Annotated in this window: 80 protein-coding genes, 1 tRNA gene and 3 pseudogenes; 54 read left to right on the plus strand and 30 right to left on the minus strand. The window is 67.0% G+C overall.

The genetic code is table 11. From position 1 onward, the window contains the following. Positions 1 to 308 precede the first annotated feature (308 nt). The 7 genes from AB4Z46_RS25265 (at position 309) to greB (ending at position 5,926) form a co-directional block, all read left to right on the plus strand. A complete protein-coding gene (locus tag AB4Z46_RS25265) occupies positions 309 to 509 on the plus strand; it encodes a hypothetical protein (RefSeq protein WP_442286299.1) in 201 nt (66 codons plus the stop codon). 265 nt (positions 510 to 774) lie between these two features. Then, positions 775 to 1,509 (plus strand): ABC transporter ATP-binding protein, encoded by a 735-nt coding sequence (locus AB4Z46_RS25270; protein ID WP_442286300.1) that lies wholly within the window; start codon positions 775 to 777, stop codon positions 1,507 to 1,509. After that, positions 1,509 to 2,222 (plus strand): ABC transporter ATP-binding protein, encoded by a 714-nt coding sequence (locus AB4Z46_RS25275; protein WP_442286301.1) that lies wholly within the window; start codon positions 1,509 to 1,511, stop codon positions 2,220 to 2,222. Before AB4Z46_RS25270 ends, AB4Z46_RS25275 begins: the two co-directional genes overlap by 1 nt. Position 2,223: 1 nt before the next feature. Next, the gene (locus AB4Z46_RS25280; RefSeq protein ID WP_442286302.1) at positions 2,224 to 3,093 is read left to right on the plus strand and encodes a branched-chain amino acid ABC transporter permease; all 870 of its coding nucleotides are present in this window, start codon (positions 2,224 to 2,226) and stop codon (positions 3,091 to 3,093) included. 3 nt (positions 3,094 to 3,096) lie between these two features. Continuing rightward, entirely contained in the window at positions 3,097 to 4,122 is a 1,026-nt protein-coding gene (locus AB4Z46_RS25285; RefSeq protein WP_442286303.1) for a branched-chain amino acid ABC transporter permease, read from the plus strand. Next, on the plus strand, positions 4,119 to 5,336 hold the full coding sequence (locus AB4Z46_RS25290) for an ABC transporter substrate-binding protein (protein ID WP_442286304.1): 1,218 nt from the start codon (positions 4,119 to 4,121) through the stop codon (positions 5,334 to 5,336). Before AB4Z46_RS25285 ends, AB4Z46_RS25290 begins: the two co-directional genes overlap by 4 nt. A gap of 29 nt (positions 5,337 to 5,365) precedes the next feature. Further along, complete coding sequence (gene greB, locus AB4Z46_RS25295) at positions 5,366 to 5,926, plus strand: transcription elongation factor GreB (protein WP_442286305.1); 561 nt, start codon at positions 5,366 to 5,368, stop codon at positions 5,924 to 5,926. Between the two features lie 6 nt (positions 5,927 to 5,932). Here the strand turns inward: greB and AB4Z46_RS25300 are convergent, their stop codons facing one another. From AB4Z46_RS25300 to AB4Z46_RS25315, 4 genes are all read right to left on the minus strand, one after another. Then, positions 5,933 to 8,185, minus strand: a complete 2,253-nt coding sequence (locus AB4Z46_RS25300) for a RelA/SpoT family protein (RefSeq protein ID WP_442286306.1) — start codon at positions 8,183 to 8,185, stop codon at positions 5,933 to 5,935. A 95-nt stretch (positions 8,186 to 8,280) separates the two neighbouring features. After that, positions 8,281 to 8,484, minus strand: coding sequence for a DNA-directed RNA polymerase subunit omega (rpoZ, locus tag AB4Z46_RS25305; protein WP_019656435.1), 204 nt, complete (start codon positions 8,482 to 8,484; stop codon positions 8,281 to 8,283). 25 nt (positions 8,485 to 8,509) lie between these two features. Further along, entirely contained in the window at positions 8,510 to 9,130 is a 621-nt protein-coding gene (gene gmk, locus AB4Z46_RS25310) for a guanylate kinase (protein ID WP_442286307.1), read from the minus strand. A gap of 96 nt (positions 9,131 to 9,226) precedes the next feature. After that, entirely contained in the window at positions 9,227 to 10,114 is an 888-nt protein-coding gene (locus AB4Z46_RS25315) for a helix-turn-helix transcriptional regulator (protein ID WP_442286308.1), read from the minus strand. A 96-nt stretch (positions 10,115 to 10,210) separates the two neighbouring features. On the opposite strand from AB4Z46_RS25315, the gene AB4Z46_RS25320 reads away from it, so the two are divergent. The 5 genes from AB4Z46_RS25320 to recD are packed head-to-tail and all read left to right on the plus strand — an operon-like array spanning position 10,211 to position 23,402. Next, positions 10,211 to 11,362, plus strand: a complete 1,152-nt coding sequence (locus tag AB4Z46_RS25320; RefSeq protein WP_442286309.1) for a metallophosphoesterase family protein — start codon at positions 10,211 to 10,213, stop codon at positions 11,360 to 11,362. Continuing rightward, entirely contained in the window at positions 11,359 to 14,022 is a 2,664-nt protein-coding gene (locus tag AB4Z46_RS25325) for an AAA family ATPase (RefSeq protein ID WP_442286310.1), read from the plus strand. The genes AB4Z46_RS25320 and AB4Z46_RS25325 overlap by 4 nt, the downstream gene beginning before the upstream one ends. A gap of 10 nt (positions 14,023 to 14,032) precedes the next feature. Next, positions 14,033 to 17,551 (plus strand): exodeoxyribonuclease V subunit gamma, encoded by a 3,519-nt coding sequence (gene recC, locus AB4Z46_RS25330; RefSeq protein WP_442286311.1) that lies wholly within the window; start codon positions 14,033 to 14,035, stop codon positions 17,549 to 17,551. Further along, the gene (gene recB / locus AB4Z46_RS25335; protein ID WP_442286312.1) at positions 17,548 to 21,282 is read left to right on the plus strand and encodes an exodeoxyribonuclease V subunit beta; all 3,735 of its coding nucleotides are present in this window, start codon (positions 17,548 to 17,550) and stop codon (positions 21,280 to 21,282) included. The genes recC and recB overlap by 4 nt, the downstream gene beginning before the upstream one ends. Further along, the gene (gene recD / locus AB4Z46_RS25340; RefSeq protein ID WP_442286313.1) at positions 21,279 to 23,402 is read left to right on the plus strand and encodes an exodeoxyribonuclease V subunit alpha; all 2,124 of its coding nucleotides are present in this window, start codon (positions 21,279 to 21,281) and stop codon (positions 23,400 to 23,402) included. Before recB ends, recD begins: the two co-directional genes overlap by 4 nt. 85 nt (positions 23,403 to 23,487) lie before the next feature. On the opposite strand, the gene AB4Z46_RS25345 is transcribed toward recD, so the two are convergent. From AB4Z46_RS25345 to AB4Z46_RS25365, 5 genes are all read right to left on the minus strand, one after another. Then, positions 23,488 to 23,967: a carboxymuconolactone decarboxylase family protein gene (locus AB4Z46_RS25345; RefSeq protein ID WP_442286314.1), complete on the minus strand. Its 480-nt coding sequence runs from the start codon at positions 23,965 to 23,967 to the stop codon at positions 23,488 to 23,490. Between the two features lie 126 nt (positions 23,968 to 24,093). After that, positions 24,094 to 24,975: an RNA polymerase sigma-70 factor gene (locus AB4Z46_RS25350; protein WP_442286315.1), complete on the minus strand. Its 882-nt coding sequence runs from the start codon at positions 24,973 to 24,975 to the stop codon at positions 24,094 to 24,096. Positions 24,976 to 25,057: 82 nt separating this feature from the next. Continuing rightward, positions 25,058 to 25,447, minus strand: a complete 390-nt coding sequence (locus AB4Z46_RS25355) for a type II toxin-antitoxin system VapC family toxin (protein ID WP_442286316.1) — start codon at positions 25,445 to 25,447, stop codon at positions 25,058 to 25,060. Further along, positions 25,447 to 25,659 (minus strand): AbrB/MazE/SpoVT family DNA-binding domain-containing protein, encoded by a 213-nt coding sequence (locus AB4Z46_RS25360; protein WP_442286317.1) that lies wholly within the window; start codon positions 25,657 to 25,659, stop codon positions 25,447 to 25,449. Before AB4Z46_RS25360 ends, AB4Z46_RS25355 begins: the two co-directional genes overlap by 1 nt. Positions 25,660 to 25,778: 119 nt before the next feature. Next, positions 25,779 to 26,696 carry a YicC/YloC family endoribonuclease gene (locus AB4Z46_RS25365; protein WP_442286318.1) on the minus strand — a complete coding sequence of 306 codons (918 nt, stop codon included), beginning with the start codon at positions 26,694 to 26,696 and terminating at the stop codon, positions 25,779 to 25,781. Between the two features lie 91 nt (positions 26,697 to 26,787). On the opposite strand from AB4Z46_RS25365, the gene AB4Z46_RS25370 reads away from it, so the two are divergent. From AB4Z46_RS25370 to AB4Z46_RS25400, 7 genes are all read left to right on the plus strand, one after another. Further along, positions 26,788 to 27,795: a serine/threonine protein kinase gene (locus AB4Z46_RS25370; RefSeq protein ID WP_442286319.1), complete on the plus strand. Its 1,008-nt coding sequence runs from the start codon at positions 26,788 to 26,790 to the stop codon at positions 27,793 to 27,795. Further along, positions 27,792 to 28,697: a PP2C family protein-serine/threonine phosphatase gene (locus AB4Z46_RS25375; protein ID WP_442286320.1), complete on the plus strand. Its 906-nt coding sequence runs from the start codon at positions 27,792 to 27,794 to the stop codon at positions 28,695 to 28,697. Before AB4Z46_RS25370 ends, AB4Z46_RS25375 begins: the two co-directional genes overlap by 4 nt. 116 nt (positions 28,698 to 28,813) lie before the next feature. Continuing rightward, positions 28,814 to 29,542: a ribonuclease PH gene (gene rph / locus AB4Z46_RS25380; protein WP_442286321.1), complete on the plus strand. Its 729-nt coding sequence runs from the start codon at positions 28,814 to 28,816 to the stop codon at positions 29,540 to 29,542. A 34-nt stretch (positions 29,543 to 29,576) separates the two neighbouring features. Then, positions 29,577 to 30,182 (plus strand): RdgB/HAM1 family non-canonical purine NTP pyrophosphatase, encoded by a 606-nt coding sequence (rdgB, locus tag AB4Z46_RS25385; RefSeq protein ID WP_442286322.1) that lies wholly within the window; start codon positions 29,577 to 29,579, stop codon positions 30,180 to 30,182. After that, a complete protein-coding gene (gene hemW, locus AB4Z46_RS25390; RefSeq protein ID WP_442286323.1) occupies positions 30,179 to 31,432 on the plus strand; it encodes a radical SAM family heme chaperone HemW in 1,254 nt (417 codons plus the stop codon). Before rdgB ends, hemW begins: the two co-directional genes overlap by 4 nt. 16 nt (positions 31,433 to 31,448) lie before the next feature. Next, positions 31,449 to 32,144: a TetR/AcrR family transcriptional regulator gene (locus AB4Z46_RS25395; protein WP_442286324.1), complete on the plus strand. Its 696-nt coding sequence runs from the start codon at positions 31,449 to 31,451 to the stop codon at positions 32,142 to 32,144. 39 nt (positions 32,145 to 32,183) lie between these two features. Continuing rightward, a tRNA-Ser gene (locus tag AB4Z46_RS25400) sits at positions 32,184 to 32,268 on the plus strand. Between the two features lie 559 nt (positions 32,269 to 32,827). On the opposite strand, the gene AB4Z46_RS25405 is transcribed toward AB4Z46_RS25400, so the two are convergent. Continuing rightward, entirely contained in the window at positions 32,828 to 33,745 is a 918-nt protein-coding gene (locus tag AB4Z46_RS25405; protein ID WP_442286325.1) for a LysR substrate-binding domain-containing protein, read from the minus strand. A 175-nt stretch (positions 33,746 to 33,920) separates the two neighbouring features. On the opposite strand from AB4Z46_RS25405, the gene AB4Z46_RS25410 reads away from it, so the two are divergent. The 3 genes from AB4Z46_RS25410 to AB4Z46_RS25420 all read left to right on the plus strand — a co-directional run bounded on the left by AB4Z46_RS25410 (position 33,921) and on the right by AB4Z46_RS25420 (position 36,756). Further along, entirely contained in the window at positions 33,921 to 34,913 is a 993-nt protein-coding gene (locus AB4Z46_RS25410; RefSeq protein WP_442286326.1) for a tripartite tricarboxylate transporter substrate binding protein, read from the plus strand. 4 nt (positions 34,914 to 34,917) lie between these two features. Then, entirely contained in the window at positions 34,918 to 36,204 is a 1,287-nt protein-coding gene (locus AB4Z46_RS25415) for a hypothetical protein (RefSeq protein ID WP_442286327.1), read from the plus strand. 147 nt (positions 36,205 to 36,351) lie between these two features. Beyond that, positions 36,352 to 36,756 (plus strand): DUF3224 domain-containing protein, encoded by a 405-nt coding sequence (locus AB4Z46_RS25420; protein ID WP_442286328.1) that lies wholly within the window; start codon positions 36,352 to 36,354, stop codon positions 36,754 to 36,756. Positions 36,757 to 36,810: 54 nt separating this feature from the next. Here the strand turns inward: AB4Z46_RS25420 and AB4Z46_RS25425 are convergent, their stop codons facing one another. Next, positions 36,811 to 37,551 carry a hypothetical protein gene (locus tag AB4Z46_RS25425; RefSeq protein ID WP_442286329.1) on the minus strand — a complete coding sequence of 247 codons (741 nt, stop codon included), beginning with the start codon at positions 37,549 to 37,551 and terminating at the stop codon, positions 36,811 to 36,813. A 181-nt stretch (positions 37,552 to 37,732) separates the two neighbouring features. Further along, the gene (locus AB4Z46_RS25430) at positions 37,733 to 39,175 is read right to left on the minus strand and encodes a DUF1254 domain-containing protein (RefSeq protein WP_442286330.1); all 1,443 of its coding nucleotides are present in this window, start codon (positions 39,173 to 39,175) and stop codon (positions 37,733 to 37,735) included. 444 nt (positions 39,176 to 39,619) lie between these two features. On the opposite strand from AB4Z46_RS25430, the gene AB4Z46_RS25435 reads away from it, so the two are divergent. The 12 genes from AB4Z46_RS25435 to AB4Z46_RS25490 all read left to right on the plus strand — a co-directional run bounded on the left by AB4Z46_RS25435 (position 39,620) and on the right by AB4Z46_RS25490 (position 52,743). Then, positions 39,620 to 40,528: a LysR family transcriptional regulator gene (locus AB4Z46_RS25435; RefSeq protein ID WP_442286331.1), complete on the plus strand. Its 909-nt coding sequence runs from the start codon at positions 39,620 to 39,622 to the stop codon at positions 40,526 to 40,528. 13 nt (positions 40,529 to 40,541) lie between these two features. Continuing rightward, positions 40,542 to 41,513: a Bug family tripartite tricarboxylate transporter substrate binding protein gene (locus AB4Z46_RS25440; RefSeq protein WP_442286332.1), complete on the plus strand. Its 972-nt coding sequence runs from the start codon at positions 40,542 to 40,544 to the stop codon at positions 41,511 to 41,513. Next, positions 41,510 to 42,403, plus strand: coding sequence for a metallophosphoesterase family protein (locus AB4Z46_RS25445; protein ID WP_442286333.1), 894 nt, complete (start codon positions 41,510 to 41,512; stop codon positions 42,401 to 42,403). Before AB4Z46_RS25440 ends, AB4Z46_RS25445 begins: the two co-directional genes overlap by 4 nt. Before the next feature lie 14 nt (positions 42,404 to 42,417). Continuing rightward, complete coding sequence (locus tag AB4Z46_RS25450) at positions 42,418 to 43,179, plus strand: tyrosine-protein phosphatase (RefSeq protein ID WP_442286334.1); 762 nt, start codon at positions 42,418 to 42,420, stop codon at positions 43,177 to 43,179. A 143-nt stretch (positions 43,180 to 43,322) separates the two neighbouring features. Beyond that, positions 43,323 to 44,360 (plus strand): cyclase family protein, encoded by a 1,038-nt coding sequence (locus AB4Z46_RS25455; protein ID WP_442286335.1) that lies wholly within the window; start codon positions 43,323 to 43,325, stop codon positions 44,358 to 44,360. Between the two features lie 24 nt (positions 44,361 to 44,384). Then, a complete protein-coding gene (locus AB4Z46_RS25460; RefSeq protein WP_442286336.1) occupies positions 44,385 to 45,368 on the plus strand; it encodes a Bug family tripartite tricarboxylate transporter substrate binding protein in 984 nt (327 codons plus the stop codon). Continuing rightward, positions 45,365 to 46,537 (plus strand): acyl-CoA dehydrogenase family protein, encoded by a 1,173-nt coding sequence (locus tag AB4Z46_RS25465; protein WP_442286337.1) that lies wholly within the window; start codon positions 45,365 to 45,367, stop codon positions 46,535 to 46,537. The genes AB4Z46_RS25460 and AB4Z46_RS25465 overlap by 4 nt, the downstream gene beginning before the upstream one ends. A 4-nt stretch (positions 46,538 to 46,541) precedes the next feature. Continuing rightward, complete coding sequence (locus AB4Z46_RS25470) at positions 46,542 to 47,867, plus strand: phenylacetate--CoA ligase family protein (RefSeq protein WP_442286338.1); 1,326 nt, start codon at positions 46,542 to 46,544, stop codon at positions 47,865 to 47,867. Positions 47,868 to 47,880: 13 nt separating this feature from the next. Next, complete coding sequence (locus AB4Z46_RS25475; RefSeq protein ID WP_442286339.1) at positions 47,881 to 48,600, plus strand: SDR family NAD(P)-dependent oxidoreductase; 720 nt, start codon at positions 47,881 to 47,883, stop codon at positions 48,598 to 48,600. A gap of 38 nt (positions 48,601 to 48,638) precedes the next feature. Continuing rightward, positions 48,639 to 49,394 carry an enoyl-CoA hydratase gene (locus tag AB4Z46_RS25480; RefSeq protein ID WP_442286340.1) on the plus strand — a complete coding sequence of 252 codons (756 nt, stop codon included), beginning with the start codon at positions 48,639 to 48,641 and terminating at the stop codon, positions 49,392 to 49,394. A 43-nt stretch (positions 49,395 to 49,437) separates the two neighbouring features. After that, positions 49,438 to 51,552, plus strand: a complete 2,115-nt coding sequence (locus AB4Z46_RS25485) for a 3-hydroxyacyl-CoA dehydrogenase NAD-binding domain-containing protein (protein WP_442286341.1) — start codon at positions 49,438 to 49,440, stop codon at positions 51,550 to 51,552. A 9-nt stretch (positions 51,553 to 51,561) separates the two neighbouring features. Further along, entirely contained in the window at positions 51,562 to 52,743 is a 1,182-nt protein-coding gene (locus AB4Z46_RS25490) for an acetyl-CoA C-acyltransferase (protein ID WP_442286342.1), read from the plus strand. 30 nt (positions 52,744 to 52,773) lie between these two features. On the opposite strand, the gene AB4Z46_RS25495 is transcribed toward AB4Z46_RS25490, so the two are convergent. The 5 genes from AB4Z46_RS25495 to AB4Z46_RS25515 all read right to left on the minus strand — a co-directional run bounded on the left by AB4Z46_RS25495 (position 52,774) and on the right by AB4Z46_RS25515 (position 58,686). Next, complete coding sequence (locus tag AB4Z46_RS25495) at positions 52,774 to 53,589, minus strand: hypothetical protein (protein ID WP_442286343.1); 816 nt, start codon at positions 53,587 to 53,589, stop codon at positions 52,774 to 52,776. Between the two features lie 43 nt (positions 53,590 to 53,632). After that, positions 53,633 to 54,463, minus strand: coding sequence for an acid phosphatase (locus tag AB4Z46_RS25500; RefSeq protein ID WP_442286344.1), 831 nt, complete (start codon positions 54,461 to 54,463; stop codon positions 53,633 to 53,635). A gap of 82 nt (positions 54,464 to 54,545) precedes the next feature. Continuing rightward, positions 54,546 to 55,307, minus strand: coding sequence for an SDR family NAD(P)-dependent oxidoreductase (locus AB4Z46_RS25505; RefSeq protein WP_442286345.1), 762 nt, complete (start codon positions 55,305 to 55,307; stop codon positions 54,546 to 54,548). Then, positions 55,304 to 56,866, minus strand: a complete 1,563-nt coding sequence (locus AB4Z46_RS25510) for a class I adenylate-forming enzyme family protein (RefSeq protein WP_442286346.1) — start codon at positions 56,864 to 56,866, stop codon at positions 55,304 to 55,306. Before AB4Z46_RS25510 ends, AB4Z46_RS25505 begins: the two co-directional genes overlap by 4 nt. 32 nt (positions 56,867 to 56,898) lie before the next feature. Continuing rightward, positions 56,899 to 58,686, minus strand: a complete 1,788-nt coding sequence (locus AB4Z46_RS25515; protein WP_442286347.1) for an acyl-CoA dehydrogenase — start codon at positions 58,684 to 58,686, stop codon at positions 56,899 to 56,901. 201 nt (positions 58,687 to 58,887) lie between these two features. Here AB4Z46_RS25515 and AB4Z46_RS25520 point away from each other — a divergent pair, with 201 nt between their 5' ends. Further along, positions 58,888 to 59,538 carry a TetR/AcrR family transcriptional regulator gene (locus tag AB4Z46_RS25520; protein WP_442286348.1) on the plus strand — a complete coding sequence of 217 codons (651 nt, stop codon included), beginning with the start codon at positions 58,888 to 58,890 and terminating at the stop codon, positions 59,536 to 59,538. A 55-nt stretch (positions 59,539 to 59,593) separates the two neighbouring features. Beyond that, entirely contained in the window at positions 59,594 to 60,619 is a 1,026-nt protein-coding gene (locus AB4Z46_RS25525) for a hypothetical protein (protein WP_442286349.1), read from the plus strand. A 22-nt stretch (positions 60,620 to 60,641) separates the two neighbouring features. Here AB4Z46_RS25525 and AB4Z46_RS25530 read toward each other — a convergent pair whose 3' ends face one another. From AB4Z46_RS25530 to AB4Z46_RS25545, 4 genes are all read right to left on the minus strand, one after another. Continuing rightward, complete coding sequence (locus AB4Z46_RS25530; RefSeq protein ID WP_442286350.1) at positions 60,642 to 64,043, minus strand: trypsin-like peptidase domain-containing protein; 3,402 nt, start codon at positions 64,041 to 64,043, stop codon at positions 60,642 to 60,644. Next, complete coding sequence (locus tag AB4Z46_RS25535) at positions 64,040 to 64,342, minus strand: CU044_2847 family protein (protein ID WP_442286351.1); 303 nt, start codon at positions 64,340 to 64,342, stop codon at positions 64,040 to 64,042. The genes AB4Z46_RS25530 and AB4Z46_RS25535 overlap by 4 nt, the downstream gene beginning before the upstream one ends. Then, positions 64,332 to 64,499, minus strand: coding sequence for a hypothetical protein (locus AB4Z46_RS25540; RefSeq protein WP_442286352.1), 168 nt, complete (start codon positions 64,497 to 64,499; stop codon positions 64,332 to 64,334). The genes AB4Z46_RS25535 and AB4Z46_RS25540 overlap by 11 nt, the downstream gene beginning before the upstream one ends. A 147-nt stretch (positions 64,500 to 64,646) precedes the next feature. Next, positions 64,647 to 65,654 (minus strand): AraC family transcriptional regulator, encoded by a 1,008-nt coding sequence (locus AB4Z46_RS25545; protein ID WP_442286353.1) that lies wholly within the window; start codon positions 65,652 to 65,654, stop codon positions 64,647 to 64,649. 178 nt (positions 65,655 to 65,832) lie between these two features. Here AB4Z46_RS25545 and AB4Z46_RS25550 point away from each other — a divergent pair, with 178 nt between their 5' ends. From AB4Z46_RS25550 to AB4Z46_RS25585, 8 genes and pseudogenes are all read left to right on the plus strand, one after another. Continuing rightward, the gene (locus tag AB4Z46_RS25550) at positions 65,833 to 66,624 is read left to right on the plus strand and encodes an SDR family oxidoreductase (RefSeq protein WP_442286354.1); all 792 of its coding nucleotides are present in this window, start codon (positions 65,833 to 65,835) and stop codon (positions 66,622 to 66,624) included. Between the two features lie 19 nt (positions 66,625 to 66,643). Beyond that, the gene (locus tag AB4Z46_RS25555) at positions 66,644 to 67,882 is read left to right on the plus strand and encodes a styrene monooxygenase/indole monooxygenase family protein (RefSeq protein WP_442286355.1); all 1,239 of its coding nucleotides are present in this window, start codon (positions 66,644 to 66,646) and stop codon (positions 67,880 to 67,882) included. Between the two features lie 15 nt (positions 67,883 to 67,897). Further along, positions 67,898 to 69,133 (plus strand): annotated as a pseudogene (locus AB4Z46_RS25560) (styrene monooxygenase/indole monooxygenase family protein); the annotation flags it as partial. Continuing rightward, positions 69,107 to 69,631, plus strand: coding sequence for a flavin reductase family protein (locus AB4Z46_RS25565; protein ID WP_442286376.1), 525 nt, complete (start codon positions 69,107 to 69,109; stop codon positions 69,629 to 69,631). The pseudogene AB4Z46_RS25560 and the gene AB4Z46_RS25565, both read left to right, overlap by 27 nt. Positions 69,632 to 69,677: 46 nt before the next feature. After that, positions 69,678 to 70,925, plus strand: coding sequence for a dienelactone hydrolase family protein (locus AB4Z46_RS25570; protein ID WP_442286356.1), 1,248 nt, complete (start codon positions 69,678 to 69,680; stop codon positions 70,923 to 70,925). A 401-nt stretch (positions 70,926 to 71,326) separates the two neighbouring features. Further along, a complete protein-coding gene (locus AB4Z46_RS25575; protein ID WP_442286357.1) occupies positions 71,327 to 71,608 on the plus strand; it encodes a helix-turn-helix domain-containing protein in 282 nt (93 codons plus the stop codon). Further along, positions 71,605 to 72,927: a type II toxin-antitoxin system HipA family toxin gene (locus AB4Z46_RS25580; protein WP_442286358.1), complete on the plus strand. Its 1,323-nt coding sequence runs from the start codon at positions 71,605 to 71,607 to the stop codon at positions 72,925 to 72,927. Before AB4Z46_RS25575 ends, AB4Z46_RS25580 begins: the two co-directional genes overlap by 4 nt. Positions 72,928 to 73,098: 171 nt before the next feature. Continuing rightward, positions 73,099 to 76,785 carry an AsmA family protein gene (locus AB4Z46_RS25585; RefSeq protein WP_442286359.1) on the plus strand — a complete coding sequence of 1,229 codons (3,687 nt, stop codon included), beginning with the start codon at positions 73,099 to 73,101 and terminating at the stop codon, positions 76,783 to 76,785. A 36-nt stretch (positions 76,786 to 76,821) separates the two neighbouring features. On the opposite strand, the gene AB4Z46_RS25590 is transcribed toward AB4Z46_RS25585, so the two are convergent. Continuing rightward, entirely contained in the window at positions 76,822 to 80,640 is a 3,819-nt protein-coding gene (locus AB4Z46_RS25590) for a BTAD domain-containing putative transcriptional regulator (RefSeq protein ID WP_442286360.1), read from the minus strand. Positions 80,641 to 80,739: 99 nt separating this feature from the next. Between AB4Z46_RS25590 and AB4Z46_RS25595 the strand changes: the two genes are divergently transcribed. Together AB4Z46_RS25595 and AB4Z46_RS25600 are read left to right on the plus strand one after the other, a co-directional pair. Next, on the plus strand, positions 80,740 to 81,516 hold the full coding sequence (locus AB4Z46_RS25595; protein WP_442286361.1) for a hypothetical protein: 777 nt from the start codon (positions 80,740 to 80,742) through the stop codon (positions 81,514 to 81,516). 108 nt (positions 81,517 to 81,624) lie between these two features. Beyond that, a complete protein-coding gene (locus AB4Z46_RS25600; RefSeq protein ID WP_442286362.1) occupies positions 81,625 to 81,972 on the plus strand; it encodes a hypothetical protein in 348 nt (115 codons plus the stop codon). 8 nt (positions 81,973 to 81,980) lie between these two features. Here AB4Z46_RS25600 and AB4Z46_RS25605 read toward each other — a convergent pair whose 3' ends face one another. From AB4Z46_RS25605 to AB4Z46_RS25615, 3 genes are all read right to left on the minus strand, one after another. Continuing rightward, positions 81,981 to 82,952, minus strand: a complete 972-nt coding sequence (locus AB4Z46_RS25605; RefSeq protein WP_442286363.1) for a succinylglutamate desuccinylase — start codon at positions 82,950 to 82,952, stop codon at positions 81,981 to 81,983. Then, positions 82,949 to 83,935: a Bug family tripartite tricarboxylate transporter substrate binding protein gene (locus tag AB4Z46_RS25610; protein WP_442286364.1), complete on the minus strand. Its 987-nt coding sequence runs from the start codon at positions 83,933 to 83,935 to the stop codon at positions 82,949 to 82,951. Before AB4Z46_RS25610 ends, AB4Z46_RS25605 begins: the two co-directional genes overlap by 4 nt. Positions 83,936 to 84,033: 98 nt before the next feature. Continuing rightward, positions 84,034 to 84,927, minus strand: a complete 894-nt coding sequence (locus AB4Z46_RS25615; protein ID WP_442286365.1) for a LysR family transcriptional regulator — start codon at positions 84,925 to 84,927, stop codon at positions 84,034 to 84,036. Between the two features lie 273 nt (positions 84,928 to 85,200). On the opposite strand from AB4Z46_RS25615, the gene AB4Z46_RS25620 reads away from it, so the two are divergent. The 4 genes from AB4Z46_RS25620 (at position 85,201) to ggt (ending at position 88,167) form a co-directional block, all read left to right on the plus strand. Then, positions 85,201 to 85,653: a pyridoxamine 5'-phosphate oxidase family protein gene (locus AB4Z46_RS25620; protein WP_442286366.1), complete on the plus strand. Its 453-nt coding sequence runs from the start codon at positions 85,201 to 85,203 to the stop codon at positions 85,651 to 85,653. A 78-nt stretch (positions 85,654 to 85,731) separates the two neighbouring features. Beyond that, positions 85,732 to 85,854 (plus strand): BrnA antitoxin family protein, encoded by a 123-nt coding sequence (locus AB4Z46_RS25625; RefSeq protein ID WP_442286367.1) that lies wholly within the window; start codon positions 85,732 to 85,734, stop codon positions 85,852 to 85,854. Between the two features lie 255 nt (positions 85,855 to 86,109). After that, positions 86,110 to 86,244 carry a hypothetical protein gene (locus AB4Z46_RS25630; protein ID WP_442286368.1) on the plus strand — a complete coding sequence of 45 codons (135 nt, stop codon included), beginning with the start codon at positions 86,110 to 86,112 and terminating at the stop codon, positions 86,242 to 86,244. Positions 86,245 to 86,547: 303 nt separating this feature from the next. Then, positions 86,548 to 88,167: a gamma-glutamyltransferase gene (gene ggt / locus AB4Z46_RS25635; RefSeq protein WP_442286377.1), complete on the plus strand. Its 1,620-nt coding sequence runs from the start codon at positions 86,548 to 86,550 to the stop codon at positions 88,165 to 88,167. Positions 88,168 to 88,195: 28 nt separating this feature from the next. On the opposite strand, the gene AB4Z46_RS25640 is transcribed toward ggt, so the two are convergent. Together AB4Z46_RS25640 and AB4Z46_RS25645 are read right to left on the minus strand one after the other, a co-directional pair. After that, a complete protein-coding gene (locus AB4Z46_RS25640; RefSeq protein WP_442286369.1) occupies positions 88,196 to 89,626 on the minus strand; it encodes a GIY-YIG nuclease family protein in 1,431 nt (476 codons plus the stop codon). Next, entirely contained in the window at positions 89,596 to 91,086 is a 1,491-nt protein-coding gene (locus AB4Z46_RS25645; RefSeq protein WP_442286370.1) for a DUF1254 domain-containing protein, read from the minus strand. The genes AB4Z46_RS25640 and AB4Z46_RS25645 overlap by 31 nt, the downstream gene beginning before the upstream one ends. 367 nt (positions 91,087 to 91,453) lie before the next feature. Here AB4Z46_RS25645 and AB4Z46_RS25650 point away from each other — a divergent pair, with 367 nt between their 5' ends. From AB4Z46_RS25650 to AB4Z46_RS25665, 4 genes and pseudogenes are all read left to right on the plus strand, one after another. Next, entirely contained in the window at positions 91,454 to 93,625 is a 2,172-nt protein-coding gene (locus AB4Z46_RS25650; RefSeq protein WP_442286371.1) for a DUF6351 family protein, read from the plus strand. Between the two features lie 64 nt (positions 93,626 to 93,689). Then, on the plus strand, positions 93,690 to 94,772 hold the full coding sequence (locus tag AB4Z46_RS25655) for a PAS domain-containing sensor histidine kinase (protein ID WP_442286372.1): 1,083 nt from the start codon (positions 93,690 to 93,692) through the stop codon (positions 94,770 to 94,772). Beyond that, positions 94,769 to 95,407: a response regulator gene (locus AB4Z46_RS25660; protein ID WP_442286373.1), complete on the plus strand. Its 639-nt coding sequence runs from the start codon at positions 94,769 to 94,771 to the stop codon at positions 95,405 to 95,407. The genes AB4Z46_RS25655 and AB4Z46_RS25660 overlap by 4 nt, the downstream gene beginning before the upstream one ends. Then, a pseudogene (locus AB4Z46_RS25665) lies at positions 95,401 to 95,505 on the plus strand (DUF4113 domain-containing protein); the annotation flags it as partial. The gene AB4Z46_RS25660 and the pseudogene AB4Z46_RS25665, both read left to right, overlap by 7 nt. A 204-nt stretch (positions 95,506 to 95,709) precedes the next feature. Here AB4Z46_RS25665 and AB4Z46_RS25670 read toward each other — a convergent pair. From AB4Z46_RS25670 to AB4Z46_RS25680, 3 genes and pseudogenes are all read right to left on the minus strand, one after another. Further along, the gene (locus AB4Z46_RS25670; protein WP_442286374.1) at positions 95,710 to 97,392 is read right to left on the minus strand and encodes an ABC1 kinase family protein; all 1,683 of its coding nucleotides are present in this window, start codon (positions 97,390 to 97,392) and stop codon (positions 95,710 to 95,712) included. Between the two features lie 3 nt (positions 97,393 to 97,395). After that, positions 97,396 to 98,049 (minus strand): DUF6781 family protein, encoded by a 654-nt coding sequence (locus AB4Z46_RS25675; RefSeq protein ID WP_442286375.1) that lies wholly within the window; start codon positions 98,047 to 98,049, stop codon positions 97,396 to 97,398. Positions 98,050 to 98,242: 193 nt separating this feature from the next. Beyond that, positions 98,243 to 98,445: pseudogene (locus tag AB4Z46_RS25680) on the minus strand (DUF938 domain-containing protein); the annotation flags it as partial.

Here is a 98,445-nt window from a genome sequence, read left to right on the forward strand (position 1 = left end):
TGTCGCGCGGGAACAGGGATCGATACATGGCGAAAACCTCCATTCGGGGTTGAAGGGTGCGCCGGAGGCGTTTCCAGCGCTTCCGGAATGGAAACTGGGAGCCGCTTGAGAAAGTTCAAGAGATGGCCTGGCCCAACCCGCGCGGGGGCRSGCAGCATGTAACCGGGCACGYCGCCAGCAACACTACCGCCGGCGTGGACGCCCTGTGACTGCGGGCTGTCGGACGCCCATAATTCGCCCGCGGCCAAGCCAGGGGCCGCGTCCGTTTCCTGGCTTTCATTGGGGCGACCACGATGAGCTCATTGCAAATGTTCCTGCCCGCCTCCGAGCCCGCACGCAGCGAGGCCCTGGCGCAGCTGAAGAAGACGCACCATGTGCCGCGCCATCTGGTCCGGGGCGTCGCGCGCGGCGCCTTCGGAAAACAGGCGTCGCCACTTCAGCAAGACCAGCAAGAGGCGTTCGTTCCGCAGGTCGAATCGCCGTCGGAACCGCAAGTGCAGGTCGGCTGAGCGCCGCACCTGATCCGACCTCCGAGCCAGTCCGCAGCCATCGCGGCTCCTGCGACGGCTCGGCCGTGGGCGTCGCTTGCGCGCGGGCAAGGGTAAAGCCGGCTTTCCGATCCTCCAAACACCGGTATCTTTTGTATCCAGTGGCATCCGGGCGCAAGCCCGGGCGCAGGCTGGGCCGAAGTCGGCCGCGGCCTCACTGTGCAAGGAGCCGGCCATCGCCTCGCCTGCCCATCGTGCCGATCTGCTGCGCGTCGAAGGCGTCACCGTGCGTTTCGGTGGCATCACGGCGCTCGACAAGGTGTCGTTCTCGGTGCCGGAGGGCCACATCGTCGGCCTGATCGGCCCGAACGGCGCCGGCAAGACCACGCTCTTCAACTGCCTGTCGCGGCTCTACGCCTTCAGCGAGGGCCGCATCTCGTTCGAGGGCCGCTCGCTGGTCGCGACGCCGGCGCACGGCATCGCGGCGATGGGCATCGGCCGCACCTTCCAGAACCTCGCGCTGTTCCGAACCATGACCGTGCGGCAGAACATCCTGCTGGGCGGCCACTGCCGCACCCGCAGCGGCTTCTTCGCCAACGCCTTGCGACTGCCGGGGGTGCGGCGCGAGGAGCAGGTGCTCGAAGCCCATGCCGACCAGTTGGTCGGCCTGCTCGGTCTGGGCGCCGTGGCCGGCACGCGCGTGATGGACCTGCCCTTCGGCACCCAGAAGCGCGTCGAGCTGGCGCGGGCGCTGGCGAGCCGGCCCAAGCTGCTGCTGCTCGACGAGCCGGCGGGCGGCCTGAACCACGAGGAAGTCGGCAGGCTGATGGAGCTGCTGCGCGAAGTGCGCGAGCGGCTCAAGCTCACGATGCTGCTGGTGGAGCACCACATGAACCTCGTGATGCGGGTGTCCGACAAGGTGGTGGCGCTCGATTTCGGCCGCATCATCGCCGATGGCTCGCCGGCCGAGGTGCAGGCCAACGCCGAGGTGATCCGCGCCTACCTGGGAGACGCAGGCTGATGGCCCGCCTGCTCGAAGTCCATGGACTGCGCGCGCAGTATGGCGCGAGCCAGGTGCTGCACGGCATCGACTTCGGGGTCGAGGAGGGCGGCATCACGACCATCCTCGGCGCCAACGGCGCGGGCAAGACGACCACCCTGCGCGCGGTCTGCGGCATGGTCAGGACCGAGGGCGAGATCCACTTCGCCGGCAGCCGCATCGAAGGCCGCGCGACCGAGTCCATCGTGCGCCTGGGCGTGGCCCACGTGCCGGACGGTCGCGGCACCTTCGTCGCGCTGAGCGTCGAGGAGAACCTGCGCCTGGGCGCCTACACGCGGCGCGACAAGGCCGAGGTGGCGGCCGATTTCGAGCGCATCTACAACCACTTCCCGCGGCTGCGGGAGCGCCGCCTCCAGCAGGCCGGCACCCTCTCGGGCGGCGAGCAGCAGATGCTCGCGGTGTCGCGCGCCCTGATGCTGCGGCCCCGGCTGCTGCTGCTGGACGAGCCCTCCTTCGGCCTGGCGCCGCGCATCGTGCAGGAGCTGTTCGAGATCCTGCGCGAGATCAACGCCAGGGAGCGCGTGAGCATGCTGCTGGTGGAGCAGAACGCGGCGCTGGCGCTGCGGCTGGCCGACCAGGTCTACCTGCTCGAAACCGGCCGCGTCGTGATCTCGGGCAGCGCCGAGACCGTGCGCAACGACGAAGCGGTGCGGCGCTCCTACCTCGGATACTGACATGAACGTGCTGCTGCACCAGGTGCTCTCCGGACTCGCCACCGGCGGCATCTATGCCAGCGTGGCGCTGGCGCTGGTGATGATCTACCAGGCCACGCACCTGGTGAATTTCGCCCAGGGCGAGCTCGCGATGTTCTCCACCTACATCGCCTGGAGCCTGATGCAGGCCGGCATGCCCTACTGGGCGGCGTTCTTCGTCACGGTGGCGATCGCCTTCGTGCTCGGCGTGCTGATCGAGCGCATCGTCGTGCGGCCGGTCGAGAACGCGCCGATTCTCTCGGTCGTGATCGTCTTCATCGGCCTGCTGGTGATTTTCAACAGCCTCGCGGGCTGGATCTTCAGCTACACGATCAAGCCCTTCCCGAGCCCGTTCCCGACCGAGCCGCTGTTCGGCAACCGCTTCATGTCCTCGCACGAGCTCGGCTCCATCGGCATCACGCTGGCGGTGCTGGCGCTGGTGTTCGTGTTCTTCCGCTACACGCCGCTCGGCCTCGCGATGCGCGCGGCGGCGCAGAACCCGGTCTCGAGCCGGCTGGTGGGCATCCGCGTCGGCTGGATGCTGGCGCTGGGCTGGGGCCTGGCGGCGGCGATCGGCGCCATCGCCGGCATCATGGTCGCGCCCGCCGTGTTCCTCGAGCCGAACATGATGGCCGGCATCCTGCTGTACGCCTTCGCCGCCGCCCTGCTCGGCGGCATCGACAGTCCGGGCGGCGCGGTGCTCGGCGGCTTCATCGTCGGCGTGCTCGAGAACCTGGTCGGCGCCGTGCTGGGCACCGAGCTCAAGCTGACGGTGGCGCTGGTGCTGATCGTCGGGGTGCTGGTGATCCGGCCGTCGGGGCTGTTCGGCAAAGTCAACGTCACGCGGGTCTGAACCATGGCCGAGCCGCACGCGCCCACCCGCAAGCCATCGACCAGGGTTCGCCTGGTCGGCCTGCTGCTGCTGGCCGTGGTGGCCTGCGCGCTGCCCTTCCTGGTCAGCAACTACCGGGTGTTCCAGTTCACGCTGGCGCTGGTCTACGCCATTGCGCTGCTCGGGCTCAACATGCTCACCGGCTACAACGGCCAGATCTCGCTCGGCCACGGCGCCTTCTACGCGATCGGCGCCTACGTGGCGGCGATCCTCATGGACCGGTTCGGCGTGCCCTACTGGCTCACGGTGCCGGTCGCCGGCGCGGTCTGCCTGCTGGCCGGTTTCCTGTTCGGCCTGCCGGCGCTGCGGCTCGAAGGGCTCTACCTGGCGCTGGCCACCTTCGCGCTCGGCGTGGCGATGCCGCAGATCCTCAAGTACAAGCATTTCGAGCACTGGACCGGCGGCGCGCAAGGCATCGTGATCGTCAAGCCCGAGGCGCCCGAGTGGACCGGGCTCACGCAGGACCAGTGGCTCTATTTCGTGGTGCTCGGGGTGCTGGTCGTGATGTTCGTCCTCGCCTGGAACCTGCTGCGCGGGCGCATCGGACGCGCGATGGTGGCGATCCGCGACCAGCCGATCGCGGCCCAGGCGATGGGGGTCGACACCGCCATGGTCAAGTCGTTGACTTTCGGCGTCTCGGCGATGTACACCGGTGTTGCGGGGGCCCTGGGGGCGATCGTGGTCCAGTTCGTCGCGCCGGATTCGTTCACCATCTTCCTGTCGATCACGCTGGTGGTGGGCGTGGTGATCGGCGGGCTGGCGTCCATCCAGGGCGCGATCTACGGGGCGCTGTTCATCCAGTTCATACCGAACGTCGCCGACCAGATCTCCAAGGCCGCACCGTGGGCGATCTACGGCGTTTTCCTGATCGTCTTCATGTACGTGATGCCCACCGGGGTGGCCGGGCTGATCCGCATCCTCGCCGGCCGCCTCAGGCAGCGGCGCGAGCGCGCAGAGAGTTCATCGTTGACACAGAAGGAGACATCATGAAATTCAGTCCCTACCGTCGCGCAACCCTGCTCGCCGCGGCCTTGGCCGTCCTTGCCGCACCCGCGCTGGCGCAGAAGAAATACGGACCCGGCGTCACCGACACCGAGATCAAGCTCGGCCAGACCATGCCCTACAGCGGACCGGCCTCGGCCTACGGCACCATCGGCAAGCTCGAGCAGGCCTATTTCAAGATGATCAACGACAACGGCGGCATCAACGGCCGCAAGATCAACCTGATCAGCCTCGACGACGGCTACAGCCCGCCGAAGGCGGTCGAGCAGGTACGCCGACTGGTCGAGCAGGACGAGGTGCTGGCGCTGTTCCAGACGCTGGGCACGCCGAGCAACTCGGCGATCCACAAGTACGTGAACGCGAAGAAGGTGCCGCACCTGCTGCTGGCCACCGGCGCCACCAAATGGGCCGACCCCAAGAACTTTCCGTGGACGCTCGGCTTCAACCTGAGCTACCAGGCCGAAGGCCTGATCTACGCCAAGTACCTGCTGAAGGAGAAGCCCAATGCGAAGATCGCGATCCTTTATCAGAACGACGACTACGGCAAGGACCTGCTCAAGGGCGTGAAGGACGGCCTGGGCGCGAAGGGTGCCAGGATGGTGGTCTCCGAAGCCAGCTATGAAGTGACCGACCCGACGGTCGACTCGCAGATCCTCACGCTGCAGGGCTCCGGCGCCGACACCTTCATCGACATCACGACGCCGAAGTTCGCGGCCCAGGCGATCCGCAAGGCCTTCGACTCGGGCTGGAAGCCGCTGCACATCGTCAACAACGTCTCCGCTTCGGTGGGTTCGGTGCTGGCGCCGGCCGGGCTCGACAAGTCGACCGGCCTGCTCACGCTGCAGTACTACAAGGACCCGAACGATCCGCAGTGGAAGGACGACCCGGCGATGCTCGAATGGCGCGCCTTCATGGGGCGCTACTACAAGGAGGGCGACCCGAAGGACGCCGCCAACCTCTACGCCTATCTCGCGGCGCAGACCATGGTCCAGATCCTCAAGCAGTGCGGCAACGATCTCACGCGCGAGAACGTGATGAAGCAGGCGGCCAACATCAAGAACCTGAAGCTGCCGCTGCTCCTGACGGGCATGTCGCTGAACACCACGCCGACCGACTTCTTCCTGGTCAAGCAGGGGCAACTGGCGCGCTTCACGGGCACGCAATGGCAGGGCTTCGGCGAGGTGCTGAGCACCACCGACTGAGTTTTTCCCTGTGATACAACCTTTGGAGCATGAGCAAGGCATTCACGAAAGATAGCGACGCGGACGACGACGACGACGGCGAGGGCGCAGCGCTGCCGCCGTTGCCCGCGGGCGGCAAGAACTACATGACGCCGGCCGGCTATGCGCGGCTGCGCGCGGAGTTGCTCGACCTCATGGACAACGAGCGGCCGAAGGTGGTCGAGGCGGTGCATTGGGCGGCCAAGAACGGCGACCGCTCCGAGAACGGCGACTACCTCTACGGCAAGAAGCGGCTGCGCGAGATCGACCGCCGCATCCGCTTCCTGACCAAGCGGCTCGAGGTGGCGGAGGTGACCGACCCGTCGGTGCACCATGGCAGCGACCAGGTGTTCTTCGGCTCGACCGTGCGCTATGCGGACGAGAACGGCGAGGAGCGCGAGGTCACCATCCTCGGCATCGACGAGGCGAACAGCGCCCAGGCGCAGGTCAGCTGGATCTCGCCGATCGCGCGGGCGCTGCTCAAGGCCAGGGAAGGTGATGTGGTGAAACTGGCGACGCCCGGCGGCGTGCACGAGATCGAGGTGCTGTCGGTCAGCTACCCCAAGAACTAAGGCAAATCAGGGCGCGGGAACTGTCCGCGCCGCCGCCAGCACCGACGACGTGCGTCGCGCCGCGCGCAGCACCGCGTCGAGGTGCGTGCGGTCGCGCACCGCGATCACGAAGCGCAGGTCGGTCGAATCCTGCGGCGTCTCGTCGGCCATCTCGACGTGCGTGATGTCGGCCTCGGCGTCCGCCAGCGTGGCCGCGACCCGCGCCAGCACGCCCTTGTCGTTGCGCACCGTGATCACCACGCCGGTCTCGAAGGTGCGCACCGGGTCGTCGGCCCATTCGACCGCGAAGAAGCGCTCGCTGTCCTTGTAGCGCAGCCGCTGGCCGACGCCGCATTCGTCGGTGTGGACCACCAGGCCCTCGCCGTGGCCGAGGTAGCCGACGATGGCATCGCCCGGGATCGGCCGGCAACACAGCGCGAAGCGCACGGAGGAATTCTCGCTGCCGTCGAGCGTGACCGCGCCCTGCGATACCCCCTCGTGCGCGGTAAAGCGTTCGCGGCTCAGCATCAGCGCGTCGGGCTTCTCGCCGCGCTCGGCCAGGAGCGCCATCAACCGCTTGGCCACGATGCTCGCGATGCGCTTGCCCAGTCCGATGTCGGTCAGCAGCTCGGAGCGGGTGCGGTTGCCGGTGAAGCGCAGCAGCTTCTCCCACAGCGCCTGGTGCTCGGCATCGTCGTCGGGCAGCTTGCCCAGGCCTTCGGCGCGCAGCGCCTGCGCCAGCAGCTTCTCGCCCAGGCCTTCGGATTCGGCATGCGCCAGGGTCTTGAGGTAGTGGCGGATCTTGGAGCGCGCGCGCCCCGTGCGCACGAAGCCGAGCCAGGCCGGGTTGGGCGTCGACACCGGCGCCGTGATGATCTCCACCACGTCGCCGTTCTTGAGTTCGGTACGCAGCGGCACCTGGTCGCCGTTGATGCGCGCGGCCGAGGTGTGGTCGCCGATGTTGCTGTGGATCGCGTAGGCGAAGTCGACTACGGTGGCGCCGCGCGGCAGCGCCATGATCTGGCTCTTGGGCGTGAAGACGTAGACCGCGTCGGGGAACAGGTCGACCTTGACGTGGTCCCAGAACTCGGCGGCGTCGCGGGTCTCGTCCTGGATGTCGAGCAGCGACTGCAGCCACTTGGCGCCCAGCCGCTCGCTGGTCGCCGCGGCCGGCTCGGCCGCCTTGTACAGCCAGTGGGCCGCAACCCCCGATTCGGCCACCACGTGCATCGCCTCGGTGCGCAGCTGGAACTCGACGTTGACGCCCGACGGGCCCACCAGCGTGGTGTGCAGCGACTGGTAGCCGTTGAGCTTGGCGATCGCGATGTGGTCCTTGAACTTGCCCGGCAGCGGCTTGTACATCTGGTGCAGGATGCCCAGGCCGGTGTAGCAGGCAATCACGCTCGGCACGATCAGCCGGAAACCGTAGATGTCGGTGACCTGGGCGAAGCTCAGGTGCTTCTCGTCCATCTTGCGGTAGATGGAATAGAGCGTCTTCTCGCGCCCGGCAATGCGCACGCTCATGCCGGCGGCGGAGAAGCCGGTCTCGACTTCCTGCTGCACCTTCTGGATCAGATCGCGGCGCCGGCCGCGCGCCTTCGCCACCGCCTTGGACAGCACCGCGTAGCGCCAGGGCCGCAGGTGCCGGAACGACAGGTCCTGCAGTTCGCGGTAGGTCTGGTTCAGGCCCAGGCGGTGCGCGATCGGGGCGTAGATCTCGAGCGTCTCGCGCGAGATGCGGGCCCATTTCTCGCGCGGCGCATCGTCCAGCGTGCGCATGTTGTGGGTGCGGTCGGCCAGCTTGACCAGGATCACCCGCACGTCGCGCGCCATCGCCAGCAGCATCTTGCGGAAGGACTCGGCCTGGTTCTCCTCGCGGGTGTTGAAGCGCAGCTTGTCCAGCTTGGTGAGGCCGTCGACCAGTTCGGCCACCGGGGCGCCGAAGCGCTCGATCAGCTCGGACTTGGTGACGCCGCAGTCCTCGATCGCGTCGTGCAGCAGGGCCGCCATCAGCGCCTGGGCGTCGAGCTTCCATTCGGCGCATTGCGCCGCCACGGCGATCGGATGGGTGATGTAGGGCTCGCCGCTGTTGCGCAGCTGCCCCAGGTGGGCCTCGTCGGCGAAGCGGTAGGCGCGTCGGACCTGCTCGATGTCCTCGGGGCCCAGGTAGTCGAGCCGGTCGGTCAGGGCGGCGAAGCTGGCGGCGGCCGCATTCAGCGCCGCGGGGCTCGGCCGCAGGGCAGGGGGTGTCCCGGACTGGGGCTTGACGACCGCGCTCATGGCTTGCACTTTAGCGTGCGAGCCGAGTTGTCGCATTCGGCCACAAAAAAAGCACCGCGTACGGTGCTTCCTTGTTGCATGTGAGCATCAACTTCTCAGCCGGGGACCTTCTTCAGCATCTCGAGGCCGATCTTGCCTTCGGCGATTTCGCGCAGCGCGGTCACGGCCGGCTTGTTCTTGCTTTCGATCTTCGGGGCATGGCCCTGGCTCAGCATGCGCGCACGGTAGGTGGCGGCCAGCACGAGCTGGAAGCGGTTCGGGATGTGAACGAGGCAATCTTCGACGGTGATGCGGGCCATGAGGATCTTTCGGTGGGCGGACGTTTCAGGGGATGTTCAGCGCGGCGAAGGTGTCGGCGCGTGCGCGGCGCTGCGCGGAATAGCGCAGCCGCTGAGCGTGGACGATCGCTTTCAGGTCGAAAAGTGCGCGCTCAAATACCTCGTTGATTATAACGAAGTCGAATTCCCCCGCGCGCGCCATCTCTTCGGCGGCATTCTGGAGCCGCAGTTCGATGATCGCGGCGCTGTCCTCGCCGCGGCGCTCGAGCCGCGAGCGCAGTTCTTCCCAGCTCGGCGGCAGGATGAAGATCATCACGGCGTTGGAGAAGGTCTTGCGGATCTGGAGCGCGCCCTGGAAGTCGATCTCGAGGATGACGTCCGCCCCCTGGGCGATGCGTTCCTCGATCGCCTTCTTGGAGGTGCCGTAGCGCTGGCCGTGCACATGCGCCCATTCGACGAAGGCATCGCCCTCGACCATGGCGTCGAATTCGGAGTGGGAGGCGAAGAAGTACTCGCGGCCGTGTTTTTCCTGGCCGCGGGGCGGGCGGGTGGTGTGCGACACCGAGGGCTGCACGGCCGAGTCGAGCTCCATCAGGGCCTTGACCAGGCTCGATTTGCCGGCGCCGCTGGGCGCCGCGACCACGAAGATGTTGCCGGGGTAGTCCATGGATTCTGTGTTCGATGCCCGGCAGCCCAGGCGCGATGCGGGCTTGAGCGGCTGGATTCTGGGGTGTGGTCGCGTTGGCGGGAACCCTGAAGTTTATCAGCCGGGGCCGGCGCGCCCGGGCGCTTGGTAGCCCGGCGCCAGCAGCGCATTCGCGGCGCCGTAGAGCACCAGCGGGTCCGTCAGGCACAGGGCGTACTCGGGGCCGCGCAGGCTGTGGTCCGGCGAGCAATCCACGTTCCAGCGCCGCAGCATGTAGCCGACATTGGCGGCCCGCACCTTGAGGCGCAGCACGCCGCCGGGCATGTCGTAGTCGCGCCGGATAACTTCGGGGCGCGGATGCGAGGGATGCGGCGCCAGTTCGAGCTCGACGATGYGGCTCCACTGGACATCGTGCTCGGCGGTTTCCTCGCGGCCGACCTCGCTGTCCTCGATCACGACCGGCGACTCGATCCGCGTCAGCACGAAATCCCGGAACTCGGCGGTCTTGCGGTCGAAGGCCCTGACGTGCCAGCGGACGCCGGAGTCGACCAAGGCGAAAGGCACCAGCTCGCGCTCGCCGGGTTCGCCGGACATGGAGTGGTAGACCAGCCGCAGCGCCTTGCCGCAGTGGATGGCCCGGGTCACGGGCGCCAGCACCTCCATGCGGGGCACGCTGAGCGCGGCCGGGGTCTCGCAGCGCAGGAGCGGCGAAAGGTCTTCCGCGGCGCCCTGGCCGAAGCCTTGCGCCAGCGCGCTCAGCACGCGCCGGGGCGCGTGGTCGAACAGCGGGGTGAACGAGGCGCTCGGCAGGTAGAGCTTGCGGGTGCCGTCGAAATCGAGGTTGCCGGGCGCCGCTTCGCGGTACTGCGCGATGTCCCGAGTCGCGCCGGCCGGGCCCATGCCGAACTTCGCGACCAGGTCGGAGCGCCGCAGCTGACCCAGGAAGTACAGCCGGAAGTCGATGTACGACAGGCGTTCGAGCTGGGCGCGGGGGATCGGCGGCATTGCGCAGATGGTAACCTGATCGTCACCATAAAAGATCAAAAAGATAATTTTATGTCATCAAAATGATGATGTAATGGTGCAAAGGCACCACGGACCATGACACGCTTCCTTCATACGGCCGACTGGCAGATCGGGCGCCAGTTCGCCACCTTCGATCCCGAGCACGCCCCCATCCTGGCCGAGGCGCGCATCGCCGCGGTCGAGCGCCTGGCCGCGCTCGCCACCGCGCAGCAGGTCGACGCGGTGCTGGTCGCCGGCGACGTGTTCGATGCGCAGACCGTGTCGGAGCGCACCGTGCGCCGCCTGTTCAATGCGCTGGCGGGCTATGCCGGCCCCTGGCTGATGATCCCCGGCAACCACGATGCCGCCCTGGCCGAAAGCGTCTGGACCCGCGCCCAGCGCCTCGGCGCCGTGCCGCCCAACGCCCACCTGCTGCTGACGCCCGAGCTTCGGCTGTTCGAAGCGCAGGGCTTCGCGGTGCTGCCGGCCCCGCTGACGCAGCGCCACACCTACAACGACCTGACTGCCTGGTTCGACGCCGCCGAAACGCCGGCCGGCCTGCTGCGCATCGGCATCGCGCACGGGAGCGTGCAGGGCATCCTGGCCGAAGGCATCGATTCGGCGAATCCGCTGGCGCCCGAGCGCGCCGCCAGCGCCCGGCTCGACTACCTGGCCCTGGGCGACTGGCACGGCTGCAAGCGTATCGATGCGCGCACCTGGTATGCCGGCACGCCCGAGCCCGATCGCTTCAAGGCCAACGAGGCCGGCCAGGCGCTGCTGGTGGAGATCGCGGCACCGGACGCGCAGCCGCAGGTCACGCCGCTGGCCGTCGGCCAGTTTCGCTGGCACCTGCTGAGCGCCCACCTGCATGTCGCGAGCGACCTCGATGTGCTGCTGGCGCAGCTGGGCGGGCTCGGTGCGCAGGATGTGGTCGACCTGCGGGTCCAGGGCCGCATCGACCTGGCCGGCCGGCAGCGGCTGCAGGCCGCGGTCGGCAGCGCCGAGGCGCGGGCCCGTCATCTGCAGTTCGACTTGTCGGCCCTGCAACTGGTGCCGACCGACGAGGACATCGCCAGCCTGCAGGCCGACGGCTATCTGGGCGAGGTGATCGCGGAACTGCGCGAGGCGCAAGGCGGGGACGACCCGCAGGCGCGGGTCGCGCAGGAGGCGCTCACCTTGCTGACCACCGCATTGGTGCAGCGCGCGCCAGCCATGGCGATCGTTCCGATGGAGGCGGCGCCGGCATGAACCTGCAGATCACCCGCCTGCGCGTCGAGCAACTGCGGCGCTTCCGCAAGCCGCTGGAACTGCGCGGCTTCGAAGCCGGCCTCAACATCCTCACGGCCCCCAACGAGGCCGGCAAGAGCACGCTGGTGCGCGCCATCCGCGCCGCCTTCTTCGAGCGCCACCGTTCCACCGTGGTCGACGACCTGCGCCCGTGGGGCGAGGGCAGCGGCGCGGCGCCGCAGATCGAGCTGGACTTCGTGCTCGACGGCCAGCCCCACCAACTGGTCAAGAGCTTCCTAGGCAAGAAGCGCTGCACGCTGCGCATCGGCGTTCGCACGCTCGACGGCACCGAGGCGGAAGACCACCTCGCCCAGTGCTTCGGTTTCGCCTTCGCCAGCAAGGGCGCCAGCAAACCCGAGCACTGGGGGATTCCTGGCCTGCTGTGGGTCGAGCAGGGCACGGGCCAGGTGCTGGACGTGGACCCCGCGCGCGACCATCTGCATGACGCGCTGCAGGGGCAGGTCGGTGCAGCGGCGGGGGCGCTGGCCGCCACCGGCGGCGATGAGCTGCTGGAACAGTTCCGCGTCCAGCGCAACGAGTTGCTGACGCCGGCCACGGGCAAGCCCGCGGGCGCCTATGCCGACAGCGCCAAGGCCACCGTCGCCTTGCAGGCCGAAGCCGACGCGCTCGACGCGCAGATCGGCACCTACCGCCAGCAGGTCGATCAGCTGGCCACGCTGCGCCAGCAGCATCGGGCCGACGACGCGGCCCAGCCCTGGGAAACACTGCGCCAGGAACTCGCGGCGGTCCGCCAGCGCGAGCAGGCCCTGCAGGCGAGCCAGGCGCAGCTGCAGAGCGACCGGACGCGGCTGCTCCAGCTCGAAGGCACCCGCGGCCTGCTGGCGAAAGAACTCGACGGGCTGGCGCGGCAGCAGTCCGACGCCGCCGCCCGCGGGCAGGCGCTGGCCCAGGCGGCCCTGCAGTTGCAGGCCGCCGATGCGGCGGTGGCCGCGGCGCGCCAGCACGCCGAAGCCGCCCGCTCGCGCGCCCACGCGGCCCGGGAGGCCTCGCGCATCGCCCGGCAGGAGGGCCAGCGCGACAGCCTGCGGCAGCAGCTGCAGCAGGCCCAGGCCGAACTCGCCCGCAGCGTCGAGGCGCTGCAGCGCGCCGAGGAGGCCCGGCAGCGCCTGGCCGCGCTGCGCGCCAGCGCCGCCGCGGCGCCCGGCATCGGCAAGGCCCAGGTGCAGCGGCTGCTGGATCTCGACCGCGCCGAACGCGACGCCGCGCTGCGGCGCCAGGCGGTGGCCACGCGCCTGCAGTTCCACCTGCCCGAGGGCCAAACCCTGGGCCTGCGAACACACGGTGACAGCCTGGACCTGCAAGCCCGCGGCGAACGGCTGCTCGATGCGCCGACCACGCTCCGGCTGCCCGGCGGCGGCGAACTGATCATCACGCCGGGCGGCGAAGACCTGGCCCTCCTGGCCCGCGGCCATGCCGAGGCGCAGCAGGACATGAAGGCCGCGCTGCTGGCGCTCGGCGTGGCCGATCTCGCGCAAGCGCAGGCGCGGCTGAGCGCGGTCGTCGAACGCGAAGCGCAGATGCGGCTGGCCGAGCAGGCCTTCGCCATCGTCGCGCCCAAGGGGCTGGAGCCGCTGCGCAGCGCGCAGGCCGAGGCGCAGTCGCGCATCCGCACGGCGCAGGATGCCCTGGTGCGCCTGCCCGAGGCCCCGGCGGAGCCCGTGCTGCCGCCGGACCAGGCCGAGGCCGAGCAGGATGCGGCGGCGGCCACCGAACAGGCCACCGCCACCGCGCTGGCCAGGGCGCAGCGCCAGCAGGCCGCCGCGCAGAGCCTCCACGGCACCGCGCAGCACGAGCATGCCGCGGCCCAGGCGGCGCTGGCCGATCCGGTCCGCCTGCAGCGCCAGGCCGAGGCCCAGCACCAACTGCTCGCCACCGGCGCCGAACACGCCGCCCTGGCCGCGCGGATCGAGCAGGCCAGCGCCCAGGTGCGCGAAGCCCGGCCCGACATCGTGGCCCAGGACATCGACCGCCTGCAGCGCAGCATCGAGCAGATGACGCGCAGCCACCAGCAGCGCCGCGAGGACATCCTGCTGCTCGAGAACACCCTGCAGCAAGCCGGCGCGCAAGGCCTCGAGGAGCAGCGCGATGCCTTGGCCGGCCGCCTCGCGCAGGCCCGGCGCCGCCACGCCGAGCTGCAGCGCCGCGCCGAGGCGCTCGACCTGCTCTGCGGCAAGCTCGACGCCAAGCGCCAGGCCACGCTGGCCCGCCTGCAGGCGCCCTTGCAGGAGCGCCTGCAGCACTACCTGCCGCTGCTGTTGCCGGGCGCCAGCGTGCAGATCGACGCCGGCCTCGCCCCCGGGATGCTGACCCGCACGAACGCCGGCGGCGCGACCGAGTCGGGCCAGGTGCAGGACCTGAGCTTCGGCGCCCGCGAGCAGCTCGGCCTGATCAGCCGCTTCGCCTACGCCGACCTGCTGCAGCAGGCCGGCCGTCCGACGCTGCTGATCCTCGACGACGCGCTGGTGCACAGCGACGCCGCGCGCCTGGCGCAGATGAAGCGCGTGCTCTTCGATGCCGCCCGGCGCCACCAGGTGCTGCTGTTCACCTGCCATCCGCAGAATTGGCAGGACATGGGCGTGGCCCTCCGCTCTCTGGCTTGAGTTCTCCGCGATGACCGACACCGCTCTTTCTCCCGGCTTCATGGCCGTGCACAGCAATCACCCGGAGGCGCTGCGCGATCTGATGGTCGCCTGGATGGCCCGTCATCCGCTGGCGCCGCTCGAGGACGAGTGGGTGCTGGTGCAGAGCAACGGCGTGGCGCAGTGGCTCAGGCTTTCGCTGGCGCGCGATGCCGGGCAGGGCGGCGTCGGCATCGCCGCCGCGCTGCAGACCGCGCTGCCGGCCAGCTTCATCTGGCAGGCCTACCGCGCGGTGCTGGGCGCGCAGGCGGTGCCCGCGGCCTCGCCCTTCGACAAGTCCTTGCTGGTCTGGCGGCTGATGCGGCTGCTGCCCGCGCTGCTGGCCGAGGAGGTGTTCGCGCCGCTGCGCCGATTCCTCGCCGACGATGCCGACCTGCGCAAGCGCCACCAGCTGGCCGAGCGCCTGGCCGACCTGTTCGACCAGTACCAGGTCTACCGGGCCGACTGGCTGGCCGGCTGGGCCGAAGGCCATGACCTGATCGCCACTGGCCGCTCCGGCGCCCAGCCGGTGGCCGAGGAATTGCGCTGGCAGCCGCGCCTCTGGCGCGCGCTGCTCGACGACGTCGGCCCGGCCGGCGCGGCCCACAGCCGCGCCGCCGTGCACCAGCGCTTCATGGCCGCGGCCTCGGCCTGGCAGGGCGAGCGTCCGGCCGGATTGCCGCGGCGGCTGGTGGTGTTCGGCGTCTCCTCGCTGCCGCAGCAGTCGCTCGAGGTGCTGGCCGCGCTGGCGCGCTGGATGCAGGTGCTGATGTGCGTGCACAACCCCTGCGAGCACGACTGGTCCCACATCGTGGCCGACAAGGACCTGCTGCGCGCCGAGCGCCTGCGCCAGCGCCGGCGCCCCGGCGGCGAGGGCGCCATCGCCGAGGAGAGCCTGCACCTGCACGCCCAGCCGCTGCTGGCCGCCTGGGGCAAGCAGGGCCGCGACTTCATCCGCCTGCTCGACGCCCACGACGCGCACGAGGCCTATGCCGAGCGCTTCGCGGCCATCGGCCAGCGCATCGACTGCTTCGATCCCAACCCGCGCGACACGCTGCTGCGCCAGCTGCAAGACGACATCCGCGACCTGCGCCCGCTGGCCGAAACGCGCGAGAAATGGTCGGCGCTCGATGCGGGCGCCGACCGCTCGATCCGCTTCCACGCCACGCACGGTCCGCAGCGCGAGGTCGAGGTGCTGCACGACCAGCTGCTGTCCGCCTTCGCGGCCGATGCCACCCTGCGCCCGCGCGACGTGATCGTGATGGTGCCCGACGTCGCGGCCTACGCGCCGCACATCCAGGCGGTGTTCGGCTTGCTCGCCACGGACGATCCTCGCCATGTGCCCTACACCCTGGCCGACCAGGGCCAGCGCCATCACGATCCGCTGCTGGGCGCGCTCGAGAAGCTGCTGGCCCTGCCTCAGTCGCGCATCGCCGTGAGCGACCTGCTCGACTGGCTCGAAGTGCCGGCGCTGCGCGCGCGCTTCGGCATCGACGAGAACCAGCAGCCGCTGCTGCACCGCTGGATCTCGGCCGCCAACATCCGCTGGGGCCTGCATGCCGAGCAGCGCCGCATGCTCGACCTGCCCGAAGCGCTGGCGCAGAACAGCTGGGACTTCGGCCTGCAGCGCATGCTGCTGGGCTACGCCGTCGGCGCGGGCGAGGCCTGGGCCGGGGTCGAGCCGCTCGACGAAGTGGGCGGCCTGGACGCCGCGCTGCTGGGCCCGCTGGTGCAGCTGATGTCCACGCTCGAAAGCCACTGGCGCACGCTCGCCACGCCCGCCGCGCCCGCGGTCTGGGGCGAGCGGCTGCGCGCGTTGCTGGCCGACTTCTTCGCCGCCGACGAGGACAGCGACGGCTTCACGCTGCAGCGGCTCGAGACGGCGCTGCAGCAGTGGCTGGACGCCTGCGCCGGCGCAGGCCTGGCCGAGGAGGTGCCGCTCTCGGTGGTGCGCGAACACTGGCTGGCGCAGATCGACCAGCCGACCTTGAACCAGCCCTTCTTCGCCGGCGCCGTGACCTTCGCGACCTTGATGCCGATGCGCGCGATTCCGTTCCGCGTGGTGGCGCTGCTCGGCATGAACGACGGCGACTATCCGCGCAGCCGGGTGCCGATGGACTTCGACCTGATGGGCCAGGACTACCGGCCCGGCGACCGCTCGCGGCGCGAGGACGACCGCTACCTGTTCCTCGAGGCGCTGCTGTCGGCGCGCGAGCTGCTGCACATCAGCTGGGTCGGGCGCAGCATCCACGACCATTCGGAGCGCCCGCCCTCGGTGCTGGTCGCCCAGCTGCGCGACCACCTGGCGGCCGGCTGGCTTCTCGCCGGCGACGAGGCGCTGCCGCAGCAGGAGGCGGGCGAGCGCCTGCTGCACGCGCTGACGGTGGAGCACCGCCTCCAGCCCTTCCACCCGGCCTACTTCACGCGGGGCGGCGACGAGCGTCTCTTCAGCCATGCGCGCGAGTGGCGTGCCGGCCTGCTGGCGCAGCCATCGGTCGGCTCGGAGGCCGCCGAACTGGCCCCCTGGACCTTCGACGGCCCGCTCACGCTGCGTCTGCTGGCCGACTTCCTCAAGGATCCCGTGCGCAGCTTCTTCCGCCAGCGCCTGGGCATCCATTTCGAGGCCGACGATCCGGTCGGCGAGGACGAGGAGCCCTTCGCCCTCGACGCGCTCGAGAACTGGCAGTTGCAGAACGAGCTGATCCAGGCGCAGAAGGCGGCGCTCGAGGCCGGCGGCTCGCGCGAGGAGGCGCTGGGCGCGCAGCTCGCACGCATGGCGCGCCGCGGCGAACTGCCGGCCGGCCACTTCGCCGACCTGGCGCAGGAACGGCTGGCCGAGCCGATGGAGAAGATGTTCGACGCGTACGCCAAGGCGCTGGCCGAGTGGCCCGAGGCGCTGCCCGATGCGGCGCTGGACTTCCTGCCCGAGGGCATGGACGAGGCGCTGCGCCTGGCCGACTGGCTCGGCGGCCTGCGGTCAAATGCCGACGGCGAGCGATGCCGGCTGCTGCTCGACAGCGGCAGCCTGGTCAAGGAAGGGCGCTACCGCCTCGACAAGCTGGTGCCGTTCTGGATCGCGCACGTGGCCGGCCACCTGGATGGCGGGCCGATCACCAGCCGCATCGTCAGCAAGGCCGGCAGCGTGACGCTGCAGCCGCTGGATCCGGCGCACGCCCTGGCCTGCTGGTCGGTGCTGCTGGACGCCTGGCAGCAAGGCCTCGGCCGGCCGCTGCCGCTGGCGCTGCGCAGCGCGCTGGCCTGGCTGGGCCGGGGCGGCACGCCCGCCGACCTCGCCGCCGGCGCGCCGCGGGAAGCCGCGCGCGCCTGCTACGAGGACAGCGACCCGCAGTACGGCAAGTTCGGCGAGCGCGACGGCAACGCCTATCTCGCGCGCGCCTACCCCGATTTCGACGCCCTGTGGGCCGATGGCGAATTCGCCCGCTGGAGCCTCGCGCTGCTGAAGCCGCTGGGCGATGCCGTGGGCCGGGCCGCCGCCAAGGAAGCCGCATGACGCTGCCGTCCCTGCTTCAACCCCTGTACTTCCCGCTGCGCGGCAGCCGGCTGATCGAAGCCAGCGCCGGCACCGGCAAGACCTTCACCATCGCCGCGCTGTACCTGCGCCTGGTGCTGGGCCATGGCGGCGAGGCCGCGTTCAGCCGCCCGCTGGCGCCGCCCGAGATCCTGGTCGTCACCTTCACCGACGCCGCGACGAAAGAGCTGCGCGACCGCATCCGCGCCCGGCTGGCCGAAGCGGCCGAGGCCTTCCTCGCCGATCCCGCGACGGTGCCGCCGAAGCCGCAGGGCCTGGACCTGCTGCACGACCTGCGCGCCGACTACCCGCCGGCCCAATGGCACGCCTGCGCCCGCACGCTGCGCCTCGCGGCCGAGTGGATGGACGAGGCCGCGGTCTCCACCATCCACGGCTGGTGCAACCGCATGCTGCGCGAACACGCCTTCGACAGCGGCAGCCTGTTCACCCAGACGCTCGAGACCGACCAGCGCGAGCTGCAGGCCGAAGTCATGCGCGACTACTGGCGCAGTTTCTTCACGCCGCTGTCGCCCGCCGACACGAAGCGGGTGCACGGCTGGTGGGCGACGCCCGGGGCGTTGCTGGGTGCGGTCGAGAAACTGGTGGGCCTGAGCGAGGCGCTGGGCGAGGGCCTGCCGCCCGCCGCCGCGCTGCAGCGCGCACGCGAGCACACCGAGCGCGAGCTGGCGGTCCTCAAGGCCCCGTGGGCCGGCGACGAGGGCTGGGCCGTCGAGCTGCTGGCCGGCCTCGAAGCCGCCACCGCCGCCAAGCAGTGCAAGCTGCCCAAGCGCAAGGAGTGGATGCAGAAGCTGCGCGACTGGGCCGAGGGCGAGGGGCGGCTGCCCGGGCTGACCAAGACCGCCTGGGACCGCCTCACGCCCACCGGTTTGGCCGACGGCTGGAGCGGCGACACCGCGCTGCTGCGGCACCCTGCGCTGCAGGCGCTCGCGACCTTGCAGGAAGCCGCGCGGGCCTTGCCGGATGGCCGCCAGGACCTGCTGCGCCACGCCGCCCGCTGGTCCGCCGAACGCCTGGCCAGCGAGCAGGCCCGGCGCGCGCAGATGGGTTTCGACGAACTGCTGACCCGGCTCGACGCCGCGCTGCAAGGCCCCAACGGCGAGCGTCTCGCGGCCCTGATCCGGCGCCAGTTCCCGGTGGCGCTGATCGACGAGTTCCAGGACACCGATCCGCTGCAGTACCGCATCTTCGACGCCGTCTACGGCATCGCGGCCAACGCGCAGGACACCGCGGTGGTGCTGATCGGCGACCCCAAGCAGGCGATCTACGCCTTCCGCGGCGCCGACATCCACACCTACCTGGCGGCGCGGCGCGACACCGAAGCGCGCCACGCCACGCTCGGCACCAACTTCCGTTCGACGCCGGCGATGGTCGAGGCGGTCAACCGCGTCTTCATGCAGGCCGAGGAACGCGCGGCAGGGCAGGGCGCCTTCCTGTTTCGCGAGCGCGGCGAGAACCCGCTGCCCTTCCTCGCGGTGCAGGCCCGAGGCCGCAGCGAGCGCTGGTGCGTGGCGGGCGAGGAGGCCCCGGCGCTCACCTGCTGGACGCTCGACGGCGATCCGCCGCCCGGCAACGGCGAGGCCCAGCGCCTGCTCGCCGCCGCCTGCGCGACCGAGATCGTGCGCCTGCTCATCGAGGGCCAGGCCGGCCGCACCGGCTTCGCGAAAGAGGGCGAGGCGCTGCGCCCGGTCCGGCCCGGCGACATCGCGGTGCTGGTCAACAGCGGGCGCGAGGCGGTCGCCGTGCGCCAGGCGCTGTCGCGGCGCGAGGTCCGCAGCGTCTATCTCTCGGACAAGGATTCCGTCTTTCAGAGCCCGGTGGCCGCCGAACTGCAGCGCTGGCTGGCCGCCTGCGCCGAGCCCGACGACGACCGCCCGCTGCGCGCCGCGCTGGGCAGCGCCACGCTGGCCCTGGGCTGGGCCGAGCTCGACCGGCTCAACCACGACGAGCTGCAATGGGAAGCGCGGGTGCTGCAGTTCCGCCGCTACCAGCAGGCCTGGCGCCGCCAGGGCGTGCTGCCGATGCTGCGCCACCTGCTGAACGACTTCGGCGTGCCGCAGCGCCTGCTGGCCGCGGAGGACGAACGCACGCTGACCGACCTGCTGCACCTGGCCGAACTGCTGCAGCAGGCCAGCGCGCAGCTCGACGGCGAACACGCGCTGATCCGCTGGCTGGCCGAGCAGCGGCAGGACGGCGGCAGCGACAGCGACGCGCGCAAGCTGCGCCTCGAAAGCGATGCCGACCTGGTCAAGGTCGTCACGGTGCACAAGTCCAAGGGGCTCGAGTACCCGCTGGTCTTCCTGCCCTTCGCCACCGCCTTCCGGGCCGCCAAGGCCGAGGACCTGCCGCTCAAGTGGCACGACGACGCCGGCCGGCTCGTGGTGGCGCTGCAGGCCGACCCCGAGTCGCTGGCGCGCGTCGACCGCGAGCGGCTGGGCGAAGACCTGCGCAAGCTCTACGTGGCCCTGACCCGCGCCCGCTACGCCACCTGGGTCGGCGTGGCGCCGCTGGCCGGCGTGGAGCGCAGCGCGCTGGGCTACCTGCTGGGCGGCGGCGCGTCCCTGCCGCCCGCGGCACTGGCGGATGCACTGGGCGAACTGGCACGGGGGTCTTCGGCGATCTCGGTGCAGGCCGCGCCCGCGGCCGGCGATGAGCGCTATCGCCCGGTCGCCGCCGCGCCGCAACTCGCCCCCGAGCCCGCGCTGCCCTCCGGCCCGCGCGAGCGCTGGTGGATCGCCAGCTACTCGGCGCTGAGCCGGGCCGGCGACACGCTGGACGACGAGGCCGCGCTGGCCCAGGGCGAGCCCGCGACGCGGCTGGCCCTGCCGCCCACGCCCGCCAGCGCCGCCGAGGACATCTATGCCGACAGCCGCGCCGATGCGGCGGTGCCGGAAGACGACGAACTGCCCGCGCCCGAACTGCGCACCGGCAGCCTGCACGACTTCCCGCGCGGCGCCGGCCCGGGCAGCTTCCTGCATGGCCTGCTCGAGTGGGTGGGCCGCCAGGGCTTCGCGCGCGTGCAGTCCGATCCGGCGGCGCAGGCCGACCTGGCCGACCTGATCGCCCGGCGCTGCAACCTGAGCGGCTGGAGCGCCTGGACCGAGCCGCTGCGCGCCTGGCTGCTGGACTGGCTCGCCACGCCGCTGGCGCTGGGCGCCCTGGGCGGCGGCGCCGTGGCGCCCTCGGCGCTGGGCCGGGTCCAGATCGAAATGGAGTTCTGGTTCGGCGTGACGCAGGTCGACCTGCGCGCGCTCGACGCCCTGGTCTGCCGCCACACGCTGGGCGGCGCGCCGCGGGCGGCGCTGCTGCCGCAGCAGCTCAACGGCATGCTCAAGGGCTTCATCGACCTGGTGTTCGAGCACGAGGGCCGCTACTACGTGGCCGACTACAAGTCCAACTGGCTCGGCCCGCGCGATGCCGACTACACGCCCGCGGCGCTGCGCGACGCGGTGCTTGCGCATCGCTACGAGCTGCAGTACGTGCTCTATGTCTTCGCGCTGCACCGCCTGCTGCGCGCGCGGCTGCCCGACTACGACTACGAGCGCCACGTCGGCGGCGCGGTCTACCTGTTCCTGCGCGGCCATGCGGCGCCGGGCCAGGGGCTGCACTGCGAGCGTCCGCCCCGGGCGCTGATCGAGGCGCTGGATGCGCTCTTCAGCGGCGCGGCGCTCCCTGCGGCGGAACTGCAGTCATGAAAGCATCGACCGTGACCACCGACGTCTTCCTCGGCGCGCTCCCGGCGCGCCACGCGCCCCTGCTTGCCGACCTCGAACGCTGGGTCGCCGAGGGCTGGCTGCGCGCGCTGGACAGGAGCTTTGCGGCCTTCCTGGCGCAGAAGGCGCCCGAGGCCGATCCGCTGCTGATCCTCGGCGCCGCGCTCGCCAGCCACCAACTGGGCCGCGGCCATGCCTGCCTGGACCTCCAGGCCGCGCTGGCCGATGCGGGGCAGGCCTTGTCGATGCCGCCCGAAGGCGCGGCGCGGGCGGCGGTGGAGGGCGCGGTGCCGATCACCGCCCCCTCCGCCCTGCTGGCCGGCGTGAGCCTGGCGCGCTGGACCAAGGCGCTCGCGCATCCCGCGCTGGTGGGCCATGGCCCGGGCGCCACGCCGCTGGTGCTGGTCGGCAGCCGCCTGTACCTGCGCCGCTACTGGCAGTACGAGCAATCGGTGCGCGCGGCCATCGCCGAGCGGGTGGCGACGCCCACCGCGGCGGCCTTGCCCGAGGCCCAGGCCACCCTGGCCGCGGCGCTCGATGTGCTGTTCCCGCACCGCGACGGCGCCGCCGTCGACTGGCAGAAGATCGCCTGCGCGCTCGCCGCGCGACAGGGCTTCGGCATCATCACCGGCGGCCCGGGCACCGGCAAGACCACCACCGTGGTGCGCCTGCTCGCGGTGCTGCAGCACCTGGCGCTGTCGGGCGGCAAGGGCCGGCGCCTGCGCATCCGCCTGGCCGCGCCCACCGGCAAGGCGGCGGCGCGGCTCAACGAATCCATCGCCGGCGCGGTCGCGCGCCTGCCGCTCGAGGGCCTCCCGGACCCCGAGGCCGTGCGCGCGGCCATTCCGACCGACGTGACGACGGTGCACCGCCTGCTGGGCAGCCGGCCCGACACGCGCCACTTCCGCCACGACGCGCGCAACCCGCTGGCGCTGGACCTGCTGGTGATCGACGAGGCCTCGATGCTCGACCTCGAGATGATGGCCTCCGTCTTCGCCGCGCTGCCCCCGCATGCGCCGCTGATCCTGCTGGGCGACAAGGACCAGCTCGCCTCGGTCGAGGCCGGTGCGGTGCTGGGCGACCTCTGCCAGCGCGCCGATGCGGGCCACTACAGCATCGACACCGACGCATGGCTGCGGGCCGTCACCGGTGAACTGCTCGAGCCCGAGCTGTGCGACGCCGACGGCCGCGCGCTCGACCAGGCGGTGGTCAAGCTGCGTGTCAGCCATCGTTTCAGTGCCGCGAGCGGCATAGGCAAGCTGGCCGAGGCGGTCAACGCGGGCGATGGCGGCGCGGTGCGGCGCGTGTTCGAGCGCGGCTACGCCGACCTGTCGCAGCAGCGCAGCCTCGACGACGGCGCGCTGCGCCGGCTGGCGATCGACGGCGCGCCCGAGGGCTTTGCGGGGCAGGGCCAGGGGCGGGTCGATGGCGGCAAGGCGGTGCCGCCGCCGGCGGGCTACCGCCACTACCTGGCGCTGATGCGCGCGCGCAAGCCCGGCATCGATGCACCGCAGGCCGACTTCGATGCCTGGGCGCGCGAGGTGCTCGCGGCCTATGGCCAGTTCCAGCTGCTGTGCGCGCTGCGCAGCGGCCCGCAGGGCGTCGAGGGCCTGAACCTGCGCATCGCGGGCCTGCTGCGCGCCGAGGGCCTGCTCGAGGCCGACCACGGTGGCTGGTACCCGGGCCGGCCGGTGCTGGTCACGCGCAACGACTACGGCCTGGGCCTGATGAACGGCGACGTCGGCGTGACGCTGGCGCTGCCGACATCCGTGCCCGGCGAACAGCGCCCGCGCTGGACCTTGCGCGTGGCCTTCACCGCCGGCGACGGCGAGGGCGGCATCCGCTGGGTGTTGCCGAGCCGGCTGCGCGCGGTCGAGACCGTGTTCGCGATGACGGTGCACAAGTCGCAGGGCTCCGAGTTCGCGCACGCCGCGCTGCTGCTGCCCGAGCGCCCGAGCCCGGTGCTGACGCGCGAGCTGGTCTACACCGGCATCACCCGGGCGCGGCACTGGTTCACGCTGGCGGCTGCACCGGAAGTGATGCAGGGGGCGGTGCGCAAGTGTGTCGACCGGGTCGGCGGACTGGGCCTGCGCAGCGCGTGAGCGCAGCGCCGGGCCGCTCCCAAGCAAGCTCGCACCGCAGTGCGAAGCACGAAGGTACTCCCGTGAGCCCGCGACGTCGTGGCGTTCACTCCAGCCCGGCCTTGTCGAGGCCGTAGGCCTTGTCGGCCGAGCCCGGCACATTCTTGAAGGCGATGCTGAGGCGGTTCCAGGCATTGATCGTCATCACGACGAAGCTCAGGTCGGACAGTTCCTTCTCCGACAGCTGGGTGCGCACGCGGTCGTAGACCTCGTCAGGTACGCCGTGCTCGGGCAGCCGGGTCAGGATCTCGGTCCAGGCCAGCGCGGCGCGCTCGCGCGGGCTGAACAGGGTCGATTCGCGCCAGATTGCCAGATGGTGGACGCGCAGTTCGCGCTCGCCGTGCAGCTTGGCTTCCTTCACGTGCATGTCGAGGCAGAAGCCGCAGCCGTTGATCTGCGAGGCGCGGATGTGCACGAGGTCCTGGATCGTCTGCTCAATGGCGCTGTCTTTCTGCAGCATGCTGAACTCGACGAATTTCTTGTACAGCGCGGGGGATTGCTGCATGGCGTTGATGCGTTGGGTCATGGTCACTTCCTTGAGAGCCTCAGAACGGCTGAGGCATCCGCTTGCGAAACTTCGCGTCATGGACGGATCTTTCTTGCATCCATGTCCACAAGACGGGCCAGCTCGCCGGTTTGTGACAGACCCCGCTCAATGGCCCTGAAACGCCGCCGCCAGCCGCGCCAGCTTCTCGGGGTTGCGCTGCACGTGGATGCGCGTGATGCGTTCGCCATCGGTCTCGTAGGACCCTGCGGATTCGAGCACCCCGTCGATGAAGCGCAGCAGCGCCCACTCGCCATTGATCATCGCGAGCTCCACACGCACGCCGCTGCCGAAGCGCAGGTGGGTGGCATAGAAGAGCTGCGCGATGCGCTGGCCGCCGAGCAGCGGCTTGCCGAAGCTCGGCACGATGCCGCCGCCGTCGCCGATCAGTTCGGCGTTCTCGGCCAGCATCCCGTTCATGGCCGCGAAATCGCCGCGCGACAGCGCTTCGGCGAAGCCGCGCATCAGCTGCCGGTGCCTGTCGCGCGAGACCGCGAAGCGCGGCCGCTCCTCGCGCAGCTGCGTCTTCGCGCGGTGCACGATCTGGCGGCAGGCGGCCTCGCTCTTGCCGATCGCCTGCGCGACCTCGCCGTAGTCGGCATCGAACACCTCGCGCAGAAGAAAGGCCGCGCGGGCCTCGGGCGCCAGCCGTTCGAGCAGCATCAGGAAGGCCACCGACACATCGTCGGAGAGTTCCTTGGTCTGCTCGGGCGTGCTGGGCGCGTCGGTCAGCACCGGCTCGGGCAGCCAGTAGCCGACGTAGTGCTCGCGCTGCACCTTGGCGGCGCGCAGCCGGTCGATCGAGATCCGCGTGGTGATGGTCACCAGCCAGGCCTCGGCGTTGTCGATGCTCGCCTGCTCGGCCTCGTGCCAGCGCAGCCAGGCGTCCTGCACCACGTCCTCGGCCTCGGCCACGGCGCCGAGCATGCGGTAGGCGATGCCCTGCAGGCGCGGGCGGAGGCGGTTGAAGGTGGCAGTGGGGTCGGTCATGTCGGGTAGACGTTCGACGCCTTCAGCTTGTGACAGCCCGCGGCGGGACTGCATTGCACGCGCGGATCGCGGTCGCCCGCAATCACGCCGTCTTCGGAAAGAACACCACGTCCGGCAGCCCCTCGAAATGGGCGTCGCAGGTCATCAACTCCGCCCGTTGGTGCTGCGCCGTGGCGTAGACGATGGCATCGGCTGTGGCCAGCTTGTGTTCGCGGTGCAGATCCGCCGCGAGCAACGCGATGGTCGTGTCCATGGCCACGACGACGCACTTCTGCGTATAGGCGATCACCTGATCGGCCCGCTCTTCGCCGACCTCGCGCACCAGCCACTTCGAGAGTTCGAGCTGCACGATGGTGGGCACGATGCACTGCGGCTTGGCCGGGAACTGCTGGCCCAGTGTCTTTCCGAGCGTGCTGCCCGCAAGCCATTCGATCCAGGCCGAGGTATCGACCACGCGCAACGGCGCAGCCATCAGTAGCGGTCTTTGCGGTCGCGGTAGCCGTCCGTGCGCGCGCCCTTGGCGATGCCGGCCAGTTGGTCAAGCTCAGGCACCGGCATCATGAGGACGCCCTTGCCCTTTGGAATGAAAACGAACTCCTGCCCGGCTTGCCAGTGCTGTTCTTCACGCACGGCCTTGGGAATGGATATCTGATATTTGCTGGACAGGGTGGCGGTCGCGGTCATCTTCGTACCTCATTGGTATCGATGCGGGTTTGGTAAGAATACACAATTCCCGGCGATGTCGAGTCGACCAACCGATGTTCAAGGGGTTTCTCGGATCGCGCGCGCCGCCATGAAACCCCTCACTCGATGTTCTGCACCTGCTCCCGCATCTGCTCCACCAGCACCTTCATGTCGACCCCGATGCGCGTCAGCTCCAGCGTCGCCGACTTCGAGCCCAGGGTGTTGGCCTCCCGGTGCAGCTCCTGGATCAGGAAATCGAGCCGCTTGCCGATCTCGCCGCCCTTCTTGACCAGCCGCTCGATCTCGTCGAGGTGCGAGTCGAGCCGGGTCAATTCCTCGGCGACGTCGATGCGGATCGCGAAGGCCGTGGCTTCCGACAGGGCGCGGTCCTGGGCCGCCTCGGGCGGGGTGGTGCCGCCGCCCAGGCCCATGGCGTCCTGCCAGCGTTCGAGGAAGCGGTTGCGCTGCTGCTCCACCAGCTGGGGCACCAGCGGCAGGGCCTGGGCCGCCAGCTTGCGCAGCTGCGCGAGGTGGTCCAGCAGCATCTTGGCCAGCCGCGCGCCTTCGCGCTCGCGGGCGGCCAGCAATGACTTCAGGGTCTTTTCGGTGAGTTCGGCCAGCTCGGGGCCCCAGTCGCCGCGCGGCGCCGAATCCCCGGCCGCCAGCCGCAGCACGTCGGCCACGCTGAGGTCGCGCGCGCCGGGCAGCCACGACTTGATGCTGTCCTGCACGCCGTTGAGCCGCTGCAGCAGTTTGGGCGACGGGTCGCCGATGCCCGCGGTGCCGGTGGTCTCGATCGCGGCCCGGACCTCGACCTTGCCGCGCTTGAGCTGCCCCGTGAGGAGCTCCCGAAGCGCCGGTTCGTGCTGGCGCAGTTCCTCGGGCAGCTTGAAGCTCAGGTCGAGGAATCGGCTGTTGACCGAGCGGATCTCGACCCCGAGACGACCCGCCGTCGAGGGGCGCGCTTCGGCGTCGGAGTGGCTGCCCGTGGGGCCGTTCTGGCCGCTGGCATAGCCGGTCATGCTGTAAACTGGCATCGCGCCTCGCTGTGGTTTGTTTGCTTTTCACCGAGGGCTCGGCACAGCGTTCGCTTGCCGCACCATCGCCTTCGGGCGAAACTCCCTGATTATGTCAAAGGTCAAACCTTCGCCCTTGCTTCCCGACACGGTGATCGGGGGATACCGCGTCGTGCGCCGGCTGTCCGCCGGCGGCTTCGGTGTCGTCTACCTGGCCGTCGATTCGAGCGGCCAGCAGGTCGCCATCAAGGAGTACCTGCCTTCGTCGCTGGCCACCCGCGGCACCGGCGAGCTGGCGCCCCAGGTGCCGCCCGAAAAGCTCTCCCTCTACCGGCTGGGCCTCAAGAGCTTCTTCGAGGAAGGGCGCTCGCTGGCCCAGATCTCGCATGCATCAGTTGTCAGCGTGCTCAATTTCTTCCGCGAGAACGAGACCGTCTACATGGTCATGAACTACCTGGAGGGGGCGACCCTGCAGGATTTCATCGTCACCGCGCGCGACCTCAAGAAGCAGAAAGTATTCAGGGAGTCGACGATCCGGTCGCTCTTCGACGAGATCCTGCGGGGCTTGCGCATCGTCCACCAGCACAAGATGCTGCACCTGGACATCAAGCCCGCCAACATCTTCGTCACCGACGACGACCGCGCCGTGATGATCGACTTCGGCGCCGCGCGCGAGGTGCTGTCCAAGGAGGGCAACTTCATCCGCCCGATGTACACCCCCGGCTTCGCGGCCCCCGAGATGTACCGGCGCGATTCGTCGATGGGCCCCTGGACCGACATCTACGCCATAGGCGCCTGCATCTACGCCTGCATGCAGGGTTATCCCCCGAACGACGCGCCGCAGCGCATCGAGAAAGACCGCCTGGGCCTGTCGCTCTCGCGGCTGCGCGGCATCTACTCCGACAACCTGATCGAGGTGGTCGAGTGGTGCATGTCGCTCGATCCGCTGTCGCGCCCGCAGTCGGTGTTCGCGCTGCAGAAGGAGCTCAGCCGCGAAGGCGAGCGCCGCTACACCAAGCTCACGGTCGGCGAGAAGGTCAGGCTTTCCATCGACAACATGCGTTCGTTCGAAAAGAAGGGCCTGCCCAAGGCCGCTGCTCCTACGACCCGCCCAGCATGAAGTTCTCCGTATTCCAGGTCAGCCGCAAAGGCGGCCGTCTCAAGAACGAAGACCGCATGGGCTATTGCTACACGCGGGAATCGGGTCTGTTCGTGCTGGCCGACGGCATGGGCGGGCACCCCGAAGGCGAGGTGGCGGCCCAGCTGGCGCTGCAGACCATCGCGGCGCTCTACCAGCGCGAGGCCCGGCCGGTCGTCAAGGACGTCAAGGCCTTCCTCACCGCCTCGGTGATGGCCGCGCACCAGCAGATCATGCGCTACGCCGGCAACAAGGGCATGCTCGACACGCCGCGCACCACCGTCGTGGCGGCCGTCATCCAGGGCAACACCGCGAGCTGGATCCACTGCGGCGACTCGCGCCTGTACGTGATCCGCGACGGCGAGCTGCTGACCCGCACCCGCGACCATTCGCACGCCGAGCGCCCGCGCGCCAACGCCGGCCCCGAGCCGGTCAACCGCAACCTGCTGCTGACCTGCCTGGGCTCGCCCACCACGCCGCTGTTCGATATCTCGGCGCCGCTGCAGCTGCAGCGCGGCGACCGCGTCATGCTGTGCTCCGACGGCGTCTGGGGCGTGCTCGACGACAGCGTCATCGTGCACATCCTCTCGTCCGGCAAGCCGGTGTCCGATGCCGCGCCCGACCTGGCCGAAATGGCGCTGCGCAACGGCGGCACCCACAGCGACAACGTGACCCTGATCGCGCTCGAATGGGAAACCCCCGACGAGCTGGGCCAGAAGCGCGGCGTTTCCACCGACAGCATCAGCGACGGCGTGTTCGCCTCCACCATCCAGGCCGGCATGCCGTCCGACAGCGAGCTCGACGACCTCGACGACGACGCCATCGAGCGCTCCATCGCCGAGATCAACGAGGCGATCAAGCGCTCGGCCGCCCGCAAAGCCTGAATATGGCCCCCACGCTCCGTCACTTCGTGTACTCGCTGCCCCCCGGGGGGGCCGCAGGCCGCCTTGGGAGCGGCCCGGCGGCGGCCTGAGTTTTTCCCATACTTTCCCGAATCACCATGACAGTTTTCGTTCGAAGCGGCGGCCGTGCGGCCGACCAGCTGCGCCCCGTGCGCATCACCCGCGGCTACACCATCCACGCCGAGGGCTCGGTGCTGATCGAGTTCGGCCAGACCCGCGTGCTGTGCACCGCCTCGGTCGAAGAGAAGGTGCCGCCGCACAAGCGCGGCAGCGGCGAGGGCTGGGTCACGGCCGAATACGGCATGCTCCCGCGCGCCACCCACACCCGCAGCGACCGTGAAGCCGCGCGCGGCAAGCAGAGCGGTCGCACGCAGGAAATCCAGCGCCTCATCGGCCGCTCGATGCGCGCGGTGTTCAACCTGGCCGCGCTCGGCGAGCGCACCATCCACCTCGACTGCGACGTGCTGCAGGCCGACGGCGGCACCCGCACCGCGGCCATCACGGGCGCCTTCGTGGCCGCGCAGGACGCGGTCAACAAGCTGCTGGCCGCCGGCAAGATCCAGGCGACGCCGATCCTCGGCCACGTCGCGGCCATCTCGGTCGGCATCGTGCAGGGCACGCCGCTGCTCGACCTCGAATACACCGAAGACTCGGCCTGCGACACCGACATGAACGTCGTCATGACCGGCGCCGGCCATTTCGTCGAAGTGCAGGGCACGGCCGAAGGCGCCGCCTTCTCGCGCGACGAGATGAACGCGCTGCTGGCTCTGGCCGAGAAGGGTATCGTCGAGCTGACCGCGCTGCAGACGCAGGCGCTCGCAAGTTGAAGAAAACGACCCTGCGCACCCGCGCCCCCTGGCGATGAAACTGGTCCTGGCTTCCAACAATGCCGGCAAGCTCGCCGAGCTGCAGGCGCTGTTCGCGCCGCTCGGCGTGGCGCTGGTGCGGCAGTCCGAACTCGGCGTCGGCGAGGCCGACGAGCCCTTCCGCACCTTCGTCGAGAACGCGCTCGCCAAGGCCCGCCATGCCGCGGCCGCCACCGGCCTGCCGGCCATCGCCGACGATGCCGGCCTCTGCGTCGATGCCTTCGGCGGCCTGCCGGGCGTCGACACGGCCTACTACGCCACCCGGTTCGGCTACGAGAAGGGCGACGCCAACAACGTGCGCGCGCTGCTCGAGCAGCTCAACGGCGTGCAGAACCGCCGCGCCGCGCTGGTCAGCACCCTGGTGGCGCTGCGCAACGCCGACGACCCCGAGCCGCTGATCGCGGTCGGCCGCGCGCCCGGCGAGATCACCCGCGAGCCCGTGGGCGACAACGGCTTCGGCTTCGACCCCGTGATGTTCCTGCCGCAGTTCGGCAAGACCTTTGCCCAGCTGCCGACCGAAGTGAAGAACGCCAACAGCCATCGGGGCCAGGCGGCCCGCACCATGCTGGCCCTGATGCGCGAACGCTGGTTGCTGTCGTGAGCATCGTCATCCCGATCGCCCCCGGCGCCGAGCAGGCGGCCGACGGCGCGGCCGGCGCCAACGACGTGCTGCACCTGATGCGGCCGGGCCCGCTGCAGCTGGCGGCACTGCCGCCGCTGTCGCTCTACGTGCACCTGCCCTGGTGCCTGCGCAAGTGCCCCTACTGCGATTTCAACTCGCACGAATGGCGCGGCAGCGACGAGGCCTTGCCCGAGCAGCGCTACCTCGACGCCCTGGTGGCCGACCTCGACGCCGCGCTGCCGCTGGTGTGGGGCCGCACGGTGCACACCATCTTCATCGGCGGCGGCACGCCCAGCCTGTTCTCGCCGGCGGCCATCGACCGCCTGATCGGCGACCTGCGCGCGCGGCTCAAGCTCACGCCCGACTGCGAGATCAGCCTGGAGGCCAACCCCGGCACCTTCGAGCGCGACCGCTTCCGCGCCTATCGGGCGGCGGGCGTGACGCGGCTGTCGGTCGGCGTGCAGAGCTTCGACGACGAGCACCTGAAGGCGCTCGGCCGCGTGCACGACCGCGCCCAGGCCATCGCCGCGGTGGAGGAGGCCGCGGCGGCCTTCGACACCTTCAACCTCGACCTGATGTATGCGCTGCCGGGCCAGACCCTGGGAGGCCTCGACGCCGACCTCGACCAGGCGCTGGCGCTGCAGCCGCCGCACCTGTCGGTGTATCACCTGACCATCGAGCCCAACACCTACTTCGCCAAGTTTCCGCCCGTCATTCCCGAGGACGACACGGCCTACGACATGCTCGACCGCATCACGGAGCGCACGGCCGCCAGCGGGCTGCAGCGCTACGAGATCTCGGCCTATGCGCGCGCCGGCCATGCCTGCGCGCACAACCTGAACTACTGGCAGTTCGGCGACTATCTGGGCATCGGCGCCGGCGCCCACAGCAAGCTGAGCTTTGCGCACCGGGTGGTGCGGCAGGTGCGCTTCCGCGAGCCGCGGCTGTACATGGACAACGCGCTCGCCGGCCGTGCCGTCGCCCAGAGCGACGACGTCGGCATCGGCGCGCTGCCCTTCGAATTCATGCTCAATGCCTTGCGGTTGAAGGACGGCTTCACGCTGGCGCAGTTCGGCGAGCGCACCGGCCTGGCCATCACCTCCATCCAGCGGGGCCTTGAAGAGGCCGAGCGAAAAGGTTTGATACAAAGAGATCTTGCGCGCGTCTGGCCGACCACGCGCGGCTTCGACTTCTTGAGCGATCTGCAGTCCATCTTCCTTCCGGACTGACGACGAGCAACAGCCCATGGACAAGAACGACACCGACCTCTCAGAGACGACAGAGACCATCAAGCGGCGCTCGCGTGGCCGGCCCAGCCCCGAGCAGGCGGCTGCGCTGCGCGAGTCCTTCCTGGCGGCGGCGCTGGAATCCTTCCTCGAGAAGGGCTACTCGGCCACCAGCATCGAGGCCATCGCGCGCGAGGCCGGCGTGGCCAAGATCACGATCTACCGCCAGTTCGACAACAAGGAGGCGCTGTTCCGCGAAGTGGCGCACCGTGCGGTCAGCAATGCCCGCGAGACCATGCAGAACGCCCTGGTGGACCCGAGCAGCGACGACCGCCAGACGCTGATCGAACTGGTCGAGCGGCTGTACCTGACCGCGACCGAGCCCAAGACCCTGGCGCTGATGCGGCTGGTGATCGCCGAGGCGATGCGCTTCCCCGAACTCGCGAAGTCGCTCTATGTGGAGAACAGCTACGTGATCGCGCCGGTGGTCGAGTACCTGGCCGAGGCGCACCGCGCGGGCCGGCTGCGCGTGCCTTCGCCCGAGCTGGCCGCCGTGCAGCTGTCGAACCTGGCCTTGGGCGGGGTGCGCTTCTTCATCTCGAAGCCGCTGGCCGGGCCGGAGGAGCGCCGGGTGTGGGCCGAAGGCATCGCGGACCTGGTGCTGCGGGGGTGGGCGCCAGCTTCCGCGCCTGAAGCCGCCCAGCGCTCAGACTAGAATCCCGACCCTGCCTTCCCGCGCGACGAAGGCAGTCCAGGAGAGTTGGGTGAGTGGTTTAAACCAGCAGTCTTGAAAACTGCCGACGGGCAACCGTCCGTGAGTTCGAATCTCACACTCTCCGCCGGAATCGCTTCTTTCGTTGTCCGGCGCCGCCCTGTACCACCTCTGGATCCTCAGGAGGCGTGGCGCAGGCCAGCGTGCCAACGGCCACGCTGTGTGGCGCACAACGAAAAAGCCCTGGCCGTTTCCAGTCAGGGCAAGAGGTCGGTGGTCGACCTTGGAGAAAGGTGCAGACCTCTTAGGTTCACGATCCAGGCCGGAGTTCCGCAAACGAAGAAGCCGCCTCGGCGGGCGGCTCGACGGTGCCGGAACTGAGCCCGGTCGAAAGTGGCGACGGCCGCCGGCATCGAGGAACCGCCCCCTATGGGCGGGTGCCGAAGCGTCCTCTACCAGCGCCAGCGGACCATCTGCACCCAGACTACACGCTGTTTGTGATGGCTGAATGACGATCGCGTGCACCAGCCCCGCTGATTGCGGTTTTTTTCACGCCCGCTTGATCTTGCGCAACGTTCCGCCGAGCCGTCACGGCGTTTCCGGCACGGCCGAGTGCCGGACCTTCTTGTTTTTGCGTGCGTCCCTGCAGACGCAGGCTACAGAAATCCCGCCCCGCTGGCAGGGCTCTAGGCTTTGCGTGACGTGGGCCGCACGAATTCGTGGAAGTACAGCTTGAGCAGCCTCGCGAACTCTTCGGCAATGGCGGAGGGTGCCGACTGCGGCGAAAAGGCCATCGACACCTCCACCGGGCAACGCGGCAGCAAAGGAAGAACCATCAGATCGCGCGCGAACACCGAGGCGACGTAGGGGTTCACGATGCCGATGCCCGTCCCTTGCGCGGCCATCATGCAGATCGTGACCGAGTAGGTCGTCTCGACCGTCGCCGCCGCCTCGATGCGATGCAGCTGCAAGGTGCCCAGGAACCGCTGATGAATCTCGTCGTCGGCATTGAGGGTGAGCAGCACCTGGTCCTTCAGGTCGCGCACATGCAGGCCGGTGCGGCGCGCCAGCGGGTGCTCCGGATGCATCACACATACCGCATGGGCACGGTGCAGCGAAACGGCTTCGATCTGCGGATCGTTGATCTCGGACGTGGTCAGCGCGACGTCGTACAGACCGTAGAGCAAGCCTTCGCGCAGCGGATGCGCGCTGACGGTCTGCAGGTTGACGTGCACCTCGGGATGCAAGCGCGAGAATGCATGAACGACCTTGGGCATGACGCTGAGCCCGAGTGCCGGCGTGCAACCGACGCGCAGCGAGCCCGTGCCCGACTTCCGCATGACCGCCACGCTCTGCTCGATGCGGTCCAGCCCGAGGAAATGGCGCTGCACCGTGTCGAACAGCTGCCGTGCCTCGTGCGTGGGCCGAAGCCGCCCCTTGTGAATGTCGAACAGCTTGAGCTGGGTGGCATTCTGGATCTGCGCCAGCAGGCGGCTCACCGAAGGCTGCGTGGTGTGGAGCATGGCTGCCGCCGCCGTGGTGGTGCCGGTCTGCATGACCGCGCGAAAGGCTTCGATCTGGCGGAAGTTCAATGGTCGCGACATTCGGGAGCTCCTGGAACTGCGGTGCGAGCGCATGGGCGAGGGCATATCTTTTCTGCATACCCTGGCGATGAAATTGAATTTTCCAGAATGATGCCGGATTTCTAAACTGCGCCGGAACACATCACCTCCACCCCCTCCATCACGCCGCGAAGGCGTGCAGCAAGGAAGACGACGCATGACACAGCAATGGCCGCGCAGGGCCGCCAGCCTTGGCCTTCTTCTCGGACTGGCCTTCGGGCTCGCCTCCATCTCGCAGGCATCGGAACCACAGGCCTATCCGAACCGGATGATCCGCCTCGTGGTGCCCTTCACCGCCGGCGGCAGTTCCGACGTGCAGGCCCGCATGCTCGCCGACCGCCTGGGCAAGCTGTACAAGCAGGCCGTGGTGGTCGACAACCGCCCCGGCGCCGGTGGACACATCGGCGGCAAGTTCGTGGCCGATGCACCGGCCGATGGCTACACGCTGCTGCTCGGCTCGATCGGGCTGCACGCGACCTACGGCGTCTTCAAGAAGCTGACCTACGACCCCGCGACGGACCTGAAGGTCGTCACGGTGCTTGCCGAGATGCCGCACGTCGTGGTCGCCAATCCTTCCCTTCCCGCCAACGACCTGAAGCAGCTGGTCGCGCTGGCGCGCAAGCAGCCGAACGCGATCAACTTCGGCTCCGCCGGCGTGGGATCGTCCGTGCACATGATCGGGGAGCTGTTCAAGCTCACTGCCGATGCACCGATCACGCACGTGCCGTACAAGGGCAGCACGACCGCGTTGAACGATCTGCTGGCCGGCCAGATCCAGTTGATGTTCGAGAACCCGCCAACCACGCTGGCCCACATCCGCGGCGGCAAGCTCAAGGCGCTGGCCGTGACGGGCAAGACCCGCCTGCCGGCGCTGCCCGACGTGCCGACCGCGATCGAGTCCGGCCTCCCTGCCTTCGAGGCCACCTCGTGGACCACCGTGGCCGTCAGCGCCAAGGTGCCCGATGCGATCGCGGACAAGCTCAATGCCGACATCCGCAAGATCGTCTCGGCGCCGGAATTCCGCCAGGGGCTGTCGGACCAGGGGATGACCCCGGTGGCCAACACGCGAGACGTCGCGACCAGGTTCATTGCGGCCGAGAAGCTGCGCTGGGACAAGGTCATCGAGCAAGGCCGGATCGCCGCGGAATAAGCCGATGACCAACGAACTTCTCGACAAACCCCGGTTTGCGGCGCCATGCCGCCGCGTGGGAGCGGGCGCGCCGCACCAACATTTCTTCGGCTACTACAACAAGAGCGCCTGGGACCGCAGCGGGCGCTACCTGCTGGCGCAGCAAGTGCCCTGGATGGACGCCGAACTCACGCCGGCAACCACCGCGCGCATCGGCTACTTCGACCTGCAGGACAACGATCGCTTCCATGAGGTGGACGACACCACGGCCTGGAACTGGCAGATGGGCAGCCAACTGCAGTGGCTGGACGGGGCGCCAGGGCGCCAACTGATCTACAACAGCCGCACGGGCGATGCCGGCGCGTTCTACGCCGGCTTCGGGGCCACGATCCTCGACGTCGACACCGGTGCCAGGCGCGTTCTGCCCATGCCGGTCTACGTGGTGGCGCCCGACAGCCGCTACGCGTTGAGCGTGGACTATCGGCGTCTCTACGTCACGCACAGAACCATCGGCTACAGCGAGGCGAACGGCCCCTTCGAGCTGCCGCTTGCGCCAGCCGACGACGGCATCCACGCGACCGACCTGAACACCGGGACGGCGCGTTTGATCGTCAGCTACCAGGACCTTCGCCAGTTCCACTCCCGCAAGTCGATGGACAAGGCGATCCATTGGGTGAGCCATATCGAGATCAACCCGTCGTCTTCTCGCGTGCTGTTCCTGCACCGGTGGACCGAGCGGGTCGAGGACGAAACCTGCTTCCTGCACCGGCTCATCACGATGAATCCTGACGGCTCCGACCTGCGCCTGCTGGAGTGCTCGGACCACCCGCTGCCGCAGCTCGCGGAAGACTTCGACCCCAGGGCCGTCGGCACCTTCGACTACGAAAAATCCGAGTACCAGATATCGCATCCGCTGTGGCAGGACGACGACCACATCATCGTCTGGAGCCCGCACGGCGGAAAGATTCGCTACCACCTGTACCACGACCGCGCCGGCGGGGCGGTCAGGGTGATAGGCGAAGGCGTTCTCGTGGAGAACGGCCACATGACCTTCTCGCCGGTGAACAAGCGCTGGCTGCTGAGCGACACCTACCCCGATGCGCAAACGCACGAGCGCGTGCTGTTCCTGTTCGACATGGAAACCGGCCGGCGCCACGACCTGGGCAGCTTCTACGCCACGCCCGACCTGGGCAAGGAGAACCGGTGCGATCTGCATCCGCGATGGCGCCGCGACGGCCGGCAGGTCTGCATCGACTCCGTGCACGAGTCGCAGCGCCAGATCTACATCGTCGACGTGTCCGGAATCGTGTGAGGCGGAGAAACTGAAGAAGAGGGCGGCCGCGAACGAGATCACACTACCATCTTGCGTACGAGGCTGCGGCCCGAAGCCGCCCTCGCCACTCTCGTCCACCTTCTCTCGCTTTCGCCGCGGTTGGGCCCGCGCGCTCAAGGAATGTCCATGACCCATATTGCCAAAGGCACGTTCGTCGTCTCACTCCAACCCCTGCCGTTCGAAGGCGAGGACGCCGAGCCGAAGCTGCTGGGTCGGCTGTCCATCAACAAGCGGATCTCCGGTGATCTCGAAGCAACCACCCAGGGGCAAATGCTGAGCGCCGGGACGAGCATCAAGGGTTCGGCCGGCTACGTGGCCATGGAGAGGGTCACCGGAGTTCTGGCGGCAAGACGCGGCTCATTCGTGCTGCAGCACACCGGCACCATGCGTCGCGGCGTCCCTTCTCTCTCGGTGACCGTCGTTCCAGACTCCGGCACGGAAGATCTGACCGGTATCGAGGGCGAGTTCAGGATCAACATCGCCGAGGGCACGCACTTCTACGAGTTTGCCTATCGCCTGCCCGGCAACTGAAAGCGTCATCGGGAGGGCGAGCGATCCGTCGATGGCCTGGTGGAAGACTCCCTGCTAGAAGGAGTGCAGCAGCTTCATCGCCGTGCCATAGTTTCCGAGTTGATAGACAGATGCTCCTGCAGGGGAGAACGTGAAGGTTTCATACGGCTCTGCGAGCATGGCGTCCCAAAAGGCGATGGTGCCGATGCCGACCGTCACGTGCGGCGTGTAGCGGTCGCCTGCCCGCTCACGAGCAAAGTTTGCGACGTATGGAATGAGCGGAGCGACGATGTCGGGGTCCTCGGGCGTCGTGACGAACGCGGCAGCGCTGCCTGTTGGCGCGGTGAACGGCGTGATCGCATCAATCAATTTCCGCTGCAGCCTCAGCAAATCCTTCGTCGGTGTCACATTGATGGTGCCGAGGCCAATGGGCCCGAGAGGGAGGTAGCTGTACTTGACCGCGTCCAGCTTCCAACGGGTGGGGCTCTCAGTGGCAAACACCTTCCCGGCGGCTGCGTAGACTTTGTCGAGCTCTGTGGTGTTGACGTACGCCTGCACCACGGTGATGTGCGGGGCGTGCGTGCCACCCAAGGTGTAGCCCTTGGGGTAGTTCGTCCGAAGCCGGGCATTGGCGGCCTGAGCGCGCTGGAGCATCGTCGCATCCGGTTCAAGCAGGATGTCGATCGCCGTGACGCTGCTTTGCCCTGTGGCCGCAGTCGCCTGCTGCGCCGTAGCCATTCCCGTCTGTGTGGCCACAGCACACACCAGCATTGCCCAACGGAACAGACTCTTCAGGGTCTGCGCGCGAAATTTCATGGATTTATCCTCTTTGCCAATTGATCGTGTTGGTGATCGGCGCAGTGCGCCCGCACCACGCCTACCTCCTTGCCAACCGCATGAAGGGATGCGCGACACAGGGCGTTGAATCGGAAGATTCGCATCGGGCCGCTGGCCAGGTGGGCGCCAACCGACGCCCCCTGGAACACAGCCTAGGAACTTACGCCGGCTTTGCAGTGGCCACGATCATGGGTGGCTTCCAGGTCCCGCTCCCCGCCGGCAGCACGGAAGGCGGCGTCTCCTTCGGCCAGTACAGCCGCATGGCGGCATAGATGGGGCCATTGGGCGCCGGCAGCCAGTTCGCTTCCTTGGCCTTGCCGGGCGATTCGTGCTGCAGGTACATCGTGACCGAACCGTCCGCGTTCTTCTTCATCTGCCGCAGCATCGGCGAATTGATCAGATAGCGGTTGATCGGGTTCTCGATCAGCAACTGGGTCTTGCCGTCGTACATCGTGACGGACCAGAACGAATTGACGGGCGGCAACTGATCCGCGGCGAAGGTGATCGTGTAGTTGGACTTGCTGCCGTCCAGCGCCTGGCCGCGGTTGTCGTTCAGTGCCACCGGATAGGTCGCCTCGACCGCGTCGTTGCCATAGATGCCGACCTTGGCGGCAGCGGCGCGCAGCACGTAGTTGCCGTTGTAGAAGGCGCGATTGCCCTGGGCCGAGCCGACCATCCAGCCGTTGACGTTCTGGCCGACGCTCTTGGACATCTTGTCGATCTGCTCGAAGCCGTCCTTGATGCCCTGGCCGACCGCAGCCTTGTGTTCTTCGTCGAGCTGGCTGAAGTCGAACTTCTTGCCTGGGCCGATGCCGATGCTCGCGAAGCGCGCGCGCATGTCCTTCTCTACCGGCACCTCGGGCGTGAACTTCATCAGGAAGTCGAGATAGCTCGCGAAGCCGGTCTTGAGCGCATCTTCGTTCCAGGCCGGGAACTGGATGTCGGGGGCGGCCGGTGGTGGGGTCTGCTTGAGGAAGGCCGACAACGGTTCGACCTTGTAGCCCGCCTGCACCTTCTTGACGTTGGGCATGTCGGCCGCATCGAACAACTGGGTGCGGTAGATCGCGAGCATGAACTGCGTCTCGGACGGAAACACCTTCCTGATGCCGGCCGGCGTCGCGCCCTTCCACGACGGGCCCGTCACCATGAAGCAGCCGGCGGCGCTGCCGGTCGCGCGGCTGCCGATGTAGCCGACGTTGTGCGTGTACATGTCCGCGAGTTGCACCGAGTAGTAGCGCTTCTTGTCCACCGCGGGCACACACATGACCATCGGCTCGGCGCGCAGGTCGAGCATGACCATCGAATACGGCGTGTCGCTGTTCGGCGTGACGATGGCCGTGTCCTTGTAGGTGAAGACGCGCGCTTCGTTGTTGAGCTTGTTGAAGGGCGCCTTGTACTGGGAGGAGCTCTTGTCGATGTTGTACTGGTACATCGCCTTGTAGCCGGCGATCATCGGGAAGGCATACACATACGCCTCCTGGGCAATCTTGCGTGTCTCCGCGATCCCCGGAGCGCCAATCCCTTGAGCGCTGTCCGACTTGGCAGCCTGGGCGACGGGTTCGGTCTTGACCGCGCAGCCCGCAGCGAGTGCCGCCACGGACACGCCAAAAATCAATCCTCGGAAGCCTCGAACGGGTCTGGTTGAAACGAGCGTATCCATCAATGCCTTTGAAAGTGAGTTGGGGGCGAACGATTGATCGTCCCCGCACGAGGGTATCGTCTTCTCACTTCGTCGCAGGATCAGGACATGGGTCCTTCCGAAATACGACGCCGCGAGCTTCCTCCTGCGCACCGCGCATTCTGACGAGATCTTGCGCCTGCCATGTTCATATTCGAGGCGGCCGTCTCTGCATAGGGGGCACATCGCAGGAGCCACCGGATCTCGAACGCATGTTCAGGTTCTGCCCCGGTTCCCAGCATGAGGGCGCACTCCATGCGGGGCGCCAATAGTGACCATGAAGGAACTACATGGTTTGTGCATGTCGAATTTTCGCGTGCGGTGGCTACTATCACAACAGAAACGAAGCTAGGTCCTATGCAAGAACCCATGGCCCATATCAGCGGCATCGACCTCAATCTGCTCGTGGTGCTGAACGCCATCTATTCCGAGGGCAGCATCACCAAGGCCGGCGAGACCTTGCATCTCACGCAGTCCGCGATGAGCCACGCGCTGTCACGCCTGCGCGAGTTGCTGGATGACCCGCTCTTCGTGCGCGTAGGACATCGCATGACGCCGACGTCGCGAACCAATGAAATCATCGCGCCCGTGCGCCGCGCGCTCATCGAGATCGAGGGCGCATTCAAGAAGTTGAACACGTTCGACCCGCAAGAATCGGCGCGCGAGTTTCGTATCGGCCTGCGCAACATCGTCGAGTCCACGACCATTCCGAGTCTGGCCGCACGCGTCGCGGAAGTGGCCCCCGCAGTGAAGCTCACTTCGGTGCGCTACGACCGCGAGAGCTCGCACGGCATGCTGGCCTCGGGTGGATTGGACATCGTGATCGATGTGCTGCAGCCCAAGGCCGAGGGCATCCGACACCGCCTCCTGATGGCCACCACGATGGTCGTGGTGGTGCGCCGGGGGCATCCGGAGGTCACCAACGGCATCGACCTGCCGACCTATCTGGAACTGGACCACGTGCAGGCCTCATCGCGCCACAGTGACCCCGGCGTCGAAGATCTCGCCCTGCATCGCCTTGGTCATGAGCGCCGCGTCAAGCTGCGCTGCCAGAACTTTTCCACTGCCTGTGAAGTCGTGGCGCGCACCGACATGATCCTCACCATGTACGAGCGCCATGCGCAGGCGCTGAATGCACCGTTGGCGAATCGGATATTTCCTCTTCCCTACGAGATGCCCTCGCGTGAGCTGTATCTCTACTGGCATGCCAGCGCCGAGTGTGAGCCGGCCAACAGGTGGCTGCGCGACCAGGTCGCAGCCGTCTATCAAATCTTCTAAAAAAAGGAATTCCATGAAACGACGGGACATCGCAGCCGCCTTGGCACTGGCCGCCACATTGGGCCGAGCCTGGGGCGGGAACGACCCCTACCCCAATCGCCCGATCCGGATGGTGGTGGGCACGGCCGCCGGCTCGGGCACCGACATCCTGGCCCGGGTGCTTGCCGAAAAGCTCGGCCGCCTGCTCGGCCAGACGGTCATCGTGGACAACAAACCCGGCTCCAACGGGATCCTGGCCAACGGCGATGTGGCCGCCAGCAAACCCGATGGCTACACACTGCTGCTTTGCGGCTTCTCCTCCATGGTGGCGAATCCGTGGTTCTACAAGAAGCTGCCTTATCGGCCACTTGCGGATTTCGCACCGATCGCACAGATCGGTGCAGGCGGCAACCTGCTGCTCGTGAATCCGCGTCTGCCGATACAGGACGTGCACGATCTGGTGGAGTGGGCACGCGCGCAGAAAGCGACGCCGCTCTACGCCACCTGGGGCGTCGGCTCCAGCGCCCATGCGGCCATGGAGCAGCTGATGCATACCAGCGGCGTGAAGTTCGAGCACGTGGTCTACAAGTCCATTCCGCAGCTATTGCAGGATCTCGTGGGTGGGCAGATCGACATCGGCTGGGCCGACCCGATGTCACCCCTGCCCCTCATCAATCAGGGCAGCGTGCGTGCACTGGCCGTCGCGTCCACGGCCCGCGCCCCGCGCCTGCCGAATGTCCCGACGCTGCTGGAACAGAAGATTCCCATGAACCTCGACGGCTGGTACGGTCTTTTCGTGCGGCATGGCACACAGGTCGCCATCATCATGCGCCTGCATGAACTGGTCGCTCAGATCTCACGCGAAGCAGAGTTCATCGCGCGGCTGCATGCACTCAACGTGAACGTCTCCCAGCCAGGCACGCCAGAGCAGTTCACGGCGCTCATGAAAAACGAGACGCAGCGCTGGGGCGAACTGGCGCGCCAAATGGGGGTGGAACCGCAATGAGCAAGACTGCACTACAGAGTCGTGCTGCCGGCTTCAGCATTGCGCACATCACCGATACCCATCTGGGCGCGCAACACCGCGACTTCGAGCCCAACTTCCTCGCGCTGACCGATGAGATCAATCGCGTTGCGCCTGACCTCATCATCAACACAGGCGACGTGACGGTGAATGGCACGGAAGAGGATGCCGACCATCAACGTGCGTACGAGCTCCATCAGCGCCTCACGCCAGCGTGGCGCGTGCTGCCCGGCAATCACGACATCGGCGACAACCCGCGGGTGCCCGGCGAGGTCCTGAACAAGCCCGTGACCGCGCAGCGCCGGGATCGCTATTGCGCCGTCTGGGGGGCGGACTTCTGGGGAACCGATGCAGGCGAGTTTCGGCTGATCGGACTGAACGCCCAATTGTGCGGCAGCGACCTCGCCGAGGAAGCCGATCAATGGGACTTCTTGGCCCAGGAGGTCCGGGCACTCAAAGACCGCCCCCTTGCGCTGTTTCTGCACAAACCCCTGTTCCTCGCGCACCCCGACGAGCCGGAGCCCACGCATCGCTATGTTCCGCTTGCGCCGCGAAGACGTCTGCTCGACTTGGTGAGCGCTGCACGCCTGCGCCTCGTGGCTACGGGGCATGTGCACCAACATCGAATGATGCAGGTCGGGTCCGTCCTGCATGCCTGGGGACCGTCCAGCGCCTTTGTGATGCCCCAAGGCTTCCAGCCGACGATTGGCAACAAGCAGATTGGCTACAACCTGTACCACCTCGACGGTGACCGCGTGACCGCTCAGGTCTGCACACCGAGCATTCTGGCCCAGAACGACATCATCGATTTTCCGGCGCCCTATGGGTCGGTGCGGGACATCATTGCGGGCCGCGCAACCTATCGCCCTTGATTCAAAGCGGAACCATGACGAATGTGAATACCGGCGCGCCTGCACGCCACCTCGCCCTGGCGGGCGCGCCGAACTTCAGGGATCTGGGTGGCTATGTCACCGCGAGCGGCAAGCACTTGCGATGGCGCCAGATTTTCCGCACCAACGCGTTGGGCTCTGATCTCCCGGCGCACGAACAATCCGTGCTGCGCGAGATTGGCCTGGGCACCGTCTGCGATCTGCGCGGCGTTGCGGAGCGCGAGCACCGGCCGACGCAGCTCGCTGGCGTGCGCGTACTGCATCTGCCCATCGAACCTTCGATAGTTGCGCGACTGCAAGACGCGTATGCCGAAGGCCAAACGCCTACGGCAGACTTCGCGCGCGAAGCCATGATGCAGAGTTACCGCAACCTCGTCCTGCGCTGGTCACCTGTACTACGCGAAATGTTCCAGGTCCTCTTGGCCACAGAACACCCGCTGGCCTTCCATTGCACCGCTGGCAAGGACCGCACGGGTCTCGTGGCTGCACTCATTCTGAGCGCGCTCGACGTGCCGCGCGCCACGGTACTGCAAGACTATCTGCTCTCGCAGCAGTACTGGAGGGAAACGCCGCGCGCAATTCCGGGGATTCCGGCGGAAGTGTTTCAGGTAGTCAACGGTGTCGATGCCGAATTTCTGTGCGCGGCGTTTGACGTGATTGATACCGTGTACGGCGGTATGGCGCCGTACCTTCAGATGCAACTCGGCTTGGGCGCTGCGGAGTGCAACGCGCTGAGGCGACGCTATCTCGAAAGCTAGGCCACTGAATCGGAAGGGTTGGCCACACCCGTGAGGAGGCGCTTCGATATCGCGCTTTCCTATGCGTCCTATCCTGAAACGGCATTGGTCCTCGTGAAGGGACTTCTTTAGCATCGGTCTCCGGCAACATGAATGGAAGCACGATGGTCAGAGAGCACGGTACGTCGGCCCGCTGGAGGCGAAGGCCCGAAGGCGCGAACTGGGGTGAGTTTGGTCCGGACGACCAGTTGGGGCGCATGAACCTGGTCACTGCAGAGGCTCGCATGGAGGGAATCCGCGAGGTTCGGACAGGAAGGGTATTCAATCTCAGTCTTCCCTTGGACTATCCAGGCGGCAACGTTCTGCATCCGCAGCGCGGCGCGCCGCTGTTCAGCTTCGCGCAAAGGGGCGAAGGGTTCAACTACAACTATCGGCTCAGTGCCAGCTGCCCCTGCTTCACGGATGTCGTTTGCGACGAAGCGGTGACCCTGTTCACCCAGTACTCATCGCAGTGGGATGGCCTCGCCCACTATGGTTCCATGTTCGACGCGGACGGCACGGGCGAGAAAGTGCCGGTTTACTACAACGGCTACCGCGGGGGCGTCGACATCGTTGGCCCCGGCGAGCGGTCCCATGATCTCGGGGCCTCCCGACTGGGAATCGAAAACATGTCTCGCACCGGCGTCCAGGCGCGAGGCGTGATCGTCGATCTGAAACGCATCTACGGCGAGCAGCGAGTTTCCGTCGGATATGACGCCCTGATGCGTGCCATCGAGTCGCAAAAAGTCGAGTTTGGTACGGCAGACATCCTCTGCATCTATACCGGCTTCGCGGATCTGCTCATGGAAATGAATCGGGTGCCGGACAAGGAGCGTCTGGAAAACGCTTGCGCCGTGCTTGATGGGCGCGACGTGAAACTGCTGAACTGGATTTCCGACAGCAAGCTGACGGCACTCTGCGCGGACAACCTGGCGGTCGAGGGTTACCCGGCGCGTCCGGGTGAGGGCGATGCATTCCCCGCACTGCCGTTGCATGAGCACTGCCTGTTCAAGCTGGGCATTCATCTCGGCGAGCTGTGGTACTTCAGGCAGCTTGTCGAAGCACTTCGTGTCGACGGGCGCTCCGCCTTCCTGCTTACCGCGCCACCGCTCAACCTGCCGCGGGCAGCGGGTTCGCCCGCCACACCGGTGGCAAGCATCTAGCAACAAAATCAAGGAGACATTTCAATGAAGCGACGAACATTCGCCGCCGGGGCTTCCATTGCCTGCGCCTCGCCGCTGCTGGCCCTCGCACAAGCGACCGACTATCCCGTGCGGCCTGTCAAGGTGGTCGTACCTTTCCCTGCCGGCGGTGCGACAGACGTGCTGGCGCGCATCGTCTGCCAAGGATTGCAGGAGAGGCTCGGGCAGAGCTTCGTGCTGGAAAACCGGGACGGAGCGGCAACGATGATCGGTGCCGGCGCTGTCGCCCAATCGAGACCGGACGGCCATGTCCTGCTGTTCACGACGCCGACCACGTTCGCGCTGAACCCCTTCGTGTTCTCGAAGGTGAACTACAAGCTGGAGGACTTCGAACCCGTCGGTGCCGTGACCAGCGTGGACTACGCCTTCGTCGTGCGAAATGATTTCCCGGCGAAGAACTTTGCCGAGTTCGTCGACTACGCCAGGAAGAACCCTGGCAGGATCAACCATGCGACCACGGGCGAAGGAACCTTGGCGCACCTGACGGCTGCGCGGATCGCAAAACGCCTTGGCCTGGACATCACCTTCATCCACTATCGCGGATCTGCTCCTGCCACGACGGCGCTCATGTCGGGAGAGGTCGATAGCAATGTTGAAAGCGTCAGCGTGGCTGTCAGCAACGTGGCCGCCAAACGCTACCGGGCCATCGCCGTCATGGAAAGGAGCTTCGAGGGCCTGCCTGGCGCGCCGTCGATCACAGAGCTCGGCTACCCGGACCTGGCCGGCGGCAGTTGGTTCTCCATGTTCGCTCCCGCCAAGACGCCTGCCGCAACCATTGCGAAGCTCAACGGCGCGCTCAACGATCTGCTGAGATCGCCGAGCTTCGTTCAGCGCATCGAGGAAATGGGGATGCGTTCGTTGCCCGGAACGCCGGCCGATCTGCTGGCGCGGACGATTCGCGATCGCGATACCTGGGGCACCCTGATGTCGCAATTGCGGATCGGCAACTTTGCCGGAGGCCCGAAATGATTGTCTGGGAGCCTCCACTTGATCAGAGCGAAAAGGTATGGGTCGCCATTGCGAAGCACTCGTCGGAGTCCCGTTTCGGACCGGCGGCAGCACAGCATGACCAAATGCAGACCTATCCCCATGCGCATGTCGACGCGTTGGCGCGGACGGGACTGTCTGCGATGTTTGTGCCCAAAGCGTATGGGGGAGGCGGTGCCTCGCTGAAAGCAACCATCGCCGCCATCGAAGTCATCGCGGCCCACTGCGCTTCGACTGCCGCCATCATGGGCGTCTATCAGCTCGGCGCGTTCCCCATCCTGCTCGCGGGTACCGAAGCGCAGAAGTCACGCTACCTGGCGGAGCTGGCCGCCGGCCGGGCCACCAGCTTTGCACTGTCCGAGCGCGTGGCCGGATCGGATGCCAGCAGCCTCCGCACGACCGCCACGCCGGAGGGGGGCGGATGGCGCCTGCGTGGCGAGAAGTACTGGATCGGCAATGGCGGCGTGTCGCACTACTACATCGTGTTCGCGCGAATGGAAGGACAGGCCGCCGGCGGCATCACGCCGTTCATCGTGGAGGCCGGCCAGCCCGGCGTGGCCGTGACCGAGGTGGTCGACAAGATGGGCTTGCGCGCGACACAGACCTCCAATCTGGTGCTCGATACCTGGGTGCCCGAGTCCGCCGTGGTCGGCTCGCCAGGAAAAGGGCTGAGGCTCGCCTCGCAGACACTCAATGTCGGCCGCCTCACGGTTTCCGCACAGGCGACCGGCATCGCGCTCACCGGATACCGCGAGGCTTGCGCCCACGCGGTCGAGCGGGTTGCATTCGGCAGTCCCATCATCGATTTCCAGGGTACAGGCTTCAAGCTCGCGGACGCCGCAACGCAGCTCAGTGCGTCCCGCATGATGCTCTATGCCGCGGCCGAGGCGTACGACCGGCGCGAGCCCATCGAGCAACTGGCTGCCATGACCAAGCTCCTCTGTTCGGAGGTCTCGCATCAAGTCGTCGATCATGCGGTACAGATCTGGGGGGCGCTCGGCTACTGCAAGCCGAACGTGGTGGAACGCCTCTATCGCGACCAGCGGATCATCGAGATCTATGAGGGGTCCTCCGAGATTCAGCGAATGATGCTGACCCGGATGATCAAGAAAAGTACCGAGGCGCATCTGTCGCAGCGCCAGGAAAGCTGAAATCATGAGCATTGAAAGACCCCACTCGGAATTGATCTGGGATGCGGTGGAGCTGATGTCTCGCGAGCAGCTTGAGAAAAATCAGCTGAAGCTGCTCCGGACACAGTTGACGTATGTGCAAGGCAACAGCGCCCACTACGCGAAGGTGTTTCGGGATGCCGGATTTCGAGCCGATGACCTCGGCACGCTGGACGACATCCGCAAGCTGCCGCTCACGAGGAAATCCGACTACGTGGCGTCCCTGGAGAACCAGGCGCCATTCGGAACGATGTGCGCAGCGCCTCGTGACACCTTGGTCCGTGTGCATTTCTCTTCCGGAACGACTGGCAAGCCGACGCCGGTGTACTGGACCCGGAATGACGTGAACCAGTGGGCCGATCTGTACGCGCGGTACTTCTATGCCCAAGGAATGCGTGCAGGCGACATCTTCCAGTGCATGTACAACTACGCGTGGTTTGTCGCGGGCCTGGGTGCCACCTATGGGGCAGAGCGCATCGGGGCGTTGGTCATTCCTGCGTCCGCCGGCGACACGCATCGCCAGATCACCACGATGCAGGAATTCGGCTCGCAGATCCTGGTTGGAACGCCTTCCTTTCTCGCCTATCTCGCGCAGACCGCTCAAGAGGAAGGCATCGATCCGCGAAGTCTCAAGGTCAGGGCACTGGCGACGGGCGGCGAGCCTGGCGCCTCTATTCCAGCAACCCGGCGGCGTCTCGAGCAGCTGTGGAATGCAGACATGTTCGACTGCTATGGCGCCCTTGAATGCCAGCCCATCGCCTGGGAGACCGCCTGCAAGGAAGGGCCGGTACTGGCCGACGATTTCATCTATTCCGAAGTGCTGGACCCCGACACCGAGCAGCCTGTGGAAGATGGAACACCGGGTGTGCTGGTGGTCACGCACCTGCGCAAGGAGGCTTCACCGCTGGTGCGCTGGTGGACTGGAGACATCGTCATTCGCGACAGTTCGCCGGCAAGCGACGGCCGCACCCATGCCCGTCTGAAGGGCGGCGTGATTGGCCGTGCGGACGACATGCTGATCGTGCGCGGCGTCAACGTCTTTCCGTCGGCGATCGAGAACGTTGTCCGCATGATTCCCGGCGCGGGCGGCGAGTACCTGGTGGACCTGGTACGCAGTCCGCGAGGCGCACAGCATGGATTCCTGGAAGGATTGCTGCTTCAGATCGAGTCCGACACGAAGGACCCGCAAGGGTTTGCGGACGCTGCTTCCAGGTTGCTGAGAGAGCAACTCAAGGTGCGCTTCCTCATTGAAGTGGTTCCGCACGGCAGTCTGCCGCGGTTCACCCACAAGGCCAAGCGCGTTCTGAGATAGAGAGGGGAAAGAGATGAATGGCGAGTGGGTATTGGTGACGGGAGCTTCCAAGGGCATCGGCCTTGCGGTCGCTCAAAAATGTGCCGAGGAAGGGTATCGGTGCATCGGGATGGCGCGGTCGGTCCCAAGTGACGACACGGCCTTTGCCGAGTTCCTTTCGGTGGACCTCGGCGATCCGGCCGAGACGGCCAAGGCCCTGAAGAAGGCGCTCGAGGGTCGAACAGTGACCCGGCTCGTGAACAACATGGGATTCACGCACTCCAGCGCACTGGAAGATGTCCAGTTCAGCGACCTCGACCGGCTGGTCAACCTGAATCTGCGCACCACGATACAAATGACCCAGGCAGTGCTGCCGGCCATGCGAGCGGCAGGCTTCGGAAGGGTGGTCAACATCTCCAGCAGGGCCGCCCTGGGCAAGGCCCAGCGGACCGTCTACTCGGCGGTGAAAGCCGGTGTCCATGGACTGACGCGCAGCTGGGCGCTCGAACTGGCACCTTGCATCACGGTGAATTGCGTCGCACCGGGCCCTATCGAGACCGAGATGTTCAAAAGCGTCAACGCGGATGTTTCAGTGGCAACGCAAAAGATCCTTGACGCGCTGCCAGCCCGGAGGTGGGGGCAGGCGCGCGAGGTGGCGCACTCGGTGGTTCACTTCCTCCACCAGGATGCGGGGTTCACGACTGGACAGATTCTCAAGGTGTGCGGTGGAATCACCGTCGGGCAGGCGGCATGAAATCAATACCTGATCATGCCCCCCCTGGTGCAGCCACGGTGGAGGTGGACGCGCTGGGTATCGCGACTGTCACCATCGATGGCGGCGGGCCGCTCAACATCGTCAGCAGCGGCCTGGCGCAGGCCCTTGCGGCCACACTTCGCGGGCTGGCCTCGCGCGCGGATGTTCGACTGGTGGTCATTCGTGGTTCGGGCCAGAAGACCTTTGTGGGCGGAGCCGATATCAGGGAGCTTGCAGCCCTCGACCCCGCAGCGGCGCGAGAGTTCATCGGTGCGCTGCATTCGATGTGCGAGGCCGCGCGCGATCTTCCGGTTCCCAGCATCTGCGCATTGAGGGGCTGGTGCATCGGCGTGGGCCTGGAACTGGCGGCCTCCTGCGACATTCGCATTGCCGAGGACACGGCCCGGTTCGTCATGCCGGAGGTACGGATCGGCATTCCATCCGTGATCCAGGGCGCTTTGCTGTCCAGGCTCATCGGCGAGGGGCGTGCCCGATGGATGATGCTGACGGGCGAGGCGATCGATGCGGTCAAGGCGGAAAGCTGGGGGCTTGTGACGGAAGTCGTGGCCCCCGATCAGCTGGAATCGGTTGTCCGCAGGAGCGCCGCTTCGCTGGCGGAACTCTCACCCTCTGCGATGAGGGCTCAGAAGCAGGTGCTGCGCACCACGGAGGCTCCGCATCTTGACGCGGCGATGAAGCACAGCATCGAGATATTCGGCGCGGCCTACGAATCGGATGAGCCCGGGAAGCTGATGAACGACTTCCTGACCAAGAAGCGCGGCAGCTCCCACTGACGCCCCGGCGTTCCGCCGCAGATCCATCCCACGAAGTCGCACGATGAACGAGTCATCCACACCACGCGTTCTGCACGAACACGCAGATCGGAAAATTCTTGTCCTCACGATCGACAATCCTCCGGTCAATGCGCTGTCCAACGCGATCCGGCGCGAGTTGTTCGAGCGCATTCAGGCTGCGATCGACAATCCCGAAGTGCGGGCCATCGTCCTCCAAGGCAATGGAAGATGCTTCAGCGCCGGCGCCGAGATCCGCGAGTTCGGCAAGATCAGGGACAAGCCCTGGACTGGCGAGGTTGCGCGCCTCATTGAAACATCTCCCAAGCCCGTGGTGAGCGCGCTTCATGGCACGGTCCTCGGCGGCGGACTTGAACTGGCCCTGGGAAGTCACTACCGGATATGCACGCGCAGTTCGACGTTCGGGCTGCCGGAGGTCCGGCTCGGCCTGCTGCCGGGTGGCGGTGGAACGCAGCGTCTTCCACGTCTTGTCGGCGCCGCAAACGCCCTCGGCTTGATGCTTCAGGGCGACCAAGTCGACAGCGAAAGAGCGATGGGCATGGGTCTGGTCGATGAGGTCGTCGAGGCGTCGGACTTGCTGGCCTGCGCCCAGAGGCAGGCGGCGGCACTTGCCGCCTCCGGATCGCCTCCCAGACGCACATGCGATGCGGCAGGCCTTGCGAAACGGGAGGAAAGCTTGTCGGAGGTCGACAAGGTCTTTGATGCCTTCGCATCGAAAGCGCGGGGACTGGTCGCGCCGCGGTTGATCGCCGAAGCGGTGCGCCAGGCGATTCATGGCCCTTTCTGTCAGAACCTGCGATTCGAAGCGGAGGTGTTCCACCAGTGCTTGTCCAGTCCGCAGCGCGAGGGACTGATCCACATCTTCCTCGCGGAGCGACGCGCTGCGCGGTCTCCCGTGCTGGCGCGGCCGCGCGACATTGCAAGCGTGGGCGTGATAGGCGGGGGAACGATGGGTTCCGGAATTGCCGTTTCGTTGCTCGACGCCGGCTACCAGGTGGTCATGGTCGAAACAAATGCCGCGGCGGTCCAGGTAGGACTGTCCCGCGTTGCCGGCACCTATGACCGACTAGTGAAGTCGGGCCGCATGACTGCCGATCGGCGCGACGCCGCGATGTGCCGTATTCGCGGGACCACGCAGTACGCCGCGCTTGCGGAGGTCGATCTCGTGATCGAGGCCGCGTTCGAGGACATGGACGTGAAGAAGAAGATCTTTACGCAGCTCGACGACGTCTGCAGGGAAGGAGCCATCCTTGCTACGAATACGTCCTATCTCGACATCAACGACATCGCGGCATCGACAAGGCGGCCGCAGGACGTGATAGGCCTGCATTTCTTTTCGCCGGCCAACATCATGAAGCTGCTGGAGATCGTTGTGCCGGACAAGGTCGCCGACGATGTGGTGGCCACCGGCTTCGAGCTCGCGCGTGCATTGAAGAAGGCGCCGGTCAGGGCAGGCGTGTGTGACGGCTTCATCGGCAACCGCATTCTTTACGTCTACCGGGAAGCCGCAAGCTTCCTGATGGAGGATGGCGCTTCTCCGTACGAGATCGACAGGGCACTGGAGGCGTTCGGCTTCGCCATGGGCCCCTTCAGGACGGCCGACCTGACGGGCGGCGACATCGGCTGGGCAACACGGAAGAGAAAGGCTGCAACCCGGGATCCGCGCGCCCGCTATGTGCGGGTGGCCGACAGGATCTGCGAAAAGGGCTGGTTTGGGCAGAAGGCCGGCCGGGGCTACTACAACTACGCGAATGGATCGCGTCAAGGACAGCCCGACGACGAGGTCATGGCGATCGTGGAAGCCGAACGCAGGGAACACGGCGTGGTGGCCCGGATCTTCTCTTCGGAGGAGATCGTCGAGCGATACGTCTTCGCCCTGATCAACGAGGCGGCAAAGGTGCTGGAGGATGGGATCGCTCTGCGGCCCTCCGACATCGACGTGGCGATGGTGAACGGGTATGGCTTCCCTCGCTGGAGGGGTGGTCCCATGAAGTACGCCGATGCCATCGGGGTTTCTCGTCTTGTGGCGGCGTTGCGCGAGTACGCGAAGGAGGACGCCATGTTCTGGGAACCTGCTTCCTTGCTCGTGCAGCTGATGGAGACCGGAAAGAACTTCGAATCGCTGAATGAAACCCGTTGAAAGAGTCGCATGAGAGAAGCCGTTTTCGTATCTACAGCCAGAACCCCGATCACCAAGGCCGGACGCGGCGAGTTCAACGCCACGCAAGGGCCGACCCTGGCCTCCTTTGCGATTCGTGCGGCGGTCGACCGGGCTGGCATTGATCCCCTTCTGATCGAAGACGTCGTGCTGGGCTGTGGCTATCCGGAGGGCACGACCGGGAGGAATGTCGCGCGACAGGCGCTGCTGCGCGCGGGATTGCCGCGCGAAATAGCCGGCGTCACGGTCAACCGCTTCTGCGCATCCGGCCTGCAGGCCGTGGCGGATGCGGCGGCCCGGATCATCGTGAACGGCAGTGCCGCCGCGATCGCGGGCGGTGTGGAAAGCTGTTCGCTCTTGAAGAGCCGCGACGACCCCGGAGGTGTCGACGGATGGATCCAGAAGAACATGCCTGACGTCTATCTTCCGATGATCTCTACAGCGGACATTGTGGCGAAGCGGTATGGCATCAGCCGCGATGACCAGGACGCATTCGCGCTTCGAAGCCAGCAACTCACGGCGGCCGCGCAGGCGGCCGGTGTCTACCGTGAGGAGATCGTGGCAACCCGCACGCACATGGAGGTGGTCGACAAGGAAAGCGGAGCCACGGAGATGCGCGAGGTGACCGTCGGCGAAGACAACTGCAATCGCCCGTCGACCACCATGGAGGCGCTCTCCAGGCTGGACCCCGTGATGGGACCGGGAAACTTCGTCACGGCAGGCAATGCTTCGCAGTTGGCCGACGGGGCCTCAGCCTGCGTTCTCATGGACGCGAAGCTCGCCGAGCGCGCCAACATTGCGCCGCTCGGCGCCTTTCGCGGGATGGCCGTGGCCGGATGTGCACCCGATGAAATGGGCATAGGCCCCGTCTTCGCCGTACCCAAGCTCCTTCGGCGCCATGGCCTGACGGTCGACGACATCGACCTTTGGGAACTCAACGAGGCCTTTGCGTCCCAGGCGCTCCATTGTCAGCGGCAGCTTGGGATTCCGCTTGAGCGCATGAATGTCAATGGGGGATCCATTGCGATGGGCCACCCTTTCGGCGTCAGCGGCGCCAGGCTGGCCGGCCATCTGCTTCTCGAAGGGAGGCGCCGCCGCGCGCGCTGGGCGGTGGTCACGATGTGCGTGAGCGGCGGAATGGGCGCCGCAGGGCTGATAGAGATCTTCAACTAGGCCAGGTGCGACCCCGGATCGCCACATCGGTCAGAAACGAACGACCAAGCCCAGCAGCGGCCCCTTCTGCGTGATGTCGTAGATGAATCCGTTCTGTCTGTAATTGACTCCCAGCGCACGGTAGCCCGCAAGCACGGAATAGCCGCGGTCGATGTTGTATCCGATGGCCGCCATGGCATCCCAGTCTGCTCTGGCCTGTCCGGCACCGACCACACTCCAGCCTGTCAGATAAAACTTCTCGGACAGAAAGTACTGCCCGCGCAAGCCCACGACAGCATTCACCCACGTCGCGCTGTCCTTGCTCCTGGTCGAATTCAGGGCCCCACCCGTGAACGCGACTGACGAACTGGCATTCCATACGCGCACGCCGGCCAGCGCATCCAGACGGTTTTCTCCGCTGCTGGAGATGGTGTAGCCCGCACCCAAGAGTCCGGCAAATGCCTTCGCAGTGATCGTGGCGGCGTCGTCTATCGCTGGATGCCGACCGGAGATTTTCTTTTCCAGTTTGGTAAAGATGATGTCGCTGAAAAGACTGATCTTTCCTCTCCGCGCTTCGGCGATCCCCATGAACGAAAAGTCGACGTCTTTGACAAGCCGATCGAAACTGGAACGCATGGGATAGGGACCCACGCCATTGGCACCGGTCTCGCCCGACATGCCAGCGGCCCAGATATAAGGGCTGACGCTGATGCGCCATGTCTGAGCGTCCCCATCGAAGGCGACGGTATCCGTTGCGTGCGCCGTGGCGCCAAGCATCGAGGCGGCGACCAGCGCGCCGGCCAGTCTGTTGGAAAATATCACGTGGGTACCGAGTTTGGTGTTGGCGACTCTTGCGAGCCCGTACATCGGGAGCGGTCCTGCCCAGGCAGGGCCGTCTCTCGTGACGTTGCTATTTCAGGCCGAGCGCTGCGGCTTCGGCGTTGCAGTCGCCTTCCGGCTTCAGGCCGGCTTTTTGCGCCTTCTCCACCTCTACCCTGGCGGCGGAAAGCATCTTTCGAAACTCCGCGTCCGCATGGAGCCTCGCGAACGTCACCGCCCCCATCTCCTTGCCGTTGTCCACATCACTCTGCCAATGGGCGTTGCAGACGACCCGGCTTTGCCCGAAATCGCGCGCGCGCTGCAGGAGCGGATCCGTACGCGATGGGTTGATTTCCACCAGTGCCATGGCCCAGGCCCAGCCTGCCGCCGTATGTCCCGATGGGTACGAACCGTCGCCGCGAAGAATGGCTTCATCGGCCGGCGTGCACGTTCCCTCCTGATGCACGACGAACGGGCGCACCCGCTTGTAGTGGTTCTTCGCGCCGTAGGTGGACAAGCCCGCGTCGGTGAGTAGCTTCTGCATGAGTTGATAGACATTCGGCGTCTTCGTTGCGTCGATAGGGATTCCCATCGCGCAGGAGAAATTCTTCGCCGGCTGAGGAAATGCCAGATCGGCATCGAGCGCTGCGACGTTCCAACGCTCGGTCTTGCGCAGCGGCAAGGTGGCGGACCTTGCCTCTTCGTCGCGGGCGAGCGACGCCGTGTTCGGCAACGGCGGCGGCGGCAGCAAATTGAGGCTGTCAGGCAGTTCTTTGGGGGCAAGGAAGCCCGGCGCGAGTTTGAAATGCGGGTCGGTCGGCTTGCTGGCAGGTTGGGCGGACGACGTACTGGCAAACAGCAGCGAGGTCACGATGGCAACGGATGGCCAGCAGGAAAGATGCAAAGAGCGGCTGATCGACATTCAAGTTCTCCAATAGATCGTGGCAAGGAAAGGGTGATGTTCGAGACCTTCAAGTCTCTTCGTTGACAGGGACCGGGATGGGCTAAACGATCACCGCGCCGCCGTCGGCGACGAGCGTCTGGCCGGTCACGAAAGCGGCCGCCGGCGAAGCAAGGAAGGCGATCGCGCCGGCAATCTCCGCCGGCTGGCCAAGACGCCGCAGCGGCAGCTTCTTCTGCGTGAATGCCTGAATCTCGGGGTCTGCGATCAGCATCCCGGCCATCTTGGTTTCGATCAGGCCCGGCGCGATGCAGTTGACGCGGATGCCCTCCGGCCCCCATTCGACGGCGAGGTCGCGGGCCAGTTGCATGTCGCCGGCCTTGGACAACCCATAGGCGCCGATCGTCGAGGATCCCTGAAGGCCCGCGATGGACGAGACGATGACGATGGAGCCGCTTTTCTTGGCCTGCATGCCAGGGCGAACGAGGTTGGCCAGCCAGAGATTGCTCAGTACGTTGTTGCGCACGATCTTGAGGAGCATTTCGTCCTCGATCTCCGCCAACGGACCGTAGTACGGGTTGGTGGCCGCATTGCAGACCAGGATGTCGATGGCGCCGAACCGTTCCTGGACTTGCGCCACCATCGCACGCAGTTCGTCGGACTGCGAGATGCTGGCCTGGCAGGCAAAGGCCTCGCCGCCTCGCGCCTTGATTCCGTCGACGACCTCTTCGCAGGCGTCCAGCCTGCGGCTGGAGACGCAGACCTTGGCCCCCAACAGCGCCAGATGCTCGGCGGTTGCGCGGCCGATGCCCCGGCTGGCACCCGTCACAACGGCGACCTTTCCGGTCAGATCGAAAAGGTTCATGCGTGGATATCCTTGGAAGTGGAAAGGGGGAGTTCGGCCAGAGCGCCTTGTTCCCTGATCAGGTGCTTCTGCAATTTGCCCGAAGGCGTGCGCGGCAGCGCATCGACGACGACGTACTCGCGGGGGATCTTGTAGCGAGCCAGCTTGTCGGCCAGGAAGCTCTTGAGAATGTCGGCGCTCGGTCGTCGACCGGCTCGAGGAACAACGACGGCCACGACGGTTTCGCCCCATTCCGGATGCGGTCGCCCGATGACGGCCACGTCGGCGAGGTCGGGGTGGGGCGACAACGCGTCCTCGACTTCCTTCGAATAGACGTTCTCGCCTCCCGTGGTGATCAGATCCTTGAGCCGATCCACCACGTAGTAGTAGCCGTCGTCGTCCACTCGGGCCAGGTCTCCGCTGCGATACCAGCCGTCGGATGTGTAGACGTCCGATGTGGCCTGGGGATCATCCAGGTAGCCGAGCATGCAGGCCTCGCTGCGCAGCTGGATCTCGCCGACCTGGCCTGCGGGCGTCGCGCTGCCATCGCTGGCGACCACCCGCACCTGCACGCCCGGCAGGCTGGAGCGGCCGATCGACCCCGCCTTTCGCAGCGCGTCTTCCGGGAACAGCGCGGTACCGAGAGGGCCCATCTCGGTCATGCCGTAGACCTGCATGAACTGCGTGCTCCGATAGCGTTCCATGAGCCGCCTGGCCATGTCCTCGCCCAGCGGCCCGCCGCCGTAGATCCACAATCGCATGGAGTTCAGGTCGTAGCTGTCGAAGTCGGGCAATTCGGGCGGGGCCAGCAGTGCGATCGGTGCGCCGAAGGTCAGCGTGATGCGGTGGTCTGCAATGGATTCCAGGAATCCCCTGGGCGTGTACTCGTGCAGGAAGACCAGGGTGCCGCCCATCAGCAGCGTGCCGAAAGTCCAGTTGTTGAGCGGTGCGGCGTGCCAGACCGGCATCGCGATGAGCATCCGGTCGTTGTGCGTGATCGACAAGGCGGCCGAGCAGATCAGCGCGGTCGTGAAGACGTTGCGATGGCTGTGCAGGCACCCTTTGGGCCGACCGGTCGTGCCCGAGGTGTAGAGCACTTGCGCCAGCGAGTCGTCGCTGACCGGCGGAGGCATCTCGCGGGGCTCCGTGAGCCGCACCTGGGTGTCGAAGTGAACGAAGGCCGCATCCAGGGCGTCGAGGGCATCGCCAGTGCTCAGCATGCGCGCCGAGGTGTCGAGTCGTCGTGCCAGGTCGTTGAGCGCGCTGTCGAAGATGCAGATCCTCGCACCACTGTGGCTCAGGATGAATTCGACCTCCGGCTTCTGCAGCTTGTGGTTGACCGCGACGACGACCGCGCCCAGGCGCAGCGCACCCAGCACACCGATGAGAAAGTAGGGCGTGTTGAAGCACATGAGTGCCACGCGATCGCCTTGCCTCACGCCGTGATCGCGGAGCACCTGGGCGGCGCGGCGGCTGAGTGCCTGAATTTCGGAGTAGCTGAAGGACTGGTCACGGTAGTGCAGCAGCGTCTTCGTCGGCCAGCGCGAAGCGCTCTCGTCGAACATCGAGATCAGGTTCATGGGGGTGTTTCCGGTCGGTGCGGAGCAGGCGGCTAGAACAGGTCGGCGTCCAGCGCCATCACAGTATCGCAGCCCTGGTCGGCCACCAGAAGGTGGTGCTCGACCTCAGGAAAGAGATGCGCGAAGTAGAAGCGGGCGGTGACCATCTTGGCGGATTCGAAGGCGCCGGACTGTCCGGCTTCGATCTTGCGTTGCGCGATCGAGGCGATCTCGATCCACTGCCAGGCGAGTGCCAATACACCGAGGACTCGCAGGTAGCTGTGACCGGACGCGCCAATCTGATCGGGGTGCGATTCCGCCCGATTGAGAAGGCGCTGAGTCAGCGCGTCCAGACGCGAACACAGCGTGCGTGTCTGCGAAATCCATGGCCGCAGTACCGGGTGCATGTCGTTTTTCTCCAGTGTCCCTCGCACCATGTCCTGGAACTTTCGCAGCCTCGAACCTCGATCGCCCAGAATCTTGCGTCCGAGCAGGTCCTGGCCCTGGATGCCGTTCGCGCCCTCATAGATCTGACCGACACGCACGTCCCGGATGTACTGGTGGACCCCGCTGGCGTCGAGGTAGCCCCAGCCGCCCATGACTTGTTGTGCCAAGGTCGTGCTGGCGTAGCCGTTGTCGGTGGCGAACGCCTTGAGTACCGGCGTGAGCAGCGAGACGAGGTCGTCGGCTTCTTGACGAACCTGCGGACGGGGATGGGCCTTGGAGCGGTCGACCTGCAGCGCCAGCCAGTAGGCCAGTGCACGCGTGCCTTCCGTCCAGGCTTTCTGCGTCAGCAACATGCGGCGGACATCGGCATGGACGATCAACGGGTCCGCGGGCGACGAGGGGGCGGAGCCTTCGCCGGCCTTGCGCCCCTGCAGGCGAGTGCGAGCGTAGCCAAGCGCCAACTGGTACGCGGCTTCGGCCTGATTGAGGCCTTGCATGCCCGTGGCCAGGCGGGCGATGTTCATCATCACGAACATGGCTGCCAGGCCGTTGCCGGCCGTGTTCAGCAACTCGCCACGGGCGCCGTCCAGCTGCACCCAGCATGTCGGAGTTCCTCGGATTCCCATCTTGTCCTCGATGCCATCGCAGCGCACCGCGTTGCGGGTCGTCGTGCCGGGAAGATGCTTGGGAACGATGAACAGCGAAAGGCCTCGTGCCCCGGGGGGCGCGCCTTCGATCCTTGCCAGCACGAGGTGGACGATGTTGTCCGCCAAGTCGTGTTCGGCGGCCGTCACCATGCGCTTGAGACCGGTGAGACGATAGCTTCCGTCCGGCTGAGGGACGGCCTCCGTGCGCAGCAGCCCGACATCGGTTCCGGCCTCGCGTTCGGTGATGCACATGCTGCTGGTCCACTCGCCGCTGGCCAGGCGGGGAAGGTACATGGCCTGCTGGGCCGGTGTTCCGTTGGCCCGGATGCACTCATAGCCCCCGCGCGAGATGCTGTGGTACATCAGCCAGGAATGGTTCGCCGAGCCGAAGAGTTCCGTCACCAGATTGGTCAACACCGTCGGCAAGGCCTGGCCGCCATGCTCGACCGCTGCGCCCAGGCCGGCCCAGCCGCGGTGTCGGAACATGTCGTAGGCCGACTTGTAGCCAGGGGGCGTGGACACTTCGTCGCCGCGCCAGACGCACCCTACCCGGTCGCCGATGCGGTTGAGCGGCGCCAGCACCTCTTCCGCGAAGCGCGCGAGGTCGCGCATGAGCGCGTCGATGGCTTCGCGATCGAAGCCGCGGGCCAGGCCCAGTTCCTCGAGGCCGTCGTCGATGTGGAGGAGGTCGTTCAGAATGAAGCGAAGTTCCGGCAACGGTGCTTTGTAGGAGGAGAAGGGTTGCATGCAAGAATCACCAGAGCGCGGGTTTCGTGGACTGAAGAAGGCCTTGTCGCTTGCAGATCCCGGCCTCTTGAGTTGCCACCAAGTCTAGGAAACCAACCCGTGTGACATGTTCACTTTTCGTGCTTCGTTCCGGTTCGTCGATTCCCCTCTGCAACGGGTGTTCCCCCTGGGAATGCCTCGCGCCCCTGTTCGCTTTCAGTCATGAATTCCACTGTCAAACCTCGGCGCAAGCCATCTCAGTCGCGTGCGTGGATGACGTCTACCGCCATACAGGACGCATTTCTTCTGCTGTTGCTCGAGAAGGGCTACGAGAAGACGTCGATGCGCGACATCGCCAACGTGGCCGGCGTCAGTGTGGGAAGCGTCTACCAGTACTTCCCCGGCAAGGAAGCCATCGCGGCCATGACCGTACGAACATGGGTGCGCAAGCTTTCGACAGCGCTGTCGCAGGCTGTAGAGGGCATCACGCGAACGGGCAAAGGGCGCACGGTCGATGAGGTCACCAGGCTGCTGGTGGAGGTGCAGGTGAACACGATGCTCGAGGGGGGGGCGTACTGGCGAGCCCTGAGTTCCATCGAGCGGCGTGTCTCGCCACAGGCCGTCTACAACCGCTTGTACCAGGACAACGTCGACCTCTTTCGCCAGGCGCTGACCAGTGCCGCGGACTGGCCCGACGGGCTCGACGATGCGCGTGTCGCTTTCAGTGCCTACACCATCGTCGATTCGCTCGTGAAGCAGGCGCTGCTGGTGAAGGCCGCGCTGCCAAGCGCGGAGACCATGCTCGGTGATGTCTCCCTGGCGCTGGACGGATATGTGCGGGCCGTGCGTCGAACGGGTGCGGTGCCGCCCTAAACATTCCTCAAGAACTGCCGATATCAGGCTGTCACGGATCGAGGCATGCCCTGCCATGCGCGAGCCGTTGCGCTTCACCGCGGAAATCACGGTTCGTGATGCCGCGCCGTGTGCCACAGATGCCTTTTTGTCGAGTCAGCCATTCATGAAGAAGATTTTTCCCCTTGTCGCCCTGGTCGCCGCCTTGCAGGCTTGCGTATCGACCGCGCCCAAACTCTCCGCGCAGCAACTCGAGGCCCAGCGTACCTCGACGCTCAATGTCTACGATGACAATCGAGTGGGCCTCAAGTCCGGCGATCAGTGGTCCTGGACGACCAGGCCGGAGGCCATCCTGGCGCTCGAGGTGGACGGGAAGGTCTTCAATGTGAAGGACATCGAATCCCTGGCGCTTGGTGCCGCTGAAAAACAGAAATCGGGCGCGACGCTCGTGACCGTGCAGTTGGCGAGCGGCGCCAAATTCGCGGCGCCTCCCAAGGCCGTGTTCTGGCTGGCCTGCAACAAGGAAAAAGCCTGCCGCAGCCCTGCCGCCATCGACCAGGCCGACCACAGGAACAGCCTGGACGGCATCCTGAGCTTCATCATGGACAGGGATCTGAAGCGCCCGGAGGGCATCAAGGCTCGCCGCGAAGGGGCCACGGTCGATCCCCGAAACGCCATCGGCAGCGACTACCGCGCACGCCCCGTCCTGAGGCAAGCCAGCGATGAAATCAAGGTCGTCAAGGGCGACGACCTTGCTGCCTTGAATGGCAGCGTCGCGGCCATGGTCAAGGCTTGGGATGCCAAGGCATCCGAGCGCGCCGAGAAAGAGGCTATGGTCATCAAGCAATACCGGGACGCCATCGCGCAGAAGAAGGCCGCCATCCAGGGCGAGAAGATCGGCGCCCGGATGTATTGCGAAAGGGTCGCCTCCGGCACCTTGGAGAAAGACCGGGCCTTGTCGTGCATCAACTACGGTGACTGGAGCATCGGTGACCTGGCCGGTCTCGGGTGGAACGTGGTGAATGTGGCGACCAGCCCCTTTGTCGATGCCATCGGAATGCCCTTCACGCGGTATGGCGTGACCTTGCAGAAGGTGCGCTAGCGGCCTGCGCGCCCGGCGCCGGTCAGTCGCCCGTACTGTCGGCGTCCGGGAGCTCGACCAGCACGCGCTCGGGTGGCGCGCCGTCATCGATGCGCACGATCACCTCCAGCCTCAACCGGCCGTTCGCGCGTTCCAGCGGCCGGACTTCGATGTGGTCGTCGATGCGCGGCGGGGACGGCTTGTGGTGCTCCCAATGCAGAAGCACGCACCGCAGCAGGCCGGTCTTGAACATGTCGTCCGCCCAGTACGGCGCAGCGAGCAGGCGCGCGCGCACGAGCATCGGCAGCGCCTGCTCGTCGGGCCATGGATGGCGCGCGAGGTTGAGCACGCAGTTCAGGCCCGCGAGCGAAGGCAGCAGCGGGAGTTCGCGGTTCGACACTGCCTGTCCCGGCAGGCTTCGGAGGTAGGTCCAGGCGGCCTTGAACGGGGCGTCGAGGGCAAGGCGCACGACGCCATCGCGCACCGGTTCGGTGTCCGGCAAGATTGCGAGCCGGCCCGGCAGCGTCTGGATGAGCGCCTCGCTGTCTTCCCCGCCGGGGGCGATCAGGACGGCGCGCGTCATGGCCAGGCAGATCTGCGCGCCGTCCGCGCTGACGCCGTCCGCGAGCAGCTGCCAGGCCCGTTCCGCCAGGCCGGCGGCCACCTCGGCGCCGGTGCCGGGGGGCAGTGTCATCTGCTCGTGCAGCGCCAGCTTGATCCGCACTTCGCGCGCGAGGGTGGCGTCGTCGGTCCAGTCGTGCAGGCGAGGGGTGATCAGGCTCACGAGGGGCCGAACCACCTCGCCACGGCGCAGCTGGGCGTTCGCCCACGACAGGTTCACCAGCGCACGGAACAGGCGCGTTCGCAGCGGCGGCGCGACGATGCCCGCGGGCGCCTCCAGGCAGGCGACGATGCCCTCCGCCAGCGACGCCACCAGCTCGGCGGTGAGCGTCAGCCGCGTGGTGGCGCCGGGGCTGGCCGCCGGTGTGGCGTTGGCGGTTGCGATGGCCGCGTAGACCTTGACCAGCTCCTCGTACAGCGGCGAGCGCTGCGCAAACGAAGCCTGCAGCAGCCGGCCCGAGGCAATGATGTCGGCCATCAGGGCGAGGTCGGCGCGCTCGATGGCTTCGTTGACGAGTCGAACCAGCGTGTCGCACCAGTGCAGCTCGATGGCGTCGGCGGGGTGTGCCTGGATCTCGGGAATCTGCTTCGGGGCCATGGCGAGGGCACGCCGGCGCAGGTTCTCCCGGCGGTCGATGTCGTCGTCGACCGAGCGTCGCAGCACCATCTTGAAATGCCGGTAGGCGATGCTGCCCGAGTCGGGGAATGTGGCGGACAGGCGTTCGAGCGCGGCGCCGATCGCGTCGACCTGCGCCTGCGAGCTGCGCTGCCTCGCGACCCTGACGCTCGCGTTGAAGAGCACGAACGCCAGGGCGTCGAGCAGTGTGTCGTCCGGCTTCCCGGTGGAACCCGCCGCCACGCCTTCGGCGAGCAACCGGAGCGCGCGCACGAAGGCTGTGGCGTCCGAGGTGGTCTGGCGCAAGTCGGCGAGCGTCGCGATCGTGCGCGCGGCGTCGATGCGCCAGGCGGTCACCAGGGAGGCCTGCAGCTGCGCATCCGACAGCACCGGCAGCGGCGCGTTGCGATCGAAGTACGCGGGCTCGTTCCACAGGCCATCGAGCAGCAGTTCGCCGAACATGTCGGGCTCCAGCGACCAGCGCGTGGGGCACATGTCGTGGCCCGTCTGCAGCGTGGATTGCAGCGGAACCCCCGGCATCAGAGCGCCCAGCTCGCCGAGCACGCGGCTCATCGAGGCCTTGACGCGTTCGACCACCAGCGCGGGCAGGCGGTCCAGCTCTCTCAGGGTGGGCAGCCGGTGCAAGCCGTCGGGGCCGGGGATCAGCAGCAGCTCGGGGCCGGACTCGCCCTTGCCGTGAACCAGGATCGGATCGTCGGGCCCGAGCAGCGGCAATCCCCGCAGCAGCGTGCCGATGCCGATGACCGTCACGGCATGGCCGAAGCGGATTTCGTCGGGGCACTTCTGCCGCCATTGGCGCAGCTCGCGTTCGACGATGGGGCGCAGAAGCTCGGGCATGCGCAGCACGTCGGGCACGGTGTCCTGGCGCTGGAAGGCCGCTGCGGCCACCCCCACCAGCAGCGGCCGTCCCTCGCTGGCCTTGGCCAGGTCGGCCCAGAAGCCGGCCTCGGGCGGCGGCAGGCGGTCGAGCCGGTCGGGTGCCCCGGCCGCCAGCCACGCCTTCAGCAGTTCGCGCTGGCAGTCCTGGATGCCGCCGAGCACCCGGGGCTCGCCATGCATGTGCTGGCGGAAGGTCGCGGTTTCGGCCGCGTGCCGCGGCAGGAGTTCGTCCCACCAGCCGGTCTCCTTGCCGGCCTCGCGTTCGAGCAGCAGCACCCGCACCCGGCGCCCCGGCGCCGGCGCCAATCCCGCGCAGGTGCGCAGCAGCTCGCGCACGCGGGCCGGCGCGCGCGAGGCGTAGTCCACCACCAGCAGCATGGGGCGGTCGAGCTGCTGCAGGTCGTTGCGGACGCGGTCGATGTCGTCGAGGTCCACGAAGCCGCACGACCATGTCGCGCCGTGCTGTTGCACCACGTGGTGCGCGAGCCGGCTCTTGCCGATGCCGGCGGGCCCCAGCAGCGTCCACCAGCTGAAAGTGGGGCGGGTGCGCAGGAAGTCCGCCAGTTCGCTCTGCTCCTGCGCGCGGCCCAGCAGCGGAATGGTGGATTCGCTGAACAGGAACCACGCGGGCGTGAAAGGCGGCGGCAAGATGTCCGAGGCCTTCCGCTCGATCAGCCAGGCGGGCCGATCGGCCTTCGGGTTGCCGAAGACGCGTTCCCACAGTTGCAGCGCGGGCGCGTCGGCCGCCGTGGGCAGTTGCAGTTCGCGGGGGGAGACCCGCATGCCCAGTCCGCCGAGATCGGTGTCGCGGCCCCGGCTGACCTGCGTCACCGCGCAGACGCTGCCGGTGCGCAGGTTCAGGATGGGGCTGCCGCTGTGGCCGGGCCGGACCTGTCCGGCGCCGAGCTTCAGCGTCGGGCCGACATGGCCTTCGAGCCGGAGCAGGACGGGGTCGCCCTCAGGGCGCGTGTCGCTGTAGCCGAAGATGTAGCAGTCGTCGAGCGGCGCGGCGTCGCTGTCGAGGCGCACCACGGGGTGGCGCCTGCTCCAGCCGTCCGGAATGGTGACGAGGGCGAGGTCGCGCACGGCCAGCTCAGGCCGTTCAAGCACCGTGCCGGTGGCGGTGTGCTGGCCGCGCTGGATGACCACGCCGCCGGCCGCCGCCCCCTCCACCACGTGCTGGCAGGTCAGCACCAGGTTCTGGCTCACGAAGAAGCCGGTGCCCCGTTCGGCCTTGCCGGCGACCCGCAGCAGGACCGTGCAACGCTGCAGCAGGCGCTCGCCGCGCCTGCCCGGGGCGGAGGTCACGGGCGATCCGCTTTCCAGCTCAGCGTGATCTTCAGGTTGGCGGTGCCGGTGCCCTTGACCAGCAGCGCCGTGAGTTCGCCGGACTCGATGCTGGCGTCGATGCCGAACTCGACCTCGGCCGAATCGGGCTTGACCGCGTCGATGGCCGCCATCACGGCCCGGGAGATGTCGGTGACGGCCTCGGCGAAGCCGCTGAACTTCGGCATCGAAAAAGCGACTTTCTCGTCGCCGCGCGTCATCGCTTCCACCATGATGCGACGGCCGCCTTCCAGTTCGACAGCAACGACTTCATTGGCCATGGGAACCTCCGGAGGACAGGGTGATGGGGGCTCTATCGTATGTCGTCGTTGCTGGTGCGGGGGGCACCGCGGCATGCTGGCCGCGCTTCATTTCGCCGATGGATTGGAGCAGGTCCTTTTCGAATTGCTCCATTTCCGGGCCTTTGGTCTTAGGCATCGAGGGCCTCCTTCAGCCTCATCAGGGTCGCAGCGCAAATGTCCAACAAGCCATTGGACACTTGCGCCACCCCACGACGTCAGGTGGCGAACATGCTCGAGCACCGTGTCCAAAAAAGACAGCGCGTGTCCGAGGTCGCGCCGAACCTCAGCAGCCCCGCGCCGCCCGCGTCTCCGACGGCCGCTCCCCAAACCGCGCCCGGTACTGCGCCGCGAAGTGCCCCAGATGCAGAAACCCGTACTTCTGCGCCACCTCGCGCACACCGCCTCCAGCCACGCCGGCCGATGCCAGCAGTTCGGCCCGCACCCTGTCGAGCCGGAGTTCGCGCAAGAACTCCATCGGCCCCTGCCCCGCATGCTGACGAAACGCCAGTTGCAGGGCGCGCGCGCTGCAGCCGACTTCGCGGCAGACGTCGGCCAGCGACAGGGGCTGCTCGGCATGCGCCGCCATGTATTCCTGCGCCTTGCGGACCACCCGCGGCAGCAGGTTGCGCTGCGCTTCGCCGGCCAGGGCGCGCGAATAGGTGTGGCCCGCCGACATGAGCAGGCTCGACATCAGATACTCCTCGGCATGCTCGGCGAGCCGCCCGCCTGACTGCAGCGCGTTGCCGGCGTCGAGCGTGAGCCGCAGGTAGTCGATGAAGTGCACCAGCGGCGCCAGCGCAGGGTTGTCCAGCGGCACGCCCAGGTCGAACACCAGGTGCTGCCGCACGGGCGCCTGCAGCAAGGATTCGAGCCGCGAGAGCAGGGCGGAGCGGGCCAGCCGCACGATCAGGTGCGGGCTGTCGTCGGCCCAGCGCATCGACAGCGGCTCGGTCGGCGAGGGCAGGGAGGCGAGGCTGGGCGTCGCATCCACCTGCTGCGCGCCGCAGCGGATCTCGGCGCCGCCGCGCAACGGAATCTGTAACAGGAAAAAGTCCTGCAGGTAGCCGGGGTCGATCTGCACGCCGGGGCCGTACTGCACGTAGTTGAGGCTCACGTCCCGATGCAGCCGCGCGCTGTGGTGGCAGGCGTCGAGTTCGGTGCGCGGCCGCAGCATGACCAGGCCGTGCGGGCAGAACACGCGGGCCACGCTCTCGCGCGCCTCGTCCATGTCGTGGCTCTCGAAAAGTCGGTAGCGCTGCAGCGGCAGCCGTGCGGTCGTGGCGGTTTCCATCGGGTCGGCCACCCTAGCAAAAACCGTCCCCGCCCACAATTCGGGCCAGCCCTTTGATGAAAACTGCGCGCCAGGGACAGGGCCCGCGTTTCCGGGATCCGCCGGCGGCCTCCTTGCTCATAACGTTCGCTCCACAGGCCATCCCGGCCTGCCCGTTCAACCGAGGAGAGCAAGCGTCATGTTCAAGGGACTCGAGGGCAAGAGCGCCATCGTCACCGGTGGCTCCACACTGATAGGCGCCGGCGTGGTGCGTGCGATGCACGCGGCCGGCATCAAGGTCGTCATCGCCGACATCGATGCCGACAACGGCCAGGCGCTGGCCGATTCGCTGGGCGCCGGCGTGCGCTTCGTGCGCACCGACATCACCGACGACGCCCAGGTGCAGGCCTGCGTGGCGGAGGCGGCCGCGCGGCACGGCGGCGTTCACTTCCTGGTCAACCTGGCCTGCTCCTACGTGGACGACGGCTTCAAGTCGCCGCGCGCCGACTGGCTCACTTCGTTCAACGTGAACGTGGCGAGCGCGGTGGCCATGCTGCAGGCCGTGCACCCGCACATGGTCGCGGCCGGCGGCGGGGCGGTGGTCAATTTCACGAGCATCTCGTCGCGCGTGGCGCAGACGGGGCGCTGGCTCTATCCGGTGAGCAAGGCCGCGATGGCGCAGCTCACCCGCAACATGGCGATGGACCTGGCGCCGGATCGCATCCGCGTCAACAGCGTGTCGCCGGGCTGGACCTGGTCGGCGGTGATGGACAAGCTCAGCGGCGGCGACCGCGCCAAGACCGATCGCGTGGCCGCGCCCTTCCATCTGCTCGGGCGGGTCGGCGATCCGGACGAAGTGGCGCAGGTGGTGCTGTTCCTGTGTTCGGACCATGCCAGCTTCGTCACCGGCTCCGACTACGCGGTCGACGGCGGCTATTCCGCCATGGGCCCCGAGCAGGCCGTGCCCGCCATTCCCAAGTTGATGGACTGACCAGATCAAGGAGCAAGCAATGAAGCGAATCGCCATCGTCGGCGCGGGCCAGTCGGGCCTGCAACTGGGGCTCGGACTGCTCGCGGCAGGCTACGAGGTCACGATGTACAGCAACCGCACGGGTGAGGACATCCGCACCGGCAAGGTCATGTCGAGCCAGTGCATGTTCGACGCCTCGCTGCAGATCGAGCGCGACCTGGGCCTGGACCAGTGGGCGAGCGATTGCCCCACGGTGGACGGCATCGGCCTGGCCGTGCCCCATCCCGAGCAGAAGGGCGCCAAGGTCATCGACTGGGCCGCGCGGCTCAATGCGAGCGCGCAGTCGGTCGACCAGCGCGTGAAGATCCCGGCCTGGATGGACGCGTTCCAGAAGAAGGGCGGCGAACTCATCCTCAAGGACGCGGGCATCGACGAGCTGGAGGCTTGCACCCGGAGCCACGATCTCACGCTCGTCGCCAGCGGCAAGGGCGAGATCTCGAAGCTCTTCGAGCGCGACGCCCACAAGTCCACCTACGACAAGCCGCAACGCGCCCTGGCACTGACCTACGTGAAGGGCATGACCCCGCGCGAGCCGTTCTCCGCCGTGTGCTTCAACCTCATCCCCGGCGTGGGCGAGTACTTCGTCTTCCCGGCCCTGACCACCACGGGGCCCTGCGAGATCATGGTGTTCGAAGGCGTGCCCGGCGGCCCGATGGACTGTTGGGCCGACGTGAAGTCCCCGCAGGAGCACCTGGCGCGCAGCAAGTGGATCCTCGACACCTTCACGCCCTGGGAGGCCGAGCGCTGCAAGAACATCGAGCTGACCGACGACAACGGCATCCTCGCGGGCCGCTTCGCGCCGACGGTGCGCAAGCCGGTGGCGACCCTGCCTTCGGGGCGCCGTGTGCTGGGCCTGGCCGACGTGGTGGTGCTCAACGACCCGATCACGGGCCAGGGCTCCAACAACGCGGCCAAGTGCGCCGACACCTACCTCAGGAGCATCCTCGCGCGCGGCGACGGCGCGGCCGATGCGGCATGGATGCAGCAGACCTTCGACCGCTACTGGTTCGGCTACGCGCAGTGGGTCACGCAGTGGACCAACATGCTGCTCGCGCCGCCGCCGCCCCATGTGCTGAATCTGCTGGGCAGCGCCGGTGCCATCCCGCCGCTGGCCAGCGCCATTGCCAACGGCTTCGACGATCCGCGCACCTTCTTCCCGTGGTTCGCCGACCCCGCGGAGGCCGGCCGCTACATCGAAACCTGCGCCGCCGTCGCCTGAGCCCGGAGCCCGAGCATGAAGCGACGCGTGGCCATCGTCGGCGCCGGACAGTCCGGCATGCAGCTCGCGCTCGGCCTGCTGCGCGCGGGGCACGAGGTGACGGTTTACTCGAACCGCACGGGGCGCGAGATCTTCGAGGGCCCGGTCATGTCCAGCCAGTGCATGTTCGAGACCGCGCTGCAGACCGAGCGCGAGCTGGCGCTCGACTGGTGGGCCGGCGAATGCCCCTCCGTGGAGGGCATCGGCATGGCGGTGCGCAGCCCCGAAGGCGGCAAGGCCATCGAATGGAGCGCGCGGCTCGACGGGCCCGCGCAGTCGGTCGACCAGCGGCTCAAGATCCCCGCCTGGATGGCCGAGTTCGAGAAACGCGGCGGCCGGCTGGTGCTGCAGGACGTGGGGCTGGCCGAGCTGGAAGCCTGCGCCGCGACCCACGAGCTCGTTGTCGTTGCCAGCGGCAAGGGCGAGATCTCGCAACTGTTCGAGCGCGACGCGGAGCGCTCGCCCTTCGACCAGCCCCAGCGCGCGCTGGCGCTCACCTACGTGAAGGGCATGAAGCCCGCCCGGCCGTATGCGCGGGTGTGCTTCAACCTGATCCCCGGCGTGGGCGAGTACTTCGTGTTCCCGGCGCTGACCACCACGGGGCCGTGCGAGATCATGGTGTTCGAGGGCGTGCCCGGCGGCCCGATGGATTGCTGGTCGGACGTGAAGACCCCGCAGGAGCACCTCGCGCGCAGCAAGTGGATCCTCGACACCTTCCTGCCCTGGGAAGCCGAGCGCTGCAACGACATCACGCTGACCGACGACAACGGCATCCTGGCGGGCCGCTTCGCGCCCACGGTACGCAAGCCCGTGGCGACGCTGCCCTCGGGGCGTCGCGTGCTGGGCCTGGCCGACGCGGTGGTGCTCAACGACCCGATCACCGGCCAGGGCTCCAACAACGCGGCCAAGTGCGCCGACATCTACCTGAAGCGGATCCTCGAACACGGCGATGCGCCGTTCGACGCGGCGTGGATGCAGCAGACCTTCGACCGCTACTGGGAAGGCTATGCCCGCTGGGCCACCGACTGGACCAACAGCCTGCTCGCGCCACCGAAGCCGCACGTGCAGAAGCTGCTGCAGAGCGCCACCCCCATGCCCGCGGTCGCGAGCACCCTCGTCAACGGCTTCGACGACCCGCGCGTCTTCGCGCCCTGGTGGTTCGATGCCGTCGAGGCCGACCGCTTCCTGGAAACCAGGGCGCGCGAGGCGGCGGCCGACCGCTTCGACCGGCGCGACTTCCGCAAGGCGCTGGGGCAGTTCACCACCGGCGTGACCGTCATCACGACCCGGGCCATCGACGGCCGCCGCGTGGGCATGACCGCCAATTCGTTCTCGTCGGTCTCGCTGGACCCGCCGCTGGTGCTGTGGAGCCTGGCCCGGCAGGCGCCGAGCGTGGACGACTTCACTGGCGCCAGCCACTTCGCGATCAACGTGCTGGCGGCGCACCAGCATCACCTGTCGCGCCAGTTCTCGACGCCGCAGGCCGACAAGTTCGGCGGCGTGGACTGCTGCGACGGAACGGCCGGCGTGCCGCTGCTCAATGGCGTCATCGCCCGCTTCATCTGCCGCAACGTGAGGCAATATGACGGCGGCGACCACCTCATCTTCATCGGCGAGGTCGAGCGCTACGACCGCTTCGACGGCGAGCCGCTGGTTTTTCATTCGGGCTACTACCAGGTGACGACGCGACATCCGGAATGCGTGCAATGAGCGCGCGGCCCGCACACCCATCAACCCATTGAACGGAGCACTTCACATGCAGGACAAAGCAAGCACTTCCCCGCGCCACATCCGCATCCAGGCCAGCGACGGCAGCGGAAGCTTCAACGGCTACCTCGCCGTGCCGCGCTCGGGCCGCGGGCCCGGCCTGGTGCTGGCGCAGGAGATCTTCGGCGTGAACCAGACGATGCGCGACGTGGCCGACTACTACGCCGAGGAAGGCTACGTGGTGCTCGTGCCCGACCTGTTCTGGCGCCAGCAGCCCGATGTCGAGCTCGGCTATTCGCCCGACGACTGGCAGCGCGCCTTCGCCCTCTACCAGGGCTTCGACGAGGCCCGCGGCATGGAAGACATGCAGGCCGCGATCACCGCGCTGCGCGGGCGGCCCGAAGTGCAGGACGCCAAGGTCGGCGTGCTCGGCTTCTGCCTGGGCGGCAAGCTGGCCTACCTGGCGGCCTGCCGTACCGATGCCGACGTGGCCGTCGGCTACTACGGCGTGGGCATCGACGCGGCGCTGGACGAGGCCGATCGCATCCGCTGCCGGCTCGCCCTGCACGTGGCCGAGCTCGACGGCTTCTGCCCGCCCGAAGCACGCGAGCGCATCGTGCAGGCGCTGCGCGGCCGGCCGAACGTCGAGGTGCATGTGTACCCCGGCGTCGACCATGCGTTTGCGCGGGTGGGCGGCGAGCACTATCACCGGGCCTCGGCGCTGATGGCGCACGAGCGCAGCATCGCCGCGCTGAAGAGCGCCATCGGCCCGCACTACGACCTGGCCGCGCTGTGGGACAAGCACTGCGAGTACGAGTTCGCGACCCGCAACGTCGACGACACGATGAGCACCATGGTGGCCGAGCCCTACGTCAACCACATCCCGACCATGACCGGCGGCGTGGGCTACAAGGCGCTGCACCACTTCTACACGAACCACTTCGTCAACAGCAACCCGCCCGACACCTCGCTGGTGCCGATCTCGCGCACCGTGGGCGCGTCGCAGGTGGTGGACGAGATGCTGTTCTGCTTCACGCACACCACGGAGATCCCGTGGATGCTGCCGGGGGTGGCGCCGACGGGCAAGCGGGTGGAGATTCCGCTGCTGGCGGTGGTGAAGTTCCGGGGGGACAAGCTCTACCACGAGCACATTTACTGGGACCAGGCGAGTGTGCTGGTGCAGATCGGGTTGCTGGATGCGGCGGGGCTGCCGGTGGCGGGGGTGGAGACGGCGCGCAAGCTGCTGGATGAGACGCTGCCATCGAATACCTTGATGGATTTGCGAAAAGGAGGTTGAGGCGGAAGCATCGCAGGACGTGCGTGGCTTCGCGATCGTTGACCTTGAACCGGTGAGCGGACGCACCGTCCGCGCATCGAATCTGGAAAGCGCCTTTCGGGGCGCTTTTTTGTTGGTTGCAGACCCCCCGATGTGGATGGTCATCATGTTGCGCGGCAAGCCACGTTGAATGGCGAAGTCATGCCGTATTTGCCATAAAAAATCCATTTACGGCGGATAGGAAGATCGCCTAAGACCTCCGTTTGATGCCATATACAGCATCAAATCTTTGAAAATTGCGATTGTGCTGTATTTGCCATAAAATGCGCTCTTGACATCGTTCAAGCGTTCCAATATCAGCGCAGAGAATCAGCGCAGAGAACAACCACATAAAGTGGTCATTCTTATAGCAAATAGAGCATATGAACAGTTTGCCTGACCTTGGCCGCGCGCTCGCGCGCTTGCGTAAAGAGCGCGGCCTGACCCAGAAGGAACTGGCCGCCGCCTGCGGCATGGGCCAGTCCACGCTCGCGCGCTTCGAAACTGGCGGTGTCGCCGAGTTCGGCTCGCGCAAGCTGCTGCGCCTGCTCGAGGTGCTCGGCTACGAGATGAGCTACGTGCCGATGAATCGCAGCTTCACGCTCGACGACGCGCTGGCCGAACGACAGCGTGAGTTCGCCGGCGACAGCGAAGCGCACCGATGAAGCTGCACGTCTTCGTTCATGACAAGCCAGTCGCGACCCTGGAGTCCGCCGATGGCTTCCGCCACGTGATGGCCTATCACCCGGACGTCGAGCCCGAGCAGTTCGTCTCGCTGCTGATGCCCGTGCGCACCGAGTCCTATGCCTATCCCGACCTGCACCCCATCTTCCGGATGAACCTGCCGGAAGGCTTCCTGCTGTCGATCCTTCAAGAGCAATTGGGGCCGCAGGTCGGTGCATCACCGCTCAACCTGCTGTCGGTGGTGGGGCGCAATGCCATCGGGCGTGTCAAGGTCGCGATGCCCGGCGCAGACCCGACACAGCCGCCCGTGCCCTTCGAGCTCGCAGGCATTCTGCGGGGCGACAACTCCGAGGCGGCTTTCGTCGACCTGGTGCGCCGCTACGCCGTGTCGGGCGTGTCTGGCGTCGTCCCCAAGTTCCTCTCGCCCAACACTCTCGCGGAGCACGGCAAGGGAACGCTGGCTACCGACCGGCACATCATCAAGGGCACGACCTCTCGGCTCCCCGGCGTCGCACTCAACGAACACCTCTGCATGGAAGTGTCGCGCCAGGCCGGCATACCCACCGCGACGACCGAGGTCTCCGATGACGGCCAAGCCCTGGTGGTGCATCGCTTCGACTTCGAGGACGACGGCGTCACGCGCAAGGGCATGGAAGACCTCTGCAGCCTGCTGTCACTGCGGCCCGAAGAGAAATACCAGTCGACCTGGGAGCGCGTAGTCGGCCGCATCAAGGACGTGGTGATCATTGCTGCGCAGCAGAACGCAGCGCTTTCGCAACTGGCCGATTTGTTGCTGCTGACCTACGCGCTGCGCAACGCCGACTGCCACACCAAGAACATCGCGCTGCTCTACAGCTCGCGCGAGCGCATCGCCCTGGCGCCCGTCTACGACATGCTGACCATCACGGTCTACGAAGACTATGCGAAGAACCCGCCCGGCATGCCTGTCGATGGGCGCAGCACCTGGATGCCGGGAAAGGCGTTGGAGCGCTTTCTGCAGACGCGCTGCGGCGTGATGCCCGCGCAGACCCGGGAGCGCGTGGAGCGCATCTGCGAGGCGATCGTCCAGGTGACGCCGCAGGTGGTCGAAGCGGCTGGCCGCTACCCTGGGTTTCGCGAGACGGGCCCGCGGATGCTGCATGCGTGGAACGCCGGGATGAACAGTCTGCGGCTGCAAAAGAGCTGGAGTCTGCCGTCGCTCGACGGTGCCATCGAGCAGGCAGGGTTGGCGGATGTGAGGCCGGCGGTGCCGGCTCCGCGGGAAAAGATCGGGAGATCGCCGTTGTTGGGGAAGCGCTGAAGACCGGAAGATCGTTGCAGTCCATAGCCGCACCCGCGCTCCCTTCGCTACGATGGCGGCACTTCGTTCGTCATCCAACCCGCGACCCGCTTGCCCGCCTCTCATCGCCCCACCATGACCACGCCCGGGTCGACCCCACCCGGGTCGCCATGGCGTCGACGCACAACCAGGTTGCTGCTGTGGGCGACAGGGCTGCTGCTCGCCGCGGCCCTTGGGTTGATGCTCTTCCTGAAGACGCTCGACGCCGAGGTCTACCAACGCGCCGTGGAGCGACAGCTTTCATCCGTTCTGGATCGGAAGGTGTCGATAGGCGGTCTGTCGTTCGATCTTGGCGTGCGGCCGACCTTGTCCGTGCGCGATCTGCGCATCGCCAACCCTTCCTGGGCATCGCGACCGGACTTCGTGACCGCTGCGAGCGGCGAGGCGCGCCTCGATCTCATCGCCCTGTGGAAGGGTCGGGTCGAAATGCGCGCCGTGCGCCTGGAGGGTGTGGACCTGCTGCTCGAGCGCAATGCGCAGGGCGAAGGCAATTGGCTGTTTGGCACGCCCGATCGAAGCACCCAGCGCGCGGCATTGCCTGACTTCGGCACCGTGTCGCTGACCGACGTGCACATTGGCTGGCGGCCAGCCGGCGGCGCCGTCGAGCAGATTCGTGTCGATACCGCCGAGGCCACGATCAGCGACGGCGCGCCGTTTCGGGTTCAAGCGCTTGCCGACTATCGACAAACGCCGATGCAGCTCACGGTGGAGGCCAACGCCTCGCTGCAGGCGGCACTCGACGGCGAACCCTGGCGTCTGGCCGTCGGCCTGCGACCGAAGGGGGCGTCCCTCACGCTCGACGTGCGATTGGCATCGATCGCGTCGCTCGAGGGCCTCGAGCTCGGCATCGAGGCGACGGGCGAGCATCTCGACGCGTGGTCCGGCGTCCTGGGGCAGACATTGCCGGGATGGGGCCCCTATCGCCTGTCGGCGCAGGCTCGCTATGCACGAGGCAGCCTGCAGGTCGAAGACCTGGGTCTGTCGCTCGATGGCCTGCCGATGCAGCCGTCGCGCCTCGAGATCGGCTCGGGCAAGGCGGTGCTTGGCGCGAGCGTCGACACGCGGCTGACGCTCGCGGGCAAGGTCGGTGATGCGGCGTTCTCGCTCGAGGCCAGCAGCGCGCCATGGCCTGCGCTGCAAAAGATCGGTGGCGCCGCGCCTCTCACGCTGCGCGCCGAGCTTGCGGGCTTCACGCTGAGCGCCAATGGAAACCTCACGCCCGCGACCGAAGCCACGGACTTCGACCTGGCGCTGACCGCCCGTGGCGATGCGATGGCGCCGTTGCGCGCACTTGCGGGCCTGCGCCCGAGCCAAGCCTTGCCGGTGGATCTTTCGGCCCGCGTGACGCGTTCCAAGGAAGGCTATGCGGCCAGGAACATCCGTGGCCTGGTACTCGCCTCGGCGGTGTCGGGAGATCTCGCGTACGCAAGCGCGCCGCGTGCGCGGCTCAGCGGGTCGCTGAACCTCGGCCGGTTGGACCTGAATCGGCTCGATGCCAAAGCGCTCGAATCGGCCGCGCCCGAGTCGCGACCACGGGACGCCTCCGTTGCGGGCGCGCCGGCGTGGCTCAAGAGCGTCGAAGCGGATCTGTCCCTGCGGGTTGCAGCCATCACCGGCCTGCCGCTCCCGGCCAGGGACCTGGCCGGCCGGGTGCGCTGGCGCGACGATGTGATCGAGGTGCAAGGGCTTGCCGCCACACTGGCCGACACGGTGGTCACGGGAGACGGCACGCTTCGCTGGAGGGATGGCCGGCCGCAGATCGCTGGCAATGCGGGCATTGCGGTGCTCGACTTCGCCAAGCTCGGCGGCAGCGCGGCAAAAAAAGGACCGCGCAGCGCATTCGACGAACCACTGCCGCTGGCGCCGCTGCGTGCCTTCGATGCCAGGCTTCAGCTCGACATTGCCCGCATTGCGGGCGCACCGGTGCCGATCGGCAAGGTGGCCGCGCTCGCGAATCTGCGGGGCGGCAAGCTCGCCATCGACCTGACATCCGCCACGGTCGCCAACGCGCCGGTGCAGGGCCAGGTCACGGTCGATGCGAGCGGGCGGGCATGGCGCGTCGATGCCAATGCGAAGGCCGACCGCATCGACGTGGCGGCGCTGCTGCGCTCGCCGAATCGGCCCGACTCGACGAGCGGCGCGATCCAGGGACTGCAAGTCCTGTTCGGCTCGCGGGGCACGAGCGTGCGCGACCTCATGAAGCAGGCGAAGCTCTCCGTTCGCACCGCTCCCTTCTCCCTTGCGGTGGGTCGCGACCGCTCCCCGGTCCAGGTGCAGCAGGCGAACATCGAGGTCGAGCCGGGCGGCCCGGTGCGCGCGAGCGCGGTGGGCCATGCACTCGGCGCGCCGATGAACCTGACGGTGGTCGCCGGGCCGTTGGCCGAATTGCTGAACCCCGAGACCGCGTGGCCCAAGATGGAAGCGAATCTGCGCACGGCCCTGGACGGCGACACACTCCACGTGCTTGCGACCAGCGGGCCCCTGCAGCGTCTGATCGGCCTGCGTGACGTGCCGCTGAGCTTGCAGGCGACGCTGCCCGGCGCGCGCGCCACCCTGGAGGGCAAGGTGGGCAACCTCGAGGCGCCCACGGGCACGCGGCTCGCCGCCCGGATCGAGATCGACAACCTGGCGAAGACGGCGACGAGCTTCACCGCATCGCGCCTGCCGGCCCTCCCGGTCAGCGCCTCGGGACGGGTCACGCTGGGAGACGGGGAGGTGGCCGTCGACGATCTCAGCGCGCAGGCCGGCAAGTCGGATGCGGCGGGGCGGCTGCGATTTCGGTGGCGCGACCGGCCGCGTCTGTCAGCGGATCTCACGTCCAGGCTGATCGATGTCACGCAGTGGGAAGCACCCACGCCCAACGAGACGCCGCTGCTCGACCGACCCCTCCGCATGCCGTTCCTGCTCTCGCACGACGCGCAACTGCGGCTGCGCGCCGAGCGCTTCCTTTTGCAGCGATACGACCTGGCGAAGCTGCAACTCGATGGCACGCTCACGAACGGACTGATCCAGGTGTCGACCGCAGCGGCCGAAGGCGAGCTGCGCGGGGAACTGCGTCTCGACTTGCACCAGGAAGTGCCTGGTGCGGCGTTGCGTCTGTCGCTCAAGCAAGTCGATACAGAGGCGCTGTATACGGCACGGGCGGGGCCATCGAGCGGGGTCGCCAGGCCGCCGCTGTCGATCAGCGCGCAGCTCGCCGGTACCGGCACCACGGTGCGCCACATGCTCACGACCGGGCGCGGCGAGTTCCTGCTCACCGCCGGCGCGGGCACATTGCCCATCAATTCGGGCTACGGCTTCGAGAGGATTGCCGGCAACCTCCTCCTGACGCTGGTGCCCGGCCGCAGGGCGGCGGACAACACCCAGCTCGAATGTGCGGCGGCGCGCTTCACCATCGCCGACGGCGTGGCCACCTCGAGTGACGGCGTCGCGTTGCGCCTGAAGCATCTGGACATCCTGGGCGGTGGCGCGGTGAACCTGAAAACGAGCGAAATCCTGTTCGGGTACCGGGCAGTGCGACGCGAGTTCTTCCAATTCAGCCTGCTGGGCCTGACGAGCGGCGTCGCGAAACTCACCGGAACGCTCAGCAACCCGACGGTCGAACTGGACCCCAGCGGCGCGCTGCTCGTGGGGACCGCGGCCTGGGCCACCGGGGGGATCTCGCTGCTGGCGGGCGACTTGTGGCGCAAGCTCGAGTCGACTGCCAACCCCTGCGACCGCATCGCTGCCGGTACCCAGCTTTCGAGCGACCCGCTCGACGTGCTGATTCGATCAGCGCCATCGATCAACTTGCCTTCCCGCCTGTCGGTCAAGCCCTGATTGCCGGATAGCTGCGCCACCTCGGCATTGCAAAGCCTAGATCGGAGCACGCAACAGCTTCGCCGCGTCCACAAGATCGGGGGTGTCGAACCCCTCGGTGAACCAGTCGTGCACTTTCGCCAGCATGCGCCGTGCCTCCTCTTTCTTGCCCTGCTGCCGCCACAACTGCGCCAGGCTCATGGCCGCCCGCAGCTCCAGCGTTTTCGTCCCTTGCCGACGGCTGATGGCGAGCGCCTGGCTGAAAGAAGCTTCGGCGGCCGTCGTATCGGGTGGCGAAAGCGCCAGTAGGCACACGCCCTCGAGGCGATGACGTTCGGCCGCGAACTGGCAACTGCCCGTGCTTTGCTCATTGGCCTGCGCCTGCGCAAGCAAGCCGAGCGCATCGTCGTACAGCGCCAGGTGCATATGGACCTGGGCCATGTCGGACAAACGCTGCGCCGAGTACGAAGGCGCCGCCGCGCTCAGACGGGCCACGAGCGATTGGAGTTCGGAGAGGTCCTGCCGGCCTTCAAGCAGGATCTGGGCCCTGCCGTGCAGCGCCTCGCCCGTCGCCATCCAGTGCGGCATGCCATGTTGTCGCGTGAGGGCGATGGCCTCGGAAGACAAGCTCAGGGTCTCCGCGTGCCTGTTCAACCAGCGATGCAGCATGGTCGCGAAGAGCAGCGCCATCGCCAGGGTTTTCGGATGTTCCATCGCGCGTGCCCGCTCGAGCATCCGCTCGCACACCTCGCGCGCCTGATCCGCGAAACCGAGGAACAAGAGCGCCCACGACAAATGCCCGGCAAACGAGACGGACAGGTCCTCGCCGAACAGTTCCAGCATGAGGTGGTGCTGGTCCGGACGATGAAGTGCAATGGCCTTCGCGGCGTGCGTGCGCGAGGCTTCGAACTCACCCAGCCAGAAAGAGGCAACGGCGGCCACATAGTGCGCTGCCTGCTTTCCGATCGGGTCATCGCGCGCCAGGTCCAGCAGCCGCAAGGCGGCTTGCGGCACGCCGCGGGGACCGACGGTCGCCACGGTGTTTCTCAAGCGCGTCCATTCCGCAAGAAACAGTTCCGGACTGTCCGCCACCAGCTCGCGCAAGGCAGACACTCGCGCGGTGACCCGGGTGGCATCCTCGGAACCGTAGCCGCGCGTCGCGTGCAGCGCAGGGCAGAGGCCGACCAGGATCGAGAATTCGGTCCGATCCCTTTCCGGTGACGCGGGCAGCGTCATCAGCAATTGCAGCCCGCGATCGAAATGTGCGATCGCTTCCTGGTTGGCCGAGCCGGAGATCGCTCGTTGCCCTGCCTTGATCCAGTAGTCGATGGATTGCCGGACTTCTCCGGCCGAGGACAGGTGCTGCGCCAGGAGTTCCGGCCGCGCCGCGACGCTGTCGGGGAAACTGTCTTGCAGCACCTGCGCGATCCGCCGATGCGTCGCCTGCCGATCGGCCCGGGTCTGCGATTGATAGGCCGCCTCCTGGATCAACGCGTGCCTGAACTGGCAGGTCGCTTCATCGACCTGCACGACCAGGCCGGCATCCTTCAACTGACGCAGGGATCTCGCCAGCACATCCGAACCCCACGGCGAAGCCTTGCCCAGCAGATCGACGCCGAACTCGCGTCCGATTGTGGCGGCAATCTGCGCGGTGTACCTCGCGTCGCCCAATTGGTCCATGCGGGTCGCCAGCAGATCGTGCAAGGTGCCCGGGATGCTGGCCCAATCGACGCTGGTGGCCGTCTTCGCCAGCTCCTCCGCGAAGAGTGGCACGCCATCGGCGCGTTCCACGATGCGGCGCACGGTCGCTGCCGGGAGCTTGCCGCTGACCGAGCTGATCAGTTGCTCCATCTCGTGCTCGGCGAGGGGCGGGAGCGACAGCACGGAGGCCGCATGGGGCGCAACGAATCCGGGCCGCGCAGTGAAGATCGCGAGCAGGGCCCGCGCTCCCTTTGGCTCGAAGAGTGCCGTCAGGAAATCCTGCGTGGAAGGGTCCGCCCAATGCAGGTCTTCCGCGATGAGCAAGATCGGCAGCCGAGCCGTCGGCCCCTTCAACACCGTGCGCAGGAGCTTGATCGTGAGTTCTTTCTGCTTTTGCAGCGAGAGACCCGTCGCCCGGTAGTCGGCGGGTTGCGGCAGCGAGTACAGCGAGGCCAGCAAGGGGACAGCTTCCCGGGCCAATGCGGGGTAGTTCCTTGCGACGTGGCGCGCCAGCTTGGCGGACTTCAGCTCCGGCGTGTCGCCGGGGGCGAAGCCCAGGTTGGCTTCGAGCAGCACCAGCAGCGGATGAAACGGCGACCGGCTGTATTCCGGGAAGCAGCGCAGCTCGCGGACGGCGTGCGGCTGGCCCGCCAGCCGCTGCTTGAAGGCATGCACCAGGCGGGACTTGCCGATGGCCGGCTCGCCCTGCACTAGCACCGCGTGGCTCGCGCCCTGCGTGGCCTCGTCCCACCATCCCGCGAGCTGAACGAGTTCGGCCTGCCGTCCGACCAGCAGCGTCAGCTGCGTGGCGGCATCCAGCCGTGTGCGGGCGCCACTTGCCTTGTCGACCCGGAACACAGCCACGGGCCGCGACGCGTCCGGCAGGGATCGGGTGCCCAGGCTCGTGCAATCGAAATAGCCACCCACGATGCTGTGCGTCTCCTGGCTGATCGCTGTCTCGTTGTACCCGACGCAACGGCGCAGCTGGATCGCGACCCCGGAGGTCTTGCCGACGATGTCCGGCAGGGAGGGGTCGCTGCCTGTGGTGATCAGGCCGGTATGCACGCCCGAGCGGATCTCGATGCCGCGAGCGGCTTCCCGCGTGACGGCCAAGGCGGCTCGCACGGCCCGCACGGCACTGTCCTCACGGGATTGCGGGTAGCCGAAATAGGCCAGCAATCCGCCGCCGTGCATCGGCACCAGATGCCCCGAAAGCTGCCGGATGATCTCGACACAGTGGGCCCGGGGTGCGAGCAGGAGTTCCATCGCGTCGTCGGGGTCGTCGATGCCGGAGGGCGCCAGCTCGCAGAACAGCACGGTGACCTGTCGTCGCTGCGCGTTCGCCTGCGGGACGACAGGCGGCGACCGCGCGGTCGGGATCCCTGGCGCGTCGCGCACGACTTCGACGTTGCGGATGCGCTCGGCCAGTTGCCGCGTCTCTTCGCCGGGGCTGGCGCCCAGCTCCTTTTTCAGCAGGCGGCAGCAGGCGTCGAACTGCGCCAGGGCCGCGCCGTTCTGGCCGTTCAAGGCGTACAGGCGCATCACCCTGCGGTGTGCGGCTTCGTCCCACGGCTCGAGGTCCGCATGGCGCAAGGCGAATTGCAGGGCCTTGCCATGGTCGCCGCCGGCCTCGTGGACATTCGCCAACTGCTCCAGCATGGCGAGCGCGCGGCGGTGCAGGGCTTCACGCTGGACGAGCAGCCAGTCTTCGAAATCGGGGCAGTCCGGCAAGTAGAAGCCGGCCATGAATTCACCGCGATAGAGGTCGACGACGCGCTCGTTGCGTTGCTGTGGCGAGTCGCGCTCGTCCGGCGAAAGCTGCGCCCGTCCGCTGAATGCAACCGCGTCGACGCAGGCCTGCGGAACAAATCGGATGGTGCTCTTGCTGGCCGAGAACAAGTGCTTGCCTGTGGGCAACTCCAGCACGCGGCGCAAGTCCGACAGAGTGCGGCGCAGATTGCCCCGCGCCGTGACGGGGTCGTTGCCGCCCCAGAACATCTCGGCCAGAACCTCGCGCTTGTGGTCCTGCTGCTGCTCCATCGCCAGGTAGGCGAGCAGCGCACGCATCTTGTCGTACGAAATCCCGGCAACAGGACGGCCGTCCAAAACGCACCTGAATCCGCCCAGCAACCCGAGTTGGAGGCCGTGATCGGAGGGGCGTTCGGGCGGGTTCAAGGTCGGCGGTGACTATATATCGGGGGGGCCAAACGTGCGAACGATCGGCGAACGGTGGCTCGATACCGTCAAGGCATGCGCATCCAAACAATCGCCCTGTTGCTGGCCGGCCTTGTGGCCGTCGGCCCCGCCCGCGCCGATGGCGAGTGCCACTCGCTCAAACAGGTCGTCAAGCAAAGCTCGGAAGCCGGCTATGCCCGCTTTCTGTATGCGAACGAAATCGCCAACGACGACAGCGCCTTCAAGGGGATCGCCACGCGCAGCGCAGGGGCGTCGCGTGTCCGCAAGGAGCTCGAACGGATGGTCGAGGTGTCGCTCGACGCCGGGACCTTCGCCGAGCAGGAAGTGGCCAGCGGCGCCATCCCGTCCGGCGCGGAGGATCAATACATCGCCCAGTCCCGGCTACGGCTGCATGCGGGCCTGACGCGCTACCGCGCGAACGCGGCCTGGCTCGTGCTGATGGTCCACCCATCGACCAGAAAGGGCATCTTGCTGGTGCGCCAATACGAGTTTCCGCGTCGCGGGCTCGCCGGGCTCATGAACGGCGCCGACCAGGTGTGCCTGCGAGGTCGGCTCGAGCAAGTGACTCGCTGGTCGGCCGAGCAGCCCGCGACGGCGGAGGCGCTGCTCGGCGGCCGCGAGCGGCCCGACTGCGGATTCGCCTCGGGTGCAGGCGTGAACTGCTCGGGCCTCTCCGGCCAGCTCGAGCTGGCTGCGTTGGAGGGCGAATCGGTGTTCGCGACGGCGAAGAGCCGATCGGTGCTGTGGGTCTACACGCTCAATCAGCGGACCGGAAAGGGCAGGGCGCTGCATGTGGACCCCAATGGCACGGCACTCGTCGATACCTGGCTCTTCAATGTCGACGCGCCGATGTGATGTGGCCTGCCCCACATGCTCGGGCTTGCGAACGATCGGCGAACGATGGCGCAGTAACTTCGGCCAGCTTCATCGAAGATCAAACCAACCCACAGGAAGGAACAAGCCATGAGCTTTTCTCGCCATCATTCTGCCGGCCCAAGAAGGCTCTTGGTCGCTGCATTCCTTGGCTTCGCCGCTCTCGTCCACCAGCATGCGCTCGCTCTTGAATTCAACGATGGCAGCGTCTATTTTTGTCCGACATCGACAACAGCGGCGGGAGGGGAAATGAATGGAATCATGTGCGATGCGGAGCATTGCTACAACAGCCGGTCGCCCAAGCTCGGCACTGCGCAACGGCTCTTTCTGGAATCCGCGAATGAGAAGTGCCGCTACTTGTCGGATCAGGAAGTCAAGCTCTACTGGCCTGAATACGCGCCCACAACCGCGTCGGTTGCCCAACCCACCGTCAAATAGCAAGCCGGTCAGAGCAGCCGTCGACGGGCGTAGCGGACCACCGTCACGCCCGGCTTGGCCTGGCGCGTCGAGGGCATGACGAGCACGCAGTCGTCATAGGGCGTGACCACGGGCTCGCCGTCGTTCCAGCCGATGACAGTGCCCGCGCGTTCGATTACCTCCAGGCCGGTGAAGGGATGCGCAAAGCGAAACGCCTCGCTGCGCGCCACCACGGGCCCGGTCACGTCGAGGGCCCATTGGCGTGGCGCGTCAGGCTGTACCCAACCGGGCAGCCATTGCGCGATGGCGGCATCGTCCAGCGTGCCGGCCACCCGCAGGAAGCGCGCGCACTGGTCCTGCGCCACGGTGCGACTGGCCGGATCGCCATGGAAGCCGCACTCGACGAGCAGCGCGCAGGCGTCGCTCTCGGCATCCGGCGCGCCGAAACGGCCGAAGTCGCGCATGCGCACGCCGTCCTTGTGGCCCGCATCGACGACCACATGCTCGGGACTGCGCATCTGCTGCGCCAGGCGCAGGTTGCGCGGCTGGATGCCGGTGAGCGACAGCGGCGCGGAGGGCTCATGCATCGAATGCAGGTCCAGCAGCCAATCCGCCTGTGCCACGTGCACCTGCAGTTGCGCGGCGCGCCGCCGCTCCCGTGTGTCGCCGGCCTCGATGCGTTCGGGCGACCATTGGCGGTTGAGGTCCTCGTCGACAAAGCGCGAGGCATCGTGGCTGGCCGGATCGAAGCGGTCGAAGGCCTCCAGGTTGCAGAACGCCAGCGTGAGGCGGCCGCGCTGCGGGCGCACCCCGGCTTCGAGCAGCCCCTTGAGCGCCCAGGCGCCGCACAGTTCGTTGCCGTGCACGAGCGCGCTGATCATCACGTGCCGACCGGGCTGGTCGGCCTCGAAGCGCCAGACGCCGTCGACGCCGGTGTTGCCGGCGCGCCAGGCGCTGATGTCGGGGGCGGGGAGCTGAAACGACAACACGGGCACGCTCATTCCTTGATGTTGGCGAACTTGACGATGTTCTTGTACTTGGCGGTTTCGGCGGCGAGAAACTTGTTCACGTCCACCGCCGAAGTCGGCACGGTCGAACTGGTGGCTTCCATCTTCTTGCGAAAGTCGGGGGACTGCAGGGTCTCGTTCAGCGCTGTCGTCAGCCGGGCCTGCACCGCCTCCGGCAACTTGGCCGGCCCCATCAGCACGAACCAGACACCGATGTCCAGGTCCTTCAGGCTCGGGCTTTCGCTGAGTGCGGGCAGATCGGGCGTGATGGCCGAACGCTTGGCCTCGGTGGTGCCCAGCGCCACCAGCTTGCCGCTGCGGATGTGGGGCAAGGCGCTGGAGAGCACGAACACGCCGAAATCGATGTTGCCGCCCAGCAGGTCGCTGGTCAGCGGCGCCACGCCACGATAGGGCACGTGGGTCATGAAGACGCCGCCCCGTTGCTTGACCATCTCGCCGGCCAGGTGCAGCGAGGTTCCCACGCCGGAACTGCCGTAGCTGTACTTTCCGGGGTTCTTCTTCAGCAGGGCGAGGAACTCGCCGGTGTTCTTCACGCCCGCCGTCGGGGCCGCCACCAGCACCAGCGGCTGGGAGGCGATCAGGCCAATGGGGGTGAAGTCCTTGGCTTCGTACCGGACGGCGGCGTTGATCAGCTTGTTGATGGCCACTTCGTTGTTGGCCCCCACCAGCAGCGTGTAGCCATCGGGCGCTGCATTGGCGACCTTCTGCGCGCCGATCGCGCCGCCGGCACCCCCGAGGTTTTCGATGACCACCGGCACGCCGAGCCGATGGGAAAGCTCGACGCCCAGCGCTCGTCCGGTCAGGTCGGTCGAGCCGCCCGGCGGATAGGCCACCACGAGGGTGATGGGCTTGTTGGGGTAGGGCGCGACCTGCGCAGAGGCCGGACCGGATGCCGTCCAGGCAAGGCCGCACGCGGCCACGGCAAGATACAAGGAGAAAGCGCGGCGCAGACGCATGGTGGCCTCAAGGTTGGGTGAACCCGAGGATTTTGCGCGGACCCTCGTTCCTTCCTGGTGCCGTCACGGCACGATCCAGTGCTGTTTTGTGCAACAGATCAGCGCGACGCAATGGCGCGCCACATGTCCTCGGCCAGTGGGCCCAGACGGCGTTTGGGGCGGTACAGGCGAACCTCGAAGCGCACTTCCATGCGACGTCCTGCCGGCAGGACCAGGCGGCCGGACTTGCAGTCGCCTTGCACCATCGACCAGGGCAGCCACGCCACGCCCAAGCCCCTGAGCACATATTCGTACAGCGCATCCGCCGAATCGCATTCGATGCAACGCCGAAGGCGCGGCGCCTGCGGGTTGTTCGCGAGATGGTCTTCCACCAGGCGGCCCATCGCCAGCGTCCGGGCATAGGCCAGGAAAGGCACCTCGTCGGCGCCGCCAAAGGCATGCATCGCGCCGCCCTGTGCATCGGCGCGCGACACCGGCACCAGCTTGTCGGATGCCACCGTCACATGGGTGAACTGCCGGGCATCGAGCCGGAAGGTGAGGGCCGAATGGTGATAGATCAGCGAGAAGTCCACCTCGTTGTTCTCCAGCATCCGGACCGTCCCTGCCAGTGCGGCGGTCAGGATGCGGACTTCACCGTGGCGCAGCACGGGCTGCACCCGCACCAGCCAGTCGGCCATGACCGTGCGCGCCAGGGTACGGCCGGTGGCCACCGTCACCGTGCGGGCCTGTCGGCCGGCCACGTTCTGCATCTCTTCGCGCGAACCTTCGACGCTGCGCACCGTCTGGCTGGCGTTTTCCAGGAAGCTCTCGCCCGCCGCCGTCAGCGCCACCGGGCTGCTGCCGCGTTCCACCAGTGCCGTGCCGGCCCAGGACTCCAGCGCGCGGATGCGGCGACCGAAGGCGGGGTGCGTGACGTGGCGCAGCTCGGCGGCGCGGGTGAAGCTGCGCGTCTGCGCCAGCGCGATGAAGTCTTCCATCCATTTGAATTGCATGGGTGCGCAGTGGTCGTGGTACGGGCGTGGAATGAGGATCGCAATTCTGCGGGGATTCTGCGGCGGCGCCATCATGCGGGCGGCGAACAGTGCGTTACATCGTCCACGGTGAGGATGACGCGCGCAGGCCGCAGCATCGGGAGGCCCCGCGACAAGCGTTTGACCCACCGCAAAGCAGGTGCTCAGGCCTTGATCGCAGTCAAGGCCGCGCGGCCGAACCATCCCAGAATATCCGTTGAACGCTCCCCCTCTTGACTCTCGCGGAGGTGATACATGGACGACGAAATCAGAAGGAAGATCCTGGCGCTGCTGGATCAGCATCGAATCATGACAGTCGCGACGCTGCGTCCGGATGGCTGGCCGCAGGCAACGACCGTTGGCTATGTGAACGAAGGCCTGACCCTGTACTTTCTCTGCGGGCTGGACAGTCAGAAGGCAAGAAACCTGGCGCGAGATGACCGGCTCTCGCTGACGATTGATCACGACACGGCGGATTTGATGGCGATCACCGGCCTGTCGATGGCCGCGCGTGCGCGTGCGGTGGATGATCGGGCAGAAGCGGAGAAAGTCCTGCGCATGCTGCCGCTGAAATACCCCGACGCAGGGCCTCTGCCCATGAAAATGCCGGGCCCGGACGAGGTCCGCCTGTTCCGCGTCACACCTACGGTCATTTCCGTTCTCGACTACTCCAAGGGCTTCGGCCACACGGATCTCGCCGTTTGCTGAGGGCGTGGGCAACGTCGCAGCAGGCGAGCGAGGTGCCCACGCGGCTGAGCCGCCGGAGAAGGCTCGGCATCCAGCAAGGTGCTGCTGTCGGTTCGGTACAGCCAGGAGGTGGTCGACTTCTTTCGGGCGACGGGCGACGGCTGGCAGTCCCGGATGGACGGAGTGCTGAAGGAGTACGTCGCGCAGCATTCGCGTAGATAGGGAGCGGGTCGGCGGGTTGCCGAGCACGCGGCCGCCGAAGTCCTCGACCGCCATTTTTACCGAGCTGACCTCACCGGCGCCGCTGAGATCGGCAAACGGCCCCGACATGTCCGTCAGCACGCCGACGCGAACCATGCCGTCCGAGACCTGGGCGGGGGCCACGCTCCCTCCCCACAGCCCCAACGACGCCACGAGCGGGGCGCAAATCCGCTGCTGCGCGTCAAGCGCAAGGACGGTCATGCGGCCCGCGAAGCCATGCTCGCGCACATGATCGATGGCGAGAACTACATGGTGAAGCTCGGCGGAGTGGTGACGCAGAACTTCCTGGGCAGTCCAGCTCCGAGCAGCGTGCAGCCCCAGGCGCTGCCTGGAGCGCCGATCGCGAATTGAAGCCGGCGCGACTTCGAATGACTTGAAGCTTCGCCGGCTCGGAAGGGATCAGGACCACATCAGCGACGGCGAAGGGGCCTGTCCAGCTTGATGAGGAGATCCCAAATCCGTCAATGAAGCGCATGATGGCGGTCGAGCCCCGTGCTGCAGGCGAATTCACTCGTCACATTGTTCAACAGGAGAAAGACCGTGAAACAATTTCAGTGGACTTCAAACTTGCGCTACACCGTCGCGGCGGCGCTTGCATTGGTCGCAGGGCAGCTGCATGCATTCTCGCAATCGCCCGTTGCGGCCGAAAACGGCATGGTCGTGAGCGCGCAGCACCTCGCAAGCAAGGTCGGCGCCGACGTGCTCAAGCGCGGCGGCAACGCGGTCGACGCGGCCGTCGCCGTGGGCTACGCGCTGGCTGTGGTGTATCCGGCGGCGGGCAACCTCGGCGGCGGCGGATTCATGACCGTGCAATTGGCCGACGGCCGCAAGACCTTCCTCGACTTCCGCGAGAAGGCACCCCTGGCCGCCACCGCCAACATGTACCTCGACAAGGAAGGCAACGTCATCAAGGGCCTGAGCACCAAGGGCCACCTCGCCGTGGGCGTGCCCGGCAGCGTCTCGGGCATGGAGTACGCGCGCGAGAAGTACGGCACCATGAAGCGCGCCGCGCTGATCGCCCCGTCGATCCGGCTGGCCGACGAGGGCTTCGCGCTGGAACAGGGCGACGTCGACCTGCTCAACACCGCCACGGCCGACTTCAAGGAAGACCCCGCGTCGGGTGCCATTTTCCTGAACAAGGGCAAGCCGTTCGTGGCCGGCCAGAAGCTGGTCCAGAAGGACCTCGCGAAGACGTTGAGGGAAATCAGCGTCAAGGGCACGGACGGCTTCTACAAGGGCTGGGTCGGCAACGCCATCGTGGCGTCGAGCCAGGCCGGCAAGGGCCTGATCACGCAGGCCGACCTCAACCAGTACAAGACCCGTGAACTGGCGCCCGTCGAGTGCGACTACCGCGGCTACCACCTCGTGTCGGCGCCCCCGCCGAGCTCGGGCGGCGTGATCATCTGCGAGATACTCAACATCCTCGAGGGCTATCCGCTCCAGGAATTGGGCTACCACTCGGCCCAGGCCGTGCACTATCAGATCGAAGCCATGCGCCACGCCTACGTGGACCGCAACAGCTACCTCGGCGATCCGGACTTCGTGAAGAACCCGCTCGACCGCCTGCTCGACAAGAACTATGCGGAGAAGATCCGGGCCGTCATCGACTCGAAGAAGGCCGGCGTCTCCAAGGATCTCAAGCCGGGCGTGCCGCCGCATGAAGGCAACAACACCACGCACTACTCGATCGCCGACAAGTGGGGCAATGCGGTGTCAGTGACCTACACGCTGAATGACTGGTTCGGCGCCAAGATCACGGCCGCCAAGACCGGCGTGTTGCTGAACGACGAGATGGACGACTTCACCTCGAAGATCGGCGTGCCCAATCTCTACGGCCTGGTGCAGGGCGAAGCCAACGCCATCGCCCCTGGCAAGCGTCCGCTGAGCTCGATGAGCCCGACCATCGTGACCAAGGACGGCAAGCCCGTGTTCGTCGTCGGCACGCCCGGCGGCAGCCGCATCATCACGGCGGTGCTGCTCACCATCCTGAACGTGGTGGACTACGGCATGAACGTGCAGGAAGCCGTGGACGCACCGCGCTTCCACCAGCAATGGCTGCCCGACGTGACCAACGTCGAGACCTTCGCATTCAGCCCCGACACGCGCAAGATCCTGACCGAGATGGGCCACAACCTGGGCGCGCCCCAGCCGGCAAACCACCTTGCGGCGATCATCGTCGGCGCCCCCTCGCTGGGCGGCAAGCCGGTGGCCGGCAACCGGTTCTACGGCGCCAACGATCCACGCCGCAACACCGGGCAGGCGCTCGGGTACTGATGCGCCCGCAGAGTCGGCCGCCGACTTGCTACTCGCTGGCCGAGTCGTGGAATTCTTCGTAGAGCTTTTTCACGCTCGTCCCGTTGAACGTCCAGTAGGGCGACGGCTGGATCGCGGTGTCGGGCGCGAGTCCGAGAACCTTTCGGGTCGCGGACGTCAGCGACTGCTCTTCGCCTTGGTAGACCACCCTGGTCTCGCTCACAACCTGGGCCTCCGCCTGGCCATCTCTTGAGAGCAGGATGGAGCCCGCGGGGATCCCGAGGTCGCTGAAATTCATGCGCGGACGACGGTCCTTCATCTGCTGGGCGGACTGCTTGTCCGCCGAGGTGACGTCGGCCTCGATCTGCTGCTCGACCTGGCCGGTGATGTCCTTCACCTCCAGGAGCTTCAAGACCGCGACAACCCGCTCCGACTCGATGCGAAAGAACTCGCGATTCGGATTGATGCGGTCGTTGCCGAAGGCGAAATGAAGGGCCCGCTCCACCTCGTGCGCGTCCTTCACCTGGCAGGCGAACGCGCAGTCGAACGGCACCGGAACGCCGGTGCCAAACAGCTGCTTCATCCGCATCTCCACCTCCATCTGGGTGGTCTTGCCGATCTTGACCAGCCCCGGCATTGCTGGATTGGTCAGCACGTAGACGATCTGGGACGAGTAGTCGCTCATCGACGTCGAATTGAGGGTTTTTTCGGTCGCCATCGGTGCGGGCGCTCCGCCCCCCGAACCATCCAGTCCCAGCCATTTGCCAGCGACCGCCGGATATGTGCCATGCGGCTGCGCACTTGCTCCGTAGTCGAAGCGGTCGGCTCCATCGCGGCCCGAGGCAACGACCGTGATTTCCTCGCATGGCTTGAGCGTGAGCTTGCCGCACAAGCGCTCCAGGCCGAGTGGGGTCAGGCAATGATTCTCGAGATCTGCGATGGTCTCCTGGGGCGCCTCGATGACGTCAGGCCAGGTGCCAAAAAGTGCGTGGAAGCCGTCGATCGCAGCCAGCACTCTCACCAGCACGCCTCCTGGCGTCTTGATCGTCATCGAATTCATCCGTGTCGTCTCTGTTTGGTTAGGCGGCGAGCGTAGCCGAAGTCCTTGGACCCAGTGCGGCCGGCGCGCTGCCCGGCCAGAGGTGGCGCGCAAGCGTGCCGCAAGCCGTCGCGCATGGCCGTGTGAGGTGGCGTCACGTTGCAGCGACGGCTGGCAGTCCCGGATGGACGGAGTGCTGAAGGAGTACGTCGCGCAGCATTCGCGTAAATAGGGAGCGCGCCGGCGGGTCGGGCGGGCGCTGCCGGGCGTCGCTTTGCCGTGGTTGTCAGCAGCGACGACCGCAACGGAGTCCCTGCCTGGCGTCGCGCAGACGCACGGCAAGTCACGGCGCCGCCAAACGGTCCTGAGAATTTCCTTTGGCTCCGAACCGCTCGCTGGCCCAGCGCAGATCAGACTTCCTTGGCGCGCGGAATCGTCCAACTACCGTCCAGCAGACTCGGCGGGGTTTCCTTCGGCCAGTAGAGACGCATCATCAGGATGAAACCGTCCTTTGGCGCGGGCAGCCAGTTGCCCTCCTTGTCCGCACCGGGCGACTCGTTCTGGATGTAGAGGTCGACCGACCCGTCGGCATTGGTCTTGAGCTTGTTGCGCTGGCTGACGGTGTAGCGATTGATCGGGTTGGGTACGAAGAAGTAGTCGGTGTCGTACATCGTCAATGACCAGAAGCCGTTGACCGGTGGCAGCTGGCCCTTCGGGAAGCGCAGCACGTACTTCTTCGAGCCGTGGTACTTCTGCAGGATGTCGGGCCCGGTGGAAGTCGGATAGACCGCGTCCTGGGGCCGGTTGGCGCCGAGGCCGATCGCGGTGATCAAGGCCCGCTGGATGTAGTTGGTGCCGTAGAGGCCGGTCTTCGTGGTGAAGGTCCAGCCGTTCTTGAGCTTCAGGTCGCCGGACACCAGGCCCCTCTTCATCCAGCCCATGATCTTGGCCTGGGCCGGCTTGGGCGCCTTCGACAAGCCTTTCTGGACCGAGGGGTCGAGCTTGGAAGCGTCGAAATCCTTGCCTGGCACGATGCCGAGCTTTGCCAGCTTGGCGACCATCGGCGCGTCGGCCGCGGCCGGTGGATTGGTCTTCATCAACTGCGCGAACAGCGCGAAGAAGCTTGCGGCATCCATCGCGTCGACCTGGTCGCGCACCGCGGTCTTGGTGTCGACGCTTGGGTCGACCGTGCCCGGCGGCGGCGTGAACGGCTTGCCGTAGGAAGACAGCGGCACCGCCGTCATCTGGTCCTGCAGCGCATGGACCTCCGCGTAGTCTTCCGGCGTGCCGGTGCAGTAAATGCGGCCGAGCAACCACACCATGCCGGTGGGCGACTTGTACTGCTTGACTCCCGGCGGCAGGGTTCCCTTCCAGCCCGGACCGGTGATGGCGAATTTCTGTGGGCCGGTGCCGGTCGTGCGCTTGCCGGGAACATCGAAGACGTTGGTCCAGCCGTCCAGCATTGGCAGCAGGAAAAAGCGGCCCTTCATGTCGGGCGTGGAAATGATCCAGGGCTCCTTCGTCACGTCCAGCCAGATGATGGTGTAGAGCGTGTCGGCATTCGGCGCGGTGACCGCGTGGTTGTCCACCGCCGGATAGCCGCGCAGCTTGAGGAACTGGCCCATCGGCGCCTTGGTCGCATCGGGCTCCACAACGTTGACGAAGGTGCGGCGGGTCAGTTCCATCGTCACCAGCGGGTAGGCGTAGACGTAGGCCTCGATCGCGAGGTCGCGCGCCTGTCGCGCCTTGACGTCGGTCTCGATCTCCGCGACGCCGTCTTCGATTTTTTCCTTGAGGCCGAGCAGGAGGCCATCGGCCGCGTGAGCGCTCGGAACCCATGTGCCCAGCGCCCCCAATGTCACGGCGAAAACTGCATTTCGGCGCGTCGTTTTTTCATTCATCGTCTGATTCCTCTTAATGCTTGAGGTCAGCCGGTGCGCGACCAGCGGCCTCGGTCCAGGCTCGTATGAATATTTATTCTGCATGGGCACATCGGCTCTGGTAAGTGCCTCATGGGGCAATTGACAGACGGGGGCGAGGAGTGGTTGGCAAGCGCCCCTGGGTGCACGCGCAAAGAGTCTTTCTCATGGGTCGTGCCGAAGCGGAGTGCGGGTTCCCCCTGTCAGAAGACGCTGACTTGTCGCTCTTGGAGACAGCTTCCAGAATGCCCGGCTGCCTCTGGAACACGTTCAGCTCACAGGAGACAAGTCGATGTGGAATTTTTCAGACCGCCAACGCGGTCGTACCCGTTTTGCGCTCGCCCCTCTCGTGCTCACCGCCCTGCTGGGTGCGTGTGGCGGCGGCGGTAACAACACCTTTCCGCTCGCGGGCGTGAGCGGCCCGAACGTCTCCCCGCCCGCGGGCGCGAGCGGCCCGAACGTCTCCCCGCCCGCGGGCGTGAGCGGCCCGAACGTCTCTCAGCCCGCTGGCGAGTCCGACCCGCTGGCGGGCGTCAGCGGCCTGAAGTTCTGGGTCGGTGACCAAGGTCCGACAGGCCCGGTGTTCTCCGGCCCGCAGCAACTGCCTTTCCTGTGCCGCACGACCGAATCGGGGCTCGGCCAGCCCGAGGTCGACAACCACAACGGCGAAGGCCACCCGGTGTTCCAGGTTGCGGGTGACATCAACAGCCCGCTCCGCGGCCACAGCAAGACTTGCAGCATCAAGACGCGAATTGGCTACTTCTATTACGACGGCAGCAACTTCAAGCCCTTTGATCCGGCAACCCAGTTCGTCACGCCGCCGGCCGACATGCGAACTACCACCGTGAAGGGCGCTACCGTGCCCTTCATCGTGCGCGTGGAAGCCGGCACGATCAATCGCTTCATGTACACCATCGCGATGCTCGCGCCCTTCGCCGAGGCCACCACGACCCCGGCCACGCTCGACAAGTCGGCATGGAACGAGAAGTTGGTGTACTGGCTGCGCGGCGGCGTTGGCATTGGCCACCAGCAAAGCACGGCCCTGTGGTTCAACAACGGCCTCTACGGCGACGAACGCATCCTGATGCCCAAGATCCTGGAGCAGGGCTTCGCAGTCGTCAGCTCCAGCGGCAACGAAACCGGCGCGCACTACAACCTGCGCCTGGCCGAGGAAACGGCGCTGATGACCAAGGCTCACTTCGCGCAAACCTACGGCAAGCCGCGCTTCACCATCGGCCTGGGCATCTCGGGTGGTGCAGTGCAGCAGTACGTGTTCGCGCAGAACAGGCCGGGGCTGCTCGATGGCGGCATCCCGATCGAGTCGTTCCCCGACATGGTGACGCAGACCATTCCGGCCTCCGATTGCCCGCTGCTCGGCAAGTACTTCGCGGACGAGGTTGTTCTCGACCCCGCATCGCCGTGGGCCACCTGGAGCAACCACAAGATCGTGCAGGGCACGAACTCCAGCGACACGGTGCAGAACTCACTGACTAAGGGCGTGGGTTCGACGGAGTGCATCAACGCCTGGGGTACCACCGTCCCCACCGTGCTCAACCCGCACTATCGCAACGCCGGCTACAACGCCCTGGCCGCGTCCTATGGCTACCCTGCCAACGTGTTCGACAAGGTGAAGTGGACCCACTGGAACGACCTGCAGACCATCTACGGCACTGACGCCAATGGCTACGCACCGATCCCCTTGGACAACGCCGGCGTGCAATACGGATTGGGCGCGCTGACCCGCGGGCAGATCAGCCCGGCCGAGTTCCTGCGCATCAACTCCTGCGCCGGCGGCTGGAAGGAGCAAAGCGACTTCGTGCCCTGGGGCCTCGCCGCCGACATCTACGACGCGAACAACATCAACCGCAGCGCAACCTGCCGCCTGGAAGCCGGTACGCCGGCGCCTCGCCGCGTGGGCGCCCTGTCGGCGATGCGGGCAGCCTACACCTCGGGCCACGTGTTCACCGGCCAGCGCATGGGCATCCCGATGATCGACCTGCGGCCCTACCTCGAGCCTGAGCTGAACATCCACAATACGCGCCAATCGTTCTCGGCGCGTGCGCGGCTGGCCGCCGGCAACCCGAGCGAGGTGAAGAACCAGGTGGTGTGGTTCACCGGCTCCAACGCCGACCTGCCCGCCCGTATGGCCGACGCGCTGAGCACGATGGATGCCTATCTCAGCGCCGGTACAGCACCGGCTGGCTTCGTCGACAAGTGCGTCGACGCAACCGGCACACCGATCGCGTCGGGCCCCGCGGTGTGGGACGGCATCCTGAACCGCAATCCACCCGGCGCCTGCACGACGGCCTACCCGACCTTCACCAGCCCGCGCATGGAAGCCGGTGAGTCGATCAAGGGTGACATCTTCAAGTGCGCGCTCAAGCCTGTGGCCACAGCGCTCGCCGACGGTACCTATGGCATGGCCGCCTTCACGGCCGGCCAAATGGCCTGGTTGAACCGGGTCTTCCCGGGCGGCGTGTGTGATTTCAGCCGCGGTGATCAAGGGCGGCCCGCTAGCTGAGTCGCTTCGTACCGTCTGCGCTGCGCCGGCTGGTTGGAGCCGGTGCAGCGCATACTGACCCGCCATGAACGAGCCGAAACCGTTGACATGGAGCGCCGAGCTGGTGCCTTTCCAGGGCATCGTGGAGCAGTCGCTCGCGGGCTTCTACATCATCCAGGACGAGGTTTTCCAATACTGCAACGCCACCTTTGCTGGCATGGTGGGCTACGTCGCCGACGAAATGATCGGCCATGCCTTGCGCGACTTCGTGGCCACAGGGTTCGTCGACGAGGTGATGGAGCGCTACCACCGGCGCATCTCAGGCGACGTGAAGAGCATGCGCTTCATCACGCAGGGTCGGCATCGCAACGGCGAGACGATCTTCATCGAGGTGCAGGGTTCGGGCATGGAGTACCGCGGGCGCCAGGCCGTGGTCGGCGTGGGCATCAACGTCACCGACCAGGTGCTGCGCGCCGAGGAGTTGCGCAAGTCGCGCGAGCAGTACCGGAAGCTGGTGAACTACCTCAACACGGTGCGCGAAGAGCAGCGGCACCACCACGCGCGTGAGCTGCACGACGTGCTGGGCGGCATCCTGACCTCGATGAAACTCAACGTGAGTCGCCTGAACCGCCATGCGTGCAACACCGCGGTGAACGAGATCTCCGATGACCTGAACCTGCTGGTCAACGAAGCCATCGGCAACGTGCGCGCCATCGCCGAATCGCTGCACCCGCAGGCGCTCGACCACCTCGGCCTGCAAGCCGCGATGGCGAGCCACCTCAACGCCTTTCGCAAGCGTTCGTCGATGCGCGTGGTGTTCGAGTGCGTGCCCCCGCCGACAGAGCTGTTTGCGCACTACGCCATCGGCGTGTTTCGGATCTTCCAGGAGGCCATCACCAACGTGGCCCGCCATTCCGGCGCTTCTTGCGTCACGGTGCGTTTGCTGGCGGATGCCGCGCAGTTGCGTCTTGAAGTCGCCGACGACGGCTGCGGCATGGACGTGCGGCGTGAGCAGACACCCTCGCCCGATCACCACGCGCTCGGGCTCCTGACCATGCGTGAACGGGCCACCGAACTTGGCGGGTACCTGCTCATCGACTCGCAGCCGGGCGCCGGAACGCGCCTCGCTCTCAATCTGCCGCTGCGCAGCGACAAAGGAGTCGCATGATCAACATCCTGACCATCGACGACCATACGCTGTTCCGCTCGGGCTTGCGCAAGGTGCTCGAAGACGAGCCCGACATGCGCGTGATCGGCGAGGCCGGCGAATGGGCCGATGGTCTGGCGCAGCTCGCCCGCCTGCCGGTCGACGTGGTGTTGCTCGACATCAACCTGCCCGGGCGCAGCGGCCTGGAGGTGCTCGAAATCATCTGCAAGCGCCACCCCAAAGTGCGTACGGTGATGCTCAGCATGTACGCCGAGCCACAGTACGCGCGCCGCGCCCTCGGCAGTGGTGCGCGCGGCTACATCACCAAGGACATGGAGGCACCCGACCTGATCAACGCCGTGCGCACCGTGATGAAAGGCAGTCAGACCGTGGTCCCATCCTTCACCGACAGCTCGTTGCCCGTGGTGGAGGTCGATGCTCAGGCCGAAGATGCCCCGCCGCACACCGGCTTCTCGCTGCGCGAGACGCAGATTTTCACGCTCATCGTGGAGGGGTGCTCGCTCACCGCGATCGCCGTAGAACTCGACATACACGTGAAGTCCGTCAGCACCTATCGCAAGCGTGTGCTCGAGAAGCTGGGTATCACCTCGAACTCGGAGATGGTGCAGTACGCCGTGCGACACGGCACGTGCTGAGCAACACGCAGGCTGCGGCGCCGAACGGGAAATACCAGCGCGACTGGGAAATGAAGCAGGAGCGGCGAACGCCCGACTACACGACTGTGTGGGCTGAGATGCCTACCGTTCGAGCGAAATTGTTCCGGTATACCGAAACAAATGCCTTCAGCGACGCGCAGCGGTCGTTGTTCCGTAATATCGAAACTAATAGTGGATTTTCAGTTAGTCGTCGACGTGGCGGTCGATGCGCGGCTGCCCTTCGGGCGCGAACATGCGCGCGATCTCATCGAGCGAACCGCGCCCCAAGTGCCTGGCCGCTCTCAGTGCGACCGCGTACGCCAAATCGACAGCACGACCCACACGCTGTTCACGAATGCGAGCAGATAGCCAAACGAGCCAAGCACCGTGAAGATCGGGATGCCGAAGACTTGCGGACCGGAGGTGACCGTCATCACGATCGATGAGCCGATGACGACCGAGGCGGTCATGATGCCGATGGTGATGCGGTTGATCGTACGGTCGAGCTTGAGCACGAAGATGTCGAGCCGCTTCAGATCGAGATCCATCCGCAGGCGGCCGTGGCGCGCATCCTTGAGCAGCCGCGCAAGGTCGCGCGGCATGGCTCGCATCAGATCGAGAAACTGGCCGATGCCCGCGCCACCACGGCGCCCCAATTCCGTCGGCGCGTAGCGCGCGGCGAGCGCGCGCTCGACATAGGGCTTCAGCCGGTCGGCGAGCACAAACTCCGGATCGTATTTTCGTCCGGAGCCTTCCAGCGTGATCAGCGCCTTGAACATCAGCGTGAGGTCGGATGGCAGCACGATGCCGTGCGTTCGCAGCATCGCCGTGATTCGACCGATCAATTCGCCGATGCGCATGTCTTTGACTGGCAGGTCGCCATAGTCGGCCACGAGTTCGTCGACGTCGGCGGCGAGCCCTTCTTCATCGACCGCCTCTGCACCGGCCCAGTCGAGCAGCACGTCGACCATCGGTTCGCTGTCGCGGCGCGTGATCCCGGCAAGCAAATCCATGATCTGATTGCGGCGCCCAAGCGACAGCCTGCCGGTCATGCCGAAGTCGATCATCGCGATGCGATTGCCCGGCAGGTAGATCACGTTTCCGGGGTGCGGATCGGCCTGGAAGAAGCCATGCTCGAGAATCATCTTGAGCACGGTGTCAACGCCTCGCTCTGCGAGCAACTTGAGATCGAGTCCGGCACGCTCCACCGCGGCCAGGTCCTCGGCGCTGATGCCGTCGATGTGCTCCTGCACGTTCATCACTTCGCTGGTCCACTGCGGGAAGACGTGCGGGATGAGGACGTGTGGCTCGCCCCGGAAGTTGCGTTCAAAGCGCTCGATGTTGTGCGCCTCGGTGGCGAGATCCAGCTCGCGCATTGTCGAGCGGCGAAACTCTTCGACGACGTGCACCGGCTGATAGCGGCGCACTTCGGGTACTTCCTTTTCGACGAACTGCGCGAGATGCGACAGCAGCCGCAGGTCGGCCTCTACCTTGGCTTCGATGCCGGGGCGGCGGACCTTCAACACGACTGCGCGGCCGTCGTGCAATCGCGCGCGATGTACTTGCGCGATAGATGCGGCCCCCGTCGGTTCCCCTTCGAGATCGACAAAGGCTTCCGCGTGCGGCATGCCGAGCGACCGCTCGATCACCGTCAGGATCTGTTCGAACGGCACCGGCGCCGCGTTACTGCGCAGGCGCGCGAGTTCCGTTGTCCACTTCGGTGGAAGCAGATCCTCGCGCAGCGAGAGCATCTGCCCCAGCTTGATGAAGGTGGGGCCGAGCTCTTCGAGAGCGAGACGCAGTCGCTGTTGAGGCTCGAGCTGCGCACCATGCGTCACTTGGCCCCAATGGAGTATTTCGCCGGCGCGCTCCAGGAGCGAGGCGACGCCGAGCCGCCGCACGAGATCGCCGAGTCCGTGGCGGATGAATACCAGGCTGATCTCGTGGAGGCGCGGCAGGTCACGCACCGCACTGGCCTCGCGCACGACCTACTTCGCTTTCTTGATTTCTGACTGCTGGCGCAGCGCGTCTGCGAATCCGGCAAGCAGCCCGCTGGTGAGCATCGTCATGTTGGCGCCGTATTGGCGCACGGAGTCGATCCCGGGCGCCGAACCCGCGCGATACGAGCCGATGCGATTGGCGAATTCGCTCATCACCTGTGCGAAGCGCACGCTGGCATCTGCGCCGACACGCTGCGCATGCAGCGAGAGATCGACGAGTTCACGGCGCAGGTTGCCGGTGGTGGCATCGGCAATCCGGTCGGCGACCGCGACGTAGTCCTGCTGCTGTATCTGCAGGGCCGCGAACGCATTCTTCAGATCGTTGTCGGAAAACTCCTTGCCGCGCGCCACCAGCGCCTGCAGTGCCGCGTGGGTCGCCAGCGATGAAGCGTGCAGCGCCTCATCAAGGCCGCGGATCGCCTCCGCGAAGGCCTCGCGTGCCTGCGCGCCCTCGAGCGGCGGCTTCGACACGCCGCCGCTCATGGTCCGCACGACTTCCTTGATGCCCTCGGTGTCGAGGCGACCGCCCGCCAGCATCTGCGCAGTCAGTTCGCGCACCCGCTCGCGGATCGCCTGTTCTTCGGCCTGCGCTTCAGCCGGCGCGGAGGCAGCGTTCCCCGCCGGCGCTGTGGGATCGGTCATTTCGCGCCCTCCTGTGAAACGATGGGCACGACAGGATAGACCAATTTGGTGCTCGTTGACGACAGGCCATCGCACGCGACACTGGGTTGATGAGTGCCGCTGTCGGTCGGTCGGCGGAACGCGGACAACGACCATGCTGAGCCCAAGGGGTTGAGGCGTCCGGACTGCTTTGGTGCTCAAGCAAACCCGTTGCGCGCAGGCTCGCGTCGAACGCTTCATTACTCTGCGACGTATGCGCGCCGCCGCACATGTACGGGCCGTAGGTCACAAGCACGCCACCGGCGGGCAGTATCCTGCCGACGCCCGCCATCAACGCGAGCGTGGCCTCCCACGGGGAGATGTGAATCACGTTGATGCACACGACCGCGTCGGCCGCGGATACGGGCCACGGATGCT

Origin of the sequence: Variovorax sp. M-6, from assembly GCF_052114385.1 — a bacterium.
GTDB lineage: Bacteria > Pseudomonadota > Gammaproteobacteria > Burkholderiales > Burkholderiaceae_C > Variovorax.

What these genes read in the sequence shown, in the direction of transcription:
- AB4Z46_RS25265 (WP_442286299.1), top strand. Translation starts at nt 309, where the DNA reads ATGTTCCTGCCCGCCTCCGAGCCCGCACGCAGCGAGGCCCTGGCGCAG.
- AB4Z46_RS25275 (WP_442286301.1), top strand. Translation starts at nt 1,509, where the DNA reads ATGGCCCGCCTGCTCGAAGTCCATGGACTGCGCGCGCAGTATGGCGCG.
- AB4Z46_RS25280 (WP_442286302.1), top strand. Translation starts at nt 2,224, where the DNA reads ATGAACGTGCTGCTGCACCAGGTGCTCTCCGGACTCGCCACCGGCGGC.
- AB4Z46_RS25285 (WP_442286303.1), top strand. Translation starts at nt 3,097, where the DNA reads ATGGCCGAGCCGCACGCGCCCACCCGCAAGCCATCGACCAGGGTTCGC.
- AB4Z46_RS25290 (WP_442286304.1), top strand. Translation starts at nt 4,119, where the DNA reads ATGAAATTCAGTCCCTACCGTCGCGCAACCCTGCTCGCCGCGGCCTTG.
- greB (WP_442286305.1), top strand. Translation starts at nt 5,366, where the DNA reads ATGAGCAAGGCATTCACGAAAGATAGCGACGCGGACGACGACGACGAC.
- AB4Z46_RS25300 (WP_442286306.1), bottom strand. Translation starts at nt 8,185, where the DNA reads ATGAGCGCGGTCGTCAAGCCCCAGTCCGGGACACCCCCTGCCCTGCGG.
- rpoZ (WP_019656435.1), bottom strand. Translation starts at nt 8,484, where the DNA reads ATGGCCCGCATCACCGTCGAAGATTGCCTCGTTCACATCCCGAACCGC.
- gmk (WP_442286307.1), bottom strand. Translation starts at nt 9,130, where the DNA reads ATGGACTACCCCGGCAACATCTTCGTGGTCGCGGCGCCCAGCGGCGCC.
- AB4Z46_RS25320 (WP_442286309.1), top strand. Translation starts at nt 10,211, where the DNA reads ATGACACGCTTCCTTCATACGGCCGACTGGCAGATCGGGCGCCAGTTC.
- AB4Z46_RS25325 (WP_442286310.1), top strand. Translation starts at nt 11,359, where the DNA reads ATGAACCTGCAGATCACCCGCCTGCGCGTCGAGCAACTGCGGCGCTTC.
- recC (WP_442286311.1), top strand. Translation starts at nt 14,033, where the DNA reads ATGACCGACACCGCTCTTTCTCCCGGCTTCATGGCCGTGCACAGCAAT.
- recB (WP_442286312.1), top strand. Translation starts at nt 17,548, where the DNA reads ATGACGCTGCCGTCCCTGCTTCAACCCCTGTACTTCCCGCTGCGCGGC.
- recD (WP_442286313.1), top strand. Translation starts at nt 21,279, where the DNA reads ATGAAAGCATCGACCGTGACCACCGACGTCTTCCTCGGCGCGCTCCCG.
- AB4Z46_RS25345 (WP_442286314.1), bottom strand. Translation starts at nt 23,967, where the DNA reads ATGACCCAACGCATCAACGCCATGCAGCAATCCCCCGCGCTGTACAAG.
- AB4Z46_RS25350 (WP_442286315.1), bottom strand. Translation starts at nt 24,975, where the DNA reads ATGACCGACCCCACTGCCACCTTCAACCGCCTCCGCCCGCGCCTGCAG.
- AB4Z46_RS25355 (WP_442286316.1), bottom strand. Translation starts at nt 25,447, where the DNA reads ATGGCTGCGCCGTTGCGCGTGGTCGATACCTCGGCCTGGATCGAATGG.
- AB4Z46_RS25360 (WP_442286317.1), bottom strand. Translation starts at nt 25,659, where the DNA reads ATGACCGCGACCGCCACCCTGTCCAGCAAATATCAGATATCCATTCCC.
- AB4Z46_RS25365 (WP_442286318.1), bottom strand. Translation starts at nt 26,696, where the DNA reads ATGCCAGTTTACAGCATGACCGGCTATGCCAGCGGCCAGAACGGCCCC.
- AB4Z46_RS25370 (WP_442286319.1), top strand. Translation starts at nt 26,788, where the DNA reads ATGTCAAAGGTCAAACCTTCGCCCTTGCTTCCCGACACGGTGATCGGG.
- AB4Z46_RS25375 (WP_442286320.1), top strand. Translation starts at nt 27,792, where the DNA reads ATGAAGTTCTCCGTATTCCAGGTCAGCCGCAAAGGCGGCCGTCTCAAG.
- rph (WP_442286321.1), top strand. Translation starts at nt 28,814, where the DNA reads ATGACAGTTTTCGTTCGAAGCGGCGGCCGTGCGGCCGACCAGCTGCGC.
- rdgB (WP_442286322.1), top strand. Translation starts at nt 29,577, where the DNA reads ATGAAACTGGTCCTGGCTTCCAACAATGCCGGCAAGCTCGCCGAGCTG.
- AB4Z46_RS25395 (WP_442286324.1), top strand. Translation starts at nt 31,449, where the DNA reads ATGGACAAGAACGACACCGACCTCTCAGAGACGACAGAGACCATCAAG.
- AB4Z46_RS25405 (WP_442286325.1), bottom strand. Translation starts at nt 33,745, where the DNA reads ATGTCGCGACCATTGAACTTCCGCCAGATCGAAGCCTTTCGCGCGGTC.
- AB4Z46_RS25410 (WP_442286326.1), top strand. Translation starts at nt 33,921, where the DNA reads ATGACACAGCAATGGCCGCGCAGGGCCGCCAGCCTTGGCCTTCTTCTC.
- AB4Z46_RS25415 (WP_442286327.1), top strand. Translation starts at nt 34,918, where the DNA reads ATGACCAACGAACTTCTCGACAAACCCCGGTTTGCGGCGCCATGCCGC.
- AB4Z46_RS25420 (WP_442286328.1), top strand. Translation starts at nt 36,352, where the DNA reads ATGACCCATATTGCCAAAGGCACGTTCGTCGTCTCACTCCAACCCCTG.
- AB4Z46_RS25425 (WP_442286329.1), bottom strand. Translation starts at nt 37,551, where the DNA reads ATGAAATTTCGCGCGCAGACCCTGAAGAGTCTGTTCCGTTGGGCAATG.
- AB4Z46_RS25435 (WP_442286331.1), top strand. Translation starts at nt 39,620, where the DNA reads ATGGCCCATATCAGCGGCATCGACCTCAATCTGCTCGTGGTGCTGAAC.
- AB4Z46_RS25440 (WP_442286332.1), top strand. Translation starts at nt 40,542, where the DNA reads ATGAAACGACGGGACATCGCAGCCGCCTTGGCACTGGCCGCCACATTG.
- AB4Z46_RS25445 (WP_442286333.1), top strand. Translation starts at nt 41,510, where the DNA reads ATGAGCAAGACTGCACTACAGAGTCGTGCTGCCGGCTTCAGCATTGCG.
- AB4Z46_RS25450 (WP_442286334.1), top strand. Translation starts at nt 42,418, where the DNA reads ATGACGAATGTGAATACCGGCGCGCCTGCACGCCACCTCGCCCTGGCG.
- AB4Z46_RS25455 (WP_442286335.1), top strand. Translation starts at nt 43,323, where the DNA reads ATGGTCAGAGAGCACGGTACGTCGGCCCGCTGGAGGCGAAGGCCCGAA.
- AB4Z46_RS25460 (WP_442286336.1), top strand. Translation starts at nt 44,385, where the DNA reads ATGAAGCGACGAACATTCGCCGCCGGGGCTTCCATTGCCTGCGCCTCG.
- AB4Z46_RS25465 (WP_442286337.1), top strand. Translation starts at nt 45,365, where the DNA reads ATGATTGTCTGGGAGCCTCCACTTGATCAGAGCGAAAAGGTATGGGTC.
- AB4Z46_RS25470 (WP_442286338.1), top strand. Translation starts at nt 46,542, where the DNA reads ATGAGCATTGAAAGACCCCACTCGGAATTGATCTGGGATGCGGTGGAG.
- AB4Z46_RS25475 (WP_442286339.1), top strand. Translation starts at nt 47,881, where the DNA reads ATGAATGGCGAGTGGGTATTGGTGACGGGAGCTTCCAAGGGCATCGGC.
- AB4Z46_RS25485 (WP_442286341.1), top strand. Translation starts at nt 49,438, where the DNA reads ATGAACGAGTCATCCACACCACGCGTTCTGCACGAACACGCAGATCGG.
- AB4Z46_RS25490 (WP_442286342.1), top strand. Translation starts at nt 51,562, where the DNA reads ATGAGAGAAGCCGTTTTCGTATCTACAGCCAGAACCCCGATCACCAAG.
- AB4Z46_RS25495 (WP_442286343.1), bottom strand. Translation starts at nt 53,589, where the DNA reads ATGTACGGGCTCGCAAGAGTCGCCAACACCAAACTCGGTACCCACGTG.
- AB4Z46_RS25500 (WP_442286344.1), bottom strand. Translation starts at nt 54,463, where the DNA reads ATGTCGATCAGCCGCTCTTTGCATCTTTCCTGCTGGCCATCCGTTGCC.
- AB4Z46_RS25505 (WP_442286345.1), bottom strand. Translation starts at nt 55,307, where the DNA reads ATGAACCTTTTCGATCTGACCGGAAAGGTCGCCGTTGTGACGGGTGCC.
- AB4Z46_RS25510 (WP_442286346.1), bottom strand. Translation starts at nt 56,866, where the DNA reads ATGAACCTGATCTCGATGTTCGACGAGAGCGCTTCGCGCTGGCCGACG.
- AB4Z46_RS25515 (WP_442286347.1), bottom strand. Translation starts at nt 58,686, where the DNA reads ATGCAACCCTTCTCCTCCTACAAAGCACCGTTGCCGGAACTTCGCTTC.
- AB4Z46_RS25520 (WP_442286348.1), top strand. Translation starts at nt 58,888, where the DNA reads ATGAATTCCACTGTCAAACCTCGGCGCAAGCCATCTCAGTCGCGTGCG.
- AB4Z46_RS25525 (WP_442286349.1), top strand. Translation starts at nt 59,594, where the DNA reads ATGCGCGAGCCGTTGCGCTTCACCGCGGAAATCACGGTTCGTGATGCC.
- AB4Z46_RS25535 (WP_442286351.1), bottom strand. Translation starts at nt 64,342, where the DNA reads ATGGCCAATGAAGTCGTTGCTGTCGAACTGGAAGGCGGCCGTCGCATC.
- AB4Z46_RS25540 (WP_442286352.1), bottom strand. Translation starts at nt 64,499, where the DNA reads ATGCCTAAGACCAAAGGCCCGGAAATGGAGCAATTCGAAAAGGACCTG.
- AB4Z46_RS25545 (WP_442286353.1), bottom strand. Translation starts at nt 65,654, where the DNA reads ATGGAAACCGCCACGACCGCACGGCTGCCGCTGCAGCGCTACCGACTT.
- AB4Z46_RS25550 (WP_442286354.1), top strand. Translation starts at nt 65,833, where the DNA reads ATGTTCAAGGGACTCGAGGGCAAGAGCGCCATCGTCACCGGTGGCTCC.
- AB4Z46_RS25555 (WP_442286355.1), top strand. Translation starts at nt 66,644, where the DNA reads ATGAAGCGAATCGCCATCGTCGGCGCGGGCCAGTCGGGCCTGCAACTG.
- AB4Z46_RS25570 (WP_442286356.1), top strand. Translation starts at nt 69,678, where the DNA reads ATGCAGGACAAAGCAAGCACTTCCCCGCGCCACATCCGCATCCAGGCC.
- AB4Z46_RS25575 (WP_442286357.1), top strand. Translation starts at nt 71,327, where the DNA reads ATGAACAGTTTGCCTGACCTTGGCCGCGCGCTCGCGCGCTTGCGTAAA.
- AB4Z46_RS25580 (WP_442286358.1), top strand. Translation starts at nt 71,605, where the DNA reads ATGAAGCTGCACGTCTTCGTTCATGACAAGCCAGTCGCGACCCTGGAG.
- AB4Z46_RS25600 (WP_442286362.1), top strand. Translation starts at nt 81,625, where the DNA reads ATGAGCTTTTCTCGCCATCATTCTGCCGGCCCAAGAAGGCTCTTGGTC.
- AB4Z46_RS25605 (WP_442286363.1), bottom strand. Translation starts at nt 82,952, where the DNA reads ATGAGCGTGCCCGTGTTGTCGTTTCAGCTCCCCGCCCCCGACATCAGC.
- AB4Z46_RS25610 (WP_442286364.1), bottom strand. Translation starts at nt 83,935, where the DNA reads ATGCGTCTGCGCCGCGCTTTCTCCTTGTATCTTGCCGTGGCCGCGTGC.
- AB4Z46_RS25615 (WP_442286365.1), bottom strand. Translation starts at nt 84,927, where the DNA reads ATGCAATTCAAATGGATGGAAGACTTCATCGCGCTGGCGCAGACGCGC.
- AB4Z46_RS25620 (WP_442286366.1), top strand. Translation starts at nt 85,201, where the DNA reads ATGGACGACGAAATCAGAAGGAAGATCCTGGCGCTGCTGGATCAGCAT.
- AB4Z46_RS25630 (WP_442286368.1), top strand. Translation starts at nt 86,110, where the DNA reads ATGCTCGCGCACATGATCGATGGCGAGAACTACATGGTGAAGCTCGGC.
- ggt (WP_442286377.1), top strand. Translation starts at nt 86,548, where the DNA reads ATGGTCGTGAGCGCGCAGCACCTCGCAAGCAAGGTCGGCGCCGACGTG.
- AB4Z46_RS25645 (WP_442286370.1), bottom strand. Translation starts at nt 91,086, where the DNA reads ATGAATGAAAAAACGACGCGCCGAAATGCAGTTTTCGCCGTGACATTG.
- AB4Z46_RS25655 (WP_442286372.1), top strand. Translation starts at nt 93,690, where the DNA reads ATGAACGAGCCGAAACCGTTGACATGGAGCGCCGAGCTGGTGCCTTTC.
- AB4Z46_RS25660 (WP_442286373.1), top strand. Translation starts at nt 94,769, where the DNA reads ATGATCAACATCCTGACCATCGACGACCATACGCTGTTCCGCTCGGGC.
- AB4Z46_RS25675 (WP_442286375.1), bottom strand. Translation starts at nt 98,049, where the DNA reads ATGACCGATCCCACAGCGCCGGCGGGGAACGCTGCCTCCGCGCCGGCT.